102 protein-coding genes and 4 pseudogenes (2 of these 106 cut by a window edge) are annotated in these 112,957 nt (G+C 66.6%); 48 read left to right on the forward strand and 58 right to left on the reverse strand.

The window, feature by feature from the left end:
• The 3 genes from ACZYX4_RS07880 to ACZYX4_RS07890 all read left to right on the forward strand — a co-directional run.
• A protein-coding gene (locus ACZYX4_RS07880; protein ID WP_463874953.1) for a Ppx/GppA phosphatase family protein crosses the window boundary here: on the forward strand, nt 1-710 show its 3' portion. Its footprint begins 271 nt before the window's first position; only the last 710 of its 981 coding nucleotides appear in the window; its start codon lies off the left edge, out of view; its stop codon occupies nt 708-710.
• Nucleotides 711-1,045: 335 nt separating this feature from the next.
• Nucleotides 1,046-1,879 (forward strand): pyrroline-5-carboxylate reductase, encoded by an 834-nt coding sequence (gene proC / locus ACZYX4_RS07885; protein WP_463874955.1) that lies wholly within the window; start codon nt 1,046-1,048, stop codon nt 1,877-1,879.
• 57 nt (nt 1,880-1,936) lie between these two features.
• Nucleotides 1,937-2,521, forward strand: coding sequence for an HhH-GPD-type base excision DNA repair protein (locus tag ACZYX4_RS07890; protein ID WP_463874957.1), 585 nt, complete (start codon nt 1,937-1,939; stop codon nt 2,519-2,521).
• A gap of 243 nt (nt 2,522-2,764) precedes the next feature.
• Here the strand turns inward: ACZYX4_RS07890 and ACZYX4_RS07895 are convergent, their stop codons facing one another.
• Both ACZYX4_RS07895 and ACZYX4_RS07900 read right to left on the reverse strand, forming a co-directional pair.
• Nucleotides 2,765-3,403 carry a potassium channel family protein gene (locus ACZYX4_RS07895; RefSeq protein ID WP_463875076.1) on the reverse strand — a complete coding sequence of 213 codons (639 nt, stop codon included), beginning with the start codon at nt 3,401-3,403 and terminating at the stop codon, nt 2,765-2,767.
• 40 nt (nt 3,404-3,443) lie between these two features.
• A complete protein-coding gene (locus tag ACZYX4_RS07900; RefSeq protein ID WP_463874959.1) occupies nt 3,444-4,874 on the reverse strand; it encodes a TrkH family potassium uptake protein in 1,431 nt (476 codons plus the stop codon).
• Between the two features lie 103 nt (nt 4,875-4,977).
• On the opposite strand from ACZYX4_RS07900, the gene ACZYX4_RS07905 reads away from it, so the two are divergent.
• Nucleotides 4,978-6,201: an acetoin utilization protein AcuC gene (locus ACZYX4_RS07905; RefSeq protein ID WP_463874961.1), complete on the forward strand. Its 1,224-nt coding sequence runs from the start codon at nt 4,978-4,980 to the stop codon at nt 6,199-6,201.
• A 42-nt stretch (nt 6,202-6,243) separates the two neighbouring features.
• Here ACZYX4_RS07905 and ACZYX4_RS07910 read toward each other — a convergent pair whose 3' ends face one another.
• Nucleotides 6,244-6,756 (reverse strand): hypothetical protein, encoded by a 513-nt coding sequence (locus tag ACZYX4_RS07910; RefSeq protein ID WP_463874963.1) that lies wholly within the window; start codon nt 6,754-6,756, stop codon nt 6,244-6,246.
• Between the two features lie 161 nt (nt 6,757-6,917).
• Here ACZYX4_RS07910 and ACZYX4_RS07915 point away from each other — a divergent pair, with 161 nt between their 5' ends.
• A complete protein-coding gene (locus ACZYX4_RS07915) occupies nt 6,918-7,484 on the forward strand; it encodes an ArsR/SmtB family transcription factor (protein ID WP_463874965.1) in 567 nt (188 codons plus the stop codon).
• Nucleotides 7,485-7,633: 149 nt separating this feature from the next.
• A complete protein-coding gene (gdhA, locus tag ACZYX4_RS07920) occupies nt 7,634-8,971 on the forward strand; it encodes an NADP-specific glutamate dehydrogenase (protein WP_463874967.1) in 1,338 nt (445 codons plus the stop codon).
• A gap of 131 nt (nt 8,972-9,102) precedes the next feature.
• Here the strand turns inward: gdhA and ACZYX4_RS07925 are convergent, their stop codons facing one another.
• The gene (locus ACZYX4_RS07925; protein ID WP_463874968.1) at nt 9,103-10,428 is read right to left on the reverse strand and encodes an alpha-hydroxy acid oxidase; all 1,326 of its coding nucleotides are present in this window, start codon (nt 10,426-10,428) and stop codon (nt 9,103-9,105) included.
• 138 nt (nt 10,429-10,566) lie between these two features.
• Here ACZYX4_RS07925 and ACZYX4_RS07930 point away from each other — a divergent pair, with 138 nt between their 5' ends.
• The 4 genes from ACZYX4_RS07930 (at nt 10,567) to ACZYX4_RS07945 (ending at nt 13,463) form a co-directional block, all read left to right on the forward strand.
• Nucleotides 10,567-11,256 carry a FadR/GntR family transcriptional regulator gene (locus ACZYX4_RS07930; RefSeq protein ID WP_463874969.1) on the forward strand — a complete coding sequence of 230 codons (690 nt, stop codon included), beginning with the start codon at nt 10,567-10,569 and terminating at the stop codon, nt 11,254-11,256.
• A gap of 323 nt (nt 11,257-11,579) precedes the next feature.
• A complete protein-coding gene (locus ACZYX4_RS07935) occupies nt 11,580-12,692 on the forward strand; it encodes a 3-deoxy-7-phosphoheptulonate synthase (protein WP_463874970.1) in 1,113 nt (370 codons plus the stop codon).
• A 258-nt stretch (nt 12,693-12,950) separates the two neighbouring features.
• Complete coding sequence (locus ACZYX4_RS07940; protein WP_463874971.1) at nt 12,951-13,163, forward strand: helix-turn-helix domain-containing protein; 213 nt, start codon at nt 12,951-12,953, stop codon at nt 13,161-13,163.
• 201 nt (nt 13,164-13,364) lie between these two features.
• The gene (locus ACZYX4_RS07945; RefSeq protein ID WP_003792170.1) at nt 13,365-13,463 is read left to right on the forward strand and encodes a 30S ribosomal protein bS22; all 99 of its coding nucleotides are present in this window, start codon (nt 13,365-13,367) and stop codon (nt 13,461-13,463) included.
• A 215-nt stretch (nt 13,464-13,678) separates the two neighbouring features.
• Here the strand turns inward: ACZYX4_RS07945 and ACZYX4_RS07950 are convergent, their stop codons facing one another.
• Nucleotides 13,679-14,497, reverse strand: coding sequence for an HAD family hydrolase (locus ACZYX4_RS07950; RefSeq protein WP_463874972.1), 819 nt, complete (start codon nt 14,495-14,497; stop codon nt 13,679-13,681).
• A 112-nt stretch (nt 14,498-14,609) separates the two neighbouring features.
• Between ACZYX4_RS07950 and ACZYX4_RS07955 the strand changes: the two genes are divergently transcribed.
• Both ACZYX4_RS07955 and ACZYX4_RS07960 read left to right on the forward strand, forming a co-directional pair.
• Complete coding sequence (locus ACZYX4_RS07955) at nt 14,610-14,870, forward strand: glutaredoxin family protein (RefSeq protein ID WP_463874973.1); 261 nt, start codon at nt 14,610-14,612, stop codon at nt 14,868-14,870.
• Between the two features lie 91 nt (nt 14,871-14,961).
• Nucleotides 14,962-15,657, forward strand: a complete 696-nt coding sequence (locus tag ACZYX4_RS07960; RefSeq protein ID WP_463874974.1) for a redox-sensing transcriptional repressor Rex — start codon at nt 14,962-14,964, stop codon at nt 15,655-15,657.
• Nucleotides 15,658-15,707: 50 nt separating this feature from the next.
• Here the strand turns inward: ACZYX4_RS07960 and ACZYX4_RS07965 are convergent, their stop codons facing one another.
• From ACZYX4_RS07965 to ACZYX4_RS07975, 3 genes are all read right to left on the reverse strand, one after another.
• Nucleotides 15,708-16,478, reverse strand: coding sequence for a hypothetical protein (locus ACZYX4_RS07965; RefSeq protein WP_463874975.1), 771 nt, complete (start codon nt 16,476-16,478; stop codon nt 15,708-15,710).
• Between the two features lie 202 nt (nt 16,479-16,680).
• Nucleotides 16,681-17,277 carry a hypothetical protein gene (locus ACZYX4_RS07970; RefSeq protein ID WP_463874977.1) on the reverse strand — a complete coding sequence of 199 codons (597 nt, stop codon included), beginning with the start codon at nt 17,275-17,277 and terminating at the stop codon, nt 16,681-16,683.
• A gap of 156 nt (nt 17,278-17,433) precedes the next feature.
• On the reverse strand, nt 17,434-17,982 hold the full coding sequence (locus ACZYX4_RS07975; protein ID WP_463874979.1) for a YceI family protein: 549 nt from the start codon (nt 17,980-17,982) through the stop codon (nt 17,434-17,436).
• 210 nt (nt 17,983-18,192) lie between these two features.
• On the opposite strand from ACZYX4_RS07975, the gene ACZYX4_RS07980 reads away from it, so the two are divergent.
• Genes ACZYX4_RS07980 through ccsB form a run of 5 tightly spaced genes read left to right on the forward strand, consistent with a single transcriptional unit; the run spans nt 18,193 to nt 23,219 of the window.
• Nucleotides 18,193-18,858 (forward strand): histidine phosphatase family protein, encoded by a 666-nt coding sequence (locus ACZYX4_RS07980; protein WP_463874980.1) that lies wholly within the window; start codon nt 18,193-18,195, stop codon nt 18,856-18,858.
• A 2-nt stretch (nt 18,859-18,860) separates the two neighbouring features.
• Nucleotides 18,861-19,481, forward strand: a complete 621-nt coding sequence (locus tag ACZYX4_RS07985; RefSeq protein WP_463874981.1) for a TlpA family protein disulfide reductase — start codon at nt 18,861-18,863, stop codon at nt 19,479-19,481.
• Nucleotides 19,482-19,498: 17 nt separating this feature from the next.
• On the forward strand, nt 19,499-20,254 hold the full coding sequence (locus tag ACZYX4_RS07990; protein ID WP_463874982.1) for a cytochrome c biogenesis CcdA family protein: 756 nt from the start codon (nt 19,499-19,501) through the stop codon (nt 20,252-20,254).
• A complete protein-coding gene (resB, locus tag ACZYX4_RS07995) occupies nt 20,254-22,107 on the forward strand; it encodes a cytochrome c biogenesis protein ResB (RefSeq protein ID WP_463874983.1) in 1,854 nt (617 codons plus the stop codon). The genes ACZYX4_RS07990 and resB overlap by 1 nt, the downstream gene beginning before the upstream one ends.
• Nucleotides 22,107-23,219, forward strand: coding sequence for a c-type cytochrome biogenesis protein CcsB (ccsB, locus tag ACZYX4_RS08000; protein WP_463874984.1), 1,113 nt, complete (start codon nt 22,107-22,109; stop codon nt 23,217-23,219). The genes resB and ccsB overlap by 1 nt, the downstream gene beginning before the upstream one ends.
• 549 nt (nt 23,220-23,768) lie before the next feature.
• Here the strand turns inward: ccsB and ACZYX4_RS08005 are convergent.
• Nucleotides 23,769-24,749 (reverse strand): hypothetical protein, encoded by a 981-nt coding sequence (locus ACZYX4_RS08005; protein ID WP_463874985.1) that lies wholly within the window; start codon nt 24,747-24,749, stop codon nt 23,769-23,771.
• A 146-nt stretch (nt 24,750-24,895) separates the two neighbouring features.
• Nucleotides 24,896-25,321, reverse strand: a complete 426-nt coding sequence (locus tag ACZYX4_RS08010) for a PLD nuclease N-terminal domain-containing protein (protein WP_463874986.1) — start codon at nt 25,319-25,321, stop codon at nt 24,896-24,898.
• Nucleotides 25,322-25,557: 236 nt separating this feature from the next.
• Between ACZYX4_RS08010 and ACZYX4_RS08015 the strand changes: the two genes are divergently transcribed.
• Entirely contained in the window at nt 25,558-25,866 is a 309-nt protein-coding gene (locus tag ACZYX4_RS08015) for a DUF4229 domain-containing protein (RefSeq protein ID WP_463874987.1), read from the forward strand.
• A gap of 125 nt (nt 25,867-25,991) precedes the next feature.
• Here ACZYX4_RS08015 and ACZYX4_RS08020 read toward each other — a convergent pair whose 3' ends face one another.
• The 6 genes from ACZYX4_RS08020 to ACZYX4_RS08045 form a co-directional block, all read right to left on the reverse strand.
• A complete protein-coding gene (locus tag ACZYX4_RS08020) occupies nt 25,992-26,873 on the reverse strand; it encodes a 1,4-dihydroxy-2-naphthoate polyprenyltransferase (protein ID WP_463874988.1) in 882 nt (293 codons plus the stop codon).
• 48 nt (nt 26,874-26,921) lie between these two features.
• A complete protein-coding gene (locus ACZYX4_RS08025) occupies nt 26,922-28,091 on the reverse strand; it encodes an AMP-binding protein (protein ID WP_463874989.1) in 1,170 nt (389 codons plus the stop codon).
• Between the two features lie 9 nt (nt 28,092-28,100).
• A complete protein-coding gene (locus ACZYX4_RS08030) occupies nt 28,101-29,066 on the reverse strand; it encodes a 1,4-dihydroxy-2-naphthoyl-CoA synthase (RefSeq protein ID WP_463874990.1) in 966 nt (321 codons plus the stop codon).
• A gap of 21 nt (nt 29,067-29,087) precedes the next feature.
• Nucleotides 29,088-29,528 (reverse strand): VOC family protein, encoded by a 441-nt coding sequence (locus ACZYX4_RS08035; RefSeq protein WP_463874991.1) that lies wholly within the window; start codon nt 29,526-29,528, stop codon nt 29,088-29,090.
• Nucleotides 29,529-29,574: 46 nt separating this feature from the next.
• A complete protein-coding gene (locus ACZYX4_RS08040) occupies nt 29,575-30,861 on the reverse strand; it encodes a S1C family serine protease (protein WP_463874993.1) in 1,287 nt (428 codons plus the stop codon).
• A 220-nt stretch (nt 30,862-31,081) separates the two neighbouring features.
• Nucleotides 31,082-31,843 carry a lysostaphin resistance A-like protein gene (locus ACZYX4_RS08045; protein ID WP_463874994.1) on the reverse strand — a complete coding sequence of 254 codons (762 nt, stop codon included), beginning with the start codon at nt 31,841-31,843 and terminating at the stop codon, nt 31,082-31,084.
• 149 nt (nt 31,844-31,992) lie between these two features.
• Between ACZYX4_RS08045 and ACZYX4_RS08050 the strand changes: the two genes are divergently transcribed.
• Nucleotides 31,993-33,675, forward strand: a complete 1,683-nt coding sequence (locus tag ACZYX4_RS08050) for an ABC-F family ATP-binding cassette domain-containing protein (protein ID WP_463874995.1) — start codon at nt 31,993-31,995, stop codon at nt 33,673-33,675.
• A 318-nt stretch (nt 33,676-33,993) separates the two neighbouring features.
• Nucleotides 33,994-35,454 carry an amino acid permease gene (locus ACZYX4_RS08055; protein ID WP_463874996.1) on the forward strand — a complete coding sequence of 487 codons (1,461 nt, stop codon included), beginning with the start codon at nt 33,994-33,996 and terminating at the stop codon, nt 35,452-35,454.
• A gap of 933 nt (nt 35,455-36,387) precedes the next feature.
• On the opposite strand, the gene ACZYX4_RS08060 is transcribed toward ACZYX4_RS08055, so the two are convergent.
• Nucleotides 36,388-36,564, reverse strand: coding sequence for a CsbD family protein (locus tag ACZYX4_RS08060; RefSeq protein WP_463874998.1), 177 nt, complete (start codon nt 36,562-36,564; stop codon nt 36,388-36,390).
• A gap of 134 nt (nt 36,565-36,698) precedes the next feature.
• On the opposite strand from ACZYX4_RS08060, the gene ACZYX4_RS08065 reads away from it, so the two are divergent.
• The 5 genes from ACZYX4_RS08065 (at nt 36,699) to ACZYX4_RS08085 (ending at nt 40,914) form a co-directional block, all read left to right on the forward strand.
• Complete coding sequence (locus tag ACZYX4_RS08065; protein WP_463874999.1) at nt 36,699-37,157, forward strand: SRPBCC family protein; 459 nt, start codon at nt 36,699-36,701, stop codon at nt 37,155-37,157.
• Nucleotides 37,157-37,846: a pentapeptide repeat-containing protein gene (locus tag ACZYX4_RS08070; RefSeq protein ID WP_463875000.1), complete on the forward strand. Its 690-nt coding sequence runs from the start codon at nt 37,157-37,159 to the stop codon at nt 37,844-37,846. The genes ACZYX4_RS08065 and ACZYX4_RS08070 overlap by 1 nt, the downstream gene beginning before the upstream one ends.
• A 145-nt stretch (nt 37,847-37,991) precedes the next feature.
• Nucleotides 37,992-39,221, forward strand: a complete 1,230-nt coding sequence (locus ACZYX4_RS08075) for a thiolase family protein (protein ID WP_463875001.1) — start codon at nt 37,992-37,994, stop codon at nt 39,219-39,221.
• A complete protein-coding gene (locus ACZYX4_RS08080; RefSeq protein WP_463875003.1) occupies nt 39,221-40,039 on the forward strand; it encodes an enoyl-CoA hydratase/isomerase family protein in 819 nt (272 codons plus the stop codon). The genes ACZYX4_RS08075 and ACZYX4_RS08080 overlap by 1 nt, the downstream gene beginning before the upstream one ends.
• 2 nt (nt 40,040-40,041) lie before the next feature.
• Nucleotides 40,042-40,914: a 3-hydroxyacyl-CoA dehydrogenase family protein gene (locus ACZYX4_RS08085; protein ID WP_463875004.1), complete on the forward strand. Its 873-nt coding sequence runs from the start codon at nt 40,042-40,044 to the stop codon at nt 40,912-40,914.
• A gap of 12 nt (nt 40,915-40,926) precedes the next feature.
• Here the strand turns inward: ACZYX4_RS08085 and ACZYX4_RS08090 are convergent, their stop codons facing one another.
• Complete coding sequence (locus ACZYX4_RS08090) at nt 40,927-41,160, reverse strand: DUF6480 family protein (protein ID WP_463875005.1); 234 nt, start codon at nt 41,158-41,160, stop codon at nt 40,927-40,929.
• Between the two features lie 27 nt (nt 41,161-41,187).
• Complete coding sequence (locus ACZYX4_RS08095; protein WP_463875006.1) at nt 41,188-41,628, reverse strand: SRPBCC family protein; 441 nt, start codon at nt 41,626-41,628, stop codon at nt 41,188-41,190.
• 77 nt (nt 41,629-41,705) lie between these two features.
• Between ACZYX4_RS08095 and ACZYX4_RS08100 the strand changes: the two are divergent.
• A pseudogene (locus ACZYX4_RS08100) lies at nt 41,706-41,969 on the forward strand (GNAT family N-acetyltransferase); the annotation flags it as partial.
• Nucleotides 41,970-42,008: 39 nt separating this feature from the next.
• Here the strand turns inward: ACZYX4_RS08100 and ACZYX4_RS08105 are convergent.
• Nucleotides 42,009-42,848, reverse strand: coding sequence for an SGNH/GDSL hydrolase family protein (locus ACZYX4_RS08105; protein WP_463875007.1), 840 nt, complete (start codon nt 42,846-42,848; stop codon nt 42,009-42,011).
• A gap of 273 nt (nt 42,849-43,121) precedes the next feature.
• Here ACZYX4_RS08105 and ACZYX4_RS08110 point away from each other — a divergent pair, with 273 nt between their 5' ends.
• On the forward strand, nt 43,122-43,802 hold the full coding sequence (locus tag ACZYX4_RS08110; RefSeq protein ID WP_463875077.1) for a tyrosine-protein phosphatase: 681 nt from the start codon (nt 43,122-43,124) through the stop codon (nt 43,800-43,802).
• 219 nt (nt 43,803-44,021) lie between these two features.
• Nucleotides 44,022-46,217, forward strand: coding sequence for a S1 family peptidase (locus tag ACZYX4_RS08115; protein WP_463875008.1), 2,196 nt, complete (start codon nt 44,022-44,024; stop codon nt 46,215-46,217).
• A gap of 6 nt (nt 46,218-46,223) precedes the next feature.
• Here the strand turns inward: ACZYX4_RS08115 and ACZYX4_RS08120 are convergent, their stop codons facing one another.
• From ACZYX4_RS08120 to ACZYX4_RS08130, 3 genes are all read right to left on the reverse strand, one after another.
• Complete coding sequence (locus ACZYX4_RS08120; RefSeq protein WP_463875010.1) at nt 46,224-47,432, reverse strand: globin domain-containing protein; 1,209 nt, start codon at nt 47,430-47,432, stop codon at nt 46,224-46,226.
• A 201-nt stretch (nt 47,433-47,633) separates the two neighbouring features.
• Nucleotides 47,634-48,356 carry a DUF4397 domain-containing protein gene (locus ACZYX4_RS08125; protein WP_463875011.1) on the reverse strand — a complete coding sequence of 241 codons (723 nt, stop codon included), beginning with the start codon at nt 48,354-48,356 and terminating at the stop codon, nt 47,634-47,636.
• A gap of 241 nt (nt 48,357-48,597) precedes the next feature.
• Entirely contained in the window at nt 48,598-49,014 is a 417-nt protein-coding gene (locus ACZYX4_RS08130; protein ID WP_463875012.1) for a PaaI family thioesterase, read from the reverse strand.
• Nucleotides 49,015-49,176: 162 nt separating this feature from the next.
• On the opposite strand from ACZYX4_RS08130, the gene paaZ reads away from it, so the two are divergent.
• Nucleotides 49,177-51,288, forward strand: a complete 2,112-nt coding sequence (gene paaZ / locus ACZYX4_RS08135) for a phenylacetic acid degradation bifunctional protein PaaZ (RefSeq protein WP_463875013.1) — start codon at nt 49,177-49,179, stop codon at nt 51,286-51,288.
• 165 nt (nt 51,289-51,453) lie between these two features.
• On the opposite strand, the gene ACZYX4_RS08140 is transcribed toward paaZ, so the two are convergent.
• Entirely contained in the window at nt 51,454-52,632 is a 1,179-nt protein-coding gene (locus tag ACZYX4_RS08140; RefSeq protein ID WP_463875014.1) for a heparan-alpha-glucosaminide N-acetyltransferase domain-containing protein, read from the reverse strand.
• 730 nt (nt 52,633-53,362) lie between these two features.
• Here ACZYX4_RS08140 and ACZYX4_RS08145 point away from each other — a divergent pair.
• On the forward strand, nt 53,363-53,770 hold the full coding sequence (locus ACZYX4_RS08145) for a VOC family protein (RefSeq protein WP_463875015.1): 408 nt from the start codon (nt 53,363-53,365) through the stop codon (nt 53,768-53,770).
• An 85-nt stretch (nt 53,771-53,855) separates the two neighbouring features.
• Here the strand turns inward: ACZYX4_RS08145 and ACZYX4_RS08150 are convergent, their stop codons facing one another.
• The 4 genes from ACZYX4_RS08150 to ACZYX4_RS08165 form a co-directional block, all read right to left on the reverse strand.
• Nucleotides 53,856-54,461 (reverse strand): TetR/AcrR family transcriptional regulator, encoded by a 606-nt coding sequence (locus ACZYX4_RS08150; protein ID WP_463875016.1) that lies wholly within the window; start codon nt 54,459-54,461, stop codon nt 53,856-53,858.
• Between the two features lie 84 nt (nt 54,462-54,545).
• Complete coding sequence (locus tag ACZYX4_RS08155; RefSeq protein WP_463875017.1) at nt 54,546-55,874, reverse strand: AMP-binding protein; 1,329 nt, start codon at nt 55,872-55,874, stop codon at nt 54,546-54,548.
• A 16-nt stretch (nt 55,875-55,890) separates the two neighbouring features.
• Nucleotides 55,891-56,403, reverse strand: a complete 513-nt coding sequence (locus ACZYX4_RS08160; protein ID WP_463875018.1) for a hotdog fold thioesterase — start codon at nt 56,401-56,403, stop codon at nt 55,891-55,893.
• Between the two features lie 251 nt (nt 56,404-56,654).
• The gene (locus ACZYX4_RS08165) at nt 56,655-56,963 is read right to left on the reverse strand and encodes a hypothetical protein (protein ID WP_463875019.1); all 309 of its coding nucleotides are present in this window, start codon (nt 56,961-56,963) and stop codon (nt 56,655-56,657) included.
• A gap of 163 nt (nt 56,964-57,126) precedes the next feature.
• Here ACZYX4_RS08165 and pta point away from each other — a divergent pair, with 163 nt between their 5' ends.
• Nucleotides 57,127-59,298 (forward strand): phosphate acetyltransferase, encoded by a 2,172-nt coding sequence (gene pta / locus ACZYX4_RS08170; RefSeq protein ID WP_463875020.1) that lies wholly within the window; start codon nt 57,127-57,129, stop codon nt 59,296-59,298.
• A gap of 75 nt (nt 59,299-59,373) precedes the next feature.
• Here the strand turns inward: pta and ACZYX4_RS08175 are convergent, their stop codons facing one another.
• On the reverse strand, nt 59,374-59,637 hold the full coding sequence (locus ACZYX4_RS08175) for a hypothetical protein (RefSeq protein ID WP_463875021.1): 264 nt from the start codon (nt 59,635-59,637) through the stop codon (nt 59,374-59,376).
• Nucleotides 59,638-59,847: 210 nt separating this feature from the next.
• Here ACZYX4_RS08175 and ACZYX4_RS08180 point away from each other — a divergent pair, with 210 nt between their 5' ends.
• Both ACZYX4_RS08180 and ACZYX4_RS08185 read left to right on the forward strand, forming a co-directional pair.
• Complete coding sequence (locus ACZYX4_RS08180) at nt 59,848-61,005, forward strand: acetate kinase (protein WP_463875022.1); 1,158 nt, start codon at nt 59,848-59,850, stop codon at nt 61,003-61,005.
• A 103-nt stretch (nt 61,006-61,108) separates the two neighbouring features.
• Complete coding sequence (locus tag ACZYX4_RS08185) at nt 61,109-61,780, forward strand: GNAT family N-acetyltransferase (RefSeq protein ID WP_463875023.1); 672 nt, start codon at nt 61,109-61,111, stop codon at nt 61,778-61,780.
• Between the two features lie 430 nt (nt 61,781-62,210).
• Here ACZYX4_RS08185 and ACZYX4_RS08190 read toward each other — a convergent pair whose 3' ends face one another.
• The 6 genes from ACZYX4_RS08190 to ACZYX4_RS08215 form a co-directional block, all read right to left on the reverse strand.
• A complete protein-coding gene (locus ACZYX4_RS08190) occupies nt 62,211-63,032 on the reverse strand; it encodes an HpcH/HpaI aldolase family protein (protein WP_463875024.1) in 822 nt (273 codons plus the stop codon).
• Nucleotides 63,017-63,802: a 2-oxo-hept-4-ene-1,7-dioate hydratase gene (hpaH, locus tag ACZYX4_RS08195; RefSeq protein WP_463875025.1), complete on the reverse strand. Its 786-nt coding sequence runs from the start codon at nt 63,800-63,802 to the stop codon at nt 63,017-63,019. The genes ACZYX4_RS08190 and hpaH overlap by 16 nt, the downstream gene beginning before the upstream one ends.
• Nucleotides 63,803-63,804: 2 nt before the next feature.
• Nucleotides 63,805-64,884 (reverse strand): 3,4-dihydroxyphenylacetate 2,3-dioxygenase, encoded by a 1,080-nt coding sequence (gene hpaD, locus ACZYX4_RS08200; protein WP_463875026.1) that lies wholly within the window; start codon nt 64,882-64,884, stop codon nt 63,805-63,807.
• Nucleotides 64,885-64,947: 63 nt separating this feature from the next.
• Nucleotides 64,948-66,474: a 5-carboxymethyl-2-hydroxymuconate semialdehyde dehydrogenase gene (hpaE, locus tag ACZYX4_RS08205; protein ID WP_463875027.1), complete on the reverse strand. Its 1,527-nt coding sequence runs from the start codon at nt 66,472-66,474 to the stop codon at nt 64,948-64,950.
• A gap of 99 nt (nt 66,475-66,573) precedes the next feature.
• Entirely contained in the window at nt 66,574-67,326 is a 753-nt protein-coding gene (locus ACZYX4_RS08210) for a GntR family transcriptional regulator (RefSeq protein ID WP_463875029.1), read from the reverse strand.
• Nucleotides 67,319-68,863: a fumarylacetoacetate hydrolase family protein gene (locus ACZYX4_RS08215; protein ID WP_463875030.1), complete on the reverse strand. Its 1,545-nt coding sequence runs from the start codon at nt 68,861-68,863 to the stop codon at nt 67,319-67,321. Before ACZYX4_RS08215 ends, ACZYX4_RS08210 begins: the two co-directional genes overlap by 8 nt.
• 259 nt (nt 68,864-69,122) lie before the next feature.
• Between ACZYX4_RS08215 and ACZYX4_RS08220 the strand changes: the two genes are divergently transcribed.
• The 3 genes from ACZYX4_RS08220 to ACZYX4_RS08230 all read left to right on the forward strand — a co-directional run bounded on the left by ACZYX4_RS08220 (nt 69,123) and on the right by ACZYX4_RS08230 (nt 73,297).
• A complete protein-coding gene (locus ACZYX4_RS08220; RefSeq protein WP_463875031.1) occupies nt 69,123-71,081 on the forward strand; it encodes an FAD-binding monooxygenase in 1,959 nt (652 codons plus the stop codon).
• A gap of 886 nt (nt 71,082-71,967) precedes the next feature.
• Entirely contained in the window at nt 71,968-73,023 is a 1,056-nt protein-coding gene (locus ACZYX4_RS08225) for an iron-containing redox enzyme family protein (RefSeq protein ID WP_463875032.1), read from the forward strand.
• Nucleotides 73,024-73,063: 40 nt separating this feature from the next.
• Complete coding sequence (locus tag ACZYX4_RS08230; protein WP_463875033.1) at nt 73,064-73,297, forward strand: CDGSH iron-sulfur domain-containing protein; 234 nt, start codon at nt 73,064-73,066, stop codon at nt 73,295-73,297.
• Between the two features lie 142 nt (nt 73,298-73,439).
• Here ACZYX4_RS08230 and ACZYX4_RS08235 read toward each other — a convergent pair.
• Nucleotides 73,440-73,553, reverse strand: a pseudogene (locus ACZYX4_RS08235) (aldehyde dehydrogenase family protein); the annotation flags it as partial.
• Between the two features lie 76 nt (nt 73,554-73,629).
• Complete coding sequence (locus tag ACZYX4_RS08240; RefSeq protein ID WP_463875035.1) at nt 73,630-74,784, reverse strand: alcohol dehydrogenase catalytic domain-containing protein; 1,155 nt, start codon at nt 74,782-74,784, stop codon at nt 73,630-73,632.
• 352 nt (nt 74,785-75,136) lie between these two features.
• On the opposite strand from ACZYX4_RS08240, the pseudogene ACZYX4_RS08245 reads away from it, so the two are divergent.
• Nucleotides 75,137-76,119, forward strand: a pseudogene (locus tag ACZYX4_RS08245) (amino acid permease).
• 1,040 nt (nt 76,120-77,159) lie between these two features.
• Here the strand turns inward: ACZYX4_RS08245 and ACZYX4_RS08250 are convergent.
• Nucleotides 77,160-79,403, reverse strand: coding sequence for a S9 family peptidase (locus tag ACZYX4_RS08250; protein WP_463875036.1), 2,244 nt, complete (start codon nt 79,401-79,403; stop codon nt 77,160-77,162).
• Entirely contained in the window at nt 79,396-80,373 is a 978-nt protein-coding gene (rfbA, locus tag ACZYX4_RS08255) for a glucose-1-phosphate thymidylyltransferase RfbA (RefSeq protein WP_463875038.1), read from the reverse strand. The genes ACZYX4_RS08250 and rfbA overlap by 8 nt, the downstream gene beginning before the upstream one ends.
• 74 nt (nt 80,374-80,447) lie before the next feature.
• Here rfbA and rfbB point away from each other — a divergent pair, with 74 nt between their 5' ends.
• Together rfbB and ACZYX4_RS08265 are read left to right on the forward strand one after the other, a co-directional pair.
• Complete coding sequence (rfbB, locus tag ACZYX4_RS08260) at nt 80,448-81,446, forward strand: dTDP-glucose 4,6-dehydratase (RefSeq protein WP_463875039.1); 999 nt, start codon at nt 80,448-80,450, stop codon at nt 81,444-81,446.
• A 3-nt stretch (nt 81,447-81,449) separates the two neighbouring features.
• Complete coding sequence (locus tag ACZYX4_RS08265) at nt 81,450-82,871, forward strand: sugar nucleotide-binding protein (protein WP_463875040.1); 1,422 nt, start codon at nt 81,450-81,452, stop codon at nt 82,869-82,871.
• Here ACZYX4_RS08265 and ACZYX4_RS08270 read toward each other — a convergent pair.
• The 10 genes from ACZYX4_RS08270 to ACZYX4_RS08315 form a co-directional block, all read right to left on the reverse strand.
• Entirely contained in the window at nt 82,868-83,455 is a 588-nt protein-coding gene (locus tag ACZYX4_RS08270) for a TetR/AcrR family transcriptional regulator (RefSeq protein WP_463875041.1), read from the reverse strand. The two genes, ACZYX4_RS08265 and ACZYX4_RS08270, sit on opposite strands and share 4 nt — an antisense overlap.
• 100 nt (nt 83,456-83,555) lie before the next feature.
• Entirely contained in the window at nt 83,556-84,287 is a 732-nt protein-coding gene (locus ACZYX4_RS08275; protein WP_463875042.1) for an ABC transporter ATP-binding protein, read from the reverse strand.
• A complete protein-coding gene (locus tag ACZYX4_RS08280) occupies nt 84,284-85,426 on the reverse strand; it encodes an ABC transporter permease (RefSeq protein ID WP_463875043.1) in 1,143 nt (380 codons plus the stop codon). The genes ACZYX4_RS08275 and ACZYX4_RS08280 overlap by 4 nt, the downstream gene beginning before the upstream one ends.
• Before the next feature lie 142 nt (nt 85,427-85,568).
• A complete protein-coding gene (locus tag ACZYX4_RS08285) occupies nt 85,569-86,636 on the reverse strand; it encodes an LCP family protein (RefSeq protein ID WP_463875044.1) in 1,068 nt (355 codons plus the stop codon).
• 31 nt (nt 86,637-86,667) lie between these two features.
• A complete protein-coding gene (locus ACZYX4_RS08290; protein ID WP_463875045.1) occupies nt 86,668-88,089 on the reverse strand; it encodes a glycosyltransferase family 2 protein in 1,422 nt (473 codons plus the stop codon).
• The gene (locus ACZYX4_RS08295) at nt 88,086-89,171 is read right to left on the reverse strand and encodes a HEAT repeat domain-containing protein (RefSeq protein WP_463875046.1); all 1,086 of its coding nucleotides are present in this window, start codon (nt 89,169-89,171) and stop codon (nt 88,086-88,088) included. The genes ACZYX4_RS08290 and ACZYX4_RS08295 overlap by 4 nt, the downstream gene beginning before the upstream one ends.
• 1 nt (nt 89,172) lies before the next feature.
• Complete coding sequence (locus ACZYX4_RS08300; RefSeq protein ID WP_463875047.1) at nt 89,173-90,801, reverse strand: response regulator; 1,629 nt, start codon at nt 90,799-90,801, stop codon at nt 89,173-89,175.
• Nucleotides 90,798-91,181, reverse strand: a complete 384-nt coding sequence (locus ACZYX4_RS08305) for a response regulator (RefSeq protein WP_463875048.1) — start codon at nt 91,179-91,181, stop codon at nt 90,798-90,800. The genes ACZYX4_RS08300 and ACZYX4_RS08305 overlap by 4 nt, the downstream gene beginning before the upstream one ends.
• Entirely contained in the window at nt 91,174-94,332 is a 3,159-nt protein-coding gene (locus tag ACZYX4_RS08310) for an ATP-binding protein (protein WP_463875049.1), read from the reverse strand. The genes ACZYX4_RS08305 and ACZYX4_RS08310 overlap by 8 nt, the downstream gene beginning before the upstream one ends.
• 177 nt (nt 94,333-94,509) lie before the next feature.
• Nucleotides 94,510-95,100, reverse strand: a complete 591-nt coding sequence (locus ACZYX4_RS08315; protein ID WP_463875050.1) for an arsenate reductase/protein-tyrosine-phosphatase family protein — start codon at nt 95,098-95,100, stop codon at nt 94,510-94,512.
• Nucleotides 95,101-95,287: 187 nt separating this feature from the next.
• On the opposite strand from ACZYX4_RS08315, the gene paaA reads away from it, so the two are divergent.
• Genes paaA through ACZYX4_RS08345 form a run of 6 tightly spaced genes read left to right on the forward strand, consistent with a single transcriptional unit; the run spans nt 95,288 to nt 100,120 of the window.
• Nucleotides 95,288-96,316 carry a 1,2-phenylacetyl-CoA epoxidase subunit PaaA gene (gene paaA, locus ACZYX4_RS08320; protein WP_463875051.1) on the forward strand — a complete coding sequence of 343 codons (1,029 nt, stop codon included), beginning with the start codon at nt 95,288-95,290 and terminating at the stop codon, nt 96,314-96,316.
• Nucleotides 96,313-96,618, forward strand: coding sequence for a 1,2-phenylacetyl-CoA epoxidase subunit PaaB (gene paaB / locus ACZYX4_RS08325; RefSeq protein WP_136321706.1), 306 nt, complete (start codon nt 96,313-96,315; stop codon nt 96,616-96,618). The genes paaA and paaB overlap by 4 nt, the downstream gene beginning before the upstream one ends.
• Complete coding sequence (gene paaC, locus ACZYX4_RS08330) at nt 96,615-97,523, forward strand: 1,2-phenylacetyl-CoA epoxidase subunit PaaC (RefSeq protein WP_463875052.1); 909 nt, start codon at nt 96,615-96,617, stop codon at nt 97,521-97,523. The genes paaB and paaC overlap by 4 nt, the downstream gene beginning before the upstream one ends.
• A 2-nt stretch (nt 97,524-97,525) precedes the next feature.
• Nucleotides 97,526-98,050 (forward strand): 1,2-phenylacetyl-CoA epoxidase subunit PaaD, encoded by a 525-nt coding sequence (gene paaD, locus ACZYX4_RS08335; protein WP_463875053.1) that lies wholly within the window; start codon nt 97,526-97,528, stop codon nt 98,048-98,050.
• A gap of 15 nt (nt 98,051-98,065) precedes the next feature.
• The gene (paaE, locus tag ACZYX4_RS08340; protein ID WP_463875054.1) at nt 98,066-99,298 is read left to right on the forward strand and encodes a 1,2-phenylacetyl-CoA epoxidase subunit PaaE; all 1,233 of its coding nucleotides are present in this window, start codon (nt 98,066-98,068) and stop codon (nt 99,296-99,298) included.
• A 39-nt stretch (nt 99,299-99,337) separates the two neighbouring features.
• Nucleotides 99,338-100,120, forward strand: coding sequence for an enoyl-CoA hydratase/isomerase family protein (locus tag ACZYX4_RS08345; protein WP_463875055.1), 783 nt, complete (start codon nt 99,338-99,340; stop codon nt 100,118-100,120).
• Between the two features lie 2 nt (nt 100,121-100,122).
• Here the strand turns inward: ACZYX4_RS08345 and ACZYX4_RS08350 are convergent, their stop codons facing one another.
• Nucleotides 100,123-100,731, reverse strand: coding sequence for a hypothetical protein (locus tag ACZYX4_RS08350; RefSeq protein WP_463875056.1), 609 nt, complete (start codon nt 100,729-100,731; stop codon nt 100,123-100,125).
• Between the two features lie 331 nt (nt 100,732-101,062).
• Between ACZYX4_RS08350 and galU the strand changes: the two genes are divergently transcribed.
• Complete coding sequence (gene galU, locus ACZYX4_RS08355; protein ID WP_463875057.1) at nt 101,063-101,953, forward strand: UTP--glucose-1-phosphate uridylyltransferase GalU; 891 nt, start codon at nt 101,063-101,065, stop codon at nt 101,951-101,953.
• On the opposite strand, the gene ACZYX4_RS08360 is transcribed toward galU, so the two are convergent.
• The 8 genes and pseudogenes from ACZYX4_RS08360 to ACZYX4_RS08395 all read right to left on the reverse strand — a co-directional run bounded on the left by ACZYX4_RS08360 (nt 101,946) and on the right by ACZYX4_RS08395 (nt 110,120).
• Nucleotides 101,946-102,410 carry a VanZ family protein gene (locus ACZYX4_RS08360; protein WP_463875059.1) on the reverse strand — a complete coding sequence of 155 codons (465 nt, stop codon included), beginning with the start codon at nt 102,408-102,410 and terminating at the stop codon, nt 101,946-101,948. The genes galU and ACZYX4_RS08360 overlap by 8 nt on opposite strands.
• 117 nt (nt 102,411-102,527) lie before the next feature.
• Entirely contained in the window at nt 102,528-103,034 is a 507-nt protein-coding gene (locus tag ACZYX4_RS08365) for an LPXTG cell wall anchor domain-containing protein (protein WP_463875060.1), read from the reverse strand.
• Between the two features lie 168 nt (nt 103,035-103,202).
• Nucleotides 103,203-104,996, reverse strand: a complete 1,794-nt coding sequence (locus ACZYX4_RS08370) for a DUF4012 domain-containing protein (protein ID WP_463875061.1) — start codon at nt 104,994-104,996, stop codon at nt 103,203-103,205.
• A gap of 165 nt (nt 104,997-105,161) precedes the next feature.
• Nucleotides 105,162-105,281: pseudogene (locus tag ACZYX4_RS08375) on the reverse strand (hypothetical protein); the annotation flags it as partial.
• 43 nt (nt 105,282-105,324) lie between these two features.
• On the reverse strand, nt 105,325-106,761 hold the full coding sequence (locus tag ACZYX4_RS08380; RefSeq protein WP_463875062.1) for a sugar transferase: 1,437 nt from the start codon (nt 106,759-106,761) through the stop codon (nt 105,325-105,327).
• A 64-nt stretch (nt 106,762-106,825) separates the two neighbouring features.
• A complete protein-coding gene (locus tag ACZYX4_RS08385; protein WP_463875063.1) occupies nt 106,826-107,800 on the reverse strand; it encodes a GDP-L-fucose synthase family protein in 975 nt (324 codons plus the stop codon).
• On the reverse strand, nt 107,800-108,828 hold the full coding sequence (gmd, locus tag ACZYX4_RS08390) for a GDP-mannose 4,6-dehydratase (protein WP_463875064.1): 1,029 nt from the start codon (nt 108,826-108,828) through the stop codon (nt 107,800-107,802). Before gmd ends, ACZYX4_RS08385 begins: the two co-directional genes overlap by 1 nt.
• A gap of 47 nt (nt 108,829-108,875) precedes the next feature.
• On the reverse strand, nt 108,876-110,120 hold the full coding sequence (locus ACZYX4_RS08395) for a glycosyltransferase family 4 protein (RefSeq protein ID WP_463875065.1): 1,245 nt from the start codon (nt 110,118-110,120) through the stop codon (nt 108,876-108,878).
• A 799-nt stretch (nt 110,121-110,919) separates the two neighbouring features.
• On the opposite strand from ACZYX4_RS08395, the gene ACZYX4_RS08400 reads away from it, so the two are divergent.
• Nucleotides 110,920-112,122 carry a glycosyltransferase gene (locus ACZYX4_RS08400; RefSeq protein WP_463875066.1) on the forward strand — a complete coding sequence of 401 codons (1,203 nt, stop codon included), beginning with the start codon at nt 110,920-110,922 and terminating at the stop codon, nt 112,120-112,122.
• 5 nt (nt 112,123-112,127) lie between these two features.
• Nucleotides 112,128-112,957, forward strand: partial view of a putative colanic acid polymerase WcaD gene (locus ACZYX4_RS08405; protein WP_463875067.1) — the 5' portion only. The gene runs 445 nt beyond the window's last position; the window shows 830 of its 1,275 coding nt (coding positions 1-830); the start codon lies at nt 112,128-112,130; its stop codon lies beyond the right edge, outside the window.

Consider the following 112,957-nt stretch of genomic DNA (forward strand, 5'->3'; position numbering starts at 1 on the left):
CCGTGCTGGCCCGCGTCAAGCATGAGACCACCGTGACGCTGCGGGAACTGACCGGCAGCGAAGAGGCCTCGATGACATTCTTCGCGGTCCGCCGCTGGTACGGCTGGGGTGCCGGGCCCATCCTGGACCTGGACATCGGCGGTGGCTCCTTCGAGATGGCCTACGGGGAGGACGAACTCCCCGAACTTGCGACGTCCGTCCCGCTCGGAGCCAGCCGGCTCACCCGGGACTGGCTGCAGGAGGACCCGCCCTCGGCGAAGAGCGTGAAGGAACTCCGGCGCTATATCCGGACCACGCTCAAGCCCGTGGTGCGCGATTTCGCGAAGCTCGGCAAGGCAAATCACGTCACGGGCACCTCCAAGACCTTCCGCTCGCTGGCCCGGATCGCCGGGGCAGCGCCCAGCGGCGCGGGCCCCTACGTCAAGCGGGAACTCTTCGCCACAGACCTGGGCCTGTGGGCGCAGCGGATCTCGGCCATGGAGGTGGAGGACCGGCTGAACCTCCCCGGTGTCTCAGAAGCCCGCGCCCCCCAGCTCCTGGCAGGGGCCCTGGTGGCGGAAGCGGCCCTGGAAATGTTCGAGTTTCCGAGCATGGAGATCTGCCCCTGGGCACTCCGCGAAGGCCTGATCCTGCGCCGGCTGGATCAGCTGGTCATCGAGGGGCCGTTGGACCCCGCGCCCCACGTGACCCAGGCCGGCCACCCCGCGTAGCCGCAGTCACCCGCTGAGGAGGCGCCGGACGCAAAAAAATCCCCGTCATCCGGCATCCGGTGACGCCCGTGGCACTTCGGGGACCTCATAAATGTGACGGGCGGGGGAGCCGGCCGGGGTGGGCTGTGCGTTAACGGCGAAGGCACCGGCCGTCCGCTGCGGGAAAATGGGGGAAACCCGCTGCGGACCACCGGTGCCGGGCAGACATCCGCATGCCTGCCGCATCACTCGCACCCTCAATGAGGTACCCACCACGTTAGCCGCGGAGATTGTGAAGAGGCTGACCTTCGGGTGGGAGCTGGCTGGGAATCGGGCCGGACTGCAATGATGGGGGCATGAGCAACCGAATCGCATTCCTGGGCTGTGGATCAATGAACGAGGCCATCCTTGTCGGTCTGATCGCCGGCGGCGCCGACCCGGCGGACATCGTCGCCACGGTCCGGCGCACCGAACGCGCCGACGAACTGGCCAAACGGCATCACGGCATCACGGCCATCGCCGGCGAGGAAGAGCCGGAGAACAACAAACAGGCGGCCACCGGCTCCCGTGTCGTGATCCTGGGCGTCAAACCCGTGGGCATCGCGGACCTGGCCCGGGAGATCGGCGATTCGCTGGCACCGGACACGATCGTCATTTCCGTCGCCGCCGCCGTATCAGTGGAGCAGCTGGAAGCGGCGCTGCCGGCCGGCCAGCCCGTGATCCGGAGCATGCCGAACACCCCGGCGCAGCTGGGCCGTGGCGTCATTTCGGTGTCGCCGGGCACGCACTGTTCCCCGGCGCAGCTCCAGCTGGCCAAGGACCTGCTGGCAGCCGCCGGCACCGTCGTGGAAATCCCCGAAGACCAGGTCAACGCCCTGTCCGCGATCAGCGGCTCGGGCCCGGCCTACGCGTTTTACCTGGCCGAAGCGATGGCGGACGCCGGCGTCGAACTGGGACTGGACCGTGAGTTGTCGCTGCTGATTGCCCGTGAAACCGTCGCCGGGGCGGGCTTTATGCTGGCTGAGCCGGGTGCGGACCCGGCGGCGCTGCGCAAGGCTGTCACCAGCCCCAACGGCACCACCGAACGCGCCATCGCCACCTTTGACGCGCGCGGCCTGCCCGCGATCATCGCTGACGGCGCCCGAGCCGCCGCCGCCCGGGCAGCGGAGATCACCAAACAGCTTGATTAGCGGCAGACGCAGGCGCAACCCATGACGCAGACCGGACCGGGTGGCAGGATGGGACCCATGGAACTGCACATCACAGGGGATCCCGCGGCGGACAAACTGCTCAGCGACGACGCGTTTGCACTGCTCACCGGCATGCTGCTTGACCAACAGGTGACCATGGAATCGGCTTTTGCCGGTCCCAAAAAAATCCGGACGCGCATCGGTTCCATGGATCCGGCCGCGATCGCCGGCTACGATCCGCAAAAGTTTGTCGAGATGTTCAAAGAGCGCCCGGCCGTCCACCGGTTCCCCGGATCAATGGCCGGCCGCGTCCAATCCCTTGCTGAGACGGTGCACAACGACTGGAACGGGGACGCTACTGCCATCTGGACACAGGGTGACCCCGACGGGCAGGAGGTGCTGCGCCGGCTCAAGGCCTTGCCGGGATTTGGCGAGCAAAAAGCGATGATCTTTCTGGCGCTGCTGGGAAAGCGGTGCGGCCTCCAGGCTGAAGGCTGGCGCGAGGCCGCCGGCCATTATGGTCAGGAGGACGCCTTCCTGTCCGTCGCTGACATTGTGGATCCGGAGTCGCTGAGTAAGGTGCGGGCCAGCAAGCAGGCGGCCAAGGCCGCTGCGAAGGCGGCGAAGACCGCCAGGCCCTGAAAGTGCGGTTGCTGAGGGCCCCGGACATCACCGCTTCCACCTCGCGGAGACGACCAGTCCAAAGGCGACGCGCAATCCGTCTTATGACGCGCAAAAGCCCTGGCGCTGCCGTATTCCGGCAGCGCCAGGGCTTTCGCGCGTCGCCAGGCGGAATCCGCCGCGCGGGGGTCCGTGCCAGGCGCAAGGGGGACTGCTCCGCGATGTCGATGTGCGTCGGTCGTCCCGAACGGGGCCGTAGAGCCGCTACGGCCGGGCGGCGAACCGCTCCAGCAGGTCCACGTGCCCGGAAACAATGAGCATGTCCCGTGCGGACACCTTCGTCTCCGGCCGGGCGTACGTGAAGTCCTCGCCCGGGGACTTCACGCCCACGATCGTGACCCCGTACTTGGCGCGGACCTTGGATTCTTCGAGGGTGAAGCCCACGGTTTCGCGCGGCGGATACATCTTGACGATCGCGAAGTCGTCGTCGAACTCGATGAAGTCCAGCATGCGGCCGGAGACCAGGTGCGCGGCGCGGACACCGGCGTCAGCCTCCGGGTAGATCACGTGGTTGGCGCCGATCCGGGTCAGGATCTTGCCGTGCGAAGGAGTGATGGCCTTGACCCAGAGGTGCTCGATGCCGAGGTCGACGAGGTTCACGGTGATCAGCACCGAGGATTCGATCGAGGTGCCCACCCCCACGACGGCGGAGCTGAACTCCTGAGCGCCGAGCTGGCGGAGCGCATCGATGTTGGTGGCGTCCGCCTCGACGACGTGCGTCAGGGCACCGGACCACTTCTGTACCAGGTTCCGGTCGCGTTCGATGGCCAGCACCTCGCGGCCCTGCTTGACCAGCTGTTCTGCGGTGGAGGAACCGAAACGGCCCAGCCCGATCACCAGCACGGGGGCGTTGTGGGCGGGGCGGTTGACGGCGCCTGAGGAACTAGCCAATGATTGGTCTCTCTTCCGGGTAGTGGTACAGCTGGCTGCGCTGGCGCAGGGCCAGGGCGGCGGCGAGGGTGACGGTCCCGACGCGCCCGGCGAACATCAGGGCAGTGAGGACGTAGACCCCCGACGGTGGCAGCTCGGCACTGAGGTTTGTGCTGAGCCCCACCGTGGCGAAGGCGGAAATCGTTTCAAAGAGCACCCGGTCCAGGGACGCGCCGCTGATGTGAAGCAGCACCATGGCCGACACGGCGACCAGCGATGCGCCGGCGACGATGACCGAGATGGCCACCCGCATGGTTCCCTCCGGGATGGTGCGGCCGTAGACCTTCACATCGGAGTCACCGCGGGCCTCGGCGGCGATCGCCAGGAACATCACGGCGATGGTGGTCACCTTGATGCCGCCCGCCGTCGACGCCGAACCTCCACCGGCGAACATGAGGGCGTCGGTGAGGAGCATGGTGGTGGAGTCCATCTGGTTCTGGTCCACGAGGTTGAAGCCGCCGGAGCGGGTCATCACGGAGGCGAAGAGCGAGTGGATGACCTTGTCCCCCACGTTCATGCCGCCGATGGTCCGCAGGTTCTCCCACTCCATCAGCCCCCACAGCAGGGTCCCGGACGCCAGCAGGATCAGCGAGACCTGGATGGTCAGCTTGGTGTGCAGGTTCCATTTCTTCCAGTTCAGGCCGTTCTGCTGCAGCACCATCACCACGGGGAAGCCCAGGCTGCCGAGGAAGACGCCGAGCATCAGGGGGACGAGGATCCATAAATCTGTCTCGTACGGGACGATGCCGTCCGAGTGCGGGGTGAACCCGGCGTTGTTGAACGCGGAAATCGCGTAGAACACCCCGTGCCAGACGGACTGGCCGAAGCTTTCGCCCAGCATCAGGAACCGGGGGATCAGCGCCAGCGCCAGGGTGGCTTCGATGACCACCGAGGTGACGATGACGATCCGCAGCAGGGTGCCCACTTCACCGAGGCGGCCGGCGTTCATGGCCTCCTGGGCGATCAGTTTGCCGCGGACACCCAGCTTCTTGCTCACCATGAGGGCCAGCAGCGAGGCCAGGGTCAGGGTGCCCAGGCCGCCCACGAAGATGCCGACCAGGATGACGAGCTGGCCGAAGAAGGACCAGTGCACCGCCGTGGACACCACGGTCAGGCCCGTCACGCAGACGGCGGAGACGGCAGTGAACATGGCCTGGTGCAGCGGGGTGGGGTCGCCCGTCGCGGAGGACGCCGGAAGGGAGAGCAGGGTGGTGAAAACCAGGATCACCAGCCCGAACGCGGTCAGGGCCAGACGGGCCGGCGTCGTGTTGGCGATGTTGTCGACAAAGTCGCGGACGCGTGTGAAGATCCACAGGCCTTCCCGCTCCGGAGTGCCGGGGTGCCAGTTTGCCGGGCTCTGGGACCTCGACTGGCTCTGCGTCATGTGTGGCTTATCCTCGCTTGAAACTGCTTCCTTCAGTAGTAAACCACTAAACCCCCCGCAATATCTGGGGAAAGGCGGCCCACGCTCAGGTAGCCTGTGATTGATGACATACCTCCCGGGGCTCTCCAAGACCGCACTGCCAACGACGGTGGTGTGGGATCCTTCCATGACCGCCTATAACTTTGGCCACAGCCACCCGATGGCCCCGGAACGGATGGAGCTCACGGCCAAGCTGGCCGGAAGCCTTGGTCTGCTCGATTTGGACCACGTCACGGTGGCGGCCCCGGCCGTCGCCAGCGACTCGGAGCTCGCCACCGTCCACAGCCCCGAGTTCGTCGCCGCGGTGCGGCGCGTGAGCGCGGATCCCGGAACCCCGGACCTGGAACGAGGCCTCGGCACCGAGGATATCCCGGCCTTCGCCGGCATGCATGAGGCCAGTGCCCGGCTCGCCGGCGGCTCCCTCCTCGCCGCCGACGCCATCCTGGACGGCAGCGCTGTCCGGGCGGTGAACTTCGGCGGGGGCATGCACCACGCGGCCCGCGAGCGCGCGAGCGGTTTCTGTATCTACAACGACGCGGCCCTCGCCATCCAGCGGTTGCTCGACGGCGGCATGCAGCGCGTGGTGTACATCGACATCGACGCCCACCACGGCGACGGAACCCAGAGCATCTTCTGGGACGACCCGCGGGTGCTGACGATCTCCCTGCACGAGACGGGGCTGACCTTGTTCCCGGGCACCGGCTACGCCAACGAGATCGGCGGGCCCAACGCAGAGGGCAGCGCCGTCAACGTGGCCCTGCCGGCCGGCACCGGGGACGGCGGATGGCTCCGCGCCTTCCACGCCGTGGTGCCGCAGCTTGTGGGCGCCTTCGCGCCCGAGGTCATCGTGAGCCAGCACGGCTGCGACTCCCACCGCCTGGACCCGCTCACCCACCTCAACATCAGCGTCGACGGCCAGCGGGAGGCCGCCACCGCGATCGGCAACCTCGCGGCCCGCTACTGCGAGGACCGCTGGATCTCCACCGGCGGAGGGGGCTACAACGTCGTTACCGTGGTGCCGCGGGCCTGGAGCCACCTGATCGCGATCGCTGCCGGGCGACCCGTCCCGCTGAGCACTCCAGTGCCGGAGGACTGGCGCAGCTACGTGAAGGAAAAGTACGGGGACAAGTACGGAGTGCCGGCGCCGGACATGATGGGCGACGGCGTCGATCTCTGGTGGCGCTCCTGGGAAGTCGGCTTCGACCCGAACGACGAAGTGGACCGGACGGTCATGGCCACCCGCAAGGAGATCTTCCCTCTCTACGGACTGGACCCCTGGTTCGACTAGGCGCCTGTACGGGATGGTCCCTGGCCCGGCAGCCGGTTCCGGCTAAGCGGCTGCAGTAGGCTGCGGGCTGGGCTTCTCGGTCTGGAACACCACCCCGGCTGCGCCGATGATCCAGCCCAGCAGCGAAAGCGAGAACGCGCCGATCAGGTCGGTGGAGGCGGTGCCTTTCACCAGCCACACACCGAGCACCAGCAGCCCGATCACGAGGTACACCAGCAACGCCGCGATGACCCGGCCGGAGAGCTTTGTGGTGAACGGTCCGGACTCGAAGACGCCAGCCCGGGCCCGGGTGGCAGCCTCCGCGTTGCCGTTCTGTTCCTCCCGCCGGACCTCGGCCATGGTGAACCCCAGTGCGGAGGCGGTCAGTGAACTCAGCGAGGTGGACAGCACCCCGGCAGCGCAGACGACGGCGCCGTTCAGCCTGGGCGGGGTTCCCGGGACCTCCGGGACGAACACCCAGACCTGGAGGAGCACGTTGCCCCAGACGATCACGAACAGGGCCAGGAACACGGCAGCGATGATGTTGAACAGCTGTTTCCGGAAGAAATCCCCCATGGTGGTCCACTCCTCTGCGTCGGTAGGCTGCGGCCTCACCTGCCGGAAAGGCGGTGCGTCCGTTCTAGCACCGCGTCCGGGACGGGGCAATGCCCGGCGGCTACAGCCGGGCCCCGCAGTTAGTGATGCCATCCGGCGTATATGTCGCTAGGGTGGAGGGCATGGTGACAGACGACGTATTTGCCGTCATTGCTGAGGCAACCCGGCGTGACATTCTGGTATCCCTCCGCAAGGGGGACAAGGCAGTGGGGGAGCTGGTCCAGGAGCTTGAGGCCAGCCAGCCCACTATCTCCAAGCATCTGAAAGTACTCCGCGAGGCGGACCTGGTGAGTATGCGCGCCCAGGGCCAGAAGCGCTACTACACGCTCAACCCCAAGCCGCTGGCCGGGATTGCCAGCTGGCTGGAGACGTTCGACGTCGGGCCTGCCGCCGCACCGGAACCGTTGCCGGCGCAGGCAGCGGAACCCCGGCGCCAAACCGTCCCCGACTCCCTCGCCGCAGCACCGGCAGCCACTGCGCCCGCAGCACCAGCTGCCGCGGCGTCGCAGCCTGCCGCGGCGCCCGCCGGACGGCCCGCCGGAGGCCCGCTGAGCCCCGCCGTCGTTCTCCCGGTAGGAACGGCAGGAGAGGACAAAATGCCGCAGCAGATCGGCCGTACCGTCGGCAGGGCCGCCACCCGGGCCGCCGACCTCCTCGCCAGCCTGCCGAAGTTCGGCCGCAAGAAGTAGCCCGTTCCGGGTGTGTTCTGCGCCACTGCGCTTTAGTCACATGGGACGCCCGCCGGTGCCCGAATAGAAATCCCCTCCCGTCCGGTGCAACCATGGAACGGCTTGCTTATTGCGCCCAACGTGGGGCGCCCAGGGTTTAGGGAGTTGCAATGGACGCACGGCTTGAAACTATCCGGGACACGGTGCTGGCACGGAATCCCGGCGAAGAGGAATTCCACCAGGCAGTCACCGAGGTCTTCGAAAGCCTCGGCCCGGTCCATGACCGCCACCCCCAGTTCCTCGAAGGCGCCGTCCTCGAACGGCTCTGCGAGCCCGAACGGCAGATCATCTTCCGGGTCCCCTGGGTCGACGACGCCGGCCACTTTCAGATCAACCGCGGCTTCCGGGTGGAATTCAACTCGGCGCTGGGACCCTTCAAGGGAGGCCTGCGGTTCCACCCCTCGGTGAACCTGGGCATTGTGAAGTTCCTCGGGTTCGAACAGATCTTCAAGAATGCCCTGACCGGCATGCCCATCGGCGGCGGCAAGGGCGGCTCCGACTTCGACCCCCGCGGACGCTCGGACGCCGAGGTCATGCGCTTCTGCCAGTCCTTCATGACCGAGCTGTACCGCCACATCGGCGAGTACACGGATGTCCCGGCCGGTGACATCGGCGTCGGTGGCCGCGAAATCGGCTACCTCTTCGGGCAGTACAAGCGGATCACCAACCGTTACGAATCCGGCGTCCTCACCGGCAAGGGCATGTCCTGGGGCGGCTCGCTGGTGCGGCCCGAGGCCACCGGCTACGGCACCGTCATCTTCGCCGAGGAGATGCTCAAGACCCGCGGCCAGTCCTTCGACGGCCAGCGCGTTGTGGTCTCCGGCTCCGGCAACGTCGCCATCAACGCGATCGCCAAGGCCCAGTCCCTTGGCGCCACCGTCGTGGCCTGCTCGGACTCCTCCGGCTACATCGTGGACGAGGCCGGGATTGACGTCGCGCTGCTGCGCCAGATCAAGGAGGTCGAGCGCGGACGGCTCAAGGACTACGAGGCCCGGCGCTCCGCCGTCGACTACGTGGACGGTGGCTCCGTCTGGGACCTCGACGCGACCGTCGCGCTGCCGTGCGCCACGCAGAACGAGCTCGACGGCGACGCCGCCGCCCGGCTGGTGCGCAACGGACTGCTCGCGGTGGCGGAGGGTGCCAACATGCCCTCGACCCGTGAAGCCGTCGCGGTCTTCCAGGACGCCGGCATCCTGTTCGGCCCGGGCAAGGCCGCCAACGCCGGAGGCGTGGCCACGTCCGCGCTGGAAATGCAGCAGAACGCCAGCCGCGACTCCTGGTCCTTCGCGCACACCGAGTCACGGCTCACCGAAATCATGGTCGGAATCCACGACCGCTGCGCGGCAACCGCGGACGAATATGGGGATCCGGGGAACTACGTGCTGGGCGCGAACATTGGCGGATTCGTGAAGGTGGCCGACGCGATGCTCGCCCAGGGACTCATCTAGGACCGGCCTTCCGCCCTGCCGGGCAACCCCCGGGCAGCCCCCCGGACAACAGTGGCGGCCGTGTTCATGAAGAACACGGCCGCCACTGTTGTGTCCGCGGGGAATGTCCGTGGCGGATACCGGGAGCGCGGCTACCTGGAGAGCAGCCGCACGTGGTCCGGGGTCAGCTCCGAGATCCGGCTGACACCCAGCAGGGCCATGGTGCGGAGCATGTCCTTTTCCAGGATCTCGATGGCCCGGTCCACGCCGGCCCGCCCGCCGGCCATCAGGCCGTAGAGGTAGGCGCGGCCGATCATCGTGAAGTCGGCGCCCAGGGCCAGTGCGGCGATGATGTCCGCCCCGCTCATGATGCCGGTGTCCAGGATGATCGCCGCGTCGCTGTTGTCTGCCTTGAGCGCCGCCTTGACGTCCGGGAGCAGGTGGAACGGGATCGGGGCGCGGTCCAGCTGGCGTCCGCCATGGTTGGACAGCACCACACCGTCGGCCCCGTGGTCCACCACCCGGCGGGCGTCCTCGACGGTCTGGATGCCCTTGACCACGAGTTTGCCCTTCCAGGTTTCGCGCAGCCAGTCGAGGTCCTCGAACGTCAGGGTGGGGTCGAACATCGAGTTGATCAGGTCCGCGACGGTTCCGGTGTAGCGGGACAGCGACGCGAAGGTCAGCGGCTCATGGGTGAGGAAGTTGAACCACCAGGCCGGCCGGTAGGAGGCGTCCAGTACGGTCTTGATGGTCAGCGCCGGGGGGATGGTCATGCCGTTGCGGACGTCCCGGAGCCGGGCCCCGGCGACGGCGGTGTCCACGGTGACCATCAGGGTGTCGTTGCCGGCCCTGGCGGCACGCTCGATCAGCTCCAGCGAGCGGTCGCGGTCGGTCCACAGGTAGAGCTGGAACCAGTTCCGGCCGTCCGGTGCGGCGGCGGCCACGTCCTCGATGGAGGCCGTGCCCATGGTGGAGAGCGTGTAGGGGATGCCGGCGGCCGCAGCTGCCTGGGAACCGGCGTACTCGCCTTCGGACTGCATCATCCGGGTGAAGCCGGTGGGCGCGATGCCGACCGGCAGCCGGGACGTCTTGCCCAGGATGTCGGTGCTCAAGTCCACTTTGGAGACGTTGCGAAGGATGCCGGGCCGGAACTCGATGTCCAGGAACGCCTCGCGGGCGCGGCGCAGGGTGATCTCCGCTTCGGCCGCGCCGTCGGTGTAGTCGAACGGCGCCTGCGGGGTGCGGCGCTTGGCCTGGTCGCGGAGGTCCCAGATGGTGCTGGCACCCCGCAGCCTGGCGGCGCGGCTGAACTCGGGCTTCTTGAACTGCATCAGCGGGGCGAGGTCCGAGTACTTGGGGACGCGGCGCGTCAGGGCCGGAATTTTCCCCGGGGCGGCTGCGGCGGAGCGGGTGCCCGCAACGGTGTCTTCGGGCTGGGTGGGCGCCTCGGGGTTGCCGGGCTCGATGGTCTGCGTCATAGCTGCCTCCGGGCAGGTCTCGTGTTCCTGGATGTCGGGGTCCCCGCCGGCCCAAAAACCTGAAACCCAGCCACCGGGGAAGTGTGGTCCAACCACAGTCTAAGCGTGTGGTCCAACCACATCAAGTAGGATGGGCCCATGCGTACCCACCAGCTTGTCCTGCAGTGGATCGAGGGCCAGCTCTCCAGCGGCCAGCTGGCCCTGGGCGGACGGCTTCCGGCCGAACGGTCGCTCGCCGAGCAGCTCAAGGTCTCCCGCACCTCCGTCCGCGAGGCCATCCGCGTCCTGGAGGCCATGGGTGTGCTCCGGGCCGGGGTGGGGTCGGGCCCGGAATCAGGGACCGTCGTCATCGCCGACCCGACGGCGGCGCTGGGCTCGGCGCTGCGGCTGCACGTCGCCACCTCGCACCTGCCCGTCAGGGACATCGTGGAGACGCGCGTGCTGCTCGAATCCTGGGCCGCATCCCGGGCGCGCCCGGAGTCGCCGGCGCTGGCCGAGGCGGCCCGGCTGCTGGAGCAAATGGAGAGCTGCGCCGACACGGAGGCGTTTCTCGCCCTGGATGTCCGCTTCCACCTGGCCCTGGCGGATGCCGCGGGCAACGCCGTCGTCAGCGCCATGATGGGCTCGCTCCGGGAAGCCATTCAGGACTATGCCGGACGGCTGACCGGAAACGTCCCGGACTGGGCCTCCACCGCGGCGCGGCTCCGGGCCGAACACCGGGGCATCCTGGCGGCCATCGCCGGCCACGAGGGCGGCCGCGCGGCGCAGCTGGTGGCGGACCACATCGAGGGCTACTACGCGGAAGCCGGGCTGGGTTCCGGGACCTGATCCGCCCCTGCGGCCGCCTTATCCGCCGGCCGTTCCTCTCGCCAAGGCTGGGCTGTTCCTCTCGCCAAGGCTGGGCTGTTCCTCTCGCCAAGATTGGAATGTTACGTCCCGGATTTTGCCGGGAAGACCATCGCCGGGCTATCGTCACACCATGACAAACCGTTGGTATGCGTATTTTTCGTTGGCTCTGGAGGGGCCCGCGTCTAGCTGACACGCATCCAACCTTCCTTCAGAGCCAACAGGGCAGAGATCATTCTCTGCCCTTCGCCATTTCCCGGCGGGTTCTGATCAGGGCCCGCTCCGCACCCCGGAACAGGACCCCCATGAGCATCGAAGCAACCCCCGAATCCCAGCAGTCCACGTCCAACCTGCGCATCAGCGAGTTCACCCCGCTGCCCACCCCGCAGGAAATCATCGCGGACCTGCCGCTGGACACCCGCCTGGCCGATGTCGTGGCCCGGGGCCGGGACGAGGTCCGCGCCATCATGGACGGCGTCGATGACCGCCTGCTCGTCATTGTGGGCCCCTGCTCCATCCACGATCCCAAGGCCGGCCTCGAATACGCCCGCCGGCTGGTCAGCCAGGCCGAGAAGCACAAAGAGGACCTGCTGATCGTGATGCGGGCCTACTTCGAGAAGCCCCGCACGACGGTGGGCTGGAAGGGTTTGATCAACGATCCCCGGCTCGACGGAAGCCACGACATCGCCGCCGGGCTGCGCGCCGCGCGGCGCTTCCTGCAGCAGGTCACCGCACTCGGACTGCCGGCCGGCACGGAGTTCCTGGAACCCATCAGCCCGCAGTACGTGGCGGACCTCGTCTCCTGGGGCGCCATCGGTGCCCGCACCACCGAAAGCCAGATCCACCGCCAGCTGGCGTCCGGACTGTCCATGCCGATCGGTTTCAAGAACGGGACCGACGGCGACCTGCAGGTCGCGCTCGACGCGTGCAGTGCCGCCGGGGCAGCCCAGGCGTTCCTCGGCATTGACGGCGAGGGCCGGGCCGCACTGGTCTCCACCGCCGGCAACCCCGACACGCACATCATCCTGCGTGGCGGACGCAAGGGACCCAACTACTCCGCCCCCGACGTGGAGACCACCACCGCCAGGCTGGCGGCCACACAGCTCAACCCGCGGCTGATCGTTGACGCGAGCCACGCCAACAGCGGCAAGAACCACCACCGGCAGGCCGAGGTCGCGCTCGAAATCGGCGCGCAGCTGGAGAGCGGCGGTACCTCGGCAGGTGCCATCGCCGGTGTCATGCTGGAGAGCTTCCTCGTCGGCGGGGCGCAGAACCTCGACGTCGCCGAGCACGCCGCCGGAACCGATGAGCTGGTCTACGGCCGGAGCGTGACGGACGCCTGCATGGACTGGGATGCCACGGCCTCGGTCCTGGCGCAGCTGGCAGCCTCCGCACGCGTCCGCCGGACCCGGGGCTAGGCGGGCGGGGCGGCGCGCCGGCCGGGCAGCGCGCCGGCCGGGCAGTGCGGCGGTCGGGCAGTGCGGCGGTCGGGCAGTGCGGCTGTCGGGCAGTGCGGCGGAAATTCCTGGCCGGGGATGGAGATTCCCGCAACCCTTTCACATCGTCACCATCAGCCCCTAGAGTATCTAGCACATGGTTGTTTGATGGCTCAGCATCGGCACACCGCCATGTCGTTCAGATGGGGCTGCCGTTCGCTTGAGCAAAGGAATAGGGAAATGTCTTCGGAGGCTCACTTCTCCAATGCGCGCTTCTTGACCGTGGCTGAAGTTGCGGATGTGATGCGCGTATCCAGGATGACCGTGTACCGGCTGGTTCACTCCGGCGAGCTGCCGGCGGTCCGTTTCGGCCGCTCCTACCGGGTGCCGGAAACCGCCGTCGAACAGTACGTTAAAGGTGCTGTGGTCGACGGGCATACAGAAACAGCCTGACGTTCCGCCGTCTTGTGCGGCCGGAATGAGGATCCGCGGGCGCCGGAGGGTGTCTGCGGTCGTGGTGTGCCCCCGATAGGCGGTACCCTGTTAAGGAACGTTTTACGTCATTGTAAGAACCTGTCAGTTGTACAGTCTGCTGCTTAGCCCGCGGACCCTTTCCAACAGGCAGGTACTGCATCTAGCCGGTAAGGAACTTTCGTGGGTTCAGTTATTAAGAAGCGTCGCAAGCGTATGGCCAAGAAGAAGCACCGCAAGCTGCTTCGCAAGACGCGCCACCAGCGTCGCAATAAGAAGTAGAGATACTTCGCATCAGGTGAATGCCCGTTGCCTCACGGCGGCGGGCATTTTCTGTGGCCTTTCCGCGCCTGGTTCAAACGGGCGACGCGCCTTCGGGCCAGCGACGCGCTTTCAGACGGGCGACGCGGGTTGGCGCGGGCGCTACGCGGATCCGCGTAGCGCTGAGCCGGACGCGCAGCGCCCGCCCGGAAGCGTAGCGGAAAAGCGGTGCGGGGTCAGACTGTGGGGCCGCGGAAGCGGGAGAACCCCCGCCAGAGGCCGTAGATGGCCCCTCCGACGGTCGCGGCCTTGAGCCCCAGGGTGGCTGCGCGGCGTCCGGCGCGGAAGTCGTAGACCGGCCAGTTGTTGTCGCGGGCATGGCGGCGGAGCCCGGAGTCGGGGTTAATGGCCACGGGGTGTCCCACCATGCTCAGCATCGGGATGTCGTTGCGCGAATCGCTGTACGCCCAGCACCGGGCCAGGTCCAGCCCCTCGGCCTCGGCCATCGCCTGGACGGCCACCGCCTTGGCGGGGCCGTGCAGGATCTCCCCGACCAGCCGGCCGGTGTACGAACCGTCAAGGATCTCGCCCACCGTGCCGAGCGCGCCGGTGAGGCCCAGCCTGGTGGAGATCACCGTGGCCACCTCGACCGGCGTCGCCGTCACCAGCCAGACCCTGCGGCCCACCCGGAGGTGCTGCTCGGCCAGCGCCTTGGCCCCCGGCCAGATCCGGGATTCGATCATTTCGTCATAAACCTCTTGGCCGAGGACGTTGATGTCCTCAACGGTGAAGCCGGCGGCCAGTCCCAGGGCGGTTTCGCGGACGGCATGGACGTCAGCGATCTTCTCCCCACGCAGCACAAACATAAGCTGCTTCCAGGCAATCCCGAGCGCCTGGGGGATCGTGAAAGCCCCGCGCTGGTGCATCTTGCGGGCCACATGGAACAGGCTGGCCCCCCGCATGAGGGTGTTGTCGACGTCGAAGAACGCGGCCTCGCCGTGCTGCGGTGCTGCAACGGGGTTGGTGACCACAACGGCGTACTTCTCTTCGGACATGCCACGAGTCTAGTCACCGCCGGGGCCGGTTCCCGTCGCGCGGACCGCGGCGGCGGCGCCGGACGTGTCGGGCGCGTCGACGCGGGAGCGGCGGCCGGGCTACCGTGGAGCCATGCCAAGCCCCGACGTCGTCCTGATCACCAAAGCTGACTGCCACCTGTGCTCGGCGGCGCGCGCCGCCGTCGACCGCGTCACCCGGGGCCTTGGGATCGGCTGGCGTGAGCAGTCGATAGATGACGACGCCGACCTGCGGGAACGTTTTGCGGAGGAGATCCCCGTGGTGCTGGTGGACGGCGTCCAGCGGGACTTCTGGAAGATCGACGAAGCCCGGCTGGAGCGGACGCTGCGGCAGGCACTGGGCCGGCAGGCCTGAGGCGCGGGGAGCCGTGGGGGACGGCTGCTTTGTTCGCTGAACCGCGGGGGCTCTAGAGTGGAAGTCACAACGCGACTCAATGGAGCTGATAGTGACATCGCTGGATTCTTCCCCTGAGGCGATGCCCGGGGGAGCAGGGGCTGCCGCCAAGCAGATTCCGCCCGCGGCCGTGGCCCGGCTGACCATTTATCTGCGCGCCCTCACCACCCTGCTTGCCGAAGGCATTGACCGGGTCTCGTCCGAATCCCTGGCCGAGGCCTCCGGGGTCAGCTCGTCCACCCTCCGCAAAGACCTGTCCTATGTCGGCTCCTACGGGACCCGCGGCGTCGGCTACGACGTCCAGTACCTCAACCGGCATATCGCCGCGGCGCTGGGCCTGACGCGCGACTGGAAGGTCGCCATCGTCGGTGCCGGTAACCTCGGCAAGGCGCTGGCCCGGTACGGCGGATTCGAATCCCAGGGCTTCGACATTGTGGCGATCTTCGATGCGGACCAGATGGTGGTGGGCAGCGAGGTGGGCTGGCTGCGTGTCAGCGACGCTGCCGATCTCGAACCGGTACTGCAGCGGACCGGCACCAACATGGTGGTGCTGGCACTGCCGGCCGCCGTGGCGCAGGACGTCTGCGACCGGGTCATTGCCGCCGGTGTGCGGAGCATCCTCAGCTTCGCCCCGGTGATGCTGCAGGTGCCGCCCGGGGTCAACCTGCGCAAGGTGGATATGGCCACCGAACTCCAGATCCTCGCCTATCACGCACAAAGGGCGCAGGATCCGGAGGATGCCGACTAACAACAGTCGGCCCGTCCGGCTCCCGCGCCCGCCGCGCCGGTGCCTGCGGCTTAGTACGGTCCGCCCGGCTGCCCGTAGGGGTTGGCGAACGGCTGCCGCTTGGCGAAGTACGGCGACGTGGCCGGCAGGTACAGCATCACGATGCCGGCGATACCGAGCGGGACCGCCAGCGTGGCGAGGCTCAGCGGGAACATGCTGAAGATCGACAGGGCGGCGAAGACCGTTCCCAGGATCCGTGCCCAGTTCTTGCCCTTGCGCACATTCAGGGCGACGAGGGCGTAGAGTCCGGCGCTGATCACGGCGAACACCACGATGCTCCCGACGATGACGGGCCGGATGTCTTCATAGCGGATGTCCCCGCCGCTGGGGGCCATCGATTCCTCGAACATGGTCCGCATTTCCGGGGAATCCAGGGCTCCGAGGGCCATCAGGATTGAGATGATCCATGCCGCGCCGGACGCGACGATTAGCCAGAAGGCCGTGTTGACGAGCTTGGGCATCCCGGACGTCGGCTGCGGCTGATCGGAGGGGGACTGGGCGTAAGGGGACTGGCCGTACCCGGGCTGTCCGTACTGCGGAGCCTGCTGGTTGTACTGCGGCTGCCCGTACTGCGGCGCCTGCGGGGCGTTCTGTCCGTATTGCGGCTGCCCGTACTGCGGAGCCTGCGGGGCGTTCTGTCCGTACTGCGGAGCCTGCTGCCCGTACGGCGGCGCGGATGGGGCCTGTCCGTACTGGGGTGCATTCTGGCCGTAGCGGGGGGCCGGCTGTTCGCCCGGCTCGGGGGAGTCCGGTTGCGACGGCGGGACTGGCGGGATGCTCATGGGCGTTCCTTTGTATGGCGGTCTGATTCGCATACCGGAAACAGCTTCCTGCCCTGCCCCCAGCATGGTTTACATCCACCGTACCGCGGGCCGGCGCCCGCGCGGATCATTCCCGAGAGGTATTCTCGCCGCGTGCTTGGGCGCCGGTCAAGGGCCGGTGCCGCAGGGAGCCGAGGGTGCCCGGAAGCTGCATAAGCGCAGGTCAGATGCGGCCACGGAGCGAGGCGAACCACGACTGGGAGTTGGGCAGCCACATCAGCACTGTGGCCACCAGGCTGATGGCGAAGCTCGGCCAGTCGCCTGATCCACGGCCGTCGGCCGCGCTGGTGTTGAGGATGGCAAGCAGCAGGGAAATGCCGGCGATGATCGTGAGGGCGAACCGGGCCCACTCGCGGCCTTCCTTCATCTTCATGGCCAGGATGACCTGTGCCCCCGAAAGGGCCAGTGCCACCAGCACCAGCAGGAGCACGAGGAATCCCAGGCCCGGAGCGACGGCCAGGAGCACGAACGCCTTGAAGAGGCCGATGACGCCGCCCAGCAGGCCCAGGAATCCGGTGATGAGCCAGATCCAATAGGCGACTTTGAGCTCGATGGGCAGCCAGCTGACCGTGAATATGCCGGAGGACCCGCCGTGGGGCATAACGTCGCTGAAGTTCCGGGGCCGGTCCGAGGGCAGCTCAAAGCGGAATCTGCCAAGCCTGTGGCCCGAAAGCCGGCCCGGCAGCCGGCTCAAGGGCTGCTTCCCGGGCGGTGGGTTGCCCGGCTGGTGCGGCTGAGGGACCTCATGGGGGTTGCTCATGGCTCTCACTGTAGACCGCGAATGTGCCGGTATCGAAGGAACTTCGGCATGTTGCGGAGCATGTCGGGGCGCCTCCGGTGGATGCCCTTCCGCGCACCGCGGGACGCGACTTTCCGGCCTGGTCCCCGGGGACCAGGCCGGTCAAGCGTTGACTGGCTAGGCTGCGGGAGCGATGAAGGCCAGTTCGAGGTTGACGGCAACCTTGTCGCTGACCAGCACGCCGCCGGCTTCGAGGACTGCGTTCCAGGTCAGGCCGAAGTCCTTGCGGCTGATCGTGGTCTCGGCGGACAGGCCGGCGCGGGTCATGCCGAACGGGTCCACTGCAACGCCGTTGAACTCGGTCTCCAGGGCCACCGGGCGGGTGACACCCTTGATGGTCAGCTCGCCCTGGAGCTCGTAGCGCTCACCCTTGGGGACGATGCTGTGGGAGACAAAGGAGATTTCCGGGAACTTCTCGACGTTGAAGAAGTCTTCGCCACGGACGTGGCCGTCACGGTTGGTGTCGCCGGAGTCGAAGCTCGCGGTCTTGATCGTGGCGCTGACCTTGGAGTCGGCCACGTTCTCGGCGAGGTCCAGGGTGGCCTCCGCATCCTTGAACTGGCCGCGGACCTTGCTGATGCCCGCGTGGCGGACGGTGAAGCCGATCTCGCTGTGCGAGTTGTCGAGGGTCCAGGTGCCGGTGGTGACGTTAGCGGGAAGTGTCATGGTGGTGCTCCTTGATCGGGTGGTTCGTGCGGATGGTCTGATCGTCCGTTGACGCCCCATTGGTTGAAGCCTCAACTAACTGCTCCATCCAGTATAAACATGCATTTGCATCTTTTATTCCAACTCCGGGGAACATTTCTGAAAACTCGTCAGTTCTACTTCGTGTAGAAGATTTCGTCATTGCCCCTGCCCTTTGAGAAACTGGTACACATGCCCCAAGCCACTGTTCATTTGCTCCGCCACGGCGAGGTCCACAATCCCGATGGCGTCCTGTACGGCAGGCTGCCCGAGTTCCATCTCTCCGAGCTCGGCCAGGAGATGGCACGGACCCTTGCGGAGCACTTCAGGGCGAGGTCCGCGCAGGGGGCGAACATCGTCCACCTCGTCGCCTCACCGCTGACCCGCGCGCAGGAGACGGCGCTGCCCATCTCCGAGGCGCTCAACCTCGCGGTCACCACCGAGGGCCGGATCATCGAGGCCGCCAACTACTTCGAGGGCATCCACGTCAACAAGGCCGAGATCTTCAGGCCCAAGCACTGGCCCATGCTGCGCAACCCGTTCCGGCCTTCCTGGGGCGAGCCCTACAAGGACCAGGCCGCCCGCGTCATCGCCGCAGTGCAGGAGGCCCGGCTGCGCGCCATCGAGCTCGGCGGCGAGGACGCCGAGGCCATCCTCGTCAGCCACCAGCTGCCCATCTGGGCCACCCGGCTCAGCGCCGAGGGCAAACCGCTGTGGCATGATCCGCGCAAACGCGAATGCACCCTCACCTCGGTCACCTCCCTGGTGTTCGACGACGCCGGGAACCTCCTGCGCGTTGAGTACAGCGAGCCTGCTGCCGCCCTTCTCCCCGGTGCCTCCAGCACCCCCGGAGCCTGAGCATGACCGGAAACAATGCCAAGGCCTCCCCGATGTCCCGCCGCAGCGTCCTGACGGCGGGCGGTGCCGCCCTCGCCGTCGTGCTGGGTCTGTCCGGCTGCGCCCAGGAGGATGCGCTGGCGCAGCAGGCCAAGGCCGGCGACAACAAGAACTACGTGGCCGGCGACGGGTCGGTGACGGAATTCGCCGTAACGGACCGCAAGAGCGCCATTGCCATCAAAGGCACGCTTTTTGACGGCACCGCGGTGACGGCCGAGGCTTTCCAGGGCCAGGTGACCGTGCTCAACTTCTGGTTCGCGGCGTGCGCGCCCTGCCGGGTGGAGGCGCCCTCACTGGAGGCCCTGCACCAGGAGTTCAAGAGCCAGGGTGTGCAGTTCTTCGGGGTCAACCTCCGCGACGAGAAGGCCACGGCGGAAGCGTTCGACAAGACCTTCAACCTGACCTACCCGAGCTTCAACGACAAGGACGGCGCCGTGCTGCTGGCCGTTTCCGGGCTGGTTCCCCCAGGGGCCGTGCCCACCACGCTCGTGCTCGACAAGCAGGGACGCGTGGCCTCCCGTGTCCTCGGCGAAATCCAAAAGGGCACCCTCAAGTCCCTCATTGCCGCTGCCGTGGCCGAGTAGCGGACGGGCCAGCGACCATGAACAGCCCCTTCGCCGAAGCCATCCTGAGCGGATCGCTGCTGCTTGCCATCCCCGTGGCACTGCTCGCCGGCTTTGTCTCCTTCCTCTCGCCCTGCGTGCTGCCCCTCGTGCCGGGGTACCTGGGCTACGTCACTGGGCTGACCGGCGTCGACCTCCAGAAACAGAAGCGCGGCCGCATGCTGGCCGGCATCGGGCTCTTTGTCCTGGGATTCTCGGTGATTTTTGTGCTGCTCGGCGGGGCGTTCGGGCAGCTGGGGACGCTGATCACCGGCTCGCAGAACGCCTGGATCACCCAGGTCCTGGGCATCCTGGTGATCGTCATGGGCGTGGTGTTCATGGGCGGCTTCGGTTGGTTCCAACGTGACGCCAAGATCCAGTCGAAGCCGCCGGCCGGGCTGTGGGGCGCGCCGCTGCTGGGCATCACCTTCGGCCTCGGCTGGGCGCCCTGCATCGGCCCGACATATTCCGCGGTCCAGCTGCTGAGCCTCTCCGGCGGGTCATCTGCCGCCAAGGGCGCGTTCCTGGCGTTCGTCTACAGCCTGGGCCTGGGCATCCCGTTCCTGCTGATCGCCCTGGCCGTGCGCCGCGGCATCGGCGTGATGTCCTTCTTCCGGACACACCGGCTCGCCATCCAGCGCATCGGCGGCGGCATCCTGGTGGGGCTGGGCCTGCTGATGGCCAGTGGCGTATGGGGAACCTGGGTGTCCGAGTTGCAGTACTGGTTCCAAACCGATGTGAAATTGCCGATCTGATGAGCGAGCGAGTGAACGAAGAGAAGAAGTCCCCGGCCTCCGGCACCATGCCTGGGTCCACGTCCGGCACAAAGTCCGGCACAAAGTCCGGCACCAGGTCCGGTGGTAGCCCTGTGGCGGCCGCCAAGGCTGAAGCTGTCCTTCCCACACTCGGGCCGATGGGCATGCTCCGCTGGGCCTGGACCCAGCTGACCAGCATGCGCACCGCGCTGTTCCTGCTGCTGATGCTGGCGGTTGGGGCGGTTCCCGGTTCGCTGTTCCCGCAGCGGCCCGCCAACCCCTCGATCGTCACGCAGTACATCAAGGACAACCCGGACTACGGCAAGATCCTCGACTCGCTCCAGCTCTACGATGTGTACTCCTCGGCGTGGTTCTCGGCGATTTACATCCTGCTGTTCATCTCGCTGATCGGCTGCGTGGTCCCGCGGGCCATCGCGCATTACAAGGCGATGCGCTCCCAGCCGCCGCGGACGCCCGCACGGCTGTCCCGGCTGCCCGAATACGGCACCCTTGTGATTCCCGCCGGTGCCGGGATCCCGGCGTCGCGCGCCATTGACGATGCCGCCGGTCTGCTGAAGAAACGCGGCTACCGCGTCGACGTCCGCGACCGCGACGGCGCCCGGCCGTCCATCGGTGCGGAGCGCGGCTTCCTGCGCGAAGTCGGAAACCTTCTCTTCCACACCTCGCTGATCGGTGTGCTCGTCTCGGTCGCGATCGGTGGGTTGTTCGGCTACAGCGGGCAGCGGATCCTCGTGGAGGGCGATACCTTCGTCAACACCCTCGTCGGCTACGACCAGTTCACCCCGGGCTCCAACTTCCAAAGCAGCCAGCTGCAGCCGTACTCGGTCCAGCTGGACAAGTTCCAGATCACGTTCGACCGCGAGTCCCAGGGCAAGATCGGCCAGCCCATCGACTTCCAGGCCGACGTGACCACCAAGGACTCCCCGGATGCGCCCGCCCGGACAGAGGTGCTGAAGGTCAACGAGCCGCTCAGCCTCGGCGGCACCAGCATGTACCTGACCGGCAACGGCTACGCCCCGGTCGTCACCATCCGCGACGGCGCCGGAAACATCGCCATGCAGGGCCCGGTCGTGGCCAAGCTGCAGGGCGACAACTACTACTCCTCCGCGGTGATCAAGGTCCCCGATGCCAAGCCGGAGCAGCTTGCCTTCGCCGGCTTCTTCCTGCCCACCGCGTTCGTCACCGATGAAGGCGTGTCCTTCAGCGGTGACCCGGAGCTGTTCAACCCGCAGCTGACCCTGAACTCGTACTACGGCGACCTCGGCCTGGACGACGGCGCCCCGCAGAACGTCTTCGAACTCGACGTCAAGGAGCTCACGCCGCTCAACGCCCGCAACCTTGACGCCGGCGGCATCACCCTTTCCCCGGGCGCCAGCTACACCCTGCCGGACGGCAAGGGCTCCATTAGCTTCGACGGCGTGAAGCGCTACATCGGCGTCGACATCCACCACAATCCGGGCCAGCTCTACGCCCTGGTCTTCGCGCTGCTGGCGGTGGCCGGCCTGGTCACCTCGCTGTACGTGAACCGCCGCCGCGTCTGGGTCCGGACCGGAACGCACACGGACGGCCGCACCATGGTCGAATACGGGCTCCTGGCCCGCGGCGAGGACCACCGGCTGGCCGGGGAATCGGCCGCGATCCGCAAGCTGCTCGCCGTCGGCTGGGATCTCGACGACGGCGGCTCCCAGTCGGCTCCCAGCGGGGGAGCGGATAATGACCGGACGCATACCACGCTGCCCGGTGCCGGTGCCGAGCAGGTCTCCCCGGACCACCCCGCAGCAGACTTCATCCAGTCAACAGCAGGCTCTTCCGAGTCAAAGAAGGAACAGTAATGCTCCCCATCAACGAAACCATGGGCCAGTACAGCGAGTTGTTCATGCTCCTCGCGGCAGGCACCTACACGGTGGCGTTCATCGCCTTTGCGTGGGACCTGGCCAAGAGCAGCAAGACGCTGCGCGCGGTGGACCTGAAGGCCGCCGGGCTCTCCGGTGCCGGGGCCACCCGCGTTCCGGTGGCTGCCGGCGTCGGGGCCTCCTCCTCCGGGGCCGTTGACCGGGCCGACGGGGACGTCGCCGGGCCCGTGGGCCGGGCCGAGCGCCCGTCGTCGTCCGTGTCGGGTGGTTCCACCGGGAACGCCGCCGGCATCGGCCAGACCGCCGACGGGGCCATGCGCTACTCCGCCGAGCGCCGCGCGCCCGCCCGGGTCGCCGTCGCCCTGACGGTGCTGGGTGCCGCCATCCACGCGGCCGGCGTCGTCACACGGGCCATCGGCGCGGGCCGGGTGCCGTGGGGCAACATGTACGAGTTCCTCACCACCGGCGCGTTCGTGGCCGTGGCCGTCTTCCTGCTGGTCCTGATCCGGCGCGACCTGCGCTTCCTCGGCACCTTCGTGGTGGGCCTGGCGATCATCATGCTCGTGGCTGCCTCCGTGGCGTACTGGACGCCGGTGGGGCACCTGGTTCCCGCGCTGCAGAGCTACTGGCTGATCATCCACGTCTCCATCGCCGTGCTGTCCTCCGCGCTGTTCACCCTGACCTTCGCGATGTCAGCGCTGCAGCTGGTCCAGACGCACCGGCAGAAGACCATCGCTGCCGGCGGTGCCGACAAGCTGGGCTTCATGCGCCTCGTGCCGTCCGCGCTGAGCCTGGAGAACCTCTCCTACCGGATCAACGCCATCGCCTTTGTCGGCTGGACCTTCACGCTCATGTTCGGGGCCATCTGGGCCGAGAAGGCCTGGGGCCGGTTCTGGGGCTGGGACACCAAGGAAGTGTGGACCTTCGTGATCTGGGTGGTCTACGCCGGCTACCTGCACGCCCGCGCCACCCGGGGCTGGACCGGAACCCGCGCGGCCTGGCTGTCGATCGTCGGCTACCTCTGCGTGGTCTTCAACTTCACCATCGTGAACCAGTTCTTCAACGGCCTGCACTCCTACTCGGGCCTGTAACCCGCCCCGCAAACCTCCGCGATTCGCCACGAATGGCCGCTAAGCCGACCCGCTTAGCGGCCGTTTGTGTCAGATGGGTGGACGGGTGCGGGGGGTGGCGGCCATTCGTGTCAGATGGGTGGACGGGTGCGGGGGGTGGCGGCCATTCGTGTCAGATGGGTGGACTGGTGCGGAGGTACTGGCCCGGCCTTCGTCGGTTTGCCACAAGTGGCCGCTATGCCGACCCGTTTAGCGGCCGTTCGTGTCAGATGGGTGGACTGGTGCGGAGGTACTGGCCCGGCCTTCGTCGGTTTGCCACAAGTGGCCGCTATGCCGACCCGTTTAGCGGCCATTCGTGTCAGATGGGTGGACGGGTGCGGGCGTTCTGGCCCGCCCTTCATCGGTTTGCCACAAGTGGCCGCTAAGCCGACCCGCTTAGCGGCCATTCGTGTCAGATGGGTGCACGGGGTGCCCCGGGTGGCGGCCATCCTCGTCAGATGGGTGGACGCCTGCGGAGGTACTGGCCCGCCCTCCATCGGTTCGCCACGAATGGCCGCTATGCCGACGCGTTTAGCGGCCATCCTCGTCAGATGGGTGCGGGGCGGGGCCTTTGCGCCTTGGAATCCGGCCCTGTCCGGGGGTCCATCCGCGTTCCAGTAGCGCCGCCCGCACGCGGGTCACGGCAGAAGGAGTCATACCGGGTGCCAACGGGTCCAGGTCCGTCTGCGTCAACACGACAACGCGCCATCCGGCATCCCTCGCGCTTTCATCTCGAAAGATGTCGCTGCGGCGCTGCCCCGGGTTGGCGTGATGCGCGCCGTCGTACTGGATCGCGATTCTTTCCCGCTCATAGGACAGATCCGGGTCCTGGATCCAACCGCCGGTCTCGTCGAAAATCGGGACGTTGATTCCGGGCTCCGGCAGACCATGGCGAGTCAGGAGCAGCCGGAGCTCGGTCTCTTTCGGCGAGTCCGTGTTGGCGCGCATCAGTGAACGGGCACGCATGGCACGCCGGTAGCGTGTCCTGCCCCGTTTCCCGGCGAGGAATACGTCGAGGGCATCGGGTGTGGTCAGCGGGTTCCTCCGGCGCAGCAGGAAGTCGCCGGCAATTACCAAATCATCGAGGCTCAGGATGCCGGCGAGGTCGAACCACGTCCGCAGCGGGGAGGTGCAGGTCACCCAGGCCCCGGCCACGATCTCGTTCGGGTTGAGTGACTGCTGATGGCCCACGACATCCTTGTACCGCACGGCCCGCCTGCCCGGACCACTCGTCAGGTGAACGACAGCCAGGGTCCCCAGAGGAATCGGCAGGGGGAAGCCCCAAAGCACGGCTGCAGACAGGTGACTCACGACAGCGCCGGTCACAGCAGTCAGGGCACGCAAGCGTTCCAGGAAACTGTCCTGGGTGGCAGCCGGGGCACGCACGCCGTGGCAGGGGTTGACGAGATCCCCGGCCCGGGTTCGACGTCGGCTCAGCCCGGCGGCGCGGGCCTCGGCCACGGTGAAGGGCTGGTGTCGAAGCTGCGGGGGCAGCTCGCTCGGAAGGTGCATACGAGCATTCTGGCCCCGTCCGGAGAGGGCCCAGGGGTTATCCACAGTGTGGAGGAAGAGTGTGGAGGAAGAGTCCTGGGGGAGGAGCGGGCGCTGCCAGCGGCAACGAACGTCACAGAAGCGACGCAGGGGGGGAAGGGCCGGCGCTACTTGACCTCGTCGGTGCCCTGCGCGTCGCCGCTGCCGCGGGCTTCGCCGGACTCAGAGTCGTGCGGGCCCGGGGTGCCCGGGCCGTCGCTGGTCTTGCGCTCCTTGGCGTCCATCTCGTCCTTGAGCTTCTTGAGCCTGTCCGCTTCGGCCTGCTTGCGGCGGCGGAGTTCGAGGTTGCGCAGGAAGTCCCGGTCGTCGTCGGGCGCGATGGGGTGGCTGTAAGTGGTGCGCACGGGGCTGGTCCCGCGCGGCCGGCCGATGAGGAACCACAGGATGGCGCCGATCACCGGAAGGACGATTTGCACCACAATCCAGGCCGGCTTCGAGATGCCTTTGGTCTGGCGAGGATCAGTGCGGATCACGTCGACGAGTCCGTAGACAAACACGACGAGAACGGCGACAACAACCACTACACGGAGCATGTAATTAGTCTAGCCTCCGGGCGACTGTCCGGCTTGTACTGATGGCTGGTCCGGGCGGGAACTCCGAAGCAATCCCAGTGAAGGCTGTCGCAGCCCCGCAGGCGCTTGGCCGCTCCGCAGGGAACCCGGCAGGCAGCCCCGCAGGCAGCCCCGCAGCAACACCGCAGGAGCCCGGCGGAGGGGCCGGAGAAAGACCTGGGTGAACCAGGGCTGCCGCCGGCGGCTAAACTTGGAGGGTGGCTTTCCTGAAATATTCCCTCATCCGACTGGCGCTCTTCGCGCCGTTGTTCGCACTCTTCGTTTACCTCGAGCTCGGATGGCTGCTGGCCGTCCTTTGCGCGGGAATGATGGCCTTCGCGATCAGCTTCCTCTTCTTCCAGAAGCAGCGCGCCGCCGCCGCAGCCTCGCTCCAGCAGCGGTTCTCCGGCAAGGCCAAGCCGCTGCGCAGCGCCGGGGAAGTGGACGACGCCGACGCCGAGGACCGCTTGGTCGACGCGCACCCGGACATCACCGTCCACAAGGACAACCGCCCGAAGGACTCCTAGCTCCCACAGGCACGGGTGGCGGCAGGACTCCTGTCGCCCCGTAACCCCGGCACCCCTGAGTCCCCGGAGCCCCGGAGTCCCCGGCACCCCTGAGTCCCCGGCAGCCTGAGGCTCCCCGGAGTCTCCTAGAACCCGTGGCTCAGCACCAGGCCCAGTGAGAACAGCACCGCGTAGCCGAGGTTGATCAGCCCCGTCTGCTTGAGCACCGGAATCAGGCTCTTGCGGCGCTGGCCGGCGATCATCAGCCAGGACGGCATCAGGCTGGCCGGGATCAGCAGCAGCACAATCAGCATCCACGGCCGGGTCGGAACCAGCACAATCGGCAGCAGGATCGCGACGGCGAGCATCAGCACGTAGCTTTCCCTGGCATGCTTGTCGCCGAGCCGCACGGCCAGGGTCTTCTTCCCGGCCTCCCGGTCGGTGGGGATGTCACGGACATTGTTGGCCATGAGCAGTGCGCACGCGATGAGGCCGGTGCCGATGGCGCCAATGACAGCCGAGATGCTGATCTGGCCGGCCTGCGTATAGGTCGTGCCGAGGGTGGCGACCAGGCCGAAGAACACAAAGACGAACAAATCGCCCAGGCCCATGTAGCCGTAGGGATTCTTCCCGCCCGTGTAGCCCCAGGCCGCGAGGACGCAGCCCAGCCCCACCAGGATCAGCCACCAGGTCTGCGAGAGGATCACCAGGGCCAGGCCAAACACCATCGCCAGCCCGAACGCGGCGAACGCGGCGTACTTGACGTGCTCAGGCTTCGCGGCGCGGGAGCCGACCAGCCGGAGCGGGCCCACCCGGTCCTCATCGGTGCCGCGGATGCCGTCAGAGTAGTCGTTGGCGTAGTTCACGCCAATCTGCAGCAGCAGGGCCACCAGCGCGGCCAGCACGGCATGGAGCGGCAGGAAGGCGTCCATCTCGTACGCGGCCGCGGTGCCGATCAGGACAGGCGCGATCGCGGCCGGCAGGGTGCGCAGTCGGGCGCCTTGGATCCATTGAGCGGCTGTTGCCACGTTCAGTACCTCGCGTTGGTTCGTCTGAACCGGGAGTGCCCGGCTTATCTATTTTCCCTGATGCAGCTCGGTGAGCCGAACCGTCATCGCCAGGCGGTCCGGTTTCCCGTTCGGCAGCATCGGCAGTTCACCGGCGGCCAGCAGGGTTTTCGGGGCCAGTGTGCCCAACGCCGGCGCCCAGGCAGCGCCCGCGGTGAAGTCCCTGATGCCTTCGTCCGAGCTGTCGGCCAGCGCCACGTAGGCGGCGAGGGCCTGGCCCCACTCGGCCGAGGGGACCCCGGCGACAAAGGCGGCCAGCACGCCGTCGAGCTTCTCCAGCTCCGCCTGCACATGCGCGGCGGAGACCTTCACGCCGCCGGTGATGACGACGTCGTCGGCCCGGCCCAGGACCGTCAGCTTCCCGGTGGCGTCGATGGAGCCGAGGTCGCTGGTGCGGTACCAGCGGACGCCGTCCTCCTCGAAGAAGGCGTCGGCAGTGAGCCCGGGGTCGTTGAGGTAGCCGGACGCGAGGGTGGCGCCGCCCAGCAGGATCCTGCCGTCCCCGTCCACCCGGGCCAGCACGTCCTCGAGCGGGAAGCCGTCGTACACGCAGCCGCCGCAGGTTTCCGCGGCGCCGTAGGTGGTGATGACGCGGGCGCCGGCGCCGCGGGCCGCGGCGAGCAGTTGGGGCGGGGCAGGGCCGCCGCCGAGCAGGATTGCGTTGAAGCGCCGCAGCACGGCCAGTGTTTCGGCCGACGGCGCATCCAGCAGCCGCTGCAGCTGGGTGGGCACCAGCGAGGTGAAGCGGATCTTGTCGGTGAGCTCCTGGGCGGCGGCGGTGAACGACTCCGGGGTGAACCCGGCCGAGAGGTCCATGGCCCAGGGCCGGGTGCCGGCGAACAGGGAGCGCACCAGGACCTGCACCCCGGCCACATATTGCACGGGCAACGCGAGCAGCCACTGGCCCTCGCCCTTCAGCGCAAAGGCGGTTGCCACGGAGGACGCCGCCAGGGCGTCCACGGTGAGGACCGTCGCCTTGGGTGTGCCGGTGGAGCCGGAGGTCCGCACCACGACGGCGGCGTCCTCCTCGCCGGGCGTTTCCACGGCGGAGACCACAACGTTCCCGCCGGCGCCGGCGGACAGTTCGACGGCGGGCCCCTCGCCGTGGAGGGCCTCCGCCAGGGCCTTGAGCGCGGGTTCGATGTCCGGGGGTCGGGACGTCACAGCTCCGGAAGCCATCGGGCCGCCTTAGAAGTAGTACGGGAAGCTGGACCAGTCCGGATCGCGCTTCTCCAGGAAGGCTTCCTTGCCCTCCACGGCCTCGTCCGTCATGTACGCCAGCCGGGTGGCTTCGCCGGCGAACACCTGCTGACCGGCCAGGCCGTCGTCGGCGAGGTTGAAGGCGAACTTGAGCATCCGGAGGGCCTGCGGGGACTGCCGGGCGATGTCCGCGGCGTATTCCAGCGCCACGTCCTCGAGCCGGTCATGGTCCACGGCCTCGTTCACGGCCCCCATCCGGACCATGTCCTCGGCCGAGTATTCGCGGGCCAGGAAGAAGATCTCACGGGCGGCCTTCTGGCCGATCTGGCGGGCCAGCAGCGCGGAGCCGTAGCCGGCGTCGAAGCTGCCAACCGTGGCATCGGTCTGCTTGAACTTGCCGTGCTGGCGGGAGGCGATAGTCAGGTCCGCGACGACGTGCAGCGAGTGCCCGCCGCCGGCAGCCCAGCCGTTCACGACGGCGATGACCACCTTGGGCATGGTGCGCATGAGCCGCTGGACTTCGAGGATGTGGAGCCGGCCGGCGCGGGCGGGGTCGATGGTTTCCTTGGTTTCACCCGCAGTGTCTTGTACTACGTACCTGTACCCGTCGCGGCCGCGGATCCGCTGGTCCCCGCCGGAGCAGAACGAGTGGCCGCCGTCCTTGGCGGAAGGGCCGTTGCCGGTGAGCAGCACGGTGGCCACGTCCGGGCTCATCCGGGCGTGGTCCATGGCGCGGTACAGCTCGTCCACGCTGCCGGGGCGGAAGGCGTTGCGCACCTCGGGCCGGTTAAAGGCGATGCGGACGGTCGGGAGGTCCCGGACCACGCTGCCGTCGCCGGAACGCTCCACCTGCCGGTGGTAGGTCATGTCCTGGAAATCGTCGAAGCCGGACACAATGCGCCAGCGGGTGGGGTCAAAGACGTCGGATACCTTGGTGGGGATTTCGTTGCTCACAGTCCGAGTCTAGTAATCGCCTTAGCTGATGCAGAACTCGTTGCCTTCCGGGTCCGCCATGGTGTGCCAGGAATGCGGCCCCTGGCGGGCGGTCCAGAGGAAGGTGGCGCCGCGGGCCGCCAGGGCGGCGCGCGCCGTGTCCTTATCCGCGCCGGCCAGGTCGACGTCCCAGTGGATCCGGTTCTTGACGGCCTTTTCCTCCGGGACCGTCTGGAACAGGATGCGCCGGGCGGGCGGTTTGGCGTCGAGTTCCTCGGGCGGGCGGATGGCTGCCCCGGCCCCCCACACGAGCTTCCCGTGGTGCGTCGTGGTTTCCGCCTCCGTGGCGAAGCCCTGCGCGATCATGGAGCGGATGAAGGTCTCGTCCTGCGGCTCCACGGCCCATTCGAGGGTTTCGGCCCACCAGTCGGCGAGCGCATGCGGGTCCCGGCAGTCGACGGCGATCTGGATGTTCAGTGTCATGGAAAGAAACTACGACGTCGGTGCGGGCGGCGGAAGGGGGTGCGTCTCAGCACGCCGACGGCGGACCCTGCGGGGTGGTGGAATCCGCGATTCGCCAGATCGAACCATCCCACTGCATAACGTACTCCAGGGCCCAATCCGAGCACGTCTGGCCCTCAGGCCCGTCCTTAGCGGCCTGGATGGTCCGTAGCCGGACGAACGCGGCCAGGTCCGTTCCGGACGTCCTCACGTCGGCGATGTTGAGGCTCCGCCAGAAGGACGTGCCCAGGCCTGAGCGCCAGGTCTCCAGCCCGCCCAACCTTTCCTGCATGTCAGGGGTCAGGATGGCGAACGCGAGGTCGTAGGCGCCGAGATTGATCGACTGGCCGTGGAAGACCAGGCTCCCCGCGATGTTGACGGCTTCGGGATGGTCGGAGCTGACGGTGACGGCGACGGAGCTGGCGTCGTCTGCTGGAGGCACGCCACAGCTGGCCGGAGCGATGGCCGCGGTGCGGCTACTCCAGCTCTCGACTGCGAGAACAGCCTTGCGGGCGTCGACTGCGTAGGCCGTGCCTTCGGCACTGTAATTGTCAGGGCGGTTGGTGCCGAAGACCCAGGCCCGTTTGGAGCTGACGACACCGGCCACGTCGCCCTCCAGCGTGAGCAGGGGCCCGCCGCTGTTGCCGGGGTTGATGGCGGCGTCGGTCTGGATCAGGTTGGTGACGGTCCGTGCACCGATGGTCTGTTGCCGGTTGAGTCCGCTGACGCGGCCTGCGGTGAAAGTGAGCTCTGCCTGCAACGGGTAGCCCAGCGCCGCCACCTCTTCACCGAGTTCCGGCGGGACGCTCACGAAGGTGAAGACGTGGCCGTCGACGGGACGGGCCGTTCGCAGGAGTGCGAGGTCCGCTAGTTCGTCGACCCCCAGCACCTCCGCCCGTACGATTTCCGTTCCGACGCTGACGCTGATATCGGCCTGGTCCTTGACGACATGTGCCGCCGTCACGATCAGGTCGTCCTTGACGAGAAAACCCGTACCGACTGCGCCACCGTCGCAGAGAGTGACGTTGATCTTCGCAACACCGGAGCGGACGGCCGCCACAGTGCCGGACCAGCCTGCCGGGGGTTGGGCCGTCTTCGTCGGGGTGGATGGAGCGGTCGGGGCGGCCGGTGTGGCCGTGGACGGCGGAGGTGCGGGCGGCTCTGATGCCGGCGCTGCCGCCGTCGGGGGAGCCGGGGACGGCGGGGGAGCAGGGGGAAGTGTGACACAGCCGGACAGCGTCAGGAGCAGGGCCAGCAGCGCCGCAGGCGCCGCGACTGCGGCGGGTGCGGAGAATCGGCGGGCTTGGATTTTCATGGCGGTCCTTTCGCACAACAAAGGGTGCCGCTCTAGCCCGCCCAAACTATCGCGAAGTGCCCCCAAGATAGCCCATCTGCCGCCGGACGACCAGAGTCCTGATACGACGCCCCGCAACGCCCGACGCACCCCTTGTGCAACTCCCCCAAGCAACGCGGGGTCACCTACGGCCCATGAATGGCCCCGGAATGGGCCGTAGGTGACCCCGCGTTGCTTCGGTTTAGCCCTGCACCTGCTGGAGCTGCTCCATCAGTTCCGGCGGGATCGCGTAGATGAAGATGACCGCCACCAGGTTCTTCGAGGCGTGGACGAAGTAGGCGAACATGACGTTCTTGCCGGTCCAGACGTAGACGAACACCAGCACGGCGCCCATGGCGAGGTAGGGCATCAGCACCGGCAGGCTCAGGTCCTCCTGGCCCACGATGTGCAGGGCCGCGAACAACACCACGGACAGGGAGCAACACACCCAGATGTTGACCCGCCGGCTGAGTTTGCCGATCAGCAGGTGGCGGAAGATGTACTCCTCCACGAAGGGACCCACGATCACCAGCAGCGGGACCATCAGCCAGGCCGGGACCTGCTGCATGAGCGCCTGCAGGCCGGCCTGGTTGGCGGACGTCTGCGGCGGCCCGGTGAGGGAGACCAGGACCCCGGTGAGGATCATCATGGCCACGACGGCCAGCGGGACCATCAGCACGGTGAACCAGGGCCTGGTGGCGAGCACCCTGAGGTCCCGGGCTGCGACGTGCCGGACGGCGGCCAGGGCCAGGATGCCGATGACGCCGTAGAAGATCAGGTTGACGGTGTAGGACGCCACCGCCGGGTTCGCGGACAGCTCGAGCAGCAGCGGGACCAGCAGTCCGCCGGCCACGGCGAAGAAGGCGGCCACTGCGACGTACAGGCCTGCCGTGATCAAATCGAGCCGCGAGAACCGGTAGAGTTCCGGCCGCGGCGCCGGTGGTGTGCGGAGAACTGTGCCCATGCCACCAGCCTAGCGCCGCAGGCGGACGGCCGGGTTGCGCCGGAGCACCTGCCCGACGGCGGCAGGCGCGTCAAGTGTGAGCCTGCGGTGTCATACTTGACGACGCAGGCCGCCGCCGGGCAGGCTCGCCACCTACTTGCGAGGACTCCTTGAGCGAACATCTCCGCCTTACGGGCGTATCCCATGGCTACGGGGACCGCCAGCTGTTTGCCGACGTCGACCTGGCCATCACAGCCGGTGAACATGTGGCGATCGTCGGCGAAAACGGCGCGGGCAAATCCACGCTGCTCCGGATTCTGGCCGGGCTCGAGACCCCGGACGAGGGCACCGCCGTCCGCCGGGGCCGCGTGGGCTATCTTGCCCAGACCCTCGGCCTGCCTGATGCGTTCACCGTGAGCAACGCGATCGACGCCGCACTGGAATCCCTCCGCGAGATGGAGGCCGAGCTGGACCGTCTGGAAAACGGGCTGGCCGACGCGGAAGCGGACGAACTGGAACGCTACGGAAACCTGCAGACGCAGTACCAGCTCCGGGAAGGCTATGCCGCGGAATCCCGGGTGGAGGCGGCCCTGGACCGGCTTGGCCTGGGCGGGCTGGACCGGATGAGGACACTGGGCTCGCTCTCCGGCGGGGAACAGGAACGCGTGGCACTGGCCTGCGTGATGGCCGATCCCGCGGACATCCTCCTCCTGGACGAACCCACCAACCACCTTGACGCCAGCGGGACAGCCTGGCTGGAGGCGCGGCTGGCGGCGCACCGCGGAACCGTGGTGGTGGTTTCCCACGACCGCGTCCTGTTGCGCAAAGTTGCCTCAACCGTGATTGAAGTGGACGCCGAACGCCGCACGGTCAACCGCTACGGCAACGGTTACGAAGGCTACCTGCGGGAAAAGGCAGCCGAACGCCAGCGCTGGGCGCAGCAGTACCGCGGGTGGCTGGACGCGATGGAGGCCGAACGGCTCCAGGCGGACACAGTGGCGGGGAAGATGGGCTACGCCCGCCAGCGCGACAACGACAAAATGGGCTTCGACTTCAAGGCCGGCACGTGGCAGAAGGCAGCCTCCAGCAAGGTCCGCAATGCCCAGGAGCGTCTCCGCAGGCTGGAGGAAAACCCCATCGACCGTCCGCCGGTGCCGCTGAAGCTGGCGACGGACCTGCGGGCGGACGTTGCGGCAGGGCCGGCCCTGGAAGCCCGGGGAGTGACGGTGCCCGGCCGCCTGGAACCGACCGACATCAGGGTGGAGGCGGGCCAAAAGATCCTCATCACCGGCCCTAACGGTGCCGGCAAGTCCACGCTGCTCTCCGTCCTCGCGGGCACGCTGGAACCGGCCCAGGGCGCCGTGCTGAGACACGGCCGGATCGGCTACCTGCAGCAGGAACTGGAGCTCCCGCAGCGCCCGGGGCTGCGCCTGTTGCCGGCCTTCGCCGCGGGACTGGGCGGCAACATCGATGAGCATGCGGAGGCGCTGCTGCGCTTGGGGCTCTTCCGGACCAGTGAATTCCACGTCCCGGTGGGAAGCCTGTCCGCAGGGCAACAACGCAGGCTGGCACTTGCCCGGCTCCTGCTGGGCGGATTCGGGACGATGCTCGTCGATGAGCCCACCAACCATCTGGCGCCCGCCCTGGTGGAACAGCTTGAATCGGCACTTTCGGACTTCGCCGGGACGCTGGTTATGGTCAGCCACGACCGCGCGCTGGGGGAATGGTTCGACACCTGCGCCCGGGAAGACAGCGCCCGGGAAGACCGCGCCGGGACCGGGAACCGTGCCGGGACCGGGAACCGTGCCGGGAACTGGCTCCGCTATGCCATGCGGGACGGCGCCCTGGCGTAGCAGCGGTCAGGCAGGCTGCGCAGCAGGCGGCCGAACTGTCGGCGCAACTGATGGATGCGCCGGGACCCGGCGGCCTGAAATCGAACATTATTCGGCAATCCTGCCAGGATGACCTCACTTATTAGGAAATGCAGCCGCAGGGTGTTGCCCGCGTCACGGCAGGGGCTGGAATGCTAGTACGATGGATGAGCCGCGCGAGCTTCGACACTTGTGAGGTTCGGTACACGCTGTGGCCCTCTCAAGGGGCTCTGGCCCGAATTTTGTGTACTTGAATCCACGGTCAATTCCCGGCCAAACTCCGACCAACAAGGAACAGCTGTGCCATCACTTACGCCCACAGAACTTAAGAGCACCACGGAGCAAACCGCCGTCGTCGACTCGACCCTCAGCGCCGAGGGCTACGCCAAATCCCTGAGCGGCCGCCAGGTCACCATGATCGCGATGGGCGGCGCCATCGGCGTCGGCCTCTTCATGGGTGCCGGCGGGCGCCTGGCCTCCACCGGCCCCGCGCTGATCTTCTCCTACGCCATCGCCGGCGTCATCGCGTACCTGCTGATGCGCGCCCTGGGCGAGCTCATCATGTACCGCCAGACGTCGGGCTCCTTCGTCAGCTACGCCGGCGAAATGTTCGGCAAAAAGGGCGCGTATGTGTCCGGCTGGATGTACTTCATCAACTGGGCCATGACCGGCATCGCCGAGCTCATTGCGATCGGGCTGTACTTCCAGTTCTTCTTCCCCAACGTCCCGATCGAGCTGTCCGCCATCGCGGCGCTGCTGCTGCTCGTGGGCGTGAACCTCATGAGTGTCAAGGCGTTCGGCGAATTCGAGTTCTGGGCCTCCGTCCTCAAGGTCGGCGCCATCCTCATCTTCCTGGCTGTGGGCACCTTCATGGTGGTCACCAACGCCCAGGTGGGCGACGGCAACGCCTCGGTCAACAACCTGTTCGCCGCCGAAGGGGGAATGTTCCCCAAGGGTGGGATCGTCATGATCCTGGTACTGAATGCCGTGATCTTCGCGTACAACGGCATTGAGCTCGTCGGCGTCACCGCCGGCGAAATGCAGAACCCGGCCAAGGAAGTGCCCAAGGCCATCCGCGCCGTCGTGTTCCGCATCGTCGTGTTCTACGTCGGCTCCGTGACCCTCCTGGCCATGCTGTTGCCCTCGGACCAGTACGTCGCCGGCACCTCACCGTTCGTCACCGTGTTCGGCCAGATGGGCCTCGGCTGGATGGGCGATGTCATGAACATGATCGTCATCACCGCCGCGCTGTCCTCCTGCAACTCGGGCCTGTACTCCATCGGCCGGGTCTTCCGCACCATGGCCAACAATGGGCATGCTCCGCAGTGGCTGACCAAGATGTCCAAGAGCCACGTGCCGTACGCCGCCATCCTGGCCATCGGCGGCGTCTACCTCGTCGGCATCCTCCTCAACATCTGGCTCGGCGGCTCGCACGCCTTCGACCTGGCGCTGAACTCCGCGTCGATCGGCGTGATGTTCACCTGGGGCGCCATCTTCGCCAGCCAGATCGCACTCCGCAAGACCAAGGGCAAGGTCTCATCCCTGCCCGCGCCCGGCGGAACCTGGACCAGCTGGGCGGGCCTGATTGCCCTGCTGCTCATCACGGTGCTGATCGGTTTCGACACGATGACCAGCAAGACCGGCGAGGTCTTCCACCTCGGCCTCTGGACCCTGGCGACCATCCCGTTCTTCTCGCTCCTGCTGTGGCTTGGCTGGCAGAAGGTCAAGAACAACGAACCGAAGAACGCACTCTTCAACTAACCGCTGCAGGCAAGATCTAAGCGGACGACGACGGCGGGCCTCCAGTGCGGGGCCCGCCATTGTCGGCTTAAGGGGTGTCCTCGCGGGGCCGCAGGGCCGCTAGCCAGCGCCGCGGTCGGGGGACCTGCGCCAACTCTGCGCCTGTATGACGAGGATGGCCGCTGTCCGGGGTGGTTTAGCGGCCATTTGTGGCGAATGGGCGGCTGCGGGCTTCCCGTCGGGCCTTGGCCTCGCCAATTCTGCGCCTGTATGACGAGGATGGCCGCTATCCGGGGTGGTTTAGCGGCCATTCGTGGTGAATGGGCGGGGGCGGGGCTTCCCGTCGGGCCTTGGCCTCGCCAATTCTGCGCCTGTATGACGAGGATGGCCGCTATCCGGGGTGGTTTAGCGGCCATTCGTGGTGAATGGGCGGGGCCGGGCCGGCTGCCGGGGTGGTTTAGCGGCCATTCGTGGTGAATGGGCGGGGCCGGGCCGGCTGCCGGGGTGGTTTAGCGGCCATTCGTGGTGAATGGGCGGGGGCGGGGCTTCCCGTCGGGCCTTGGCCTCGCCAATTCTGCGCCTGTATGACGAGGATGGCCGCTGTCCGGGGTGGTTTAGCGGCCATTCGTGGTGAATGGGCGGGGCCGGGCCGGCTGCCGGGTTGGTTTAGCGGCCATTCGTGGCGAATGGGCGGCTGCGGGCTTCCCGTCGGGCCTTGGCCTCGCCAATTCTGCGCCTGTATGACGAGGATGGCCGCTATCCGGGGTGGTTTAGCGGCCATTCGTGGCGAATGGGCGGGGCCGGGCCGGCTATCCGGGGTGGTTTAGCGGCCATTCGTGGCGAATCGGCGGCCGACGGAACCAAGAACCCCATCCCAAAGCACCAACCCCCGGGCACAAAAAAAGCGGCGGCAGGCATCCCCCAAGGAATGTCCGCCGCCGCGCTTCGTGAGGACTAATCCTTCTTGAAGGTGTCCTTGACGTTCTCGCCGACCTTCTTGGCGTCTGCGACTACCTGGTCCTTCTGGCCCTCGGCGCGCAGTTCGTCGTTGTTCGTGGCGTTGCCAGTAGCTTCCTTGGCCTTGCCGCCGAGGTGCGCTGCTTCGTTCTGAATCTTGTCTCCGATACCCATGGTGCCAACACCTTTCGTTTCCGGTGGAAATTCAACGTCCCCTCACCATAACACAAAGCATGCTTACTAAATCAAGTGGGTGTCCGGTACCGGCCGGATGAAATCAGCGGCGGAGCAGGGCTAGGCTCGATGCCATGGACCACAAAATCAGCCTGACCCGGCATGTCAACGCCCCGGCGGACAAGGTCTGGGCGGTCATTTCCGACGTGCCCGGTTCGGCCGCAACGCTCTCCGGCATCGATGCGATCCAGATGCTCAGCGACGGCCCCTTTGGCGAGGGGACGCGCTGGAAAGAAACCCGGACCATGATGGGCAGGTCGGAAACCGTGGAAATGTGGGTGTCGCAGGCGGACCCGCCCCGGGGCACCACGGTGAAAGCGCTGCAGGGCGGAGCGGACCACACCTCACGCTTCACGCTGGCCGACCGCGACGGCGGCACGGACCTGACACTGACCTTCGGCGCCGAGCTCCGGAATCCCTCCCGGATGAACAAGCTGGCGATGGCACTCTTCGGAAAATTGGGCATGCGCATCACCCGCAAGGCCCTCGCCAGGGACCTGGCAGAAATCGCAGCCAAAGCCGAGGCGCTCTAGTGGCGCGGGGCACAGCGTCCCAGACGCCGAAGGTCAAGGCGCCGAAGGTCACCGCACCGCGGCTCACCCCCGTCCGGCTGGCGGAGCTTCGGGACGACCTCGCCCCGGACTTCCGGACCGGGGAGAGGTACGACGGCGTCCGGTACAGCAGGGCCTCGGCCGACGGGCTGGAACTTGCCGGCGCCGACTTTGCCGAGTGCGACTTCCAGGGCGTGTCCTTCAATGAGACCCAACTGCGCGGCGCCACCTTCCGTGACTGCATCCTGGCCGAGATGTACGCCCCCGTGCTCATGGCGGCCCGGAGCACCCTGCGCGACGTCGAGATCGGCAACCCCCGCTGGGGTTCCGCGGAACTCTACGAAAGCAGCTGGCAGTCCGTCAGGATCGACGGCGGCAAGCTCGACTACCTGAACCTCCGCGGGTCCAGGCTCACAGACGTGCAGATCAGTGACTGCATCATCAGCGAACTGGATCTGGGTTCCTGCGCGGCGACCCGGGTGGCGCTGAAGAACTGCACCATCGGCACCCTCGACGTCGCCGGCGCCAGGCTCAAGGACTTTGACATCCGCGGCACCGACGTCCGTGCCATCAGCGGACTGGAAAGTCTCGCCGGCCTCGTGATCGACGACTACCAGCTCGGCCTGCTGGCCCCGCTCATGGCGAGCCATCTCGGCGTCGTCCTCGCGTAATCCGCAGGGCGTTGATTGACCCCCTTGCCGTGCCGTGTAATCTTTATAGAACGAACGGTCAGTAAATTGGCGCGCCAGCGGGTCGAAGGTGGACGCCGCCGCCGGTGGAGATGACAGAGACGTTTATCGCGTGAAGGGTGTACCCATGGCATCAGCAGCAGCAGGACCACAGGCATTTCTCGTAGGCGGCGCCCGCACTGCGGTGGGCCGTTACGGCGGGGCACTCTCCGCGGTCCGCCCCGATGACCTGGCGGCACTGGTGGTCCGCGAGGCTGTGGCCCGGGCCGGGCTGGACCCCGACAGCATCGACGAGGTCATCCTCGGCAACGCCAACGGCGCCGGCGAGGAAAACCGCAACGTCGCCCGGATGGCCACCGTCCTGGCAGGCCTCCCGCTGCACATCCCCGGCATCACCGTGAACCGGCTCTGTTCCTCCGGTCTGAGCGCCATCATCATGGCCAGCCACATGATCAAGTCCGGGGCCGCGGACATCGTCATCGCCGGCGGCGTCGAATCCATGAGCCGCGCCCCCTGGGTCCAGGAGAAGCCGCAGACCGCCTTCGCGAAGCCGGGGCAGATCTTCGACACCTCCATCGGCTGGCGCTTCGTGAACCCGCTGTTCCAGAAGGGCGAGCTTTCCCGCGGCGGGAAGATGACCTACTCCATGCCGGAAACGGCCGAGGAGGTCGCCCGCGTGGACGGCATCACCCGCGAGGACGCCGACGCGTTCGCCGTCCGCTCCCACGAACTCTCCCTCGCGGCCATTGCCGCCGGCCGCTTCGCCGACGAAATCGTCCCGGTCACGGTCAAGACCCGCAAGGGTGAAACCGTCGTCGACACCGATGAGGGCCCGCGCGCCGGCACCACCATGGACGTCCTCGCAGCCCTCCGCCCCGTCGTCGCCGGCGGCTCGGTGGTCACGGCCGGAAACTCCTCCACCCTCAACGACGGCGCCTCCGCCATCATCGTTGCCTCCGAATCCGCCATCGAACGGCTCGGCCTCACGCCGCGCGCCCGGATCATCGACGGCGCCTCCGCCGGCTGTGAACCCGAAATCATGGGCATCGGCCCCGTCCCGGCCACCCGGAAGGTGCTCGCGCGGACCGGTCTCAGCGTCGGCGACATCGGCGCTGTCGAACTCAATGAAGCCTTTGCCACCCAGTCGCTCGCGACCATGCGCCGGCTCGGCCTGGACCCCGGGATCGTGAACCGCGACGGCGGCGCGATCTCCCTGGGGCACCCGCTGGGTTCGTCCGGCTCACGGCTCGCGATCACCCTGCTGGGCCGGATGGAGCGCGAGGATGCCCGGATCGGCCTCGCCACCATGTGCATCGGTGTGGGCCAGGGCACCGCGATGCTGCTGGAGCGGGTGTAGTGGCGGCCGCCGCGACGGGTCTGGACCCGCAGGATTTCCGCACGCTGCTGATCGAGGAGCGCGGGGACCGGCTGGTGGTGCTCCTCAACCGGCCCGAGGTCCGCAACGCGATTGACCAGCAGATGGTCGACGAACTGCACGCCGTCTGCGCCGCGCTGGAGCAGACCCCGAAGGTGCTCATCATCGCCGGCACGGAGGGGGTCTTCGCCTCCGGGGCGGATATCGGCCAGTTGCGCGAACGCCGCCGCGACGATGCCCTGCAGGGCATCAACTCCACCATTTTTGTGCGGATCGCCAAGCTGCCGATGCCCGTCATCGCGGCCCTGGACGGTTTCTGCCTGGGCGGCGGCGCCGAACTCGCATACGCCGCGGACTTCCGGATCGGCACACCGTCGGTTCGGATCGGCAACCCGGAAACCGGCCTGGGCATCCTCGCCGCGGCTGGTGCGAGCTGGCGGCTGAAGGAGCTCGTGGGGGAGCCGGTGGCCAAGGAAATCCTGCTGGCCGGCACCGTGCTGCGCGCCGACCGGGCCCTCGCCGTGAACCTCATCACCGAGATCCACGAGGCACCCGAGCTGATGGCGGCGGCCCACGCCCTGGCCGACAGGATTGCCGGCCAGGATCCCCTCGCGGTCAGGATCACCAAGTCGGTGTTCCACGCGCCTGCCGAGGCGCACCCCCTGATCGACCAGCTGGCCCAGGGAATCCTCTTTGAATCCCAGGCCAAGTTCGACCGCATGCAGGCTTTCCTCGATCGAAAGTCTGAAAAGAAGTCAGCCAAGAAGTCCGAGCAGGATCCAGACCGGAAGAAGAACTGAAGATGAGCAACTCCGTACTTCCCGCGAACCTTCCCGCCACCGTCGGGGTCCTGGGCGGCGGCCGGATGGGCGCCGGCATCGCGCACGCCTTTCTGGTCAACGGTGCCAACGTCCTCGTCGTCGAGCGCGACGAGGCGTCGGCAGAAGCTGCCCGTGAGCGGGTGGAATCGGCGGCAGCCAAAAGCATTGAGCGCGGCGCCACGGACGGCAACCTGGACGAGATGGTCTCGCGGCTCGCGGTCACCGTGGACTACGACGATTTCAAGGACCGCCAGCTGGTCATCGAGGCCGTCCCCGAGGACTGGGACCTGAAGGTTACCTCGCTGCGGGGGATCGAGGAACGGCTGGCCGAGGACGCCTACCTCGCTTCCAACACCTCTTCCATCTCCGTCGACGCGCTGGCCCGCGAGCTGGCGCGCCCGCAGAACTTCCTGGGCCTGCACTTCTTCAACCCGGTGCCGGCGTCCACCCTGATCGAGGTCGTCCTCGGCGAGCACACCTCGGAGCAGCTGGCCCAGGCGGCCCGCGGCTGGGTCGAGGCGCTGGGCAAGACCGCCGTCGTCGTCAATGACGCCCCCGGCTTCGCGTCCTCACGGCTGGGCGTCGCGATTGCCCTCGAGGCGATGCGCATGGTGGAAGAGGGCGTGGCGTCCGCGGAGGACATCGACAACGCCATGGTCCTGGGCTACAAGCACCCCACCGGACCCCTGCGGACCACCGACATTGTGGGACTGGATGTCCGCCTCGGGATTGCCGAATACCTCGCCTCCACCCTCGGCGAGCGCTTCGCCCCGCCGCAGATCCTGCGTGACAAGGTGGCCCGCGGCGAACTCGGGCGCAAGTCCGGCAAGGGCTTCTTCGACTGGACCGCCTAGGTTCCAGGGACGTTAGTTGAGGATCCCGACGATGGATCCGACAAAGAAGAGCATCACCAGAAGCACCACCACGGCGATCATGATGATCCATATGTACTGGGCGAAGCCCCGGTCCTCGGGGATCCGCGGCCCCTGCGGTCCCACCGAGGTCCCCTCCGCCGGTGGTGTTTCACCGGGCGGCACGCCGCCGCCCGGTTCGAGACCGGTGAGCTTGTTCTCCAGGGGATCCGGATTCTGAGATGTCATGGTTTTCTCCTGTTCAACACAGCGCCGCTACAGCGATGCCTGGGAGTCGAGGGTCTTTTTCATTCCGTCCATGGCGGGGCCGGCGAGGGAGTTGAACGCCGGCCGGATAAACGGCTCGGCGGCCTTGAGCCAGCCCCTGAGCTGGAACTCCGCCGTGTAATCCACCTTGGAGCCCGTTCCGGACGGAGACACCTGGATGGTGTCCACGGAGATGAGCGACTTGTTCTCGCCCCGCAGCGTGATGCGGTTTGCCGTCAGTTCGATCACCTCGTAGGTCAGCGACTGGCGCTTGCCCCGGAACTCGGCTTCGGCGTGGTACCGGTGCCCGACGGCCACCGGCCCCGCGGAGAGCTTGTCCACCACAGGGGTTCCGGGATCCCATTCCGGGGTGTGCTCGAACGCTGACAAGTAGTCGAAGGCCCTGCCGGGCTCAAGGACGGACTGGACGGTGCCGGTAACTGTGATCATGGATCCAGCCTAACCAGCACGCCCGCAATGGCAATGGACCAGGGCCCGGACAGTGCACACTTGCCCGTGATCGCTTCCGCGACGGCGGACTGTGGCACCTCTGGTACACCAGTGTGCCCGCCCCGGAGCAGATGGCCGCCGAAATTGGACGGCGGCTCGCGCTTCAGGCGCAAGGGTCGATGCTGCCCTTCACCACACGGCTGATTGACCCCGCCACCGGAGGGCCGGGCCCGGTGATCGGCATGACCACGTACATGAACATCGACGCCGCCACGCCCCGGGTGGAGATCGGCTCCACCTGGAACGCGGCGTCCGCGCACGGCAGCGGCAGCAACCCGGACTGAGCGACCCAAAGCCGGGCTAAGCGGCATGAAGCGGCGCTAGCGGGCCGAATACGCCCCGGCCCTGCTCATCGCTTCGTAGTACGCTTTGTAGCCCTCAGCGTTCGGGTGGAAGTTGTCGGGGCTGCCCAGGTTGGCAAGGTCGAGGTTGATCCAAGGGTCCAACGAGTTGATGCCGTGGCCGGAGAAGTCGGCCCGGACGTCGACGTACTGTGCTCCGGTGGCCCCTGCAGCGGCGGCAATGGACCCGTTCAGCCCGTCAACCAGCAGAGTGGCCTTGTAGATGAACACGGACATCGGATCGGCCGGATTCAAGGGGACCGGATCGTAGAGGTACGGGTAGCCGGTCACCACAATCTCGGCGTTGGGCGCGGCGGCCTGGACGGTCTGAATCATTGCGATCACGTCGCCGGCCAGTTTCTGGCTGGAGATCTCGCCCACAGCGAAGTCGCTGGCAGCGTCACACGCCGGAGCGGCCGTGGGGTCGACCATGGCCGCGCCGCAGGCGATGAAGATATCCCCGACCTTGAGGTTATTGCCGCCGGCCGTGATGGTCACCAGCTCCGTGCTCTTGTTCAGCTGGCGCAGCTGCATGTTCACGACGTCCTGGGTCGTCTTGCCGCTGCAGGCCGCGTTGCGGATCAGCTTGATGGCTTTGACGTCAGCCGCGAGTTCGGAATAGGTGTTCTCGCTGCGGTAACAAATGTCATCCTGGTACGGTCCCGCTCCCTGCCCGGCGGCGTAGGAGTCTCCGAGTGCGATGTATTTGGTTTTGTCCCCGGCCTGGGCCGGGACCGCCGCGAGGCCGGCCGCCATGGCCAGGGTGGCGAGACCGGCAGCCAACGCCGTTCGCCGGCGTCGAAGATTCAGAGTTCCCATGGTGTTCCCCTCAGTATCACGCTGGTTCAGCGTCCCCTGCCGTGATGAGGTGTCAGTTCCGGCGGCCGGCGAGCTGAAAAGAGCCCGGCGGCTACCGGGATCAACGCCACCCTACGCGGAAGCCTGACCCCCGCACCATGCCAATGCACCCGTTGTGGAAACATTTCGTGAATCCTGCCCGTGGATTGGCGGCGACACCTGTGCTTAGCTGTCAAGATGACGAATCCTGCCGCGCCCGGTGGCCCAGCCACAGGGCGGACGCTGCCCGGGGCCATGGACTGGGACGGGGCGGTGAACGCCTGGCACGTCGGAGGCAGTGTGTTCCGGATGGGACGCCGCGAGTGGCTCACCGACGCGGGCTGGCGGCAGGCGCACGACGGCGGCATCCGGACGGTGATTGATCTCCGCAACCCGGACGAGATCCGCCGCCGCGAGACCGATCCGCGGGTGAGCGCCGAGATCCTGGCGGCGTTCGACATCGTGCACGCACCCACTGAGGACCCCGGCAACATCGAGTTCCGCGGGCTTTGCGTTCCCTACCTGAACGATCCGGCGAGATACGCGGACAATGCCCGGATCTTCCCGGAGAAGCTCGCCGGGGTGTTCAAGGCTGTCGCGGAGGCGCGCGGCGGCGTCGTGATCCACTGCTCGGCCGGCCGGGACCGCAGCGGTATGATCGCGGCCATGCTCCAGGACCTCGCCGGGGAGGGTGAGGACGCCATTGCCGGGGGCTACGAGCGGGCTGTGCGGGGCATCAACGAACACCATCGCGTGTCGGTTGTCCCGCATCCGCATGAGCGGTATCTGCCCGAGGAGGTTCTCGCGCCGCTGCTTGAAACGCGGGTGGAGAGCCTGCTGAGGTTTGTGCGTCAGGTGAAGACCGGGGAGTTCCTGCGCCACAATGGGGTCACGGACCCGGAGGCGACTGCCATTCTGGCCAAAATGGGGCGTTAGAGTAACCGGGTGAAGACACGGAAGTATCACCTGACAGTGCGGGCGGTGGCGGCTGCGGCCCTCGCGCTCGCGGGCTCGTTCCACGCCGTTCCTGCGTTGGCCGAAGCCGGGGGACCGGAGCCCGTTTCTGCAGCTTCGCTGGCGGTTCCGGCTGCCACCACGGCTCCGGTTCAGTCGACGACGGCGGGTGGCGCGGGGGCTAATGGGGCGGGAGTTCCCGTGACAGCACCGGCAGTGGGTCCCGAAGTGGCGCCCCCGGCAATCAGCGACACCGGACTCGCGGAAGCCGTGCGGCGGGACCTGGGCATGACGCTTGCGGAGTTCAACGCTGCGGGCCAGCTGGGCAGGACCGCCGCCGACGCCCTCCCGTCCCTGCAAGAGCTCCCCGGTTACCTGGGGATTCGCCTCCAGGACGGCCAAATCCTCATCGAAGGCAGCGGTGCCGAGCTTCAGGCCCGGGTAGATGAACTGAACGGGTCCGGAGGCGCGGCAGTGTTCGTCCTCGTGCTGCCGGCAGCTGACGCCTCCATTACTCCGGCCGTTGAGCCTTCGACGCCTCCGGCCACTGCACCCTATGCGGCTCCCGCCGCGGCACCCTCGGCTGCTGAGCTGCTCGCGACCAGCACCGAGCAGTTGTTCCAGGCCTACGTCCGCGAGGTGGGGCCGGCCGGACTGCAGGCCGTGGCCTACGCCGGGGAGAACTTCATAATCCGCACCGGCGGGACAAACACAGCCGAAGCCGGCTTGACCCAGGCCCCGGACCAGCAAGCAACCCCCGCCCCCGAGCCCGCATCCACGGCGCCCGGGAAGACCTCCCCGGCTGACTTCGTGGGCCGGTACGCCAACGTCGAGCTGGAGCAGGGGTCCCCGGTCACCACCGAAGCGGACGTCTTTGGCGGGGAGGGCTTCGCCGTTGACCGGCGGACCATCTGCTCGACGGGATTTGGCGCGTTCAATGCAGCGGGACTTCCGGTCGTGCTGACGGCCGGGCACTGCGCCGAGGACGGCACGGCACGGATCGCCGAACTGGAGCCGCCGACCTCCGCCACGGCAGGCGGATCGTCACCCCTGCCCCGCACGCTCGCGCCGCTCGGCAGCTTCGGCTTCAGCCAGTTCGGCGGACTCAATAACTCGCCGGTTCTGGACCCCCAATGGGAACCGGGCGATCCGGGAGACCCCGGGAACGTGGGCACGGACATCGCCGTCATTGACGGGCTCGACGGCGGAATCGCCCTGCAGCCGGCCGCGAGCACCTGGGCCGACGCGGCGAACCCGGGCGCCACCGCGGTGAAAATCATCGGCATGGTTGCCCCGTTCCAGGGCCAGGAAGTGTGCCGCTCCGGGCGGACCGATGGTTGGTCCTGCGGCCAGGTGGAGGAGACCGGCATCTATGTGGTGGGCGGACGAACCCCCGCAGCCGCGGACCTGCGCGCTTTCCGAGGCTTCCTGTCCAAGAACGTCCAGTCCCGCGGGGGCGACTCCGGTGGGCCCTGGATCAGCGGCAACTTTGCCGTCGGTTCCCATTCGGCCGGCGAGACGGCCGGGGATAACTTCGCCATCGCCACCACCCTCGAGGACGCCCTCACCAAGATCCCGACCGCCGTTCAGCTCCAGCTGTTTCTGAACAAGCCCGAGCTCGTGGCGCCGGAGGACCTGACCGTCCTGGCGGGCCAACGCATCACGGGCCGGGTCCCGGCCGCTCCGGCGTCGGCCGTGGCCGCCGGCTCGAAAGTCCGCCTCACTTTTGACAAGACTGACAAGCAAACGGTGGACGTGCCGGTCGACGCCAACGGAAACTGGGCTTTCCCCGCCCCCGAGAGCAACGGCCCACTGAGGTTCACGGCGGAGACGGTGAACGGATTCAGCAGCTCCGGGGGCGTTTCCCTGGTGGTCGAGGTCTCAGACCTGGCCGCACCGGTGATCATCTCACCCGCCGAGGGCGCGGCGCTGAACACCGTCACGCGCCTCGATGGCACCGGAACCCCCGGGCTCACGGTGAAACTTACGGGCGACATCAGCGGGACCGCAGTCGTCGCGGACGACGGCCAGTGGACCATTCCCATCGATGGAGCCGAACCCGGCCGATTCACCATCCGCGCCGTCCAAACATCCCCCGGCAAGGCGGACAGCCCTTCCGTCACGCGGAACTTCTCCATTGACGTCCCTGTCGTTGCACCCGTTGCCCCGGCCGAGCCCGTAGCGCCGGCGGTACCGGCAGCCCCGGCGAATCCGGCGGCGACCGGGATCACGGTGCTTCCGGCCGGCGCGAGCCAGCAGCCGGTTCTCCCGGCCGCCTCCGCTCAGCTGCCGGACACCGGCGCCGGTCCGGTACTCCCGACGGCGGGACTTGCCGGCGGCGCGATCCTCCTGGGCGGAGTCCTGCTGGCCGCCACACGGCGCCGGGCCGTCAGCTAGCTGCCGCTACTGGAAGTCAGCGAGCCACAGGTCCGGGCCGAACACCTCGTATTGGATGTCCTTCGCCGGCACCCCGCCGGCCACCAGCGCGCTCCGGACGGACTTCAGGAACGGCAGGGGGCCGCAGAGGTAATACTCAGCGTCGTCGGGGAGCTCCACCGCTCCGACGTCCATAAAGCCGGAGAACTCTGATCCGGACGCCGTCCCTCCCACGCTGGGATTCAGGAACCACGTCTTCAGCGTCCCGTCCGGCAGGGCCGCCAGATCCTCCCTGACCTGCCCCCGCAGCGGGAAGGACTCCTCGCTGTCATCGGCGTGCAGCAGTATCACCTGCCGCTGCATCCCTGACTTGACGAGGTGCGAGAGCATGCCGGCCATCGGCGTGATCCCGATCCCCGCGCTGGCCAGCACCAGGGGCCGGTCGGTGTACTCCAGCACCACGTCGCCGAAGGGTGCGGAGAGCACCACCTCGTCGCCCACCTGCACCTCGTTGTGCAGCAGCGTGGACATCTCGCCGTCGGGAGTGCCGAGTCCGTGGACCCGCTTCACCGCGAACTGGCGGTGCTGCCCGTCGTCGGCCTTCGTCAGGCTGTATTGCCTGGGCTGGTGGACGCCGTCGTGCATAACCATCTTGATGGTGACGTACTGCCCCGGCAGGGAGGGCTTGACCTCGCGCTCATCAACCCGCTCCACGACGAACCTGACGACGTCGGCCGTCTCCTGGATCCGCTGGGCCACCCGCCAGGTCCGCCAGATCGTGTCAGGGGTGAGGTGCACCGCATTGTACAGCCCGCGTTCCTTGTTGATGAGCATGTGCGCCATCAGCCAGTAGACCTCGTCCCAGGCTGCGGCGACCTCGGGTGTGACGGCATCCCCCAGCACGTCCACGATCGCCCACATGAGATGGTCATGGACGATCTGGTACTGGTCCGGCCTCAGCCCCAGCGAGACGTGCTTGTGGGCGACCCGTGACAGAAGGTGGTCCGGGACCTGGTCCACGTTGTCCACGAGCAGCCCGGCGAACGCCGCGATGGAACCGGCGAGTGCCTGCTGCTGGCGGCCGTCCGCCTGGTTTCCCCGGTTGAAAAGCCCGTCCAGGAGGTCCGGCCGCGCCTCGAACATGTGTTGGTAGAAGCGCTTGGCGATCTCCTCGATGTGTTCGCCGACGACGGGCAGCGTTGCCTTGATGACGGGAAGTGAGGTGTCTGAGAGCATGGTGGATCCCTTCCGGTGGAACCGGTTTTACCCGGCAGTGTCGGGTGAATCAGCACTTCCAAGCTAACAGTCCGGGTCCGGGGCCTTCCGGGTCCATTGGCCCTACAGCAACGGGCGGGATGGGTGTAGGCCTGACCAGCAGCGCATCCCGGGCCGGATGCGCTGCTGGGCAGGCATTCTATTCAGGACCGGGCCGACGGCTCAGCGGCCATGACGGTCGTGGCCACGCGGTTTGGAGTCGACCACCTGGACCGCAACGTCGAGGGTGCCGTCCTCCAGGCTGCCCCACGCGTACACAATCGTGTTCTGGCCCTCCGTGACCGGAATATCCGCCGGGCCGATCAGGGGCTCGGTGGTGCCGGCGGCCGCAACCGAGGCGGATACCGTGCCGGCCTCCAGCGTCAGCACCTCCTGCTCGGGGTTCTCCAGGTTCTCGATGACCGGGGTGTCGCCGGCAAGGACGTCGACGGCGGGCGCCGCCGCCACGTGCCGGACCGTCAGCTTGCCCTCGCCCTCAGGGCTGGCCTTGATGTTGTTCTTGAACAGGGTGGCAGTGGGATCCCCGGAGGCATCCAGGTGCGCCACGGCGGTGTAGTTCCGGCCCTCCTTGAGATGGACCTTGACCGGGCCGATCACCGCGTCGTCGGCGCTGGTGGCATCGGAGGCCGTGATGGCGATTTTGTAGCTGCCGCCGTCGAGCTCCAACGGGCCCGCGAGGGTGCCGGGCTCGAAGTCGTCCAGGGTGAGCTCGCCGTCCACCCACACATCCACGGTGAGGCCGGGTACGCCGTGCAGGACGGAAAGGAGGGCATCGTCGCCGTGGTGATTGCCGCCGTCGTGATTCCCGCCGGCCTGGGCCGGGGCGGCGAAAGTGAGCGCCGCCAGCATGGACAGGGCCCCGGCAGCATAAACGGATTTGCGCATTTCAAACTCCTCATTGAGTGCCCGGATCCGGGCGGTGATTTGCTTACACCCGTTACTACCGGCAGGGGCCCGCGTTTGGATGCAGCCGGTCGGAACTTTGCTGGCCCGGGGCACGCCGGGATTCGCCGGGATTCGCGGGGAGCGCCGGGGCGGGGGTCGCCGGAACTTTACGGCGACTCCGCAGCTCTGGGGCGAACTCGGCGGTCTCGCCCCGGCGGGCAGGCCTCCCCTGGACCTGCACTCAGCCCTTGCGGTCCAGCAGCAGGTTGGTGATCCGCAGGGTGCAGAGCCGTTCGCCGGCGGCGTTGGTGATCAGCACCTCGTGGGTGGTCACGGTGCCGCCGAGGTGGATCGGGGTCGCGGTGATCGTGATGAGTCCCCCGCGGGCGGACTTGTGGTGGGTGGCGGAGACGTCAACCCCGACGGCGGTCTTGCCCAGGGTGCTGGCATGGATGACCGCGGCCCAGGAGCCCACCGCTTCCCCGACGGCCAGCGAGGCGCCGCCGTGCAGCAGCCCGAAGGACTGCCGGTTGCCCTCCACCGGCATGGTCGCCACAACCCGTTCAACCGATTCCTCAACGATCTTCACGCCCATCTTTACGTCGAGCTCGCCGAGGGTGATCTTCCACAGCTCGGTACTGCGGGGCTCGGGCGTCATAACGTCTCCTCTGTGGCCGGAAATCCAGGGGTTCCGGCGGGTCAGTGCCGCCGCAGCTAGTGTGCGGCAGGCCTCATTCATGTACTGTAGACATATTACCGAACGGACGGTCAGTAATGCTGGCCGTGTTGATCTTGCCCCTGTTGGAAGGACCCGTCAACGATGACCACCACTGCAACTGCTCCGGAACCCACAGTAGACACTGTCGAGATCGTTCCCAGCTTCATCCGGGATTCCTGGTGGACCCCCGACGCCGGCTCCGCAGCCGGCGCCGCGTCCGTCCTGGACGCCAGCACCGGTGAACTCCTCGCCAAGGTCAGCACCGCGGGGCTCGACCTCGCCGCCGTCGTGGACTACGGACGCACCACCGGCCAGGCGGAACTCGGCAAGCTGACCTTCCACCAGCGCGCGCTGAAGCTCAAGGAGCTCGCGCAGTACCTGAACGGCCGCCGCGAGGAGTTCTACGCGCTCTCCGCCCAGACCGGCGCCACCAAGATCGACTCGATGGTCGACATCGACGGCGGCATCGGCGTGCTCTTCACCTTCGGCTCCAAGGGCCGGCGCGAACTCCCCAACGCCCAGGTGATTGTGGACGGGCCCATGGAGGTGCTCTCCAAGGACGGCTCCTTCGCCGGCGAGCACATCTACACCCGCATCCCCGGCGTTGCCGTGCAGATCAATGCCTTCAACTTCCCGGTGTGGGGCATGCTCGAGAAGCTGGCCCCCGCGTTCATCGCCGGCGTGCCCACAATCGTCAAGCCCGCCACCCCCACCGGCTACGTCACCGCCGCCGTGGTCAAGGCGATCATCGAATCCGGCATCCTGCCCAAGGGCTCGCTGCAGCTGATTTCCGGCTCGGTCCGCACCCTGCTGGACCACCTCGACTACCGCGACATCGTGGCCTTCACCGGCTCCGCAACCACCGCCAACACGCTCAAGTCCCACGCCAACGTGGTCAAGGGCGGGGTCCGCTTCACCTCGGAAACCGACTCCCTGAACGCCTCGATCCTGGGCCCGGACGCCGTCAAGGGCACCCCGGAATTCGACGCCTTCATCAAGTCCCTTGTCACCGAGATGACCGCCAAGGCCGGCCAGAAGTGCACCTCGATCCGGCGGGCCATCGTGCCGCAGGAACTGGTGCAGGACGTCATCACCGCCGTGGGGGAGCGGATCCAGCAGCGCATCGTCCTCGGTGACCCGCGCGCCGAGGGCGTCAACATGGGCGCCCTGGCGTCCCGGGAACAGCTCGCCGATGTCCGGGCCGCCGTCCAGTCCATGCTCGACGCCGGCGGCGAACTCGCGTACGGCACCCTCGATTCGCCGAAGGTCACCAGCGCGGACGGCACGGTCGGCGTCGTCGACGACGGCGCGTTTATGTCCCCGGTGCTGCTGAGCTGGGCAGATCCGGAAGCCGACGAGGTCCACTCGCTGGAGGCCTTCGGCCCGGTCTCCTCGGTGATCGGCTACACGGACCTGGCCGACGCCGTCCGCCTCGCCGCCCGCGGCGGCGGCTCGCTCGTCGCCTCGGTCTGCACGAATGACCCCGACGTCGCCCGCGAACTCGTCACCGGCATCGCCGCGCACCACGGCCGTGTGCACATGCTCAACCGCGAGGACGCCCGCAGCTCCACCGGCCACGGCTCACCCGTCCCGCACTTGGTCCACGGCGGTCCGGGCCGCGCCGGCGGCGGCGAGGAACTCGGCGGCATCCGCTCCGTGCTGCACCACATGCAGCGCACCGCCATCCAGGGCTCGCCGAACATGCTGACCGCGGTCACCGGCGTCTGGCACACCGGCGCCGACCGCAACTTCACGCTCGAGACCGAGGGCCAGCACCCGTTCCGGAAGCACCTGAGCACCCTGCACATCGGGGATGCGATCCGCTCCGGGCTGCGCGAAGTGACCCTGGACGAGATCACGAAGTTCGCCAACTCCACCGGCGACACCTTCTACGCCCACACCAACCAGGAGGCAGCCGCGGCCAACCCGTTCTTCCCGGGCATCGTGGCCCACGGCTACCTGCTGCTGGCCTGGGGCGCCGGGCTGTTCGTGGAGCCCGCGCCGGGCCCGGTGCTGGCGAATTACGGCCTGGAGAGCCTGCGTTTCGTCACTCCGGTGGCCGCGGGCGACTCCATCCGGGTCACCCTGACCGCCAAGAAGATCACCCCGCGCGAGACCGACGAGTACGGCGAGGTGGCCTGGGACGCCGTCCTGACCAACCAGAACGACGAAATCGTGGCCACCTACGACGTCCTCACCCTCGTGGAGAAATAACCCTGCCCGGCGCTGACACCCTTGCCCGGCGCTGACACCCTTGCCCGGCGCTGACACCCCTGCCCGGCGCAGACACCCCTGCCGCCGAGCCCTCGAGGTGAGACTTGGCGCCCATTGTCCACGCGGACATGGGCGCGAAGTCTCACCTCGACGCGTATCTTCCCTTTACTTGGAAGTGGGACCTGCGGCCAGGACACGGTTCCGGGTCCGTCCGGTCGCTGCGGCGATGAGGCGTTCCAGCGGTCCCCGTCCCCATGATTTCTGCCAGAGGACGGCGAACACGAGCGCGGCGGCCACCTGGATACCCCAGGAGAGATAGGGCAGGTCCGCCAGGAAACCGCTGGCAAGGACCAGGAGATGGGTCGAGTAGAGGGTCAGGGTCATGGTGCCGGCGGCCGCCAGGGGCGTGAGGACACCGGAGATGGCAGGAGCGGCCAGCAACACGGCTCCGAGGACGGCCAGGGATATTCCGATGGTGAGGAGGAAATCGAGGGGCGTGGTGGAATGTGGTGCCACGATCGTCAGCCACCACCAGGAAGTCGTCGGCAGGCTGGGGTCGGGTCCCCAGATGAGAATGTCGTTGATGGTTTCGGCGGAGAGTGCGGGGGTTGCTGCCGTGATGGCCTTCAGCCCGCCCAGTGGCCCCAGGGCAAGGACTGAGGCCAGCCAGGCGCCCACGGCCAGGGCGGCCCCGCCGATCAGCAGCCGGACCTGGATCCGGGCCTCCATGAGGTCCAGGCGTCCCACAGCCAAGCCGGCGCAGATATAGGCCATCCACGGCAGTGCCGGGTAGGCCCCGGTGAGCAGCATTTGGCTGGAAAACGCGGCGGGATCGGCAATGGCCGTGGAAAACGTGGGGTCGGACCCCGGCATGGGAAGCCGGTCCTGCAGGGCCTGCATGATGACAGGACTGTATAGCGCGAAGGCCAGAGCCGCGGCAGCCGCCAGAGGGAAGGAGAACCCCAGCAACGGGATCGCCAGAAGGAACATCACGCCGTAATAAGCCAGGATGATGTAGGCGGGCATATCGAAGTACGCGATGGTCAGACCGAGTCCGAGGATGAGCAGCCCGCGGACAGCAAGGGAAGCCCTCGCCGCGGTGAGGGGACGCCCCCGCAGCGGCTGCCGGCCGCCGGAGGTGAGGGCCAGTGTGACCCCGGCCAGGACCGCAAAGAGCGCCGCCGATTTGCCGGCGAACAGCGACCAGCTGAGCGTGGGTTGGAAGTCCTCCGTCCAGGCAGGCAGCACGTGGACGGCCATCATCCCGATCAGGGCGATGCCACGGACCGCATCCAGGCCCATGAGGCGCCGCTTGGTTTGAGTCCCGCCGGTTGCCTGCGCCACGGAGTCTGAGCCTGCCGGCGTGCTGGGCCCGGGCATGCTGGGCCCTGGCGTGCTGGGCCCGGGCACGGAAAACTCCCCGCCAGTGCTGGAGCGATCGGATGCATCCAAAGAGCTTCTCCCAAGAAGGTGTAGACGAAAATATGCACGTCGTGCCCGATAACCGGTGCAGGGTCCAGCTCACCAGCACGTGCTGTGCCTGCATGCTGGGAAACCTGTGGATTGGCTGTGGAAGCCGCAGCCCGTGGCTGCGGACGGACAGCCCTGCCGGCTCACCCAAGGGCCGCCGCGTAGCCCCGCCATCTATTCCTGTCCTGTTCGGGCAGGTCTTCCCAAAGCAGGGCCGGGGGCATAAAGAGACCGGCCAGACAGCGGGACCGTTCCGCATAAAGCTCCCGGCCGGGATCGCGCTGCAGTGCAACAGACGGTTGGCAGTACCCCGTCGTTGCCGGCTCCAGAGGGAGGCCGGCAGCGGCGGGAATATGTTCCAAAGTACGCACTTTCACTCCTTCAAGTCGGTCCATCAGCTCCAGATACTTCATATCCTCCGCGGGTCGGCTGTGGGGGCGCTCTGGCCTTGCTGTGGAGGGGCTGTGCAAGCAGCGGCGCCCGAAGGGTTCCTTGGGCAGTGCCCTGACGGCGTCCGCCAGCGTTACCGGAGCTCCGGGGCCGATATTTCCAGGCTCTTTCCGCCCCGGACCGGCGTAAAATCATGTTCGTAGGAGGTGGCGAAATGACCCTAGTTCTCAACAAGGCCACAACGGTCCTGCCAGTCGATGATGTCGAGCGCGCCCACCGCTTCTATGCGGACACCCTGGGCCTGCCTCACCGTGGAGTGACAGACGACGGAAGCGACCTGTTCGGCAGCGACGGCGGCCCCATGCTGCAGTTGATGCCCGTCAGGGACGGAAAACATTCCGAGCACACGACCCTGAGTTTTGAAGTCTCCGAGATCGAGCGGACCGTCCAGGAAATGGAGTCCAAGGGCGTCCAGTTCCAGGACTACGACCTGCCGGACCTCAAGACGGAAAAGCACATTTGTACAACGGATTCGGAGAAGTGCGCATGGTTCATGGACACCGAGCACAACATCCTCTGCGTCCACGAGAACATCACCGCGCCGGCTGATTACCAGCTCTAGCCGGCAGCCGCACCCGCGTAAGGAACAGCGCCTCGGCCTCTGCCGGGGCGCTGTTCCGTGCCGCGGGAGGGCGCGGGGGGGCGGACTACTGCGGGACGTGGAGGCCGTGGAAGGCCATGGTGATGACGTCGTCGGCCAGCTTCTCGGGGGAAAGGGAGCCGCCGGGCTTGTACCACTCGACGATGGAGTTGATGGTGCCGAAGAGCAGCCGGGTCACGGTGCGGGGGTCGATGTCCTGGCGGAGTGACCCCTCGTCGCGGGCGGCGGAAATCAGGGCCGCCACCTTGTGGTCGAAGGTGCGACGTCGTTCCATCGCGTCGCGCTCCATCTCGGTGTTGCCCCGGAGCCGCAGCAGCAGGGTGACGAACGGAAGCCGCTCCACCAGCACCGAGATGGTCTCGCGGAGGACGAACTCCAGCCGGGCCTCGGCGGAGCCGGTCTGGGCCTGCGGCTGGTCCAGGATGCCCTCAAGGCCGCCCAGGGCGTGGTCCAGGGCGAGCTTCAGGAGATCGCCCTTGGACGGCACGTGGTGGTAGATGGCTGACTTTGAGATGCCCAGGTTCTCAGCGAGGATGCCCATGGACGTGGCGTCGTAGCCGTGGCGGTTGAAGACGTCGACAGCGATCACCAGGACCGACTGCTGGTCATAACCGGGTCGGCCGCGTTTGGTGGTGGCTGCTGTTGTGGGCATACTCGCTAGTTTCTCACGATCAGGAGATCAGTCAGCCCGCCGGGCGGCCGCCCGGGCCGGCCCGGCGGGCTGGACACGATGTGCTCAGGCCTTGGGACGCATGTCGTAGATCCGGCGGAGCTTGCCGTTGGACCGCTCCAGGGAGCCGGGTTCGACGACGTCGACGGCGCAGGAGGAGCCGACGTGGATCTTGATCTGCTGCGTCAGGACCTTGGCCGCGGCCGCGCCGCCCTCGATCGTGACGGACTCGCGGCGTTCAATCTTGACGGTCATCTGGTCCATCCGATGGCCCTCGGGGCGGGTGAGCTCGAGCTGGAAGTGCGGGCTCAGCTCGGGGATGCGCAGCGCGATCTCCTCGATCTGCGAGGGGAACAGGTTCACGCCGCGCAGGATGATCATGTCATCGCTGCGGCCGGTGATGCGGCCCATGCGGCGGTGCGCGGGGCGGGCCGTGCCGGGCAGCAGCCGGGTGAGGTCCTTGGTGCGGTACCGGATGATGGGCAGCGCTTCCTTGGTGAGCGAGGTGAAGACCAGCTCGCCGGGTTCGCCGTCGCCCAGGACCACGGAGGGGTCGAAGGCGTCGATGATTTCGGGGCGGAAGTGGTCCTCCCAGATGTGGCTGCCGTCCTGGGTTTCCACGGCCTCGCCGGCGACGCCGGGCCCCATGACCTCGGAGAGACCGTAGATGTCGCAGGCCTTGATGTTCATGGTCACTTCGAGCTCGTGGCGCATCTCCTCGGTCCACGGCTCGGCACCCAGCACGGCGAACTTGAGCGAGGTGGAGGCCGGGTCGATGCCCTGCTTCATCATCGCGTCGGCGATGGTCAGCAGGTAGGTCGGGGTGGCCAGGATCGCGTCGGGCTTGAAGTCCTGGATGAGGGTGATCTGGCGTTCGGTCTGGCCGCCCGAGATCGGGATGACCGTGCAGCCGAGCGCCTCGGCGCCGGCGTGGGCGCCCATGCCGCCGGTGAACAGGCCGTAGCCGTAGGCGTTGTGGACCTTCATGCCGGGACGGACGCCGGAGGCGCGCAGCGAGCGTGCCACGAGCTTGGCCCAGTCGGCGAGGTCCTTCTTGGTGTACCCGACGACGGTGGCGCGGCCCGTGGTGCCGGAGCTCGCGTGGATGCGGGCCACCTCGTGCTGCGGCACGGCGAACATGCCGAAGGGGTACTCCAGGCGGAGGTCTTCCTTGGTGGTGAAGGGGAACTTGCCCAGGTCGGAGAGCTCGCGCAGGTCGGTGGGGTGGATGCCGGCCTCATCGAACTTGCGCTTGTACAGGGGCACACGGTCGTAGGCGTAAGCCACGGTGTGCTGCAGGCGGCTGAGCTGCAAGGCCTCAAGCTCGTCGCGGGAAATGGTTTCTTCGCGGTCCAGGACAGCATCACTGGTGGCTGCGACGGTTTCTTGGGTCATCTGGGGTTCCCTGCTTCTATTTCTTGGAGATGGTGCGGCTGCGGCCGCGGAACTCGGCGACGAGTTCGCCCGGGAGGATGTCGGTGGGGAGTCCGCCCGGGACCGTGGCGGCGGGGGAGGGCGCTGTGTGCGGCGCGGTGCCCGCGACGGGATCCGCGGCGTAGATCTGGATGTCGTAGAGGCCGCTGCGTCCGGTGCTGGCGCGGCGGTTGGCGACGGCGGTCAGCACCTGGCCGCGGAAGGCCGGCTTGAGGAAGTTGATGTCGACGCCGGACGCCACAGTGATGTTGCCCTCGTCAGCCGGGCTCGGGTGGGTCTGGTTGCAGGCCAGCGCGAAAGCAGTGTCGCCGAAGGCGAAGATCATTCCGCCGTGGGCCATGCCGAATCCATTGAGCATTTCCTGCCGGAGCGTCATGCGGATCGTGGCATGTCCGTCGTCCAGTGCCACAACCTCGATGCCCATCCACTCCGAGGCGTAGTCGTCTTTAAGGATGGGGTGGGTGCCACCGGTAATCGTCAGTTCAGCCATGCGTCGTTGCCTCCAGCTTTATTTACCGAATGTTCATTAGGTAATCCCATTTAGGGGCCTTCTGTCAAGAGCTGGCGGCCGCATGAAGGTCTGGGGGGACACGGCGAAGCGTCCGGAAAACGCTGCGAAACGCTCGGAAACGAGCCGCAAACCACGGGAAGCGCGGCCCGGTAAGGCCGCCCGCCGGCCCGGTAAGGCCGCCCGCGCGGCCCGTCAGCCCGCCCGTCGAACCGGCCGGCGAAGTCCGGGGGTCAGTTCCGTTCGAAGGTCAGGGACCAGGGTTCGCTTCCGCGGCCGGTCTGGGTCCAGCCGTCTTCCCGGATGTCTCTGACGAGTTCCTCCAGGCTGCGGGTCATGCCCGGGGCCCATGTCTCTTCCGGCGGAACCGGCGAGACCGGCGTCGGGGACATGAAAGTGGAGCTCGAATAGCGGACCTCGTCGGCCACCCGCCCGACGAACCGGAGCTGCGTGCTCCCCGTCTGGGACGAGAGGGTGGTGAGTAGGCGGGCCCACCAGGCTGTGCCGCCGATGTCCTGCAGTTCAATATGAAGCGTTTCCACGAGGTCCTCCGCTCGGCGCTGGTCCCCCTCACACTGGCTGGCGGGGCGCCGGCCGGGCAAGGGGCCAAGGTCCTGCGGGCAGCCTCCGGGCGCCGCATGGAGAAACGGCAGCAACGCGTGAAAGTATGGAGGGACCGAGCACCAGCACAGCAAAGGGCGAACAATGGCCAAAGGCATCTATGTCAGCGCGACCACCCCGGGCTCCGGGAAGTCGCTGATAGCCCTGGGGCTGGCTGACACCCTGCACCGGCACGCGGACCGTATCGGGTTCTTCAAACCCGTGGTCAACGGCCACGACGCCGCGTCGGACCCCATGGTGGCGCTGATGAAAGCCCGGTTTAACCTCGACGACGAGCGCTGCCGTGGCGGGCTGACGTTCCTCGAAGTCCGCAGCCTGCTCGCCGAGGGCAAGCGCGAGGAGATCGACTCGCGCTGCGTGGAGATCTTCGCTGAAATGGCCCGGCACTGCGACGTTGTGATCGTGGAGGGGACCGACCTGACAGGCCAGGACGCCGCCGTCGAGTTCGACCTCAACGCCCGGCTGGCCAACAATCTCGCCGCCCCGGTTGTCGCCGTCGTCGGTGCGAAGGGCCGCACCGTTGCCGAGACCGTCGACGCCGTCGAGGTGGCCCGTAAGGAACTCGTCGCGGAGCGGTGCACGCTGCTGGCCATCATGGTCAACCGCGCCGATCCGGAGGACCTCGAGGCCATCGCTGCCGCGGTCCGACCCAGCGCCTCCGGCCGTCCCGTGTACGTCCTGCCCGAGCTGGAGGAGATCGCCAGGCCCACCACCGGCGAGGTGGCCGCCGCCTTGGGGGTCGGCCAGGTGGCCGGCCTGGCGGACCTGGAACGCGACGTGCGGTCGGTGAAGGTGGCGGCCATGAGCGTGGCCAACTTCCTGCACGTGCTCGACGACGGCGCGCTGGTGATCGTCCCCGGTGACCGCGCCGACGTGCTCGTCGCCTGCCTGGCGTCCTCGTTCTCGCCGGAGTTCCCGGTGCCCTCCGCCCTGATCCTCACCGGCGGACTGGCCCCGGGACCCACCATCTACTCACTGCTGGCGCAGGCACCGTTCCCGATCTTCGCCACCCCGGACGACACCTATGTGACCGCCAAGCAGGTCTCCGAGGTGCGCAGCGAGATCTGGTCCGGGCACCGCCGCAAGGTGGCGTCCGCCCTGGGCCTGTGGGCGCGCCGGGTTGACGAGGCGGAGCTGCTGGAGCGGCTGCACCTGCCGCGGCTGGAGCGGATGACGCCGCTGCGCTTCCTGCACGACCTGATTGAGCGGGCCCGCTCCGAGCGCCGCCACATCGTGCTGCCGGAGGGCACGGATGTCCGCATCCTGCGTGCCGCGGAAATCCTGCACCGCCGCGACGTCTGCGAGCTGACCGTGCTGGGCCGCGAATCCGACGTCCGCGAGCTCGCCTCCACCCAGGGCATCGACCTCTCCGGCATTAACATCATCGACCCCGCCACCTCGGAGCTGCGCCAGGGGTTCGCGCAGAAATACGCGGAGCTGCGGGCGCATAAGGGTGTGGACCTGGCGAAGGCCCTGGAACTCATGCTGGATGGGAGCTACTTCGGCACCATGATGGTCCAGCTGGGTGTGGTGGACGGGATGGTCTCCGGCGCCGCCCACACCACCGCGCACACTATCCGGCCGGCGCTGGAGTTCGTCAAAACGCGCGACGGCGTCAAGATCGTCTCGTCCGTGTTCCTGATGCTAATGCCGGACCGGGTGCTGGTCTACGGCGACTGTGCCGTGAATCCGGAGCCCAACGTGGAGCAGCTCGCGGACATCGCACTGGCCTCGGCGGAAACCGCAGCCCAGTTCGGTGTGGAGCCGCGGGTGGCCATGCTGTCCTATTCCACCGGCGGCTCGGGCGCCGGCGAGGCCGTGAACGCGGTCCGCCAGGCCACCGAGCTTGTGCGCGCGCGCCGCCCGGACCTCGCGGTGGAAGGGCCCATCCAGTACGACGCCGCCGTCGACGCCGCCATCGCCGAGTCGAAGATCCCCGGTTCGTCCGTGGCCGGCCAGGCGACCGTCTTCATCTTCCCGGACCTCAACACCGGCAACAACACCTACAAGGCGGTCCAGCAGTCCTCCGGGGCGGTCGCCGTCGGGCCCGTGCTGCAGGGCCTGCGCAAGCCCGTCAACGACCTCTCGCGCGGCTGCACCGTGGAGGACATCGTCAACACGGTGGCCATCACCGCCATCCAGGCGCAGTCCGCGGAGCGGGACTCTGCAGAGCCCGCGGCCGAGCCGGCCCCCGCGGCGGAGCCGGACTCCGCAAAGCCCGCCGCCGAGCCGGCCCCCGCGGCCGCCCATGCCTAGCCAGCCGTTGTCTGGCCGGCTGTTGTCCGGCCAGCCGTTGTCCGGCCAGCTGTTGTCCGGCCGGCTGTTGTCCGGTCAGCTGTTTTCCGGCTCCACCGGGCTGTTGGGCTCCTCCTGCTTGGCAGGCTCATCGGCCAGGCCCGCCGGCGTGAGATCCAGGTCCTCCAGGTTCTCGGGGGCCCCGGCGGCTTCTCCGGTCTCGGCGGCCTTGACGGTCCCCGTGTCGTCCAGGGCCGGGTTCGCGCCTTCGACGCCGGTGGGATCCGGCTTGCCGGAACCGCTCGCCGGCTCGGTGCCCTCCGGCTCCGTGCTCGCTGCCTGGGTCGTGTCGTCAGTCATGAAAGTCCCTTTCGTGAGTTCTCCAGTTGGTCCGCCGACTCTAGGCGCCCGCCGCGGCTTTCGCAACGAAGGGGCGCCCCCGCCCGTCCGGCAAACGACAGTCCGGCAATTTATAGTGGGTCCCACGGAGCGCTCCGCCAGGCTCTTCCGTGATGCCCGTCCCGGCGCGCCCTCCGGGGTCAGCGCAGAAGCCAAGGCGTAGGAGGCCCCATGCTCGTGCTCGTTATCAACTCAGGCTCGTCCTCGCTCAAGTACCAGGTCCGCGACGTCGAGGCCGGCAGTGTACTCGCCGAGGGGCTGGTCGAGAAGATCGGGATGGGCACCGGCGGCGGGGGCGACGGTGAGATCGAAGGCCCCCGCGACCACGCCGAGGCGCTGGAACAGGTGGACGCCGAGATCCACGCGGCCCTTGGCGGCCGGGTGCTCGACGCCGTCGGGCACCGGGTGGTGCACGGCGGGGAGCGCTTCGCCGAGCCGGTCCTGGTCACCAACGAGATCACCCGCGCCATCGAGAGGCTCAATCCGCTGGCGCCCCTGCATAACCCGGCGAACGTGCTTGGCATCCGCGCGATCTCGAAGAAGTGGCCGGACATGCCGCAGGTCGCCGTGTTCGACACCGCCTTCCACCGCACCCTGCCCGAGCACGCCTGGCGCTACGCGGTGCCGGAGGAGCTCTATACCAATCACGGGATCCGCCGCTACGGCTTCCACGGCACCTCGCACGAATACGTCGCGCACCGGGCGGCGGCGCTGCTGGATGTCCCGCCGGAGGAGTTCGACGCCGTGATCGCCCACCTGGGCAACGGGGCCTCGGTCACGGCGATCCGCGGCGGCCAGTCCGTCGACACCTCCATGGGCTTCACCCCGCTGGAGGGCCTCGTGATGGGCACCCGCTCCGGGGACCTGGACCCGTCCATCCTCGTTTTCCTCGGCCGGGCCGGCTGGTCCCCGGAGGACCTTGACGCCATGCTCAACCGCCAGTCCGGACTCAAGGGCCTGGCCGGCAACAACGACATGCGCTCGGTCGTGGAGGCCGCGGAAGCCGGCAACGCCAGGGCGGCCATGGCGCTCGCCGTCGCCTCTTACCGGCTCGCGAAGTACATCGGCGGGTATCACGTGGCCGTCGGCGGGGCGAAGGCCCTGGTCTTCACGGCCGGGATCGGGGAGAACTCGCACCAGTTCCGGGCCCTCGTGGCGGAACGGCTGGGCGCCCTGGGCGTGGAGCTCGACGCCGGCCTGAACCGGGAGCGGTCCAAGCAGCCCCGAATGATCTCCGCGCCCTCCTCGGCCATCCCGGTGCTCGTGGTGCCGACCGACGAGGAGCGCGCGATCGCCGAGGCAACGGCCGCCGTCGTCAGCCACTCATAGGTTGCCCCGCAACTGCCCCAACTGGCTGGCAGTTGTGGGCCGTTTTGAGCGTCCATAACGGCGTCAGCTGCCAGTCAGATGGGTGACGGGGAGCGTTGGGACCATGACGGAAGCCAAGCTCCTTCCTGCGCTGCCCCTCCGCACCGAACGGCTGGTGCTGCGCCGCTTCGAGGCCGGGGACCTGGACGCGTACCACGCCTGCCATTCGCTGCCCGAGACCGCGCGGTTCCTGCCCGGGGAGGCGAAGAGCTACACGAAGTCCATGGAGTCTGTGGGCAAGTACGCCAACTTCGTCTTCGGGAAGGAGGGCGACTGGATCTGCCTGGCCATCGAGGCTGCGGACTCGCCCGGTCTGCTCGGCGAGGTGGTGCTGAAGCGGCTGCCGGGCTGCGGCCAGGCCGAGATCGGCTGGAGCCTCGCCCCGGAAGCCCGCGGCCGGGGGATCGCCACCGAGGCCGCCGGGGCCCTGCTGCAGCTCGGCTTCGGGGAACTCCGATTCCACCGGATCAACGCCAAGCTCGATGCCCTGAACACGGCCTCCGCGGCGCTGTGCGAACGCCACGGCATGCGGCTGGAATCCACCCAGGTGGACAAGTGGCACGACAAGGGACGCTGGGCCACGGAAGTCGTCTACGCCATCCTTGAGCACGAATGGGCGTCCCGGCAGCCCGCGCAGGACCCGCCGTCCCGGCAGCCCGCGCAGGACCCGCCGGGCTGGGGACCCGCCGGGTTGACGCAAATGGCCGCCACGCTGCGCGCCGGGGCACCCATCTGACACGAATGGCCGCTAAACGGGTGGGTTTAGCGGCCATTTGTGGCGAATCGACGGAGTGCGGACCGGTACGTCCGCAGTGGTGCACCCATCTGACACGAATGGCCGCTACGCTGCGCGCCGGGTGCACCCATCTGACACGAATGGCCGCTACGCTGCGCGCCGGGTGCACCCATCTGACACGAATGGCCGCTACGCTGCGCGCCCGCCACCCATCTGACACGAATGGCCGCCACGCTGCGCGCCGGGTGCACCCGTCTGACACGAATGGCCGCTACGCTGCGCGCCGGGGCACCCATCTGACACGAATGGCCGCCACGCTGCGCGCCGGTGCACCCATCTGACACGAATGGCCGCTACGGGAGGTCCCATAGCGGCCATCTGTGGCAAACGGGTGCAGAAACCGCTCAGCAGTTGGCGGTGCAGGACCGGCTCAGTAGCTCGCGGGGGTGCCAGCGCCCACGGGCCGGATGAACTCCGCGGCGAGGGCCTCGGATCCGCGGGCCAGCAGCGCCACATCGGCGCCCACCAGCACAAACGAGGCCCCCGTGGCCAGGTAATGGTGCGCGGTGGCGGGATTGAAGGCGTTCACCCCGGCGGGTTTGCCGGCCGCCGTCGCAGCGGCCAGGCAGTGCTCGACGGCGGCGCGCACCCGGGGATGTTCCTGCTGGCCCAGCAGACCCATGGAGGCCGCGAGGTCCGAAGGTCCCAGGAAGATGCCGTCCACGCCGTCCACGGCGAGGATCCCCTCCACCGCGTCAACAGCCGCCGTCGACTCGATCTGGACGGTGACGCTGATCGTCTCGGAGGCCCGGGCGAGGTAGTCCGGGACCCGGTTCCAGCGTGCGGCGCGCGCCAGGGCGGAACCGACGCCGCGCACGCCGTGCGGCGGGTAGCGGGTGGCGGCCACGGCGGCCTCCGCCTCGGCCACCGAGTTCACCATGGGGATCAGCAGGTTCTGGACACCGAGGTCCAGGTATTGCTTGATCACCACGGTGTCGTTCACCGGCGGTCGCACCAAAACCTGGACCGGGTACCCGTGGATGGCCTGCAGCTGGGCCAGGATCGATTCGAGTCCGTTGGGGCTGTGTTCGGCGTCCACCAGCAGCCAGTCCAGGCCGGAGCCGGCGCAGAGCTCGGCCACCAGGGGGCTGCCGGAGCAGACCCACATCCCGGCCAGGGGGCGGCCGGCTGCGCCGGTTTGGTTGCGCAGGGCGTCCCGGAACGTGGGGTCGGGTTCTACTCGAATCGGCATGTGACAACTCCCAACGGTCCGTAGTCGGCGTGGACGGTATCACCCTTGTAGACCCAGAGGGGCCGGGTGAAGGAGCCGGCGAGGATGATGTCGCCGGCCTTCATGCCGTCACCGTGGGCGGCGATTTTGTTGGCCAGCCAGTGGACGCCGTTCGCCGGGTGGTCCAGGACCCCGGCGGCGACGCCGGTTTCCTCCACGGTCTGGTTCTTGTAGAGGATGGCCGAGACCCAGCGCAGGTCCACGGTGTCCGGGCGGACCGGGTTGCCGCCGATCACCATGGCCCCCATCGCGGCGTTGTCCGAGATGGTATCCACGATGGTCCGGCCCTCCATTTCGATCCGGGAGTCCAGGATCTCCAGGGCCGGAATGACGTAGTCCGTGGCGTTCAGGACGTCGAAGATGGTGCAGCCCGGACCGGACAGGTCCTTCTTCAGCACGAACGCCAGCTCAACCTCCACCCGCGGATGGCTGTACTGGTCCCAGGCCACGGAGCAGCCCGTCTCCAGCACCATGTCATCGAAGATGGCGCCGTAGTCCGGCTCGGTGATGCCGGTGGCGGCCTGCATCGCCTTGGAAGTGAGGCCGATCTTACGGCCCACCAGCTTCCGCCCGGCGTCCTCGTTCCGGCGCCGCCACAACTGCTGGACGGCATAGGAGTCCTCCACCGTCATTCCCGGATAACGGGCGGTCAGGCGGGGAACCGGCGTCCGGCTCCGGCCGGCCTCCAACAGCTCATCAGCGATTGCCTCAATCGTCGTGGCATCCAGCATGGCTACAGCTGCGCCCCGAGCTTGAACCCCTCGGCCGCGCTTTCAGCGTCCTTGCGGGTGTAGGAGAACCCGTCGGCGCCGACGGTCACGGCCAATTCGGACTTTTCCTCGCGGACGACGACGGGCTGCGGGTTGCCGTCGAGGTCCAGGACCAGGGAGGCCTCGGTGTACCAGGACGGGACCACCGGGTTGCCCCACCAGTCGCGGCGCTGGTTGTCGTGCACGTCCCAGGTGATGGTGGGGTTGTCCGGGTCGCCGGTGTAATAGTCCTGGGTGTAGATCTCCACCCGGTGGCCGTCCGGATCAAGGATGTACAGGTAGAAGGCGTTGGAGACGCCGTGCCGGCCCGGACCGCGTTCGATCCGGTCCGAGATGCGCAGTGCGCCCATCTTGTCGCAGATCTGGATGATGTTGTGTTTCTCGTGGGTGGCGAACGCGACGTGGTGCATGCGCGGGCCGTTGCCGCCGGTCAGGGCGGTGTCGTGCACGGTCTGCTTGCGGTGCATCCAGACGGCGTAGCTGACGCCGTCGGAATCCTGGATGTCCTCCGAGACGCGGAAGCCCAGGTCCTCGAGGTATTTCCGGCCGCGCGGCACGTCCGGGGTGACCTGGTTGAAGTGGTCCAGCCGGACCAGTTCGCCGGCGGAGTAGAGGTCGTAGCGCTGGGTGAGGCGTTCGACGTGCTCCACGTCGTAGAAGAACTCGTAGGGGAAGCCCAGCGGGTCCTCGACGCGGACGGAGTCGCCGACGCCCTTGGTGAAGCCTTCCGTGCGGCGTTCGGTGCGGCAGCCCAGTTCCTTGTAGTAGGCCTCGGCGGCGTCCACCTCGGCGGGGGACTTCACCCGGTAGGCGAACGCGGCCACCGCCGCGATGGGTCCCTTGCGCAGCACCAGGTTGTGGTGGATGAACTCCTCCAGGGAGCGCAGGTAGATGTTGTTCTCGTCTTCCTCGGTCACGTGCAGGCCGAGGAGGCCGACGTAGAACTCGCGGGACTTGGCCAGGTCAGTGACCACGATCTCCATGTAGGCGCAGCGGACGATGTCGGGGGCGGGGACTGAGGGCTTGGGGATGACGTTGCTCATGGCGTTCTCTCTTCGTTGAGGAGGGGCGGTGGCTGATGTACGACGACGGCTGGCCGGCTGGCGCTACTGCGCCGCTGGGGCACCGAATTTCGGGGTGTGGACGGTGCCGAGGGTGATGTGGACGGCTTGCTGGTCGGTGTAGAAGTCGATGGAGCGGTAGCCGCCCTCGTGGCCGAGGCCGGAGGACTTGACCCCGCCGAACGGGGTGCGCAGGTCCCGGACGTTGTGGCTGTTGAGCCAGACCATGCCGGCCTCGACGCTTTGGGCGAAGTTGTGCGCCCGGGTGAGGTTCTGGGTCCAGATGTAGGCGGCCAGGCCGTACTTGGTGTTGTTCGCCAGGGCGAGGGCTTCGGCGTCGGAATCGAACGGGGTGATCGCGACGACGGGTCCGAAGATCTCCTCCTGGAAGATCCGGGCGTCCGGGGCGACGTCGGCGAACACGGTGGGCGCGATGTAGTTGCCCTCCGGGAGGTGCTCCGGGCGGCCGCCGCCGGCGAGCAGCCGGCCCTCGGACTTGCCGATCTCCACGTAGGAGGCCACCTTGGCGTAGTGCTCGGGGTGGACCAGGGCGCCGACCTCGGTTGTGGGGTCGTGCGGGTCACCGACCACGATGTTCTTGGCGCGGGCGGCGTATTTGTCGCAGAATTCCTCGTACACGGCGCGCTCGACCAGGATCCGGGACCCGGCGGTGCAGCGTTCGCCGTTGAGGGAGAAGACCCCGAACAGGGCCGAGTCGATCGCGGCGTCGAGGTCGGCGTCGGCGAACACCACGCACGGGCTCTTGCCGCCGAGTTCCATGGACAGGGCCTTGAGGTTCTCCGCGGCGTTGCGGAAGATGGTCTGCCCGGTGGTGGTTTCGCCGGTGAAGGAGATCAGCGGGACGTCCGGGTGCTTGACCAGGGCGTCGCCGGCTTCCTCGCCGAGGCCGTTGACCAGGTTGAACACCCCGTCGGGCAGGCCGGCGTCCTTGAAGATCTGTGCCCAGAGCGAGGCGGAGAGCGGGGTGAATTCGGCGGGTTTGAGGACCACGGTGTTGCCGGTCGCCAGGGCGGGGGCCAGCTTCCAGGACTCGAGCATGAACGGGGTGTTCCAGGGTGTGATGAGGCCGGCGACCCCGATCGGCTTGCGGTTCACGTAGTTGATCTGCGCGCCGGGGACCTTCATGGCGTCGTCGAACTGGGCGACAATGAGGTCCGCGAAGAAGCGGAAGTTCTCCGCCGCGCGCAGGGCCTGGCCCTTGGCCTGGGTGATCGGCAGGCCGGTGTCGAAGGTCTCCAGCTCGGCGAGGCGTGACTCCTGGGCCTCGACGGCGTCGGCGATCCTGTTCAGGATCCGGGCGCGTTCGCGCGGCTTCATCCCCGGCCACGGCCCGGTGGTGAAGGCCTTGCGGGCGGCCGCGACGGCGAGGTCGATGTCCTCTTTCTGGCCGGCGGCGGCGGTGGCGTAGGTGGTGTTGGACACCGGGTCCAGCACGTCGAAGGTCCTGCCGCTGACGGAGTCGACGAACTCGCCGTCGATGTAGTGCTGGATGTGGGTGGTCAGGTCCTGCGGAACGTAGTGGGTGGTGGCTTCAGGGGCGGTGAACGTCATTGTTGTCCTTACTGATGTGGCTACTTCTGGGGTGGCAACGCTGCTTCTTGCAACGCGGTTAGAGCAACGCGGGGTCACTTCCGGCCCATGCGCGGCGCTCTAATGGGCGCTAACTGACCCCGCGTTGCTTTGGGCGAGGTAGGCGTCCAGGGTGGCGGAGCGGTGCAGGCGGGCGGCTTTTTCGATCACGTCGGCCTCGGCGCCGGTCTCGATGAGCCGGAGCAGGGCCTCGTGTTCGTCCACCGATTCGTGGGCGCGGCGGGGGACGAAGCGGAACGTGGAGGACCGCAGCGACGCCAGCCGGTTCCAGCCCCGGTGGACCAGGTCCAGGATGTGCGGGTTGGGGCAGTGCTCGAACAGGATGCTGTGGAAGTCCTGGTTCAGCCGGGTGAACCGGACGGGGTCGAAGTGCTCCAGGCATTCGCGCATCTCGGCGTTGACGGCCCGGGCCCGGGCCACGTCGGCCGGCCCGATCAGGGGAGCGGACAGGGCTGTGGCGGCGCCCTCGACGATGCTGAGGGTCTGCATTGTGTACAGGTACTCGGTGGGGTCGATCCCGGCGACGGTGGCCCCGACATTCCGCTCGAACTTCACCAGGCCCTCGGCTTCGAGCCGGCGGATGGCCTCGCGGACCGGCACCACACTGACGCCCAGGTCATCGGCGATCTTCGCCAGCACCAGCCGGTAGCCGGGGGAGTAGGTCCCGTCCACGATCCGGGCCTTGACGGCCGCATAGGCCTGCTCGGACTTGCTCGCGGTGTGTGTGGCCGTGTGTGTGGCAGCCTGTGTGGCGGCCTGCGTGGCGGCCTGCGTGGCGGCGGGAGTGCCGACGGCGCTGGCGGTGTCATTCATTGGCTTTGCCTGCTTCCCAGTTCTCGTAGCGGGCCCGCCAGTCGGCGTTCAACGGGTAGAGCCCGTCCACGCTGTGGCCCTGCTGCACCATCTCTGCGATAAAGGCCTCCTCGCGCTCCTGGGCGATGGAGTCGTCGGCGAGCTCCTCGGCCAGCGCCGGCGGGATCACCAGGATGCCGTCCGCGTCGGCCACGATGATGTCCCCGGGCTGGACGGTGGTGCCGCCACAGGCAATCGTGATGTCCGTGTCCCACGGGATGTGCCGGCGCCCCAGGACGGCGGGGTGCGGGTTGGCATAGTAAGTGGGCATGTCCAGAGCTGCCACCGCGGAGAAGTCCCGCACACCGCCGTCGGTGATGACGGCTGCGGCGCCGCGGACCTGGGCGCGCAGGGCAAGGATGTCGCCGATGGTGCCCGTGCCTTTTTCGCCGCGGGCCTCCATGACCAGGATCTCGCCCTCGTTGACCGAGTCGATCGCCTTCTTCTGGGCGTTGAAGCCGCCGCCATGGGTTTTGAAGAGGTCCTCGCGGTTGGGCACGTAACGCAGGGTCCGGGCCAGGCCCACGATCCGCTTCTCCGGGCGGGTGGAGGTGAGGCCGTCGATGCTGACGTTGTTCAGGCCGCGCTTGCGCAGCTGCGAGGACAACGTGGCGGTGCAGACGCTTTCCAGCTTCGCTTTCAGCTCCGGCGAGAGGACAGGCACGACGGCGGCGGCCGGCGGCTCTGCCGACTGGACAGGCACGACGGCGGCGGCCGGCTCAGCGGCGAGCCCGGCGGCCGCGCGGGAGCCGTAGGCCTCCTCCCGCTGCAGGTCATCGGTCTTGGGCCGGGCACCGAAGTCCCCGAACGCCGTCGTGCCCTCCGCCACCAGGGTGACCAGCCGGCCGGTGGTGAGGCCGCCGGACGCGGCGCCACCCGCCGTCGTACTCCCGGCACTGACTTCAACCTCGACGACGTCGCCCGGTTTGGCAACCGACGCCCCGGCGGGGGTGCCGGTCAGGATGATGTCGCCCTTTTCGAGGGTGAGCAGCTGGGACAGGTCGGCGACCAGCCGGGCGAAGGGGAAGAGCAGGTCCCCGGTGGTGTCGTCCTGGACCAGCCCGCCGTTGTGCCAGGTGCGGATCCGCAGGCCTGCGGGGTCCACGGCGTCCGCGGCGATCAGTCCCGGGCCCACCGGGGTGAAGCCGTCGCCGCCCTTGGAGCGGAGGTTGGAGCCCTTGTCGGCGTAGCGGAGGTCGTAGACGCCGAGGTCGTTGCTGGCCGTGACCCATTCGACGTGGTTCCAGGCGTCCTCGATGCCCACGCGGCGGGCGGGCTTGCCGATGATCAGGGCGATTTCGCCTTCGTAGCCGAGGAGCTCGCAGCCGGCCGGGCGCTCCACCGTCGAGCCGCCGAGGGCCAGGGACGAGGAGGGCTTCAGGAAATATGAGGGCTGCTCGGGGGTGCGGCCGCGCTGGGCTGCCCGGCTGGGATAGTTGATATGCACCGCGACGACCTTGCGGGCCGCTGCCAGGGTGTGGTCGGTGACCTGTTCCAAGAATGACTCCTCATCGAGTACGAAATCGTATACGAAGACTATTGCCCAGGATCCGGGGAACGTCAACCCCCCTTTGGGGCGGGATTCCCGGGCACTTGTAACCCACGTCATATCTGCGTACAGTTTTGGGTGGAGACAAAAATTCTATTATCGAACGTCACGTTCTAATATCGAACACACAATTTCTAGTACTGACCACGCAGCGGCGGCGACAGTCCGCCACCCCGCGAAGTGCCACACAGCGAAGTGAGGAATGCCCGTGCAGTTCCACCACCACGGTTACGTATCCGGTGACCCGCGAGTCCAGCCAGCCGCCGGCGTCGGGATCAACCGGCCCACAGAACTTCCTGACGAGGTCGACGTGCTCATCGTGGGCACCGGCCCCGCGGGCGTCGTCGCCGCCGCGCAGCTGTCCCAGTTCCCGGGGATCACCACCCGGATCGTGGAGCGCCGCGGCGGCCGGCTCCCGATCGGCCAGGCCGACGGCATCCAGGCCCGGAGCGTCGAGACCTTCCAGGCCTTCGGCTTCGCCGAGCGGATCATCGCCGAGGCGTACCGCATCACCGAGATGGCCTTCTGGAAGCCGGATCCCGCCGACCCGTCCCGGATCGTCCGTTCCGCCCGCGCCAAGGACGACACCACCGGCATCAGTGAGTTCCCGCACCTCATCGTCAACCAGGCCCGGGTCCTGGATTACTTCGCCGAATTCATGGCCAACGCGCCCACCCGCATGTCCCCTGACTACGGCTATGAGTTCCGGAGCCTCACGGTCGACGACGGCAGCGAGTACCCCGTCACGGTCACCCTCGTCCACACGGCCGGCCCCGACGCCGGCCGGGAGCGCACCGTCCGGGCGAAGTACGTCGTTGGCGCCGATGGCGCCAAGAGCAAGGTGCGGGACTCGATCGGCTGCACCCTCGCAGGTGACCAGGCCAACCACGCCTGGGGCGTCATGGACGTCCTCGCCGTCACGGACTTCCCGGACATCCGCACCAAGTGCGCCATCCAGTCCGGCACCGGCGGCAGCATCCTGCTGATCCCGCGCGAGGGCGGCCACCTCTTCCGCATGTACGTCGATCTCGGCGAGGTGGACAAGGATGACAAGGGCGCCGTGCGCAGCACCACCATCGAGCAGATCATCGCCCAGGCGAACGAGATCCTCCACCCCTACACACTCGACGTCCGCAACGTCGCCTGGAACAGCGTGTACGAGGTTGCCCACCGCCTCACGGACCGGTTCGACGACGTCCTGCCGGAGCAGCAGGGCACCCGCACGCCGCGCGTATTCATCACCGGCGACGCTTGCCACACGCACAGCGCCAAAGCCGGCCAGGGCATGAACGTCTCCATGCAGGACGGCCTTAACCTGGGCTGGAAGCTCGGGCACGTGCTGGAGGGCCGCAGCCCGGAGAGCCTGCTGTCCACGTATTCGGCCGAACGCCAGGTCATCGCGAAGAACCTCATCGACTTCGACAAGGAGTGGTCGACGCTTATGGCGAAGAAGCCCGAGGAGTTCAACAGCCCCTCGGAGCTCGAGGACTTCTACGTGAGCACCGCCGAGTTCCCCGCCGGATTCATGACCCAGTACACCCCGTCGATGCTCATCGGCGAGGCCACCCACCAGGACCTGGCCACCGGTTTCCCCATCGGCAAGCGCTTCAAATCCGCGCCCGTCGTCCGGGTCTGCGACACCAACCCGATACACCTCGGCCACCACGCCACGGCCGACGGGCGGTGGCGGATCTACGTCTTCGCCGACGCCGCAACGCCGGCAGCGCCCGGTGCGGGGCAGTCGGGTGCGGGGCAGCCGGGTGCGGCGTCGCCGGTCGCCGACCTCGCCGACTGGATCGCGAACGCGCCGGACTCCCCGCTCGCCGCCACCCCCGACGGGGCGGACCGGGACGCGTGGTTCGACGTGAAGGTGATCTACCAGCAGGAGCACACGAGCATCGACATCGGCGCCGTGCCGGCCGTGTTCAAGCCCTCCGTGGGCCCGTTCCAGCTCACGGACTATGAGAAGGTCTACGCCACCGATCCGGCAGCGGACATCTTCGAACTGCGCGGCCTGGACCGCGGCGGCGTGGTGGTGGTGGTGCGCCCTGACCAGTACGTGGCCAACGTCCTGCCCCTGACGGCAACGGCGGAGCTCGGCGAGTTTTTCGCAACCCTGCTGCGGGCCGGCGATCGCGCCCCCGAACTCCAGGAGCACGCGGGCTAAGCGCCAATACGGTCGGCGGGAGGCTGACGTGCAGCCCTCCCGCCGGCGTGCGGCGCTCCCGCCCGGTGGCGGCGCTCCCGCCGCGGCGCTCCCGCCCGGTTACTTCGGCCCACACCACGCCGCGCCCCCGGAATCCTGCAGCATTCCGCGGTTCTTCCGGGTGCAACCGGGGTGCGGCACCGAGTAACTGGGCTGGAGCGTCGAAGGGCGGGAGCGTCGCCACCCGGGATGCCGCCACCAGGGATGCAGGGACGACCGCAGCAACCGCGGCCGCGAAAACCGCGGGCGCGACTCCTTCCGCGGCCAATTCCGCTGCGGCAAGCGGCCCATGACGCGCAATCGGCCCAGCGCTACGGGGATCCCCGTAGCGCTGGACCGATTGCGCGTCGCCAGCCCGGAACCGTAGCGAATAGCTGCTGGAACGCAGCGTCGGCGGAGCCGCTCGACGGGGGAGGTCGTGCTCGGAAACCTACCAGGCAGTGGTGCGACGCTCTCGCCCGGTTACTTCGGCCCACACCTCACCGCGCCACCGGAATACCGCAGAATCCCGCGGTTCTTCCGGGTGGAGCCGGGGGTGCGGCACCGAGTAACTGGGCTGGAGCGTCGCCCCCCGGGAAGCCGCGCCTGCACCGGCGGAGGGGGCCACGCGAGGCGCTGTTCAAGACCGCCACGTCGGGATCCGGGGCGGTCTCGGACGCCCGGCCTCGGAAGCGCCAGCGGGCCGAGGGCGGTTCCGCTGAGGATAATGCCCGCGAAGACTCTCCAGGGGGCGCTGCGGGACGGGCGGACGAAAGCGAACGGCAACAATAGACAGTTTGCTTAGTATTTTGTGTACGCTTAGAGTCCACATTGTAGATAAGTTGCTTGGGCCCCGTAGGAGCAGAATATGAAGATCCCCAACGCGCGCGGACCCGTCAGTGCCGGGCTGTTCCGGCTTCTGGCCGGCAGCCCAGGAGACGATGCCGCGGCCCAGGACGCCCTCCATGATCTCGTCGCGGCGCAGCTGCCCCTCACCGATGACATCATCGACGATGGCGACGTGCAGTTGACGCTTTTCTGCCTGTACGAGCTGCACTACGGCGGCCTCGACGGGGTGACCGACCGCTGGGAATGGAACCCCGGGTTGATCGCCCTCCGGCAGCTGATCGAGGAGCCTTTCGAGCGGGCGCTGCGCTCCGCTGCCGGCCCTTACGCCGAGCCGGTCCAGCCTTCCCCGGCCGCGGGCCTGGACAGTGACGCGGTGGCGGACATTCTATTCGGGATCGCGGCCCAGGAGGGCGGACCGAGTATGACCCGCCACGTGGCGAAGAAGGCGACCCTTGCGCAGCTCCGTGAATTCCTGATCCACAAATCGATCTATCAGCTCAAGGAGGCCGACCCGCACACCTGGGCGATCCCGCGCCTGAACGGCCGGGCCAAGGCTGCGCTGGTGGAGATCCAGGCTGACGAGTACGGCGGCGGCCGCCCGGAGCGGATGCACAGCACACTCTTCGCCAGGACCATGCGGGGCCTGGGGCTGGACGACCGCTACGGCGCCTACGCGGACGCCGTCCCGGCCATTTCCCTGGCCTCGGTCAACGTGATGTCCCTCTTCGGGCTGAACCGCAGACTCCGCGGAGCCGTCGCAGGGCACCTGGCGATCTACGAGATGACGTCGTCCCGGCCGAACCAGCTCTACGGGAACGGGTTCAGGCGCCTTGGATTCGGGGCCGCTGTGACCGGGTACTTCGACGAGCACGTCGAAGCGGACGCCGTCCATGAACAGATCGCGGGCAGGGATCTCGCCGGCGGGCTCGTGGAGTCCGAGCCGGACCTCTTCCCGGACGTCCTGTTCGGCGCGACGGCGGTAATCGCCATCGACGCCCGCGTCACGGAGCACGTCATGGGGGCGTGGGAGAACGGCGAACCGTCACTACGTTCCGCTGTGCCCGCCGCGGTCTGACCTAACGCCCGGCCCAACAAACCCCAGACAGTGAGCTTCGATGAACCAGAACCCGCCTGAATCGTCCAACGAGAACTCCATCGTTGTTTGCCCCGACGGACCGATCCTGGTGCGCGGCGACTTCGAGATCGTCACGCCGTCCGGGGAACCCGTTCCCCGGCAGCGCCAAACGGTCGCCCTGTGCCGCTGCGGCGCCTCGGCGATCAAACCCTACTGCGACGGCACCCACAAACTGATCCGGTTCCGGACCGAAATCCCCGGCCCGCCGAAATGACGCAAATGGCCGCTATGAGCGTTCTCATAGCGGCCATTTGTGGCGAACGGACGAACTTCGGCGGCGCAGCATAGGTGCCGTGGCCGTGGGAACGGTCGACGTCGGGCCAGGAACCGGTGCGGCGGCCCGGGACCCGTTTAGGTCAGCCGGCGTAGTGGTCGGAGATGCCGATGTACTGGGTGGTGGTGTATTCGGCAATGCCTTCGGCGCCGCCTTCGCGGCCCAGCCCGGAGTGCTTCACGCCGCCGAAGCCGGCGCCGATGATGATGGCGCCCTAAACGTGGTCGTTGGTGTTTGTCATAATTCTTTCTCCTCAGGGAATGAAAGCTGGTTCAGGAAAAGGTGATGATCTGGCGGAGTGCGTGGCCGCCGTCGAGAGTGTCCATGGCCCGGTTGATCTCCTCGAGCGGGATGGTGTCCGAGACGAGGCCTTCAACGGCGAGCTGCCCGGAGCGCCACATCTCTTCGTAAATCGGGATGTCGTGTTCGGGAACGGCTGAGCCGAGGTAGCTGCCGACGATGGACCGCGCCTCGGCCGTGAGGGCGAGCGGGTCGATCGAGGCAGGCTGGCCCGGGGCCGGCAGTCCGACCGTCACGGTGATGCCGCCGGGGGCTGTCAGGGCGATGGCAGCCTCCAGTGCGCGGGGGTGTCCGGCGGCTTCAATGACGGCGTCGAACTTCTCACCGCGTTCCAGCGCTTCCGCGGAGGTCATGGCGTCAGTGGCGCCGAGACCCATGGCGGCTTCCAGTTTGGCCGGCAGCGTATCAATGCCGACCACGTGTTCGACGCCGGTGGCCTTGGCGGTGATGAGCGCGGCCATGCCGACCCCGCCGAGCCCGACAATGGCCACCCGTGTAGAGGGGCCGGGCTTGGCAACGTTGAGAATGGCTCCGCCGCCGGTGAGCAGGGCACAGCCGAGCAGCGCTGCGATGTGTGCCGGCACGTCCGCGCCGACGGGCACCACGGAGCGGCGGGAGACCACGGCGTGCGTGGCGAATGCGGAGACTCCGAGGTGGTGCTGCACAGGCTCTCCGTCTTTGGAGAGCCTCCGGCCGCCACCGAGCAGAGTGCCCTCGGCATTGGAGGCGCTGCCCTGTGCGCACGGGGTCTTGCCGTTCGAGCGGCATCCGGCGCACTCCCCGCACCGGGGGAGGAAGGTCATGACGACACGCTGGCCCGGGGAAAGGTCAGTGACACCCTCACCGAGTTCCTCCACGATTCCGGCGGCTTCATGACCGAGCAGCATTGGAACCGGCCGGGGACGGTTTCCGTTAACCACGGAAAGGTCCGAGTGGCACACCCCGGCGGCCTCAATGCGCACAAGGATCTCACCCTGGCCCGGAGCCTCCAGCTCAAGTTCTTCCACGCGGATGGGAAGCGAGTCCTGATAGGGCCGGTCCGCCCCGATAGTTTCGAGCACTGCACCGCGGATGGTTCTCGTGCGGCCGGCTGTCTTCGTGGTGGGGTTTGTGTCTTCGATCGTCACTATCGTCCTCTCAAGGGTGCGCAGTTGCCGCCCTGACCTGGACCACGCGGCTGACCAGGGGAGACTCCGTCTAATGGGATCTCTGCGGACTTATCCGCCGACATCTAATTGTGCGCTGTGTTCAAAGGCGCCGAGGTCAACTGTGCAAGTCATCCTTAGGCTGAGCGGGTGGTGTCCCTCACATTTGACGGGCACGGTGTTCGGCATCGCACCCCCCAGTTTAGGCATTACGATTCGTATGCATAACCCCCTACCCCCGCTGCACCACCACCAGCCACTACCGGCAAGTCCCCCGAAGGGGGACCGGCACCGGCCGTTCACGCGAGCCTCCGTCCGCGGCACCTCACCATGATTGCTCTGGGGGGCATCATCGGCGCGAGTCTTTTCGTGGGTTCCGGCACGGTCACGTTCAGTAGGTCCCGCCGCGCTGATTTCGTATGCAATCGGCGGAGCGCTCGTCATCCTCGTCATGCGTATGCTGGGCGAAATGTCCGCGAACCGTCCGGTCGTCGGCTCGTTTATGGAGTATGCCCGTGACGGACTTGGCGAGTGGGCCGGATTCACCAGGTCGTTGCGCTCGTTCGGCGAGACAGAGTTCTGGCTCGCGTCGATCAAGGTCTCCGCTATCGTCGTGTTCCTCATCTTCGGCACGCTTTACGTCACGGGTTTGCTGCCGAACTCGACCGGGTCTGTATCCAACCTGACAGTGCACGGCTTCATGCTGTACGGCTGGACCGCGGTCCTCAACGGCGTCGCCGTCGTCATTTTCAGCTATTTCGGCACCGAGATCGTCACGATGGCAGCTGCAGAATCAGAGCAGCCGGCCAAGTCCGTTGCGAAGGCCACGAACACTATCGTGTGACGCATCGTGTTCTTCTACATCAGCTCTGTCGCGATCCTGCTGATGGTGGTTCCCTGGGACGAACTTCCCTTCCAGATGAGCCCCTTCGCGTTCGCATTCGGTAAGTTCGGCCTCCCGGCGGCCGACCAAGTGATGATCGCCGTTGTGCTCACCGCGGCACTGTCCGTGCTCAACTCGGGTCTCTACTCCGGATCACGGATGCTCTTCGCTCTCTCCAAGCACGGTTATGCCCCCGCTGGGTCGAGGACCGCAACCGGAACGGCGTGCCGTGGAAGGCAATCCTGCTCTCGACCGTGGTCGGCTACGTCGCGATCGCTGCCAATTACGTGGCACCGAAGGTGATTTTCGACTTCATCATGAACTCCGCAGGGCTCGTGGCCCTGTTCGTGTACGCGTTCGTGGTGGTCATTTACCCCTTCGTACGACGGCGGGTGTCGAACGCACGCCGGGCGGACAGCAAGCTGACCGTCTAGCAAGCATCGAATGGCCCGGTCGATTCCACGCATGGAATCGGCCGGGCCTTTTGTTTTGCCGTTTTTTCGTGGAAGCAATAGCGCGCAATTGAGCGAGCGGTGCCGCTTGGTGCTGAAGCGGTGCCGCCTGGGGCTGAAGAGGTCTTGGGCTGTGTGAACGGTGCAGCGCCGATTGGACGCAAATGGCCGCCATGAGGCACCCCTTAGCGCCGATTGGACGCAAATGGCCGCTATGAGGGGTCCCTTAGCGGCCATTCGTGGCGAACGGGCGAGCGCCCCGCCCCGCGCCCCTGTGCCCCGGGCCCCGTGCTACTTCAGCCCGGCTCCCGGCCAGCCCGGCCAGGCCTCCGCTCCGGCACGACGCTCCCGCCCAGTTACCTCCAGGCGCACCTGCCCGCACCGCCGGAATCCCGCGGTTTTTGGGCGCTGAAACGGGCTGCGGCACCGAGTAACTGGGATGGAGCGTCGCCACCGGGACGCAAGGACGGACACGGAAACCCCGCCACTGAGCATGTTCAGCGGCGGGGTTAGTGATTGGGCCCGGGCGGACACTTCAGAACATGGAGGCCGATGATGTGGCCGCCATGAGGCATCGCTTAGCGCCGAGTGGACGCAAATGGCCGCCTTGAGGCATCCCGTAGCGCCGAGTGGACGCAAGTGGCCGCCATGAGGCATCCCGTAGCGCCGAGTGGACGCAAATGGCCGCCATGAGGCATCCCGTAGCGCCGGGTGGACGCAAATGGCCGCCATGAGGCATCCCGTAGCGCCGAGTGGACGCAAATGGCCGCCATGAGGGGTCTCATAGCGGCCATTCGTGGCGAACGGGCGAACTGGGCGGGCTCCCGGCGCCAGCGCTCCCACCCGGACCATCGGTTGCTCCGCAAGTGCCCTTATGAAGGTCCACGAGGGCGGTTACGGAGCACCGATCGGAGCAATCGACCGGAGGAGGAGGAGCAATCGACCAGAGGAGGAGGAGCAATCGACCGGAGGAGGAGGAGGAGGAGGAGGAAGAGGAGGAGGAGGAGCAGGCGCAGCGTGCGCTACTTAACCCCGGCCCCCGGCAGCAGCTCCGTGGCGCCCAGGGAGTCGGCGACGAAGGCGTAGTCCCAGGCCCGTTCCTTCCACTGCACGTAGCGGCCCGAGCCACCGCCATGGCCGCCTTCCATCTCGATCTTCATCACGATCGGCTCGCTGCCGGTGTTGAGTTCACGCAGCCGTTGCACCCACTTGGCGGGCTCCACATAGAGCACCCGGGTGTCATTGAACGAGGTGACCGCCGCGATCCTGGGGTACGCCACCGCGCGGACGTTCTCGTACGGCGTGTAGGACTTCATGTACTCGTACACGGCGCGGTCGGTGATCGGGTTGCCCCATTCCTCCCACTCCAGCGCCGAGAGCGGCAGCTCGGGATCCAGGATGGTGGTCAGGGCGTCCACGAACGGGACGGCGGCCACAATCGCCGCGTACTTCTCCGGGGCCAGGTTGGCGACGGCGCCCATCAGCAGCCCGCCCGCCGAGCCGCCCATGGCCGCGATCCGGGCCGGGTCCACCCAGCCGGACTCCGCCAGCCAGTCGGTGGCGGCGATGAAGTCGGTGAAGGTGTTCTTCTTCTGCAGCTTCTTGCCGGTGTCGTACCAGTGCCGGCCCAGTTCCCCGCCGCCGCGGATGTGGGCGATCACAAACACGATGCCCCGGTCCAGCAGGGAGAGCCGCGGGATCCCGAAGCCCGGATCCATGCTCAGCTCGTAGGAGCCGTAGCCGTACACCAGGCCCGCCGCCGTCGCGTCCCGGGCCACCGAGACGTGCCGCAGCACCGAGAGCGGAATGCGGGTTCCGTCGGCAGCCTCCGCCCACTCGCGGGTGGCGACATAGTCGGTGGCGCAGTAGCCGCCGAGCACCGGGCTTTCCTTGCGCAGCAGCAGCTCGCCGGCGGGCTGCTCCGCGGTGGGCAGCACAAAGTCGTAGACCCGGGACGGGGTGAAGTAGGAGGTGTAGCCCATCCGGATGACGGGGGCCTCGTAGTCGGAGCCGGCCACCCCGGCGGTGTAGAGCTCCTCCTCGAAGGCCGGCTCCACCGGTGCGCCCTGTTCCGGGGTGCCCAGCCCGGCCAGCGGCAGGACCTGCACGCGTTCGATCGTGTCCTTGCGGACGGAGACCAAAAGGTGCGTGGAGGTGACGCCGGCGCCGTTGACGCGCACCTGATCGGAGTGTTCGACGACGGTGGTCCAGTGCTGCTCGGCGAGCGGCCTGGTGAGCTCGGCCGGGTCCACGAGGGAGACCATGGAGTTGATGGCGTCCCTGTTGTGGGTCAGGACGATGGCCTCGGACTGCGTCCCGGCGGCGTCCGCCAGCAGGAACGGCTCGGCCTCGTAGAGGATGCGTTCGTCCCGGGAGATCACGGTGCTCAGCCCGGCGTCGGGCGCGTCGAAGCGCAGCAGCCGGGTTTCGCTGAACTCGGAGCAGCCGATGCTCAGCACCAGGTGCCGCCGGTCGCCGGAGAGCTCGAAGCCCAGCCACATGGCGACGTCGTCCTCCTGGTAGATGACCTCGTCGCCGTCAACGGGCGTGCCCAGGACGTGGGACTTCACCTGGTAGGGCCGCCAGGAGTCGTCCACCACGGTGTAGAAGATCCGGGTGCCGTCGGGGGAGAAGGAGATGCCGTAGAAGATGTTCTCGATCACGTCGGGCAGGAGTTCCCCGGTCCGCAGGTCCTTGATGCGCAGCGTGAAGCGCTCGTCGCCGGCGTTGTCCACGGCGTAGGCGTAGAGGTTCCCGTCGATGGTCACGGCGGCGCCGCCGACGGCGAAGAACGGTTTGCCCTCGGCCTCGACGTTGCCGTCCAGCAGGATTTCCTCGCCGGGGATCTCGACGCCGACCTCGACGGCGGGGGGAGTCCAGTCGGCGACGCGGTCCGCGGTGTCCTGGGCGCGGACGCGGCACTGGATGCCGTATTCCTTGCCTTCCACCGAGCGGGTGTAGTACCACCAGCCGTCCTTGCGGTTGGGCACGGAGAGGTCCGTTTCCTGGGTGCGGCCCTTGATCTCGCCGAAGATGGCCTCGCGCAGCGGCTCCTGGTGGGCGGTCACGGCCTCCTGGTAGGCGTTCTCGGCCTTGAGCAGCTCCACGACCTCGGCGGATTCCTTGTCCCGCAGCCACTCGTAGTTGTCCTCGAAGGCGTCACCGTGGTGCGTGCGGACGGCAGGGATTTTCTTGGCAACGGGGGCGGTCGCAGCGGAATTTTCCACGGAAATGGAAGGGCCACCAGTGGCGGGAGTCTCAGTCATGCTCCCCAATATATAGAGCCGGCCGGTGCTTGGCGCCCACGTTCGCCACGGGGGTATTTGCCCGCCCCACCGCCCCAGCCGAGCGGAGGGACCCGTGCTGCTGGGGCCCGTCCTCCAGCAGTCCGAGCAGGTAGGTGCCGTAGCCGCTTTTCACGAGTGGCTCGGCCCTGGCACGGAGCTCGTCGTCGTTGAGGAATCCCAGCCGCCACGAAATCTCCTCCGGCGCACCGACAATCAGTCCCTGCCGCTTCTGGACTGTCCGTACGAAGTTCGACGCATCATTGAGATCGTCGAAGGTGCCGGTGTCCAGCCAGGCAGTCCCGCGGGGAAGGACCTCAACGTGCAGCTTGTTCAGGCCCAGATATGCCTTGTTCACGTCCGTGATTTCGAGTTCGCCACGGGCCGACGGTTTCAGTTCACGGGCAATTTCCACGACGTCGTTGTCATAGAAGTACAGTCCGGGCACCGCATAGTTGCTCTTGGGCTGCGCGGGTTTTTCTTCCAGCGTCAGCACGCGGCCGGAATCGTCGAACTCGACGACGCCGTAGGCCCCCGGATCCTGCACCCAATAGCCAAACACTGATCCGCCGTCGACGTTGGTGTACTTGCCGAGTTGGGTGCCCATCCCGGGGCCATAGAAGATGTTGTCGCCGAGGACGAGGGCTGCCGAATCGTTGCCGACGTGTTCCTGGCCAAGAATGAAGGCTTGGGCAAGCCCGTCCGGAGACGGTTGGACTTTGTAGGTGATGTTGACACCAAATTGCGAGCCGTCACCCAGCAACCGGCGGAACGGGTCCACGTCCTGCGGGGCAGTGATAATCAGGATGTCCCGAATTCCGGCAAGAATGAGCGTGGACAGCGGATAGTAAATCATCGGTTTGTCATACACCGGGACCAGCTGCTTGCTGATGCCAAACGTGATCGGATGCAGCCGCGAGCCGGTTCCACCGGCCAGAATGATTCCACGCATGGGCACATCCTCTATGTTCCCCGGGTCAAGCGCAACGGTTCCCCGGAGCAAGTGCAGCAGGTAGGGTCTGAGCCATGCAGCGACTTCTTGTCACAGGTGGCGCGGGCTTCATCGGCGCCAATTTCGTCCACCATGTACTTGAGAACACGGGCGACCACGTGACCGTCCTGGACAAGCTCACCTACGCCGGCAACCTGGAGTCGTTGAAGGGCCTTCCCGCTGAGCGCTTCACATTCGTGCAGGGCGACATCTGCGACGCCGGCCTGGTCGACGGGCTGGTTGCGGACTGCGACGTCGTGGTCCACTACGCCGCGGAGTCGCACAACGACAACTCGCTGCACGATCCGCGCCCGTTCCTGGATACAAACATCATCGGCACCTACACGCTCATTGAAGCGGCCCGGAAGCACCACAAGCGCTTCCACCATATTTCCACCGATGAGGTCTACGGTGATCTGGAACTCGACAACCCGGAGCGCTTCACGGAAGAGACGCCGTATAACCCCTCCAGCCCGTACTCCTCCACCAAGGCCGGCTCGGACCTGCTGGTGCGCGCCTGGGTGCGGTCCTTCGGGCTGCAGGCCACGATCAGCAACTGCTCGAACAACTACGGCCCCTATCAGCATGTGGAGAAGTTCATTCCGCGCCAGATCACCAACGTGATCGACGGAATCCGCCCCAAGCTCTACGGCAAGGGCGAGAACGTCCGCGACTGGATCCACGCCAACGACCACTCCTCCGCCGTCCTGGCCATCATCGCAAAGGGCGTCATCGGGGAGACTTACCTGATCGGCGCCGACGGGGAGAAGAACAACAAGGACGTCGTCGAACTGATCCTCAAGCACCTGGGCCAGACGCCGGACGCCTACGACCACGTGGTGGACCGCCCCGGGCACGACCTGCGCTACGCGATCGACTCCACGAAGCTCCGCACCGAACTGGGCTGGGAGCCACGCTTCTCCAACTTCGACGCCGGCATCGAGGACACCATTGCGTGGTACCGGGACAACGAGGACTGGTGGCGCCCGCAGAAGGCTGCCACGGAAGCCAAGTACACGGAACAGGGCCAGTAGAGAATGTTGATCGAGTTCTCGAAAAAGCTCACAGCGCACGGCACCCCGATCCCGGGCGTCGTTCTCTACGACCTTCCGGTGCACGGCGACAACCGGGGCTGGTTCAAGGAAAACTGGCAGCGGGAAAAGATGGTGGCCCTGGGTCTGCCGGACTTCCGTCCGGTGCAGAACAACATCTCCTTCAACGAAAAGGCCGGAACCACCCGGGGCATCCACGCCGAGCCGTGGGACAAGTTCATCTCCGTGGCGACGGGAAGGATTTTCGGGGCGTGGGTGGACCTGCGCGAGGGCCCGTCGTTCGGTGCGGTGTTCACCGCAGAGCTCGATGCCAGCCAGGCGATCTTCATCCCGCGCGGGGTGGGCAACGCCTTCCAGACGCTGGCGGACAACACCGCCTACACCTACCTGGTCAACGACCACTGGTCCGCCGACGCCCAGGGGCAGTACACCTTCCTGAACCTGGCCGATGAGAGCGCCGCGATCACCTGGCCCATTCCCCTGGACCAGGCCGAACTCTCGGACAAGGACGAGGCCCATCCCCGGCTCACGGAGGTCGTGCCGATGCCGCCAAAGAAGGTCCTCGTCGTGGGCGCGGACGGCCAGCTCGGCAAGGCGCTGAGGGAACTCTACGCCGGCAATTCCGCCGTCGAGTTCGCCGGCCGCGCAGAGTTCGACCTCGGCAGCGGGGAGGCCTTCACCGCACGGAACTGGAAAAGCTACTCCACCATCATCAACGCGGCCGCCTACACCGCCGTCGACACCGCCGAGACCCCCGAAGGCCGCACAACGGCCTGGGCCATCAACGCCACCGCCGTCGCCCGTCTGGCCCGGACCGCCGTCGACCACGACCTGACCCTGGTCCACGTCTCCTCGGACTACGTCTTCGACGGCACCCGCGACGGCCACACCGAAGATGAGCCCGTGTCACCGCTGGGCGTCTACGGGCAGACCAAAGCCGCCGGCGACGCCGCCGTCAGCGTGGTACCCCGGCACTACATCGTGCGCACCAGCTGGGTGATCGGCGAAGGCAACAACTTCGTCCGCACCATGGCCTCCCTGGCCCAGCGGGGGATAGCCCCGCAGGTGGTCAATGACCAGATCGGCCGGCTGACCTTCACCCAGGACATCGCGGCCGGCATCCGCCACCTGCTGGAGTCGGGCGCCGGCTACGGGACCTACAACCTGACGAACGACGGCGAACCCCAGTCCTGGGCGGACATCGCCGCGGACGTCTACGAACTGTCCGGCAGGTCGCGGGACGATGTTGCCGGCGTCAGCACAGAGGAATACTTCCAGGGCAAAGCTGCAGCGCCGCGGCCGCTCAACAGCGTGCTGCCCCTGCACAAGATCCAGGCAGCGGGGTTCCAGCCGAGGTTCATGAAAGAAGCCCTGGCGGACTACCTCGCAGACCTCCTGGCTGACTAGCGCGGCATTTGGCGCTCGGCCACGAAGGGCCCCAGCAGGGTCTTCAGGTGGCTGTGGACCTGTTCAAGCGTCTGCCCGGATTCAAGCATGCGGGTGCCGGCATAGACCACGGAATTGATCATTTCGGCCAACGACGCGGGATCGGCCACGCCAAGCTCCGTGAGCGTCTCCACGAGCGGCTCCTGAAGCTGGCGGTGCATCCGGGTGGCTTGCTCGTCCAGTTCGGCTCCGGGCGCCAGGGCGGCCAGCGCTGACCCTACAGCGTGGGCTCCTTCGGCGACGAGGTCCACGTTGGCTAGGGCGTAGGCCAGGATGCGGTCCGCTTTCGTGGGGGCATTCGCCATGGCGCCGGTGACGCGCTCGGTCCAGCGCGGGAAAATGTCACGGACCAGGGCCTGGAGCAGGTCCTGGCGGGAGCCGAAATACTGGTAGACGCTGGGCCGCGAGAGCCCGGCCCGCTCAGCCACTTCTGCCATGGTCGGCGCCTCGGAGGTCTCCTGCAGCAACTCATGTGCAGCGTCCAGCAGGGCACGTTCCTGTGCGGCGCGGTGCTCTGCGACGGTGGCGGCACTGATTCGGGGCATGGCGGGTCCTTCGGAACTGGCTGGCTTTCTTACCAAGAGTACGACGCGCGGCGCCGGCCAGCCTGTCGGGCCGGCGCCGTCGTGCCCGGAACAGGGAGTGTCAGGCAACCGGGGTGGCGGCGGCCAAACGGCCGTCCACCATTTCAAGAACGCGGTCGCAGTAGCCGAGGACGTCGTTGTCGTGGGTGACCATGACGGTTGCGACGCCGTGTTCGCGGCTCTCCTGGGCCAGGAGTTCCACGACTTCGCGGCTGCGGGCCCGGTCCAGGGACGCCGTCGGCTCATCCACGAGCAACAGTTTCGCCCCGGTGACAAGCGCGCGGGCGATGCCGACGCGCTGCCGTTCGCCGCCCGAGAGCTGGCCCGGACGGTTGGCGGCGCGGTGGGCCATGCCGACAGACTTCAGCAGGGGAAGGGGATCGAAGGTCCTCGGACCGCCTGCGAGCCGGTTCACCAGCCGGAGCTGGTCCGCTGCGGTCAGTGCGGGAATGAGGTTGCCGGACTGGAAGACGAAGCCGATGTTGGCCAGCCGGAAGGCGGCGCGTTTGCCCTGGCTCAGCCGGGACAGGTCCTGGCCGTTGACCGTGACCCTTCCGGCGTCCGGGGCGGCCAGTGCGCCCGCTACGGCGAGCAGCGAGGACTTGCCGGAACCGGACGGGCCAACTATCGCGAGGAACTCACCCCGGGCGACCTCGAGACTGACGTCATCGAGGGCCGTGACGCGGGTGTCGCCATCGCCAAGTTCCATCACCGCGTGGCGGATGGACAGGCCGGTGGCAGCCCGGGTGTCAGCAAGGACCGTGCCGGCTGCGGGAAAGGTGGAGTTGGTCATCGCTGGCCTCCAAGGGCGTTGAGCGGGTCGATCCGGGAAATGCGCACGACGGCGACGGCGGCGCCGATCAGGCCCAGCCCGATGGTGAGTGCGGTGGCGGTGGCGATCGGGGCGGCCTCGAGATCGAACGGCATGGCGTCCGGCATGGCCGCTCCGAGTCCAAGGCCCGCGGCGATTCCCGCGGCGGTGAAGGCCACTAGGAGGATTGCCGCTTGGGCCAGTCCATCCCGCAGCAGGTAGCCGGTCGAGGCGCCGATGGCCCGCAGGACGGCGATCTCGTGCTTGCGCTGGATGGTCCAGACGGTGAAGAACGCTCCAACCACGAGGGCGCAGATCGCGTAGAGAAACACCTGGATCATGCTCAAGGTGAGGGTCTCGGCCTCATAGCCGGGGGAAGCGTTGAAGGCGGCGGACAATGTCTTGCTGGATGTTCCCGCGGCCGTGTCGCCGGCGGAGAGGTCCAGTTGTGCGCCGGGCTTGGCCTGGACGGCGATCACGCTGGCGGTATTTGAGGTCAGCGAGGACAGTTGCGCGGCGCCCGGGGTTCCGGCCGCGGCCTGGCCGGAGGCGATCAGTTGCCAGGTCTTCAGCGGCAGGTAGGCGACATCGACGTGGCCGAACGTTGCCTGGCCATCGGTGAAGCCGACGACCCTGAGCTTCGTGTCGATCCGGTCCAGCGTCACCACCGTGCCCAGTTCCACTCCCTCGGCCTTCGCGGTCGAGGAAACGACGACGCCGTCAATATCCCCAAGACCGGTCCCCGAGGACGTTGACGGTTCCAGGAAGGAGCCGGGGTCGACACCGAAGAGCGTGAGGTCAACCTGCTTGCCGGCCTCCGTGGTGGCATTGGCCATGCTGACGCCCATCATCGAGGCGGCAGCGACGCCGTCAACGTCGCGCCAGGCGGTGAGCTGTTGGTCATCGATCACCGATCGGGAAAACGCGTTGTCGGTTTTGGTGCCCTGGTCGAAGGCGAATGCTGTCACCGGCATCGACTTGAGGCCGGACACGCCGTCGTTGACGAGGCCGGAGGAAAGGCCGGAGAGCATGACCATCAGTACCGCAATGAGTGCCACGACACCGCCCATCAGGCTGAAGCGGCCACGCGCGAACATGAGTTCGCGGAGTGCAAGGAACATTGGACGTCCTAATCTAGCGATGGAGGAACAATGCTGACATCATGTCAGCATCTTTCCGACAGCTTGTCAGGAAAAATCGGTTCCCTCAAGTTAGGCTTCGGGGAGGCAGCCGGAACCTGCCCGGCAACCCGTAGCCGGCGCCTCAGTTCCCGCCCTGCAGCCCGTTCGCGGCGATGTACTCGTCCAGGGTCCCGGCGGACAGCGCAGCGGCCACGGCGGCGGTCGCGGCGGGGTCCTGCCGGATGATGGACTGGCCGTCCCTGCTGGTTCCGATGCCGGCGGTGGGGAGCGTGAAGAACACACCGTTGCCGGGAGGCGTGCTGCGCAGGCTGTACGCGAGCTGTTCCAGCGACCCCACGGTGAGTCCCGGGGAGACGGTGACGTGGGGGAGGACGGTCTGCACCAACTGCTTGACGGTGTTGCGGTCCGAGAGCCCGCCGTCGGCCGCCATCTTGGCCATCACAGCCTTGAGGAAGGTCTGCTGGTTCCGGACCCGCTGGTAGTCGCCGTCGGTGAAGGCTTTGCGCTCCCGGACAAAGGCCAGGGCCTGCGCGCCATTGAGCCGGTTCACACCCGGCGGAAAGTACACGAAGTCGTCGATCGTGCCCTGGAAGGACTGCGTGACGTTGACATCGACCCCGCCGAGGGCATCGGTCATGGCCGCGAAGCCCTGAAAGTCCAGCATCACCGTGTGGTCAATGGGCTGGCCCAGCAGCGCCCCCACGGTCTGCGTCATCAGCGGCACCCCGCCCAGTTCCAGCGCGGCGTTGATCTTGGCCGCGCCGTGGCCGGGGACATCCACCCACAGGTCGCGCATGATCGAGATGCCGTAGATGTTCTGCCGGTCTGCCGGGAGATGGATGAAGATCAGTGCGTCCCCGCGCTGGTCGGAGGTTCCGCCGGATGCCGCGACGGCCCGGTCGTTCACCCGGCTGTCGCTGCCCACCAGCAGGATGTTCAGTGCCGTGGGCGGCGGATCCGGGGTCGGGGTGGGTTCCGGCGTGGGGGCGGGAGGTGTCTCCGGGGCCGAGGTTTGCGCCGGGGCTGCGGTTTCGGTGCGCGGCCGGGTCAGCAGGAAGGCGGCCGCGGCCACGGCGAGGACCATCAGCCCGGCGATGACGGCGATGGTTATGGTTCGACGGCGGTTCGTTCCGCCCGGCGCCGCCGGTGAGCCTGCGGCTGCTTCTGCTGGTTCCGGCGACGTTCCCATGGCCGGACACTACCACCGCTGTCCGTCCCCTTCACACCCGCGCTGGCGTCCCGAGGCCTTTCCTGCTCATGACGCCCCAGTCCTTGCTGCCCCGGGCGTAACGCCATAGTCCGAGCAGCCGCCAGAAAACGGTGAGCTGACGGTAGCCAACACCCTCCACGACACTCCAGAAAAGCAGCAGCAGCAGGTCGGGCCACCGCTGGTACCGCCGGTACGTCAACTCCTCCAGCGCGATGACCGCCACGTTCAACAGCACACCCCAGCCATAAGCCACCGCCAGAAACAACACGGCGAACGTCACATCGACCGCTCCGAGCATCAATCCCAATGGCACCGCGACCACCCCCAGCGCCTCAACGACCGGACCCAGCAGCTCCACCACCAGGTAGTAGGGGTACACCACCAGGCCTAGGGCACGGTATCGCGGATTGAACATTACGCCCCGGTGCCGGCGCAGCACGTCGGTCAGACCACGGTGCCAACGGTCCCGCTGCCGTCCGAGCACACGCCAGGACTCCGGAACCTCGGTCCACGCCACCGGATCGGGTACGAAGTCCACCCGGCTCGCGGTCCCGCGGTCTTGGCCCTGGCGCCGCAGGTCGGCAATGAGCTCCATGTCCTCACCCACCGTGTCGTGAGTGTAGCCACCCACCTCCAGCACCGATTCCCGGCGAAACAGACCGAAGGCGCCCGAAATGATCAGGTTCCCGCCGAGGTTATTCCAGCCCAGCCTTCCGAACAGGAACGAGCGGAGATATTCCACGGTCTGGCAGCCTGCAAGCAGCCCCCGGGGAACCCTCGCGTCCACTACGCGCCCGTGGGCCACCGTGGAACCATTGGCAACGCGGATGGTACCGCCGGCGGCCACCACGTTCTCGTCGGTCAGGAAAGGCCGGACAATCCGCAGCAGCGCATCGGGCTCGATAAGCGTGTCGGCGTCGATGGCGCACACAAGCTCGCCTGTTGCGCAGTTGAGGCCCGCGTTGAGGGCGTCGGCCTTCCCGCCGTTCTCTTTGTCCACCACCAGTAGCTGGGGATGGATTTTTGAGCGGTAGAGGCCCCGGACGGGCTGGGACTGCACTTGGTTGCGGAAAATCGGGTGGATTGGGTACAGGTCAAAAGTGCGGATAAGCACGTCAAGGGTCGAGTCTCCGGAGCCGTCATTGATGAGCACCACCTCCAGCGCCGGGTACTGGAGCATCATCAGCGCGTGCACACTTTCAGCCACGTTAGCTTCTTCGTTGTACGCGGGCGCGAGGGCACTGATCGTCGGTGTCACGGCGGACCCGAGCAGGCCAACCCGGTCCTCCTGCCATACCCGCTGACGATGACGGCGCATGCCCGCCGTGGCGCTGACCAGAAGGGCCGTTTGGCAACCGTTGACCACAATGAAATAGGCGAACACCGCCCACGCGAAACCTGCCAAGACCATGGTGACGAAGTCGTAGATCATCTGAGCTCCTGCTCGTATACGGCGAACTCTGCCGGTGTGGTCAGTTCCGGCGCTCGCTGGTCCGGGCTGGCGCGGTCCAGCACCTGCCGGGCCATGTCCTGCGCGAACCGGTCCGTGCTATGGAGTGCCCGCTGAAGGTACAGCTGACCGGGGGCGCCGAGCCGGGCGAGCGCCAGGCCGGCCGCGCGGCGCACTTCCCAGGCTGGATCGCCCAGCCGGGCGGCGAGCAGGGGCGAGCTTGGCCAGTGCCCCAAGCCGCCCAACCCGGCCGCGGCCGTCGCCCGGACCGCGGCCGCGGGGTCTGTAAGGAACCCTTCCAGGCCCTCGACGCCGTCGGTCCCGCCACCGGAAGCGATCACCTGAGCGACGGCGGCCCGAACCGCAGGATCACTGTTACTCCGGTGCGCCAGCGCCGGTCCAGTCAGTGCGGAGTCGTGGACGCGGGACGCGACGCGGAGCGCGGTGGCCAACGAGGCCGGGACCGCTTCGGCCAAGTGGCTAATGATCGCGGGCACGGCGTGGCGGCCCATCCGGATCAGGGCGCCTTGGGCGGTTACCCGGCAGGCGAGAGCCTCGTCGCTGAGCATCCGGACCAGCCGGGCGGCGACTTGCGGGCTTGGCTGATTCGCCGCTCCGGCGGCCGCGGCGCTGCGCACTTCCGGACGGGGGTCGTCGAGCAACCGGGGGACTGTGGCCTCGCCGGCGCCCAGTATGAGCAGCAACCGGACGCCCTTGAGACGGCGGGGCCATCGGGGGCTGGTGCACCAGCGCGCGGAGCGCTGCGCAAGCGCCACGTACGCGGGCAGCTCCGCAAGCCGTGCCCGGCCCACATCGTCGACGCTGCGCGTTGCTTCGGCCACGACTTCGATTGTCTTGTCCAGCGGAAGCCGTGGAAGGGCCGGACGCTCCGGGTCGCCGCCCAGAACCCGGGCCAAAATATGCATACTTTCCCGCATCGCGGGCCGCACCCGCGCGGCGCGAACCCGCTGGAACACAGCATGGCCGAAAATGAGGCTCAGCCCGGCACCGAGGATCCCGGCTTCGGCGAGCAAAACACCGGTCAGCACGTCGTACAGCTGCATGTCACTCTCCCAGTGCCCGGCGCACGCGCTGCATCAGCACAGGCACGCTGAACGGTTTGGCGACGTGGTCGAATGCGCCCAGTTCCAAGGCATTAACGATCTCCGCCTCGCCGGAGTGCGCGGTCAGCATAATCACGCGCGTGGCAGCAAGGTTGCCCGCGATCGCCATCTGCCGCAGCACACCGAACCCGTTGAGGGCGGGCAGATCGACGTCGAGCAGGACGACGCGCGGCCGCAGCGCCGGCGGGCTGCCCGTCAGCTCGCCCGCTGCAGCCTGCCCGTCGGTGAAGTGCCGAAACCGGTAGCCGCGCGTGGTCAAGGCATGCCGGAGCAGCTCCGCGAGCAGCGGATCGTCTTCAACAACGACAACATCCACATCGTATTCGGCGGCGACAGTTTTGGCCGTGGGCGTGACGGTCCGGCCAGCAGCAAGCGCATCCGCGGTACGGTCAGTCAGCACTTCGGCGCGGAGCACCCGTGTGCGTTTCAGCCGGTTCAGGACACGGCCCGCCAGGTCGGTGCCGACGAATGGCCTGGCCATAACGTCGTCCGCGCCGGCGTTGTAGAGTGCGGCCACAGTGGCCGCATCGTCGTATGCCGTCAACAGGAGCACAGGCAGGTTTGCCCATCTGGCGTCGCTGCGGAGTACCCGGCATAGTTCGGCTCCGCCAGCCCCGGGCAAACCCGATTCAAGGATCACAAGGTCCGGTTGCTTCTCCTCCAACACCTCCCAAAAATGCGCCGGGTCCGCCAGCCCCACCACGCCCAGCCCCGCGTTCTGCAGGGCGGCCCGAACCGAGGGCACGCCCGCCGGCACGTGGTCGAGGATCAGCACTGTGCTTCCGGGTGATTCGGGGGGTGCAAGCAGGCCCTGCACCGCGCTGAAAAGTTCCTCGGGGGACGCCTCAGCGCTGAGGAATCCGAGGGCTCCCGCGCGCGCCGCCGAGACCCGGTCGCAGGGTGCGTCGGACGGCGTCAGGGCCAGCGTGGGAACGGGAGGATCCAGCGCGGCCAGGCGCGCTATGAGGTCAAGGCTGCCGTCGCCCTCCCTAAGGTCGATCAGCGCGGCGTCGGGCTGTGGCCCCTCCTGCGGTAGCCAGCCGTGTGCACCGATCGTCAGGGATTGGAAACCGCGGTCGATGGCAGCCGCGGCCAACTGTTTCCGGCGCCCACGGCCAGTCACCGCGATGGCCACGAGGGGACCGGCGGTGGTGACAGCTGCAGACTGGCCCGCCGGGATTGCCGGCACCGGCTTCAAGGAGTGGTCCACAGCGGCTTCCGCAGCAGCTGCCGGGTCTCGGCTGAGGTCTCGCCGGAGCGCCACCACTTCGTCGGCCGCTACAAGTGTCCGGTCAAGTGGAATAGGGGACGTTCCCGCCAGGATCCCCTCCAGCGTGCGGGCCGCCTCGGAGGCCCGCCCGAAGCCGAAGGTGCCCGCGGCACCGGCGAGCCTGTGGGCCTCACCTTCGGCGGCAACGCGATCCTCCGGGGACAGCCGTCCTTCAATGATGCCCGCCACCGCGTCCTCGAGCACAGCCACGCGCCCCATCACTTCATCGCGGTTGTTGTTCCAAATGGCCCTGATCACCGACGTCGGGTCAATCCTGACGCTTGTCTGCGCGCCGGTCATGGCTCCCAGCCCAGGATGGCCCTGATCTGGTCACACAGCGTCATGGGGTCGAAAGGTTTCGGGAGCATGCCGGCTACTCCAATGGCGGCAAACCGGCTGCGGTCGGCCGGCTGCGTCTTTGCAGTCAGGAGGATGACCGGCACGTCGCGCGTTTCCGGGTGTTCCTGCAACAGGGCAAAGGTGGCCGGCCCGTCCAGCCCGGGCATCATAACGTCCAACACGATTGCATCCGGCGGACTGGTGCGCGCCTTCTCGAGGCCTTCCGGCCCGGAGGCGGCCGTTTCGACGTCGTATCCGCCCACCATTTCGAGCACGGTGCGGGCAACCTCCCGGATGCCCTGGTCGTCGTCAACTAACAGGATGCGCCGGGGATTATCCATGGGTCACTACCTTTGCGTTATCGGTCAGATGGCCGAGCAGGTCCACCACGATTCGTTCGAACTCATCCGGGTTAACCCGTCCCTTGGTAAAGAACCCGGTTTTCCCGAGACGCAGCCGCTTCCGGTCGGTCTCGCTGAGGTCACGGGCGCTGTAAACGGCCAACGGCACACTGCGCAGCCGCGCGTCCCGGCGCAGCTGCGCCACCACAGCGAAACCATCCTGGTCCGGCAGCTGAAGGTCAAGCACCATCAGGTCAGGGACGATATGGGCGCACAATGCCAGTGCCTGCCGGGCGGTGGGCGCGTTGTGGACCTCGATGCCAAGCTGGCGGAATCCCTCCGTCAGGACGGCGGCCAAGCCCTCGTCATCCTCCACGAGCAGCACTTTCGGTCCCTTACCCCGCTTACCGATGGCCTCGCCGACGGCGGCCAACAGCCCAGCCATGTCCAACGGCTCGTCAACACAAGAGAGACTTTCAGATTCAGCCAAAATCTTGTCACCGTCGAAGCTCAGGAAGACCACCGGGATTTCCCGGGTCGCGGGATGGTCGCGCAGACCGACGACAGCCTCCCAGGTGGCCACCTTGGGGGTCCTTTGTTCGAGCAAGATGACGGAGGGACCGTGCTGGAGGCACGCGTCGAGGAGCAGCGAGCCGGCAGTCACCTCGATCGGTTCATACCCGTGCGGCAGCAGCATCTCCATGATGCGGGCCCGTACCGAGGCGTCCTCGCTGAAGACCACGATCTTCGGTCCGCTGGGCGCGTCTGCCCTCACCTCCAGGCCCGCGGCGCAGGCGTCCGGCAGCGTCATGGTGAGCGTCGCACCGCCGCCAAGGCTGCTTTCGGCCCAGATCCGGCCGCCGTGCTGTTCCGCGATGGTGCGGCAAATGGCCAGGCCCAGGCCCGTTCCGCCCTTCTCCCGGGCATCGGAGCCATCCACCTGCTGGAAACGGTCGAAAATCCGTTCCAGGTCTGCAGCAGGAATACCACGGCCCTGGTCGCGGACTTGAATGGTCACCCCGCCCGCCTCCAGACGGACCACCAGCCGGACCTCCGCGCCGGCGGGCGAGAACTTGATGGCGTTGCTGAGGAGGTTGGTTATGGTCTGTTCGATGCGATCCGGGTCGACCAGGTGGACGGCGGGCCGGGCGTCGAGCGTCAGGTGTACCCCGGCGCCGTCGGCCATGGACCGCATCACCTCCATGGACCGCTCAGCCAGGACGGCGACATCGGTTGCCTGCAGCTCCAGGGCCACGTTGCCGGAATTTAGCCGCTCGATATCCAGGATGTCATTGATCAGCCGGACCAAACGGTCTGTGTTGTGGGCAGCGATATCCACCATCTGCTTTCCTCGGGGGTTCAGTTCGCCCAGGAGACCAGCCCGCAGCAGGCCCAATGCCCCGTGGATGGAAGTCAGGGGAGTCCGCAGTTCATGGCCCACCACCGAGATGAACTCGTTCTTAACCCGCTCCGCGGCGTGCCGTTCGCTGATATCGCGGATCGTGCAGCTGAACACGCGTTTCTCGCCGTCGGCGGTGGTCCAGGCGGTTACTTCAGCGGGAAACCCATGGCCCGAGCGGTGAAGCAGCGGATGTTCAAAATGCTCTGTAGGCTTCCCCGCTTCGTCGGACCCACTGGCCAGGCCGAGCAGCCGCCCAAAGGATTCCTGTTCCCCTGCCCCCAGGACCAGCGAAATCAGGGGCTGGCCTATCGCCTCAGCCCGGGACCACCCGAACGTTTTTTCGGCCTGGCCGTTCCATTCGGTGACCAGTCCCGCCGCGCTGAACTGCAGGTAGGCCTCGCCTGCGGACTCCAGGATCCGCCGGGTCAGTTCCTCACTCCGCTGAACCGCCGCGAATGCGGCATGCTGCTCTGTGATGTCCAGCAGGGTGCCCACCATGACGCGCGGAGCGCCGGGTTCATCGACGATCTCGCCCCGGCTGTGGACGACCATCTGGGTACCGTCAGTGCGGCTGGAACGGCACACGATATCGAGGGTGCCGTCTCCCTCGGCCACCCGCGCGCAAATCTCCGTGACGCGTTCATGATCTTCCGGATGCAGCGTCGCGAGCCAGGTGTCCGGGGACTCGTCACTGCTGCCCGGCTCCATACCGTACAGCTGGTAGAGCCCACGCGACCATTTGACGGAATCCGTCGCGAAATCCCATTCCCAACTCCCCAGCCGGGCGATTGTCTCGGCGTTGGAAAGGCGGTTCTCGCTGAGCCGCAGGCTGCGCTCCTGTTCAAGCTGCGGCCGGAGGTCCCGCATCACTTCCGTCACGTAGTAGCCCTCCGGGAAATTGTCGTCGCGGTGCAGATGGGACGCGACATCCACGGGAATCGATTCCCCGGAACCGGACAGCAGGGACCGGTTCCCCCGCCACCGGCCGGCCCTGACGAGAGCCGGCATGTCCACCTCCTGGATCCGTTCCAGCTCTTCGGATGAGAACATGTCCTGGATGGTGTATGCGCGGATGTCCTCCTCCTCGGCGATGCCGAGCATGCTGCGGCCGCTGGAGTTCATCCACTGCACCTGGCCATCGGACCTGCCCACGACAACCAGGTCGGGGCTGGCCTCCACGACGGAGATCAGCCGGTCGCGTTCCGTCTGTGCACGGCGGTGCTGAGCGTCGAGGGCACGGCGTTCCCGCAGGTCATGGATAGTGATCACGGTGCCCTGGTATCTCCCGGACCCTGTGATGGGACGGGCGATGAACTCGACGGGCAGCGGCTCCTGGTCGAGGCCCCCAAGGGAGATGTGACCATCCGCCGGTTCCGTGCGGCCGACGGCGGCACACAACGCGCACCCGTCGGGGTTGTCTGTTTCGCTGTTCCCCGCGGAGGTCCCGGCAGCGGCGTCCGCCACCGGCCGGCGGTGCCTCAGTGCGCGGTGGTGATCCTGGCCCACCAGGGCGTCGGCCCGGTCAGCGCCGATCAGCTCGCAAAGTGTTTGGTTGACGAATATGATCCGGCCGGCTTTATCGACGCCGTAGACGCCATCCCCGGCCGCGTCCAGCACGCGCTGAACGTTCCTGCGCTCCGCTTCGGCAAAACGCCACGAAACAAGGCCGGCCACGCCAGCCACGACGATGAACCCGCCGCGGACGAATGCTGTGGGGACACGCGGGAGCGAGCTGGGAATACGGATCATAAAACGATTATGTCGGATATCTCGAAAGCGAAATCACACTTAACTTCAACCGCCCGAAAATTGCAGTTAAATAGGTGCAACTCCGCTCGCAACAATTTGGAAACTGTACTGAACGATTCCATTTCACGCCGGAGCCGCTGTCCGTCAAAAGATGCGGGCGGCGGAGAGGTTAATGGCTCAGCTGTACTGGCGGGCGAACCGCAGGATCGTGAGGATGGCCGGGGCCAGCTCGTCCTCCATCCGGTTGTACAGTTCCTGCCCGCGCCGGTAGGGGTCCACCACGTCGTTGTCGGAGGGATCCGGCGCCAGCGCCAGATGCCGCACGGACGCCGCCCGGGCGGGGAGTCCCCGCCAGAACGCCGGAAGGTCGACGGCGGCCGAGGGCGCGTCGCGCTGCTCCAGGACCTGCAGCATCCGGGAAAATTCACGGATGGTGAAGGTCCGCTTCAGCAGGGACGCGTCCATCTGCATCACGGCGCCGCGGTGCTGGGCGGTCATGGCCAGCACCAGGTCGGATTCCTTGAGGATCTTTGGGGTCAGCAGCCGGGCCGCGAAATCCTCGGGCGTCCCGCCGTAGCTCTTGATGATGTCCGCGGAGGGCGGCTGGATGGGATCGCCAACCATGGCCCGCGTTCCGGCGCTGCGCACCACGAAGGCGCCGGGCTGCACCTCGTCCAGGCCGGCCTGCAGCAGGCGCTCGGCAACGGGGGAGCGGCAGATGTTGCCGGTGCACACGGTCAGGATTCGAACGGGGTGGGGCGTTTCCACTGGGAGGCTCTTTCAGGGGTGGGGGGCAGGTCGGCGCGAACCGGGAGCTCCAACTTAACATGGGGACGGCGGCCGGTACCGGTGAACACCCCTTCTGGAGCGCCCGGGTGCTTGACGCATCTCCCGCCTTCCGCATATCCTGAACGAACGGTCGGTAATTATTTATCGGAAATGCATAGGAGCAACCATGGCAGCGCAGACCCTGCAGTCAGTGCCCGGAGAGCCAACAGCGGCCCGGCACGAACAGAGCCTCGAAGATGCGGCCCGGCGCGACGCTGAAGGCCAGGCATACTTCGACAAAGTCATGGCGGATGACTCGCGGATCGAACCCCGCGACTGGATGCCCCCGGCATACCGCAAGACCCTGCTCCGCCAGGTCTCCCAGCACGCGCACTCGGAGATCATCGGCATGCAGCCGGAAGCCAACTGGATCTCCCGCGCCCCCAGCCTCAAGCGCAAGGCCATCCTGATGGCCAAGGTCCAGGACGAGGCCGGCCACGGCCTGTACCTGTACTCCGCCGCAGAGACCCTCGGCCAGCCGCGCGATGAGATGAACCAGGCGCTGATGGACGGCAAAGCCAAGTACTCCTCCATCTTCAACTACCCCGCCCGCACCTGGGCGGACATGGGTGCCATCGGCTGGATGGTCGACGGCGCCGCCATCGCCAACCAGGTGCCGCTCTGCCGCGCCTCCTTCGGCCCCTACGGCCGCGCCATGGTCCGTGTCTGCAAGGAAGAATCCTTCCACCAGCGCCAGGGCTTCGAGATCCTGCTGGAACTCTCCCACGGCACGCCCGAGCAGAAGCAGATGGCCCAGGACGCGGTCAACCGCTGGTACGCCCCGGCCCTGATGATGTTCGGCCCGCCGGATGACGACTCGCCCAACTCCAAGCAGTCCATGGCCTGGAACATCAAGCGCTTCAGCAACGACGAACTGCGCAACCGCTTCGTCGGCATGATGATGGAGCAGGTCAAGGTCCTGGAGCTCACCCTCCCGGACAAGGACATCCGCTTCAACGAGGACACCAAGAAATGGGAGCACGGCCCGCTGGACTGGGATGAATTCCACGAAGTCCTCGCCGGCCGCGGCCCCTGCAACGCCCAGCGCCTGGAACGGCGCCGCGAAGCTCACAACAACGGCACCTGGGTCCGCGAAGCCGCCGCCGCCTACGCGGCAAAGCAGAGCCTCAAGCAAGAGAAGGAATCAGCCGCATGACCACCCCCGAACCGCACGCAGGAAACGTCTGGCCCATCTGGGAAGTCTTCGTCCGCTCCAGCCGCGGCCTCTCCCACGTCCACGCCGGCTCCCTGCACGCGCCGGACGCCGCCATGGCCCTGCGCAACGCACGCGACCTGTACACCCGCCGCAACGAAGGCGTGTCCATCTGGGTTGTCCCGGCTGACGCCATCGCCTCCAGCGATCCGGACTCCAAGGGCGCGTTCTTCGAGTCGCCCCAGGGCAAGGACTACCGGCACGCCACGTATTACACCAAGAGCGAGGGCGTGAAGCACCTGTGAGCACCTCACCTGAAACCGTCGGCCACGGAGAGATCTCCGTCGGCGTCAAAGGCTCCGGCAACAGCGGCGAGGCCACGGCCAGCGCCACCCGCATCACCCCCGGCAACGCCCTCCGCCCCGAGGACATCGCCCAGGCCGTCAGCCGCGGCACCGCCAAGCCGGGAGAGGACGTCGCCGAGTTCGCCCTGCGCCTGGGCGATGACGCCCTGATCCTGGCGCAGCGGCTGGGCCACTGGATCTCCCGGGCCCCGGAGCTCGAGGAAGACATCGCCCTCGGCAACATCGCCCTGGACCAGCTGGGCCACGCCCGGTCCTTCCTCAGCTACGCCGGCGGACTCGACGGCCGGAGCGAGGACGACCTCGCATACTTCCGCCGCGAGCACGAGTTCCGTTCCGTGGAGATCTTCGAACTCCCGAACGGCGACTTTGCCGTCACCATCGCCCGGCAGTTCGTCGTCAGCTACTACCAGTTCGAGCTCTACCGCCGGCTGACCGAATCCACCGACGCCACCCTGGCCGGCATCGCCGCCAAGGCCGTCAAGGAAGTGGACTACCACCGCGACCACAGCGCCCAGTGGGTGCTGCGCCTGGCCCAGGGTACGGATGAGTCCCGCGAGAAGATGATCCACGGCTTTAAGGTCATCTGGCCCTACGTCGACGAGCTGTTCCGCGACGACGAACTCACCGCCCGCCTCGCCGCGGCCGGCGCCGCCGTCGAGCCCTCCAGCCTGCGCGCCGACTTCGACCGCCTCACCGGCGAGGTCCTCGCCGCAGCGGAACTGGACGTTCCCAAGGTCCAGCCCGCCCCCGGCGGCGGCCGCCAGGGCCTGCACTCCGAACACCTCGGCTACCTCCTCGCCGAAATGCAGGTGCTCGCCCGCGAGTACCCCGGAGCCAGCTGGTAATCATGGCCGAGATGGACACCAAGACGGCCGAGCAGAAGGCCTGGGACATCGCGGCCACGGTCTGCGATCCGGAGATCCCGGTCCTCACGGTCGCGGACCTGGGCATTCTTCGGAACGTCCAGTTGTTCGACGACGGCGGCCCGGTTCCCGCGGTCCAGGTCACCATCACACCGACCTACTCCGGCTGCCCCGCGATGGACGCCATCCGTGACGACCTCACCACCGCGTTCCAGACTGCCGGATACCCCCACGTCCGGGTTGAGCTGGTGCTCTCCCCGGCGTGGACCACGGACTGGATGACGGAATCCGGCAAAGCCAAGCTGCAGGAATACGGCATCGCGCCGCCGTCCGGGCACTCGGCCGCTGTGCGGCACGCCGGGCCGATCCGCCTGTCCCTGGCCGTCAAGTGCCCGCAGTGTTCATCGCTGAACACCAAGGAGCTCACCCGCTTCGGTTCCACCTCCTGCAAGGCGCTGTACGTCTGCCAGGACTGCAAGGAACCGTTCGACTACTTCAAAGTTTTGTAAGGAACAGGTGCACCCATGACTGTTGTCCGCCAGACCGCCGCTGAAACGGCTGCAGCCACCGGCCGCCGCCGCGCGTCCTTCCACCAGCTCACGGTGGATGAGGTCCGCCGGCTCACCGATGATGCGATCGAGGTGACCTTCGGAGTACCCGCCGGGCTCGCCGGGCAGTTCGATTACCTCCCGGGCCAGTACGTCGCCCTGCGCACCACCCTGTCGGATGAGAACGGCGAGCCGAAGGAAGTCCGGCGCAGCTACTCGATCTGCGCCGAACCGCGGAGCTTCGCGGACGGCAGCAGCGAGATCCGGGTCGCCATCAAGAAGGACCTCGGCGGGCAGTTCTCCACCTGGGCCAACGCCGAACTCAAGGCCGGCGACGTCATGGACGTGATGAGCCCGATGGGCGCGTTCGTGTCCAAGCACGGCCGGGACGGCAAAGAGCAGAACCTGATGAACTCGATGAACCACCCGGAAGAGATGGCCAGCGAACTCGCGGGGGAGCCCGGCTCCTTCGTCGCGATCGCCGCCGGCTCCGGCATCACCCCGGTCATCGCGATTGCCCGCACCCTGCTCGCGGCGCACCCGGAAACCCGCTTCGACCTGGTCTACGCCAACAAGGCCGCCATGGACGTGATGTTCCTCGAGGAACTCGCCGACCTCAAGGACAAGTACCCGGCCCGGCTGGCCCTGCACCACGTGCTCTCCCGCGAACAGCGGATCGCCCCACTGCTCAGCGGCCGGATCGACGCGGAAAAGCTGCAGGCCCTCCTCGGGACCGCCATCCACGCCGACGACGTCGACGAGTGGTTCCTGTGCGGCCCGTTCGAGCTCGTCCAGCTCTGCCGGGACACCCTGGCCGGGCGCGGCGTCAACCCGGACCACGTCCGCTTCGAACTGTTCACCACCGGCAAGCCCGACCGTCCCGAGGGCAACGCCGGCCGCCCGGTGGTTGTGGACGAGTCCCAGGCCACCTACAAGATCACCTTCAAGCTGGACGGCCTCCAGGGTGAGGTGGCCAGCCCCACGCACGCCCGCGAATCGATCCTGAACGCGGCCCTGCGGGTCCGCCCGGACGTGCCGTTCGCGTGTGCCGGCGGCGTCTGCGGCACATGCCGCGCCAAGGTGGTCACCGGTGCCGTCACCATGGACGAGAACTACGCGCTGGAACAGGATGAACTGGACAAGGGCTACGTGCTCACCTGCCAGTCGCACCCCACCACGCCGGAAGTCACCGTCGACTTCGACGTCTAAAGTACCGACCCCGCTTTCCGCCCCGATCCCAGGAGCCCCATGATTTCCCTCTCCATCGCCGGCGGCATCGCCGAGATCGTCCTGAACGCCCCGCACAAGCTCAACTCGCTGGACGGGCAGGCCCTGAAGGATTTAGCACAGGCGTACGACGACGCCGCTGCCGCCGCCTCGCGCGGTGAGGTCCGTGCGCTGCTGCTGCGGGGAGAAGGCCGCGCGTTCTGCGCGGGGCGGGACATCGCCGGCGTGACGCCGGAGACCGACGACGTCCAGGCCTACCTGGGCGGGCTGCTGCAGCCGCTGCTGAAGAAGATGTCAGCCTTCCCGGCCCCCACCTTCGCGGCCGCCCAGGGCGCCTGCCTGGGCGTGGGGCTGGGCCTGCTGCTGGCCACGGACGTGGTGTACGTGGCGGAGAACGCCAAGTTCGGCTCCCCCTTCGCGAAGCTGGGGGCCACGCTCGATTCGGGCGGGCACTGGTACTTCACCGAACGTCTTGGCATGCACCGGACCCTGGACCTGATCTACACCGCTGAGCTGATGAGCGGCGCTGACGCCGTGGCCTCGGGGATGTTCAGCCGGGCCATGCCCGCGGCCGACCTGCTGGAGAACACCCGCGCCATCGTGGCCAAGGCCGCCACCGGCGCCACCGGCGCGTTCACCGCCAGCAAGGAACTTGTGGCGCACATCCGGGACCGGCGGCTGGGCCTCTGGGAGTCCATGGAAGAGGAGAACGCCGAGCAGGCCCGCCTCTGCCGGACCGGAGATTACGCGGAAGGGTTCCTGGCGTTCCAGGAGAAACGGACCCCGGAGTTCAAGGGCCAGTGAAATCAGGCCGCCGGATCGTCCACCATGATGACGCTGTCCCTCAGTTCGGTCCAGCGGTCTGACTCGGCGGGCAGGTACGAACCAGCGTCACTCACCACTGTCACCGGCGATCCAGCCAAGGACTTGACGCCCTCGATCTCGGTTTGCATCGTGGCCGCGGTTGCTTCCTCGTCAACGGTTGCTTCCTCGTCAACGGTTGCTTCCTCGTCAACGGTTGCTTCCTCGTCAACGGTGGCTTCCCTGGGCGGCAGGATCGCCTGGTGGGTGGTGAAGATGCAGGGGCTGTCACTGCTGCGATACGTGACGGTGCCGAGCTTGACGTCGGACATCGTCCAGCCGTCGGGAATCTTGGTGGACCAGACTGGCGGCGAGGTGAAGTCCGCATCCTGGAAGAGATACACGCTTTCGGCGCCGGAGGCTGCGGCCGGGGACTGGTCCGGGGTAGCACCGTCGCTGGCCTCCGGGGACTCCGTGCTTCGGGTGCTTTCGGTGGGCGCCGGCGCCGCTTCGGGCCCCTTGCCCGAACCGGGGCCTCCCAGGACCATGACCCCTGTAACCGCCAGGACCGCGGCTACACCCACGCCGCCGGCAACCCAGCCCCAGACGAGCATACCGCCCTTGGGCGGGGCCTGGCCGAACTGTCCCGGTCCCGGCTGGCCATACGGGCCCTGGTTGGGGGCGTCGTAGGACGGCTGGCCCGCGTTGTACTGGTCTGCGCGCGGGGGATAGGGCGGCTGCCCGGGTACGGGCTGGTACTTGCCCGGCTTACCCTGCTGGTTCTGCTGGCCGGGCTGCTGCCACCCATGCGCCGTGTCTCCTCAGCAATGAATGGGACGGGTAGGCTCTCAAGGATTTAGCACAGGCATGCGACGAAGCTCGTCTGGGTATTTGTCTTTGAGTAAGGGGATTTTGTTTATCCGGGCGTACTTGTAAGGTTCTTTTATGACTTTGGGGAAAGCAGTTAGAAAAGCCGTCATTCCTGCTGCCGGACTGGGAACTCGTTTCCTGCCCGCCACCAAGGCAATGCCCAAGGAAATGCTGCCGGTAGTCGACCGGCCGGCCATCCAGTACGTTGTCGAGGAAGCAGTTCGCGCAGGCCTGACCGATTTGCTGATGATTACCGGCCGGCAGAAGCGCGCGCTGGAAGACCACTTCGACAGTGAACCGAACCTTGAGCGCATTCTGGAGGCTAAGGGCGATGTGGACCACCTGGAGGCCGTCCAGCATGCCTCCAGCCTGGGACCGCTGCATTACGTCCGCCAGGGTGACCCGAAAGGCCTGGGGCACGCTGTGCTCTGCGCCCGCCAGCACGTGGGTGATGAGCCTTTCGCCGTCCTGCTGGGCGATGACCTGATTGACGAGCGGGACGAACTCCTGAGCACCATGATCGAGGTGCAGGCCCGGACGGGCGGCTCCGTCATTGCCCTGATCGAAGTGGACCCCGCCGAGATCAGCGCCTACGGCTGCGCGGACATTTCAGCCGTCGACGGCGAAGGCCATGTCCGTGTCAACCGGCTGGTGGAAAAACCCTCAATCGCAGAGGTCCCCTCGAACCTGGCCGTCATCGGCCGGTACGTGCTCCACCCGGCGGTCTTCGACGTCCTGGAGGAAACGCAGCCCGGCCGCGGCGGCGAAATCCAGCTCACGGATGCCCTGCAGACCCTTGCCGCCTCGGACGGCGAGGGCGGCGGCGTGTATGGGGTGGTCTTCAAGGGCCGCCGCTACGACACGGGCGACAAGCTCAGCTACCTGAAGGCGGTCATCTCCATCGCCTCGGAGCGCGTGGAGTTCGGCGAGGAGCTCAAGACCTGGATGAAGGCCTTCGTCAGCTAACCCCGGCTCCCGTGCCGCTCCGGAGGCGAACCAAGGACCTCACTAGGAGGAACCCCAGGAGGCAGCCGACGGTGTTAGTGGCGAGGTCCAGCCGGCTGGGGTAGCGGCTGGAAAGAAAGAGCAGCTGGCCCAGCTCCATAAAGCTGGAGACCAGCAGCCCCAGAGCGCCGATCTGCCACCAGGTTTTCCGCGGGAAGGCAAGTGCCGCCATGACGCCGAGGGGTATAAAGAGGATGACGTTGGCGGAGGCCTCAATAAACCTGTAACCAAGCCATGCCGGAGCACCGAGGGCGTGGATGAGAAACAGGAATCCCGCGATCTGTCCCTGCACCGGCTGGTCCACGGGGCTCGGCCAGAAGCCAACCAGCGCCAGGACGGCCAGGAAGCCTGCCAGGATGTTGCGCCATACCTTGGGCGTGGCCAGGGCCCTGATGCGGGCCTCAAAATCTCTAACCACAGAACATCCTAACCACAGCTCATCCCGAACGGGTGTGCTCGCCAAGTACTGTGACAAAGCAAAGGGTGGACGGCTCCGGGATCCCGGAGACGTCCACCCTTTGCTTTTGGCTGGTGCTTAGACTGCTGCGTCAGCGTTCGCGCGGCGGCGAACCACAACAACGGAGGTGATGCCGGCAGCGAGGGCGCCGCCGCCTACCAGAGACCACAGGAGCAGGCTGCTGTCTGCGCCGGTGTCGGCCAGTGCCGTGCCGGCGCCGTTGGAGGTGGACGCGAGTGAAGCGCCTTCAACCTTGACCGTGGACGTGACGACGTGGCCGGCTGCACCCTTGGCGGTCAGGGTGTAGGTGCCCGTTTCGCTGATGCTGAGCTGGAACGAGAACTCACCGGCGGCGTTAGCCGTGGTGTTGAAGGTTTTCGAGCCCACCGTGATGGTGACTGCCTCGCCCGGCTCAAAGCCCGCGCCCGAGAAGGTGAACATCTGGCCCGCTGCCGGGCTGCCGTCGGAGACGAAGCCGTTGGCTGGTGCGGCGTTGTAATTCGTGGCGTCGTCGGCCATGGCCGGAACTGCGCCGATGAGTGCAATGGAGCCGGCGAGTGTGATTGCTGCGAGTGTTTTCTTCATGTGTCCCCCTGAGACCGTAATTACGATTGTCACTTTATTGGTAGAGATTCCGGGTCCCCGAGTGACCGTAGGTTGAAATCCCATTTGATAAGTCCAAGCTGAGACTAGCACCTATGACGTGTGTTACCAAAGTGACTCAAGTTGCTCCAGATACTGTTTACCTGGCGTCTACTTCGGCGCACCACAAACGGCATTCTGGGTTGGCAAAACGACGTCTTCGACAGGCTGGACAGTGGGCGTGACAACCACATTCGGTTCCGTATGCTGGACGATTTTGCCGAAGGTCAGCTCTACGGTGCTGCTCTGGCCCGGCGCCAGGGAGACAGTCACAGTTCCCACGGGCCGATTTGCATGGCGGTGGGCTGCGAAGTTCGCTTTCTGGCCGTCCACGCGGGCAGTTTCCGCATTGGCTTGCACCGGACCGTAGGCGAGCACGTTGGTCCGGACAGTGCCAGCCGAAACCCCCAAATCGCCCCCGCCTGTTACGTAGGCCGGCAGCGACGTGGCGGCATCTGCCGGGGCGGTGTTGGTGCTGGTGATGCGGACTGTCGTCTGCTCGTACCCGTCGGCGGGACATTCCTTGACAAGTTGAACAGTTCGTTTGACGTGATAGTCCATTTTGGCGCCCGTGCCGTCGTTGAAATACACCCCGAACTGCGCGGGTGCGACGCTGGGGCCGGCAATTGATCCGCTCACCGGGTACTTGGCAAGAACTGACTGTTCCTGATCAGCACCGGACCACAGAAGAATCCGCCCCTCCGACGCCCCGCGGGAAATGCCGTCGATGAGGCCCTGGGCATCACCAGCCCCGCCAGCGGAAAGCGCGCTGAAAACTTCTTTGGCCACGCCAGCAAAGTAGGCATCCTGATACTTCGGCAAAGGGATCTTGGCGTAGACGTCCGAGAGCAGCGTGGTCACCACGTTCTTACCGGTGAGCTCTGTCGGGAGGCCCGTGCCCGCCAGTGTCAGCACTTCAGGGCCCGATAGTTTCACAGGTCCGGTCGCATCCAGGACATAGCCCAGTGCGACGGGATCCATGGAGATCACCCCGTCCACCCGTTGGCCGGTCTTCTTCTCCCACATAGCCTGCGCTGTGGTGGCGGCCGTTGGGAAGTCGGGGGTCAGATTCACGTCCTGCATGTACGTGCCGAGCTGCGTGGAGTAGATCTGCTCCTGTTCCGCTTCCACCGGGATCGCAGGTGACATGATGCCGACGTCGGTTGCGCTGCTTTGGGCGCCAAGCGTTAACTTGCCATTCTTCAGGGTGAGCACCGCCAGTGCTCCCGGAATGCCGCCCGACGCCCGGGTCTCCGCATTGTTTTGGATCATGAGGAGATAGTTTCGCTCGCCATCGGCTCCCAGCATGCCGGGGGCGATTTGGGCTGCATGACCGGCCGCGTTCAGTGCACCGGTCACTGTCCGCAGCTGCTCCCGGGCGCGCGTCAAAGGTTCAGCAACTTGGGGCCACAGGGTGCTGGCGTCGATCCTGTCCAGCCGTTCGGCGGAAGCCCTCACGGCGTGGGCACTGGCTGAAACCCTCGGGGAGGCGTTGCGGATGGGCTCCAGATCCGTTCCCGCGTAGCTGGGCATCAGGCTGTCCCAGTTGAGGGACTCGAACACCGTTACCAGAGGGGCGACACCCAGCGTGGAGACATCGTCGGCTGAACGCGCAACTTCAGCGACGGCGCTGAAATTCGCGCCCAGTCCGGGAATAGCCGTGGCCAGGATCCAGAGTGGATCCCCTGCAGCCGCGCGGGCAGCCGCTGTGTGGGAGCGAAGCTGATCAACGGTGGCGCTGGCCTCGCTCTGCTTGTTGCCAGCGATGTTCCCCTTGAGGACGGGGATGAGCTGGTTCGAGGCTTCAAGTTCGTTCTCGATAATGCTGGCCCTGGAGCCGAGCCATGCCGCCGCTGCGACGGCCAGGATGGCCACGGCGGCCAACGACGCCGAGCCGATCAGCAATCGACGGCGGCGGATACGGCGGGGGAGCGTGCGCTTGCGGCCCCGTGGTGCGGCGACGGGGTCGCCGACTTCGGGGAAGTCCGGGGTGTCAGTCATGGCCTATGGACGCCCAAGTCCGCGGTAGGTCCATCCGGCCGCGCGCCGTTTTCCGGCGTCAAGTACGTTGGAGAGCGCGGCGACCTTCCCAGAGTCGACGTCGATACCGACAACGTCATGTCCGGGTTTGGCCATGCAGGCCGCATGAACGGCGCCCAGGTAGTCGCAGCCGATTACAAATGTGCGCATAGTTTGTTCCTTGCCTATAAAGGGCGTTTGTTAGCTGGGTGGGTTAGTAAGCGCCTGCGCCGCGAAATACCGCGCGAAAGGTTTTTAGCAAGATTATGAGGTCCCCAGCCAGCGACCAGTTTTCCACGTAATACAAGTCAAGCCTGACTGAGTCCTGCCACGACAGATTTGAGCGCCCGCTGACCTGCCACAGCCCTGTGAGGCCGGGTTTTACCAGCAGCCGGCGACGTACGTCGTGCTCATAAGCTGCCACTTCAGCGGGAAGCGGCGGGCGAGGCCCGACCAAGCTCATGGAGCCAGCGCAAATGTTTAACAGCTGGGGTAGTTCGTCCAGGCTGAACTTCCTGATGAATTTCCCAACTCGGGTGACTCGAGGATCGTTCTTCATCTTGAAGAGGAGCCCGTTTCCGTCACTGTGTTGCTCCAACTCGGTCAGACGTTGTTCCGCGTCAACGACCATGGAGCGGAACTTCAGCATTTCGAAATGTCGACCTTCCATCCCAACTCGTTGTTGCTTGAATAGGGCGGGACCCCGACTTTCCGTCTTCACGAGTAGCGCTACGACTGCCATGACGGGCGAGAATAGGATGATAAGAACTGTTGAGACGATTACGTCAAACAGCCGCTTGGCCACGCCCTGGCCACCATCCAGAGTAGGTGTCGTCACATGGATTAGTGGTAACCCTGCAACCTGCTGGGTGTGAATCCGCGGCCCCGCAATGTCCGTCAGCGCTGGTGCCATGATCAATCCGATATTGCGGGACGCAAGCTCCCAACCCAGGTGGCGCAGCGTCTGAGGGTGGAGTTGGACTCCAGCGGACACGGCGACGGCGTCTGCGCCGCAGACTTCGATTGCATCGATAATGGAACGGGCATCAGGCTTGTACCCCAGTACTGGTAGCCCGGACTCCGGTTCGATGCCGGGTTCCGCGTGGGTGCCCGGCGTGTAGGCCGCAATCGGCAGGTAGCCGGCATGCCTTGCGCGTTCAAGTGAAGCTGCTAGGTGCGCGACCGAACTGGGACCGCCAAGGATGAGCAGTTGCGACATGCTGTGCCCCCGTTGGCGGTTGGTATTGAGATGCTGTCTGATCAGCCAGCGGCCTAGGAGCAGACCAACCAGCCCGGCTGGAAGCGCAACTCCAACGTATCCTCGCGCGGTGTCGATGCGCAGGACGTAGGAGACGATTGCGACAAGACCAAATAGCCATAGAGAAGCCGCAGCGACGCGCTTGTACTCATCAGGTCCGGCGCCCAAAATGCGAGTCTGTCGGCTGTTCCAAGCCGCGAGCATGATCCACCATACGACGGCCAGGGCGACCGAAAGCCAGGCATAGACGAATTCCTGGCCAGCGACAACGAAATCCGGTTCGATGCCGAAGCGGATGATGAAGGCACCTACCACGGCCCAAACCACGACAAAAGCGTCGACCACTCCCAACGCGCGAGAGGATCGCGCACGCCAGTCACTGCCCCCAGGCATCAAAATTCCCCCAATTCAAAAAGTCAGATTGTCGCGATATGACAGCAACTGCGGACGCCCTGGCCTACTGCCGAATGGAGGCGAGGTTAGCTAGATACCACTTGACTGTTGAGCGAATGCCTTCTTCGAGACCTATTGACGCTGTCCAGCCTGCCTCGGTGAGCTTGGAGACGTCGAGGAGTTTGCGGGGGGTTCCGTCGGGCTTGGAACTGTCCCATTGCATTTCGCCGTGGTAGCCGACGGCCTTGGCAACTAGTGATGCGAGTTCCTTAATGGTGACGTCGCTTCCGGTGCCGACGTTCACCTGTGACGGTCCGTCATAATGTTCCAGCAGGTGAAGACAGGCCGTGGCCATGTCGTCGACGTGGAGGAACTCCCGGCGCGGGGAACCGCTGCCCCAATTCGTCACACTGGTAGCGCCGGACCTGGCGGCTTCGTCGTAGCGGCGAATGAGTGCGGGCATGACGTGTGAACCTTCCGGCGAGAAGTTGTCGCCCGACCCGTAGAGATTGGTGGGCATCGCGGAGATCCATGGAAGGCCATACTGGCGGCGGGTCGCCTGGACATGCATGATTCCAGCAATCTTGGCGATGGCGTACGCGTCGTTAGTCGGTTCCAGGTGTCCAGTGAGGAGCGAGTCCTCCCGGATTGGCTGGTCGGCGAGCTTCGGGTAGATGCACGATGAGCCGAGGAACAAGAGTCTTTCGACACCGTGCTCGCGCGCGGCGTCAAGTACGTTGACCTGGATTCTCAAGTTGTCGCTGAGGAAGTCGACCGGCTGCGTATTGTTGGCGAGGATGCCGCCCACTTTGGCCGCGGCAAGCACTACATAGCGGGGCTTGGTCTCTGCAAAGAAAGCAAATACGTCACCGCGATTCTTCAGGTCCAGTTCCGAGGATGACCGTCCGACGAGGTTAGTGAAGCCCTCTTCCTCAAGGTTCCGCCAGATCGCGGAGCCGACGAGCCCGCGATGCCCGGCGACGTAGAACGTTGACGATCGGTCGAGTTTAGACGGAACGAAAGTGATCTCTGCGGTCACTAGTTCTTCCAGCTCTCGAGATCAACCCTGTCGATCCAGTGGTTGCCAGCGTGCCGCAAGGCTTGAATGTCCGCGTCGACCATGATGCGGGCCAACTCCGGTGTATGAACCGAGGCCTTCCAGCCGAGTTTTTCCTGGGCTTTGGAGGCGTCTCCTACAAGCGCATCGACTTCGGTCGGGCGCAGGTAGCGCTCGTCGAAGCGCACATGGTTCTCCCAATTTAGACCGGCGTGCTCGAAGGCGATCTGCAGGAAGTCACGGACGGTGTAGTTGCCGCCGGTTGCCAATACGAAGTCATCGGGCTCATCAGCCTGGAGCATGCGCCACATGCCTTCGACGTATTCAGCGGCATAGCCCCAGTCACGAACGGCGTCGAGGTTTCCCATGTAGAGCAGATCTTGTTTGCCGGCCTTGATAGCGGCTACCGCGCGGGTGATCTTGCGGGTGACAAAGGTCTCACCGCGCCGGGGTGACTCATGGTTGAAGAGGATGCCGTTGACTGCGTACATTCCGTACGCTTCACGGTAGTTCTTGGTGATCCAGTAGCTATATACTTTTGCCGCGCCGTAGGGCGAGCGGGGATAAAACGGTGTGTCCTCGTTCTGCGGCGGAGGAGTGGCTCCGAACATCTCGGACGACGAGGCCTGGTAGAACTTAGTCTCGATACCCGACATGCGGACTGCTTCGAGAAGGCGGATGGTCCCGACGCCAGTAGTGTCTGCCGTGTGCTCTGGTTCATCAAACGAGACGCGCACGTGAGACTGGGCCGCTAAGTTGTAGACCTCGTCGGGTTTGATCTCCGCCAGAAGCGTGACCAGGCGTGCCCCGTCGCTCAGATCTCCGTAGTGGAGGAACAGCTTGGCTTTCGGATCGTGCGGGTCCACGTAGAGGTGATCCACACGCGCAGTGTTGAAGGTGGAGGCGCGGCGGATGAGGCCGTGAACCTCGTAGCCCTTTGAGAGCAGAAGCTCTGCCAGATAGGAACCGTCCTGTCCAGTGATTCCAGTAATGAGTGCTCGCTTGGTCATGTGACCCCCAAAATAGTAGTGTGCGGCAAAGAAAAGAGTCGCCCAACCTATCGGTCGCGCGACGATGCCAGACTCATGATGAATTTACTATAGTGCTCAACTGCGGATGCCTCGGACAACGTTTCGTGTCTGAAGCGAAGGCCATTCTTGGCCAGGACGGCGGACCTCATCGTGTCTGTGCCCAAAGACTCCGCCATCTCTACGAGGGCCTGGGGATCGGAGGCGTCCACCCGGACGCCTCCGCCGGAATTCTCGATCTCGAATGCGGTAACGCTCCCTTCGTCTGTGGCAGCTATGACGGGAACCCCGGCGTTGAAGTATGAAGTTAGCTTGCTAGGCACAGCCATATCTTTCACGCCGGGCAACTCATTGACCAGAAGCACGTCAGCAGCGGCCAATGCGAGTTGGAACTCCGAACCGGGCAGTGGGTCCGCGAAGGTGATTCTCGAGATCCCTCTCGACGCGAGTTCAAGTTTCTTTCGCTGATTGCCATCACCCATTAGTACAAATCGGACCCGGCTTCCTTGAGCATCGGCTAGTCGGGCGGCCTCGATGACATTCTCTAGACCTTGTTTCTTGCCCATGTTCCCTGCATGCAGCACGATGATGTCTTTCCTGGTCCAGCCGAGGCGGTGCCTGGCGTCAGAGAGCCCGGTCGTCGGAGAATCAGGCAGATGGGTCCAGTTGCGAATAACCGCAACGTCGTCTGCCGCCACGCCCAATGTGTTGACGATGTGCCGCTTGAAGCGATCGTGAATTGCCGTCACCCCATCTGTCGATCGCAGAATCAGCGATTCGGCGGCCGTAGCGAAGCCTGTCATCGCGCCCCCGCCTGAGCCCGTTTCGATCACGGCACGACTATAGAGATCCTGAATCCAGATCCCTACGGGAGGTCTATTGCGCTGAAGGCGGATTCGAAGGACTGCAAGAGCACTCGAGAACAGTGCAGGGCTGACGACAAGCACGACGTCAGGCCTATACCAACGGGCGAAAATAAGGCGGACCCCGAAACTCAATTCCATGTGCAAACGGCCCCAGCCGGACGGGGTGTGAGGCACGTAGTGCCGCAGCCGCGTTAGGTGTACTCCGTTGACAGACTCGACTCGCTTCCAGCCGGAGTAGCCCTTTTTGAGGCGCCACTCGGGGTAGTGGGGATATCCGCTGATGACGTGCACGGAGTGGCCGGTAGCCACCAAACCCTCAGCGAGGCTGGTTGTGTATGGGGCGTTGCCCGTTGGCTCAGGGGCGTAGTTGAGGGCAAGAATGGTTACACGAAATTTTCGATGGGTCACAGGTGCAACAATATGGGGTGACTGCGACGATTACATTCAGAGGACAACAGTGACTACTCCACTAGATGACCGAGCCCGACGGCACCGGAGCGTGCCCGTCATTGATTTGGCACAGGCGCCGGGTGAACAGCAAGCCTGGGACCGTCCAAAAACTATCGTCTACCTTTGGGCCATTGCCGAGCTGCTCTTAGTCACCAATCCATGGCAGATCAGCTCATCTGTTCGAGTAGCCATACTGCGCAGATTTGGCGCTCGTATAGGCAATCATGTCATTTTCCGGCCACGGACAAGAGTCAAGTTTCCTTGGAAACTCACAGTGGGCGACAACGCTTGGATTGGCGAAGGGGTCTGGATTCACAACCAAGACAATGTCACACTCGGGGCCAACTCCGTGGTGTCCCAGGACGTCTTCGTGACAACGGGCTCGCATGCACATCGTCGCGACATGGCCCTCATCACAAAGCCCGTCGTTATTTGCGACGGCGCCTGGGTGACGTGTAGATGTATCGTTCTAGGGGGATCGGTTGTGGGCCGCAGCGCGGTCATCTCACCTGGCACGGTCGTCCGAGGATACATCCCCGAAAACACGGTGTGGGGGCAATCCGATGGCGGGCCCCTCGGCACCCGGTTCGACAAGAGATGAGCGGGCGCAGCAATCAGCATCACTATCGATTCGGTTGCGTAAGGGAGCACGCGTGTAACCGACGCAGCTGTAAGCCGGGTGACTAATCAGGATTTTCAAAATGTAACTGACAGTATCCGCCGGATCGGCGGAGTCACAGAAATGCGGAGGGCGAGTGTGGGTATTGCCCAGGTACTCCAGATAAACGTAAGGCTGTCCGAAGGCGGCGCAGCTGGCGTCGCTCGAAACTTAGCCCTTGAGCTCTCGACGCGAGGTATTAGATCCCCATTCGCCTACGGGTACGGCCCTCACGGTGGCACGTCGGCATTGGAATCGAGCACCGACAGTTTTCGTCTCACACCTAAGTCAATCGCAGCTGCCAACAAGCTCAGCTATTCGCTGAGGGGTAAGGAGACATCCCTAATTGCCGGTTCTTCAGCTGCACTTCTTGAGGATGCAATTAGAGCGAGTGACGTTGTGCACCTGCACGTGATTCACAGCTATTTCTTGGAGACTGACTATCTGTTCGACCTGATTGTCAAGCTACGCAAACCTCTAGTCTGGACCCTCCATGATCACTGGGCAATGACCGGTAGATGCGCACAGCCCGACGTCTGTTCGAAGTGGATGGATGGGTGTTCTGGCTGTCCCAGCTTGAGGGCCTACCCGCCGGCAAAGTTTGACCATGCGGCCCGCCGATGGGAAGAGCGGAGGGCAAGCATAGCCCGACTTCAAGACCGTGTACCCACAGCAGTTGTTCCATGCGCAGATTGGCTGGCAGTAGATGCCGAAAAGGCTGGAATGAAGAACATCCGTGTCATTAAAAACTCTGTTGACCGGGCATATTGGGATGCAACAAACTACCCAATGAATAATCCCTCGGATTTAGCTGAAAATATGCCGGCTAAGAATCTATTCATTTGTAGGGACCTCAGGGACCGAGAAAAGGTCAACTGGGAACTTCTAGAGCAGATCGCCTCTATGCCCAACCAGCGCCTAACAATTGTCGGCGATAATGCTCCAACACGAATACCAGGTGTTTCGTATGTGGCTGCCATGTCGGATCGAGTGCAGCTTGCCCGAGTCATGGGCGGTCATGACCGCCTCATCTTCACTTCGTTAGTCGACTATTATCCCCTAACGATTGCGGAGGCCGTAACAGCCGGAACCGCTGTCTTCGCTCTGAGGTCTAATGCCTCCGAGGAATTTCAAGATAATCCACTTGTAAAACTTTTTGACACGCCGACATCAATTCTTAATCAGATCCTGAAGCCTCAAAGTAAGCCGCCATCAGCAAGCGTATTAGAAACAGCAAGAAGTAATTTCGACCCGGATCGAATGGTCGATGAATATATCGATTTGTACGAGTACGTAAGCTGATTTCTGTGAGAATAAAATTAGCAGGAATGTTGGCCTTTGTATTGTTCACTTGTCAGCATCTGCAGATATTTTCTCTGATGGGTTTCCCCCTGACGCTCGGTGCTGTTTGCGGGGGTGCACTCTTGGTTCTTGTGTCAAGACCAGCTGGATTTAGCGGTTTAGTGATGGCAGTATGCTCTGTCGTATTCTTCAGTGGAATGGGGGCTCTGCTTTCTGCTGGGGATGCGGACCTCACCGAATATCTCCGAACACTGGCACTAATGATTCTTGCTGTTTCGATTGTTGCCATCGGTTGGTCGGGAGTAGACGAGGATTTCCTGCGGTCGAACGCCTTCCACGCATCGGTTGTTCTTGCATTGATAGTCGTAGTCGGTTTATCTGTCGCCCAGGTGATTCTTGGTTCAATGGGTTCACTCGCTTTGTTTAATCCTTTTGGAGATTTTCAATATCTCTACAAGTATAATCCGCATATTGAGGCTGGAGCGATCCCACGCGCTCAAGGCTTCTTTCTCGAGCCTTCGTATAACGCGTTCGTTATCTGTACTTTGGCGGTCATCCTCTATTGCATCAATAAGTCTCCCATGGCCGCTTCAGCGCTAGTTTCAATTGGGCTACTCGTTTGCCAGTCTGCAACGGGCCTCCTACTCCTAGGTGTCGTTCTACTGGTCGTCATCTTCCGTGCAAAGCCTGCGGTTGGCGCGGTTTCCGCCATCATGCTGTCCCTGGTGGCGTGGGTCTCGGGACCCTACGTGTTGATGAGACTGAATACTCTAGATCAGACCAGTACCAGTGCTAATTACAGAATAGTCGCACCGCTTAATGTCTTGTCAGATGT

This window comes from Pseudarthrobacter leeuwenhoeki, assembly GCF_055412885.1.

What these genes read in the sequence shown, in the direction of transcription:
- proC (WP_463874955.1), top strand. Translation starts at nt 1,046, where the DNA reads ATGAGCAACCGAATCGCATTCCTGGGCTGTGGATCAATGAACGAGGCC.
- ACZYX4_RS07890 (WP_463874957.1), top strand. Translation starts at nt 1,937, where the DNA reads ATGGAACTGCACATCACAGGGGATCCCGCGGCGGACAAACTGCTCAGC.
- ACZYX4_RS07900 (WP_463874959.1), bottom strand. Translation starts at nt 4,874, where the DNA reads ATGACGCAGAGCCAGTCGAGGTCCCAGAGCCCGGCAAACTGGCACCCC.
- ACZYX4_RS07905 (WP_463874961.1), top strand. Translation starts at nt 4,978, where the DNA reads ATGACATACCTCCCGGGGCTCTCCAAGACCGCACTGCCAACGACGGTG.
- ACZYX4_RS07910 (WP_463874963.1), bottom strand. Translation starts at nt 6,756, where the DNA reads ATGGGGGATTTCTTCCGGAAACAGCTGTTCAACATCATCGCTGCCGTG.
- ACZYX4_RS07915 (WP_463874965.1), top strand. Translation starts at nt 6,918, where the DNA reads ATGGTGACAGACGACGTATTTGCCGTCATTGCTGAGGCAACCCGGCGT.
- gdhA (WP_463874967.1), top strand. Translation starts at nt 7,634, where the DNA reads ATGGACGCACGGCTTGAAACTATCCGGGACACGGTGCTGGCACGGAAT.
- ACZYX4_RS07925 (WP_463874968.1), bottom strand. Translation starts at nt 10,428, where the DNA reads ATGACGCAGACCATCGAGCCCGGCAACCCCGAGGCGCCCACCCAGCCC.
- ACZYX4_RS07930 (WP_463874969.1), top strand. Translation starts at nt 10,567, where the DNA reads ATGCGTACCCACCAGCTTGTCCTGCAGTGGATCGAGGGCCAGCTCTCC.
- ACZYX4_RS07935 (WP_463874970.1), top strand. Translation starts at nt 11,580, where the DNA reads ATGAGCATCGAAGCAACCCCCGAATCCCAGCAGTCCACGTCCAACCTG.
- ACZYX4_RS07940 (WP_463874971.1), top strand. Translation starts at nt 12,951, where the DNA reads ATGTCTTCGGAGGCTCACTTCTCCAATGCGCGCTTCTTGACCGTGGCT.
- ACZYX4_RS07950 (WP_463874972.1), bottom strand. Translation starts at nt 14,497, where the DNA reads ATGTCCGAAGAGAAGTACGCCGTTGTGGTCACCAACCCCGTTGCAGCA.
- ACZYX4_RS07955 (WP_463874973.1), top strand. Translation starts at nt 14,610, where the DNA reads ATGCCAAGCCCCGACGTCGTCCTGATCACCAAAGCTGACTGCCACCTG.
- ACZYX4_RS07965 (WP_463874975.1), bottom strand. Translation starts at nt 16,478, where the DNA reads ATGAGCATCCCGCCAGTCCCGCCGTCGCAACCGGACTCCCCCGAGCCG.
- ACZYX4_RS07970 (WP_463874977.1), bottom strand. Translation starts at nt 17,277, where the DNA reads ATGAGCAACCCCCATGAGGTCCCTCAGCCGCACCAGCCGGGCAACCCA.
- ACZYX4_RS07975 (WP_463874979.1), bottom strand. Translation starts at nt 17,982, where the DNA reads ATGACACTTCCCGCTAACGTCACCACCGGCACCTGGACCCTCGACAAC.
- ACZYX4_RS07980 (WP_463874980.1), top strand. Translation starts at nt 18,193, where the DNA reads ATGCCCCAAGCCACTGTTCATTTGCTCCGCCACGGCGAGGTCCACAAT.
- ACZYX4_RS07985 (WP_463874981.1), top strand. Translation starts at nt 18,861, where the DNA reads ATGACCGGAAACAATGCCAAGGCCTCCCCGATGTCCCGCCGCAGCGTC.
- ACZYX4_RS07990 (WP_463874982.1), top strand. Translation starts at nt 19,499, where the DNA reads ATGAACAGCCCCTTCGCCGAAGCCATCCTGAGCGGATCGCTGCTGCTT.
- resB (WP_463874983.1), top strand. Translation starts at nt 20,254, where the DNA reads ATGAGCGAGCGAGTGAACGAAGAGAAGAAGTCCCCGGCCTCCGGCACC.
- ccsB (WP_463874984.1), top strand. Translation starts at nt 22,107, where the DNA reads ATGCTCCCCATCAACGAAACCATGGGCCAGTACAGCGAGTTGTTCATG.
- ACZYX4_RS08005 (WP_463874985.1), bottom strand. Translation starts at nt 24,749, where the DNA reads ATGCACCTTCCGAGCGAGCTGCCCCCGCAGCTTCGACACCAGCCCTTC.
- ACZYX4_RS08010 (WP_463874986.1), bottom strand. Translation starts at nt 25,321, where the DNA reads ATGCTCCGTGTAGTGGTTGTTGTCGCCGTTCTCGTCGTGTTTGTCTAC.
- ACZYX4_RS08025 (WP_463874989.1), bottom strand. Translation starts at nt 28,091, where the DNA reads ATGGCTTCCGGAGCTGTGACGTCCCGACCCCCGGACATCGAACCCGCG.
- ACZYX4_RS08035 (WP_463874991.1), bottom strand. Translation starts at nt 29,528, where the DNA reads ATGACACTGAACATCCAGATCGCCGTCGACTGCCGGGACCCGCATGCG.
- ACZYX4_RS08040 (WP_463874993.1), bottom strand. Translation starts at nt 30,861, where the DNA reads ATGAAAATCCAAGCCCGCCGATTCTCCGCACCCGCCGCAGTCGCGGCG.
- ACZYX4_RS08045 (WP_463874994.1), bottom strand. Translation starts at nt 31,843, where the DNA reads ATGGGCACAGTTCTCCGCACACCACCGGCGCCGCGGCCGGAACTCTAC.
- ACZYX4_RS08060 (WP_463874998.1), bottom strand. Translation starts at nt 36,564, where the DNA reads ATGGGTATCGGAGACAAGATTCAGAACGAAGCAGCGCACCTCGGCGGC.
- ACZYX4_RS08065 (WP_463874999.1), top strand. Translation starts at nt 36,699, where the DNA reads ATGGACCACAAAATCAGCCTGACCCGGCATGTCAACGCCCCGGCGGAC.
- ACZYX4_RS08075 (WP_463875001.1), top strand. Translation starts at nt 37,992, where the DNA reads ATGGCATCAGCAGCAGCAGGACCACAGGCATTTCTCGTAGGCGGCGCC.
- ACZYX4_RS08085 (WP_463875004.1), top strand. Translation starts at nt 40,042, where the DNA reads ATGAGCAACTCCGTACTTCCCGCGAACCTTCCCGCCACCGTCGGGGTC.
- ACZYX4_RS08090 (WP_463875005.1), bottom strand. Translation starts at nt 41,160, where the DNA reads ATGACATCTCAGAATCCGGATCCCCTGGAGAACAAGCTCACCGGTCTC.
- ACZYX4_RS08095 (WP_463875006.1), bottom strand. Translation starts at nt 41,628, where the DNA reads ATGATCACAGTTACCGGCACCGTCCAGTCCGTCCTTGAGCCCGGCAGG.
- ACZYX4_RS08105 (WP_463875007.1), bottom strand. Translation starts at nt 42,848, where the DNA reads ATGGGAACTCTGAATCTTCGACGCCGGCGAACGGCGTTGGCTGCCGGT.
- ACZYX4_RS08110 (WP_463875077.1), top strand. Translation starts at nt 43,122, where the DNA reads ATGGACTGGGACGGGGCGGTGAACGCCTGGCACGTCGGAGGCAGTGTG.
- ACZYX4_RS08120 (WP_463875010.1), bottom strand. Translation starts at nt 47,432, where the DNA reads ATGCTCTCAGACACCTCACTTCCCGTCATCAAGGCAACGCTGCCCGTC.
- ACZYX4_RS08125 (WP_463875011.1), bottom strand. Translation starts at nt 48,356, where the DNA reads ATGCGCAAATCCGTTTATGCTGCCGGGGCCCTGTCCATGCTGGCGGCG.
- ACZYX4_RS08130 (WP_463875012.1), bottom strand. Translation starts at nt 49,014, where the DNA reads ATGACGCCCGAGCCCCGCAGTACCGAGCTGTGGAAGATCACCCTCGGC.
- paaZ (WP_463875013.1), top strand. Translation starts at nt 49,177, where the DNA reads ATGACCACCACTGCAACTGCTCCGGAACCCACAGTAGACACTGTCGAG.
- ACZYX4_RS08145 (WP_463875015.1), top strand. Translation starts at nt 53,363, where the DNA reads ATGACCCTAGTTCTCAACAAGGCCACAACGGTCCTGCCAGTCGATGAT.
- ACZYX4_RS08150 (WP_463875016.1), bottom strand. Translation starts at nt 54,461, where the DNA reads ATGCCCACAACAGCAGCCACCACCAAACGCGGCCGACCCGGTTATGAC.
- ACZYX4_RS08155 (WP_463875017.1), bottom strand. Translation starts at nt 55,874, where the DNA reads ATGACCCAAGAAACCGTCGCAGCCACCAGTGATGCTGTCCTGGACCGC.
- ACZYX4_RS08160 (WP_463875018.1), bottom strand. Translation starts at nt 56,403, where the DNA reads ATGGCTGAACTGACGATTACCGGTGGCACCCACCCCATCCTTAAAGAC.
- pta (WP_463875020.1), top strand. Translation starts at nt 57,127, where the DNA reads ATGGCCAAAGGCATCTATGTCAGCGCGACCACCCCGGGCTCCGGGAAG.
- ACZYX4_RS08175 (WP_463875021.1), bottom strand. Translation starts at nt 59,637, where the DNA reads ATGACTGACGACACGACCCAGGCAGCGAGCACGGAGCCGGAGGGCACC.
- ACZYX4_RS08180 (WP_463875022.1), top strand. Translation starts at nt 59,848, where the DNA reads ATGCTCGTGCTCGTTATCAACTCAGGCTCGTCCTCGCTCAAGTACCAG.
- ACZYX4_RS08185 (WP_463875023.1), top strand. Translation starts at nt 61,109, where the DNA reads ATGACGGAAGCCAAGCTCCTTCCTGCGCTGCCCCTCCGCACCGAACGG.
- ACZYX4_RS08190 (WP_463875024.1), bottom strand. Translation starts at nt 63,032, where the DNA reads ATGCCGATTCGAGTAGAACCCGACCCCACGTTCCGGGACGCCCTGCGC.
- hpaH (WP_463875025.1), bottom strand. Translation starts at nt 63,802, where the DNA reads ATGCTGGATGCCACGACGATTGAGGCAATCGCTGATGAGCTGTTGGAG.
- hpaD (WP_463875026.1), bottom strand. Translation starts at nt 64,884, where the DNA reads ATGAGCAACGTCATCCCCAAGCCCTCAGTCCCCGCCCCCGACATCGTC.
- hpaE (WP_463875027.1), bottom strand. Translation starts at nt 66,474, where the DNA reads ATGACGTTCACCGCCCCTGAAGCCACCACCCACTACGTTCCGCAGGAC.
- ACZYX4_RS08210 (WP_463875029.1), bottom strand. Translation starts at nt 67,326, where the DNA reads ATGAATGACACCGCCAGCGCCGTCGGCACTCCCGCCGCCACGCAGGCC.
- ACZYX4_RS08225 (WP_463875032.1), top strand. Translation starts at nt 71,968, where the DNA reads ATGAAGATCCCCAACGCGCGCGGACCCGTCAGTGCCGGGCTGTTCCGG.
- ACZYX4_RS08230 (WP_463875033.1), top strand. Translation starts at nt 73,064, where the DNA reads ATGAACCAGAACCCGCCTGAATCGTCCAACGAGAACTCCATCGTTGTT.
- ACZYX4_RS08250 (WP_463875036.1), bottom strand. Translation starts at nt 79,403, where the DNA reads ATGACTGAGACTCCCGCCACTGGTGGCCCTTCCATTTCCGTGGAAAAT.
- rfbA (WP_463875038.1), bottom strand. Translation starts at nt 80,373, where the DNA reads ATGCGTGGAATCATTCTGGCCGGTGGAACCGGCTCGCGGCTGCATCCG.
- rfbB (WP_463875039.1), top strand. Translation starts at nt 80,448, where the DNA reads ATGCAGCGACTTCTTGTCACAGGTGGCGCGGGCTTCATCGGCGCCAAT.
- ACZYX4_RS08265 (WP_463875040.1), top strand. Translation starts at nt 81,450, where the DNA reads ATGTTGATCGAGTTCTCGAAAAAGCTCACAGCGCACGGCACCCCGATC.
- ACZYX4_RS08270 (WP_463875041.1), bottom strand. Translation starts at nt 83,455, where the DNA reads ATGCCCCGAATCAGTGCCGCCACCGTCGCAGAGCACCGCGCCGCACAG.
- ACZYX4_RS08275 (WP_463875042.1), bottom strand. Translation starts at nt 84,287, where the DNA reads ATGACCAACTCCACCTTTCCCGCAGCCGGCACGGTCCTTGCTGACACC.
- ACZYX4_RS08280 (WP_463875043.1), bottom strand. Translation starts at nt 85,426, where the DNA reads ATGTTCCTTGCACTCCGCGAACTCATGTTCGCGCGTGGCCGCTTCAGC.
- ACZYX4_RS08285 (WP_463875044.1), bottom strand. Translation starts at nt 86,636, where the DNA reads ATGGGAACGTCGCCGGAACCAGCAGAAGCAGCCGCAGGCTCACCGGCG.
- ACZYX4_RS08290 (WP_463875045.1), bottom strand. Translation starts at nt 88,089, where the DNA reads ATGATCTACGACTTCGTCACCATGGTCTTGGCAGGTTTCGCGTGGGCG.
- ACZYX4_RS08295 (WP_463875046.1), bottom strand. Translation starts at nt 89,171, where the DNA reads ATGCAGCTGTACGACGTGCTGACCGGTGTTTTGCTCGCCGAAGCCGGG.
- ACZYX4_RS08300 (WP_463875047.1), bottom strand. Translation starts at nt 90,801, where the DNA reads ATGACCGGCGCGCAGACAAGCGTCAGGATTGACCCGACGTCGGTGATC.
- ACZYX4_RS08305 (WP_463875048.1), bottom strand. Translation starts at nt 91,181, where the DNA reads ATGGATAATCCCCGGCGCATCCTGTTAGTTGACGACGACCAGGGCATC.
- ACZYX4_RS08310 (WP_463875049.1), bottom strand. Translation starts at nt 94,332, where the DNA reads ATGATCCGTATTCCCAGCTCGCTCCCGCGTGTCCCCACAGCATTCGTC.
- paaA (WP_463875051.1), top strand. Translation starts at nt 95,288, where the DNA reads ATGGCAGCGCAGACCCTGCAGTCAGTGCCCGGAGAGCCAACAGCGGCC.
- paaB (WP_136321706.1), top strand. Translation starts at nt 96,313, where the DNA reads ATGACCACCCCCGAACCGCACGCAGGAAACGTCTGGCCCATCTGGGAA.
- paaD (WP_463875053.1), top strand. Translation starts at nt 97,526, where the DNA reads ATGGCCGAGATGGACACCAAGACGGCCGAGCAGAAGGCCTGGGACATC.
- paaE (WP_463875054.1), top strand. Translation starts at nt 98,066, where the DNA reads ATGACTGTTGTCCGCCAGACCGCCGCTGAAACGGCTGCAGCCACCGGC.
- ACZYX4_RS08345 (WP_463875055.1), top strand. Translation starts at nt 99,338, where the DNA reads ATGATTTCCCTCTCCATCGCCGGCGGCATCGCCGAGATCGTCCTGAAC.
- ACZYX4_RS08350 (WP_463875056.1), bottom strand. Translation starts at nt 100,731, where the DNA reads ATGCTCGTCTGGGGCTGGGTTGCCGGCGGCGTGGGTGTAGCCGCGGTC.
- galU (WP_463875057.1), top strand. Translation starts at nt 101,063, where the DNA reads ATGACTTTGGGGAAAGCAGTTAGAAAAGCCGTCATTCCTGCTGCCGGA.
- ACZYX4_RS08365 (WP_463875060.1), bottom strand. Translation starts at nt 103,034, where the DNA reads ATGAAGAAAACACTCGCAGCAATCACACTCGCCGGCTCCATTGCACTC.
- ACZYX4_RS08380 (WP_463875062.1), bottom strand. Translation starts at nt 106,761, where the DNA reads ATGCCTGGGGGCAGTGACTGGCGTGCGCGATCCTCTCGCGCGTTGGGA.
- gmd (WP_463875064.1), bottom strand. Translation starts at nt 108,828, where the DNA reads ATGACCAAGCGAGCACTCATTACTGGAATCACTGGACAGGACGGTTCC.